Consider the following 115,343-nt stretch of genomic DNA (forward strand, 5'->3'; position numbering starts at 1 on the left):
CGGCACAGTCCTGCTCGGCTTGGCGGGTATGACATTCATGCTGCGCCGTCGCAGGTAACAGAAAACACGAACGCACAAACCCAAGCCCAAAACCCTACCCCCAAAAAAACCTAAGCCCCCAAGACCTAAAACCTAAGCCCCCAAGACCTAAAACCTAAAACCCAAAACCTAACCCAATGATGAAAACAACCAAACCCATGCTGGCCTCTTTTGCTGTGTCAGCTCTTACCATTGCAGGGGCCCACGGGGCCGCCACCACCCTCGCCTACTGGGACTTCGATACCGGAGTCGGCAACATCGAGGATTCTGTCGGAGGCATAGCCACCACCGCCGTCAACTCACCCGATATCAGCACCCACGCCACCTATGGCGCATCCGGGGGCAGCGGTGGCAACTCACTCAACCTCGTGATCAGCGGAACGGGTTATCTTTCCGGTGATGTTTTTGGAGCCGGCTCATCCTCCGCTCTCGATTTCGGCACAGGCAACTTCTCCGTCAGCTACTGGGTCTATGATGACTCCAGCGACCTGGATGACCGCGCCGTGCGTATCTTCGACATGATGGACGGCACACTCGCCGGTTTCCAAATCCTGGGATCCACCGCCCCTGGCCTCAATATGCGTGTTGAGGGCAGCAGCGGCTCTGAGATCATCATCAACGAAGGAACCTATACCCGCGATAAGTGGGAGCACGTGGTTGTCACCATGGACCGCTCCGGCAACGCCTCGGTTTACATCGATGGCGCATTGTCCGGATTTACCACCGACATTACCTCTCTCTCGGGAAATGTGAATCCAACACGCGATATCACCATCGGGGTGAACACAATCGGTGGAACCGCAGGAGGCACCCAAAGCGGAGGCATCGACGACCTGGCGTTCTATAGCGGTATTCTTGACAGCACACAGATCGCGGCTCTCGCTGCCGGAACAGCGCTGCCGTCTGCCTATGTGGTGCCTGAGCCATCCAGCGCAGCTCTTCTCGGGCTCGGCGGACTCGCTCTGGTTTTACGCCGCAGAAAATAATTTGAGTGTCATCCACACTTCCCACATGCCAAGGGCACGGTGCCCTTGGCATATCCTGGCCCTCGTTTCCAGTGGCTGTGCTGCGACCCGGCACCTTTGTGGTTAAATTTGTATTTACAAAATGCACACCGAGAGGATAATAACTTTATGAAAAGCATAGGTAATGCGCCCAAAAGATTACCCGGCACCCCAGCTGGTGTGAATGATGGCTTTGCGCTGATTGCCACCATCTCGGTCATGATTCTGTTGGTGATGGTAGCGCTCGCCCTACTGAGCCTGTCGGCTACCACAACACGTTCGTTAAACAACGACAAGGCACAAGCGGAAGCCAGGGCCAATGCACGCCTGGCGCTGATGGTCGCCCTCGGACAGATCCAAAAAAACCTGGGGCCTGACCAGCGTATCACCGCAACCGCGGCAGTCCTTGACCCCTCGCCCCCTTCGTCATCGGCCAGCTCCAGCTCCTATCCCAATGCGTATTGGACCGGTGTCTGGCGATCCGACAACACCATGGAGCCGTCTAACTACCAGGCCCGCAAGACCGATCTGTTTGAAAGCTGGCTGGTATCACTCCGCGACCTCGATTCGGCAACCGCACTTGGCACCGCAGCGACGGCGATCAGCGGAGCACAGGACACAGCCCTTGTTCTCGGCCAGGGCACCACGGATGCAGCCACGGACGCCCAGAATGTCCACGCTGAGATCCTTGCCGCACCCAGCGGTGGCGGCTTCGCCTGGTGGGTGGCCGATGAGTCCGTCAAGGCCCGCTTGAACCTCCCCGGCCTGCCCAAGGTCGGCGCAAGCACACCGGAACTCCAGGCACTGCTGCAAAGCGCGCCGCTTGCCGGCAGCAAGATGTCCGCATCCCTCGATTGGCTGGATACTTCCAGTGACGCCGATCAAGACCGGAATAACTTACGCCGGCTCATCACCTTGCACATGCTGGCTACTCACCCGCAAAACCCCGATGGAAGACCTGGAAACTACCACGATTTTTCCACCACCACCATGAGCCTGCCGGTGGATGTCAGGGAGGGCGGCATGAAATGGGACCTCTCCCGCTTGTTTGGCAACGATACCCTGGCGGCCTCACACCGGCGCAGTGCCAGAATGGCAACGGCCGGCACTCTCATTCCAACGGAAATGCCGATTTATGAGACGGGGAATCCACAGGGAATCTTCCCCAGCTGGCAACGTCTGGCCGACTACCACCGCCTGGCGCAATTCATCAAATGGGATGGCTATAACCCTTACTTGTCCTATGAGGGCTCCGGTATGACATCGGTGTGGGGCAGGATCAGGCGACTTCATTGCCAGCCTCCCCTACCGGTATTGGTGAGGATGCAGCTCTTCTTCTCCCTTGCCGCCCAAAACGGCAGAATCGGGCTCGTTATCGAGCCGGTCTGCACCTTCTGGAACCCTTATAATATCGAGATCCGCGTACCCTACGATTCAGGGGTGATGCGTTTATACTCCTGGTGGCCCTCCTGCAGAATCAGGGTACAACGCGGAGGCAGCGGGCTGTATCAACCGGCACTCACCGGCTACAGCACCTCGGTATTCCAGTATTCCGCCGACGCCGGACCCAACGCACACATGGGCTTTGATATCGCCGGCATGACCCTCAAGCCGGGCGAGACGCTGGTCTACTCGGATGTCAGTAACCGACCCACCCACTGGGACAACAGGTTTGCACAATACGGTCGCTCGGTTACCGCTGTGCCGGGCTGGTCGGAAAAGGGAGGACTGTTAGGATACAGCTCGAGCGGACAATGTTACGGCGGGCCTATCAGTGGTGCCGAGTCCATCAGTGTCACCACCACCTTTGATGCCATCCCCACCCGCTATGATGGACATTTTTCCCAGGGAAAACACCTGCTGTTCCATCGCCTGATCATGCACAAAGCCGGCCCGGGGGTTGATAAGCTGGCCAGTGGCGACACCTACCGCGGCCTCCAGAGCTTTGGTATCCACGACATCAGCACCAAGGAATACCACGAAACCCTGCATACCAACGGCACGATTGTTAGAAACAACATTCAGGGAGCCGCTTTGTTAGCGGGTAAAAAAGAACCTCTCTTTGTCATTGATATGGCAGCTCGCACGGAAGAAAAAGGCGATGCCGGCACGGTGCCCATTGACGATCCACAGGTGCTGCCCTTTTTACACACCTCATGGAGCCACGGCTCGATCATCGGCGGGGATACGCTCAACGAGTCAGAAAAAGTGGGAGGCTACTGGGATGCCTTTGTTTACAAGGTATCCGACTGGGATAACCAGGGCGTGGAGATTGAGCCCAAAACCCACCGGGGATACTTCGGCTCCGGCAATACCGCTGAGACTGGTGTGAACTTCGTGACCATGAAGGAAATCCCCACCCGGGCACCACTGTCGCTGGCCGCATACCGTAATTTTGACCTCCTCTACAACCCCCTCATCAATCAGTTGGGTTACGGACAAAGGTCCGATGCCTCGGAGTATTCAGCTGACCCGGCCACCAGCTTCATCATTGGCGGCGGCTACGCACACCCACTTGTCGGCAAGGACAAAGTGGTTCTCAAGAATGCCATCAAAAACCGTACCGATAAAAGCAACTACGATTATTTCGACCACTCCTACCTGGCCAACTGGGCGCTGTTCGACCGGTATTTCCATTCCGGGCTGCCACCGCTCTGGTCAGACGATTATCAAAACCAGTCACAGGCCGAGCGCACTGAGACCCTGCGCGAGATTGTATCCGGCGCGTCCAGGGAGCACGTGGAAAACCCACGCTTTGTCTGGCGCAAAAGCAGCGATGAATCCGTTGCCACCAACATCCTCGATGAAGAAACGGGTCACGAACGCGTCGCCGAGCGCCTGAGCTTCGCCGGCTTCAATGTCAACTCGACCTCGGTCGAAGCCTGGCGGGCCTTTCTCGGAACCATGCAGTCGGCCACCATCCCCCGCCACAACGGCGAGGCGCTCACCCCCGGCATGGCCGACAATTACCCTGACTATTCGGCGGCCTACCCGCGCCAGCAAATCGTCAACGACCTGCTGGCTGACGATGTGTTGATGACCAACGCCGGCCTGAAAAACAAATCCCTCCTCTGGAACGGTTTCAAATCACTGGAGAGTGACGAGATTGAGAAACTGGCCGTAGCCATTGTCGAACAAGTCAAGGCACGGGGACCGTTTTTCTCCATGGCTGATTTTGTCAACCGCAGGCTGTCCAACAGCGGCGGGGCCGGTGGCAACCCCTCCGATTTCACAAAAAGCAGCGCGCTGCAGGCAGCCATCGACGCCACCGATATCAACACCCAAAACTTCAAGGTTTTCCAGAACGACAACAGCACTTCGTTTGCAAATCCCGACGCCGCCACCGGACTCCGGGCAGCCGGTGCCCCCGCTTACTTGATGCAGGGGGACCTGCTCCAAGCGCTTGGCTCCACCATGACCGTGCGCGCCGACACCTTTACCGTCCGCGCCTACGGCGAGTCAAAAGACGCCCAGGGCAATGTCATTGCCAGGGCCTGGTGCGAGGCGGTTGTCCAGCGGAACCACGACTACATTGACTCCACCAATCAAGCCCACCAAACAGGAGACGAGCTGACACAGACTAACAAACTGTTCGGCAGGAAACTCAACATCGTGTCTTTCCGGTGGCTCGGGAAGGAGGAAGTGTGATTTCGACACCGATTTCACCAGCGTCACACCTAACAACGAATCAAGTCCACATGATGTTCCACAGAACCCAGCTTCTCTTCGCCAGCCTCTGTGCCGCCGGCATTGGCCACACCTCCCTATCCGCCGCACCCGAGGCGGATTCTGTTAGGGTCAACATCCGGGTGGTCTGCGTGGCTTACCACGATACGGTGAGAAAAATAGAAATCAGCAAAGCCAAGTCCGATGCAAGGCTTGAGTTCAGCCTGTTTGACGATGCTTTTTCCAACCCCCAGATGTACAAGGGGCCGAGTGCGGTGCCGGTATTTTCACCGGGCCAGGAAAAGCCGTTTACCCACGTCAACGTACCAGAGGGAGCCAAGGATGTCATTTTCCTCTGTCTGCCTACCGCAGCTGATTCCGTCAACGAGCCATACCGCATCCTGGCGGTCAACGGGGGCTCCAAAAGCTTTCCTTTCGGGACCCGGCGCGTTTTCAACCTGACCAGGACAAACATCGGTCTACGTTATGGGGCAACGGAGAAGCGCGAGGTGATCGCCCCCGGAGTCAAACCAACCGATCTTGTGATCACGGAACAGAAAGCCGGCTCAGAGCGTTTCCCGATTGAGTTTTTTTATCAGCAAGACACACAATGGGTCCGCTTCTCAGCCACCCGATGGACCGTGGACCCGACCAAGCGCACCTTTCTCTTTATCGTGCAAAACCCGGCTTCCAACCGCATCAGGTATCGTGCTGTTTCCGAGTACTATGTTGATCCTGCCCTGGTCAAACAAAAGGAAGAAGAGGCTGCCAGAATCATGGAGCAAGAAGCCAAGGATGCGGAAAACGAACAGCGCGAGCGCTAGTTTCCCCGGCCAACAGCCCCATGCACCCCAGGCCCAGGCTTGACCCGGTCCGGGAAACTCCCTCTAGGCGATCCCCAGAACCTGCTCGATGATGCGGTGCTCGTTCGGAAGCTGCTCGTCCTCGATATGCGGCGAATAAATAGCAGGAGTATCGAGGGCACAGACACGCTTCACCGGCGCATCCAGATGATCGAAGGCGTGTTCCTGGATGAGGGTGGCAATCTGCGCGGAGACACCGCAGAAGGGTTTGCTTTCATCCACAAGCACCGCACGGTTGGTTTTCATGACCGTATCGATGATGGCTTGCTGGTCGAGAGGACGGATCGAGCGGAGGTCGAGAACTTCGCAGCTGATGCCGTGCTCGGACTGCAAGGTCTCGGCTGCGGCGAGGGCGCGGATGACACTGCGGCCATGGGCAATGAGGGAAACGTCGGAGCCCACACGCTTGATGTCCGCTTTTCCAAGAGGCACCAGATGATCACCTTCCGAGGGGTCAGGCACATGCCCTTTGGTTCCATAAAGCAGGGTGTTCTCCATGACGTAAACGGGATCGTTGTCACGGATGGCGGTTTTCATCAGCCCCTTGGCGTCGGAAGGAGTGGCCGGAGCACAGACCTTGAGGCCCGGGAAAGCGGCGAAGAGCCCTTCCGGACAATGGGAATGTGTTGCACCCACCGAAGTTCCGCCGTTGGCCGGGCCACGCATCACGATGGGCACGTTGCAGAGGCCACCGGACATGTAACGAACACAGGCGGCATTGTTGACGAGCTGGTCGAAGGCCACGGAGTGGAAGCTCCAGAACATCAGCTCCATCACGGGACGGATACCTAACATGGACGCGCCGATCCCCATGCCGATGAAGCCGGCTTCTGAAATGGGCGTATCCACAACACGTTTGCAGCCCCATTTGTCCCAGAGGCCTTCGGTCACCTTGTAGGCACCGTTGTACTGGGCGACTTCCTCACCCATGATCACGACTTTGTCGTCGCGGGCAAGTTCTTCATCGAGGGCTTCACGGATGGCGTGGCGGTAGAGGATTTCTCTCATGATTAAAAAGTGTAAAGTTAGCAGTGATCAATGATCCGTGCAAAAAGATGTTAGTCGTTGAAGAAGTGGCGGCCTGTATTTCCGGCTTCGGTGTTGTTGTCGGTCTCCCAGTAGACGTCGTCGAATATGGAATCGACGCTTGGCGCTGGCGACTGCTCGGCAAAGGCAGCGGAGCGATCGGCTTCGGTCTTGGCTTCCTTGTCGATGGCGTCGGCCTCGACGTCCGTGAAAACAGCCTCTTCAATCAGCCGGCGACGCCAGAGCCGAACCGGATCGTGGTAGGTCTTGTATTTTTCAATCTCCTCCGGTGTCCGGTATTTCTTGGCATTGGCATCTGCCACCGAGTGGCCGTAATAGCGGTAGGTCGCAATCTCGAGCACGGTCGGTTTACTCTCCTTGCGGGCACGTTCCATGGCGATGTGCGTCTTGGCCCGGACCTCGTAGAGATCCTCGCCATTGACCAGGTCCCAGTCCATGTCGTAGGCCTCCGCACGTTGGGCGAGGCAGTGTTTGTAGGAGCTGGAGCGATCCTGGCTGGTCCCCATCGAATACCCGTTGTTTTCGATGATGTATATCACCGGCAGCTGGAACAGGGCGGCGATGTTCAGACACTCGTGGAAAACACCCTGGTTGGTGGCGCCATCACCGAGGTAACAAAGACAGCAGCCCTCAAGCTCCTGGTACTTCACGCCGTAGGCAAGACCAAGACCAAGTGGGGTCTGCCCGGCAACAATACCGTGCCCACCCCAGAAATTCCTCGAGGGATCAAACAGGTGCATCGAACCCCCTTTGCCCTTTGCCGCCCCAGTCGCCTTGCCATAAAGCTCGGCCATACAGGAATTCATGTCCATCCCGACGGAAAGCGCGTGCCCGTGGCAGCGGTAGGCGGTGATCACGTGGTCGTTTTCCCCGCAAAGTGAAATAGTCCCGGCAGCCACCGACTCCTGACCGATATAGAGGTGCAGGAAACCGCCCATCATGCCTTTGTTGTAAAATTTCAATGCCGTCTGCTCAAAGCGGCGGATCCGTACCATATCGCGGAAAAACTGGACTTTCTGGGCGGCGGTCAGGTCTTTGTTGACCTTGGACTGGGCAAAATCGAGCATGGAAGGTGTGGAATCGATCATATAGGTAGCGGGAGTGGTGTGGAAGGGCAGTAGTGGGTCGCCTGACGAGGTTCAAGCTCAAATCCATTCTACGACATAAAGCTGGCATCTCTGGGTGAGCCGGACAAGGCTAGCCAGCCACCATTGGATTGGCGAGTAAAATTCAAGTCACCATCGGTTTCCACCTATGAATTCAGCATCCTCAGGGAATCGCGCAGCAGGTCTTCGGTCGAGGCGGATGGTTTGAGTTTGGACACCGCCGCCACCGCCTTACGGGCTTCGGCCTGTTTGTAACCAAGACCAATCAGCGCCGATTCCGCGTCGACAGCGGCACTCGGCACCGCATCACCGGCGGCGGCCTGCCACGCCTCGGCCACCCCCACCTTGTCCTTGAGTTCAAGGATGATACGTTCGGCTGTTTTTTTACCGAGACCCTTGATCTGGGAAAGGGCTGCCGCATCCCCCGCGACCACACAGCCTTTAAAATGTCCCACCGGCATCCCGCTGAGCACCGACATCCCAATCGCCGGACCAATGCCGCTGACCCTCTCGATCAACAGCAAAAACAAATCCCGCTCCGCATCCGTGGCAAATCCATACAGCGTGTGGGCCGTCTCGCGGATATGAAGGTGCGTGCGTAACTCCACCTCCTTGCCCACCACCGGATTGATGGCATCATAGGTGCTGAGCGAGACCGTCAGCAGATACCCCACCCCGTTGACATCCACCACCAGTCTGCCTGGCAGAGCCTCTAACACCTTTCCTCGTATACGCGCGATCATCACCCGTATTAGACCCGCCTCACGCCCCCCGCGTCAACAGCAATTCCTCAACCGCTTTGCAAACGGCGAGTTTGTGACATGCGACCCGCCTTTCCAGCTCCAGTGAGCTCGGTGTCTCCAGGGTGTATGAGACCTGCGTTCCCCGCTGTGCCATGTAGATCGCCTCGGGCCAGTCCTCGGGGAAGTCCGCTCGTGGCTTGTGGAAAATCCACCCCGGCTCGCGCACCTGGTGATCATCGATGACCGGGCTGGGTTCAGGTTCAATTTCGGCGGCCGCCGCCTCAAGAATCGAATGGGCAACACTGGCACAGGCATACTTCTGGATCTCGTAGAGATAAAAACCGCTGCTCTCCCAGTCCTCGTGTAATGATAGAAACACATCAGGCACCGGCTGCCGGGCCAGCCAGCCGACATGCCCGCGCACCTCATCCGTCGCCATCCGTAAATAATCCCTGTTGAGATCCACTCCCTGCGCATTCCCGCGGGTGCCGGCCGCTATCCCGGTCGGGTTGATCAGCGGACAAATCCGCCACTCGACCTCATTCCCAAAACATCCCTCAGCCATCATCTCCATCACCGCCCGGGGGCCGGCGGGTTCGTCGCCATGCATTCCCGACGACAGATAAACCCTGGCACCACCTGCCACCGACCGGGTAAATGCGGGGATCTCATACCCGCCCACCGCCGCGACCACTTCACGCACAAAACCACGCCCTGCCGCCAGACGACTGAATGTTTGTAAATAATCGGCTACATCAAAACTCACGCGATGACTCTAATACCCAAACTTGAAACTTGAAACTTCAAACTTGAAACTTAGTCTGAACTCATGAACGTCCTCGTCGTCGGAGGCGCTGGCTACATCGGTAGCCACTGCGTGAGACAACTCCAAGCTGCTGGCCACTCTCCTTTTGTTCTCGATAACCTCGTTTACGGCCACCGCGCCGCCGTTGCCGACGATATCCCCTTCTTCGAGCAAGACCTTGGAAACCGCGCCGCCGTTAGAAAAATCCTCGCGGACAACAAGATCGAGGTCGTGATGCACTTCGCCGCCTACATCAACGTCGGTGAATCGGTGAACATCCCGCTGAAATACTACGAGAACAACGTGGGCAACACCATCCAGCTGCTGCTCGCCATGACCGATGCCGGGGTGAAGAAATTCGTCTTTTCCTCCACCTGCGCCACCTACGGCGAGCCGGATACCCTGCCACTCGTCGAAGACCTTCCACAAGAACCCATCAACCCCTACGGCCAGACCAAACTCCAGGTCGAAGCCATTCTCAAGGACCTCGCCCATGCCGGGGAAATCTCCTCCGCCGTCTTCCGCTACTTCAATGCCTCCGGCGCCGCCGCCGACGGCACCATCGGCGAAGACCACTTCCCCGAAAGCCACCTGATCCCACTCGCCATTTTTGCCGCGACCGGACAACGCGGCGCGCTCAAAATCTTTGGCACCGACTACCCGACGCCCGACGGCACTTGTCTGCGCGACTACATCCACGTCGACGACCTTTCACGCGCCCACATCGCCGTTTTTGACCAGCTCGACGAGCCTAACACATTTGTCCACTACAATCTGGGGACTGGCAAACCCACCTCTGTCCGTGAAATCCTTGATGCGGTGGAAAAAGTCACCGGTCTGCCCGTACCCGCCGAAGAAGCGCCGCGCCGCCCCGGTGATCCGCCATCGCTCTATGCCGACAACACCAAGGCCCGCAAAGGCCTCGGCTGGGAGCCCGAGCACATGGACATCGAGTCCACCATCGCCTCCGCCTGGAGATGGCACCAAAGCCACCCCGACGGCTACGGCGACCCGAAGTAGGGCGGCTTTGCAAGCTGCCGACAACCTGGATACGGCTACCCATCCTGCCGACAAGCGACAAACCTGTCCTCCTGTCCGGCACCTCTCATGGGGCCTTATCGACGGCCGGTATGGCATTGCCCGACCGCACTGGAAACCGCACTGGAAACCGCACTGGAAAGCAAGGGCATCGACGCGCATTTCGAGCGTTGGCTGTTGCCGATCATCGAACGCGCCGGCGACAAGGCGGGGCGCACGCTGAAATACATCCACATCGACAGTTGGGAAGGTGGCCGCCAGAACTGGTCGTCAGATTTCCCACAGGAGTTTCTCAAACGCCGCGGCTACGCAATCGAGCCGTGGCTGCCTGCGCTGGCTGGCCGAGTGGTGAAAAGTGTCGACTTGACCGAGCGTTTCTTCCGCGACATGCGCCTGACGGTGCAGGAGGTGATGCTGAACGAATACATCGACCGCCTGAAGGAGCGCTGCGCCGAATACGGTATCCAGTTTTCCTGCGAACCCTACGGACGTGTCTGTGTCAATGCGCTCGACTACGCCAGCCGCGCCGACCTGGTGATCGGCGAGTTCTGGACCGGGCGCAAACAGCGTCCGCCCTATGTCGGTCGTTGGGAGCCACTGTTTGATGCGGAGAAATTCCCGCCCGATCGGCCGCAGTTCGCCGGTTACTGGTATAACTCGATGAAAGGCCTGGCATCCATCGCCAACACCTACGGCAAGAGCGTCGTCGGCGCGGAAGCCTTCACCGGCTGCCGCGGCTGGGGCGATCACCCTTACCTGTTGAAATCGATGGGCGACGAGGCCTTTGCCGAGGGCATCAACCGCTACATTTACCACCTCTACGCGCACCAGCCCTACGATGACATGCAGCCGGGGCTGACCCACCGCCGCTGGGGGCAGCACATCAACCGCCACCAGACCTGGTGGAACATGAGCGGTGATTACTTCGACTACGTCGCCCGCTGCCAGTTCCTGCTGCAGCAAGGCCGCCGCGTGGTGGACGTCGCCTGTTTCTACGACGAGTCCGCGCCGCTGAGTTTTAACGATATCCATTTCGACCCGCCGGCTGGATACGACTACGATCTCTGCACCTCGGAAATCATCGCCAGAATGGAAGTCCGCGACGGTAAATTGGTGCTGCCCACCGGCGTCAGCTACCGCTACCTGGTGGTTTGGCCGGACCGGATGAGCCTGCCACTGGCACGCAATATCGAAAAACTGCGCAGCGCGGGTGCAACGGTTTATGTTCAGCAGGAAGTCGTTGGCACCCTTGGGCTGGAAGGTTTTCCCAGCGCCGATGCCGAGGTCAAAAAAATCGCCGCGAACTGGCCGCGCCTACCGAAGGGCAGGCTCCCTGAAGTGTTTGAAAATGACAAACTCGCGCCGGACTTCAGCGGTGAGGGGCTGAACTGGATGCACCGCTTCGTCGATGGCGTGGACTTCTATTTCGTCGCCAACCCGGACGACAAAGAGGTCGAGCGCGAGTGCCGCTTCCGCGTGACCGGCAAGCAGGCCGAGCTGTGGAATCCCGAGACCGGCGAAATCACCCGCCTGCCCGGAGTGCAAAGCCAGGACGGCATCAGCAGCGTGAAACTGCGCTTCGGCCCGACCCAAAGCTGGTTCGTCGTCTTCCGCGACAAGGCGAGTGGCGGACAGCTTGCAGCCAAGCCATTTCCCACTTGGAAAACCCAACAGGAGTTGGCGGCAACGAACTGGAAACTATCCTTCGATCCCAAACGCGGCAGCGATCAAACCCTGACCCTCGACAAGCTGCGCTCGTGGACCGAGTTCGACCAGCCGCTGGTGAAATACTACTCCGGCACCGCCGTTTACCGCGCCCAGGTGGAGGTTGCCGCCGACATCGTATCGGCCGGCCCCTTGTTCCTCGACCTCGGCGAGGTCAGCGCCATCGCGCGGGTCAAGGTCAACGGCAAGGACTGCGGCATCGCCTGGAAACCACCCTACCGCGTGGATGTCAGCAAGGCGCTGGTCGCCGGAGCTAACAGCCTGGAAATCGAAGTCGCCAACACCTGGCGCAACCGGATGATCGGCGACGAGCATTTACCGCTCGACGCCAACTGGAAGTCATGGGAAAAACTCAACGCCTGGCCGGAGTGGTTCAAGCAGGGCAAACCGCGCCCGAGCGGTCGTCTCAGCTTCACCACCGCGCGCCACTACACCCCGGACGCTGCCCTGCAACCTTCCGGACTGCTCGGCCCGGTGCGCATCATCTCCCGCAAGTGACGCGACGGGCACGTAACAGTGTGCCAAATATACCGTCGATACTGGGGCAACAAAAAGCTCCGGGGCATGGGACATTGCTGTCAACCATACCACCGGAGCTTTGAGATGTTTTTTATAGCCTCCAGCCGGTGAATGGACCGGCCGAGGCGTTTCCTGTCAGCGTCTGCGGCGCAGGACAAAGGCGCACAGCCCCAGTGCCGAGAGCAGGGCGGACGATGGCTCGGGCACCTGGGTCAGACTGACATCGTCAACAAGCAGGCGGATTGTCTCGCCGCTATCATAGCCGTCGTTCAGGAGGTTGAAGGAGAGGGTCGCATTGTTGCCATTGGTACCCAGCGTGTCGCTGATGGTCACGGTGTGGCTGACCTGTGCCCAGTCGCCGCCGGAGGCAGCACTATCCAGATCCAGGTAGTAATCCGCCGTGATCCCCTCCGCCGCAGCTTCTGCGGCTGAACCTGTGTAAACGGTGAAATCCCCGATCCACGGCCAGTCTCCCTGGGACTGGAAACCGATGCGGGCGAAGCCATCCTCTTTCTGCCAGCCTGCAAAGTTTTCGATACCGAGCCACATCGTGATGTTAATCTGCGCGCCACGGATTTCCCCGACCGTCAACGCATGGCTGCTGCCGTTGCTGTCGGAGGTGCCCTGCAGCCCTTGATAGAGCCAGGCGCTGCCGCCGCTGCCGCTGACATACATCATGGCGACCTGCTCGTTGGAGCCGCCGTCGTGCGTGCTCCAGTTGGTTTCCCCAACCACGTTTTTGTGTCGGGTTTCTCCGAAGCCGCCACCGTTGTCGCGGGTCCAGCCGGTGATGTCGGCGTCCGCCTCCTGGCCGTCGGTCCGGGCAGGTGCCTCAAAGCCCGCATTGGCAAGCGGGTCCAGGCTGGTAAGGGCTGCGGATGCCGGCAGCGCGATAGCCAGTAGGCAGCTTGCAATTCCCCCCTTGTGCCAAAGGGCTGTCTGGTATGTGGAAGTCATGGTTTTCATCGTTCGTGGTACTTGTCTTGGATATATTTATTGCGAATGGACGCATTGACAGAGCATGGTCATACAGACTCCGCTCCATGAGAATGCCTTTTTACCGGGATTTGATCAAGATTTTTGAACCCAAGGATTGAGCCATTATTTATTGTGTTTTTCCTTTATCTGTATTGTTTTTATGCCTATTTACCCATCAATCAAGCCATGATGAAACCGTTCAGACAATCCCTGCCCGTCGGCAACGCGCGTTTCCACGACCCTCTTTATCTGACCAGCATCGGCTGTGAGGACATCGGGGTGGCCGAACGCTACCCGCACGCCGACGCACCGTTGTTTTTCTTCGACTGGGACGAGGGGCGCATCCTGCCGGAAAGCTGTCTGGTGCTCGTCACTGGTGGCCAGGGGGAGCTGCATAGCGACAAAGGGCGGGTGCGGCTCGGGGCGGGTGACGTGTTCCTGGTCCAGCCCGGCGAGTGGCACCGGCACCGCCCCCTGCCGGAGACCGGGTGGTCGATCTGGTGGATTCATTACCACGGCGATGATTCGGCGCGCTGGAGCCGGGAGGGGCTCTACAAATTGTCCGGTAATCTGGTGGAGGTGGCCGACCGTGGACTGTTTCAGGCCCAGTTCGAGCGCCTGTTGAAATCACTGCATGACGACGTCAAGTCGGTGTCGCACAACATCATCATGCAGACATACGGGCTGCTGTCCCATATTTTGTTAGACAGCCATGCGGATGAGGTGAATACGACCGGTCTAACGAAGGACGGGGTGGTCAACGAGGCGATCGACTACATCTGGGGCTATGGCCACTGGGCGCTGACGGTGCCCGATGTGGCGCGGCATCTCGGAATTGCGCGGCGGACCCTCGACCGACGGTTCAGCAAGGCGCGCGGGCGCAGTGTGCTGGAGGAAATCCTGAACTGCAAGCTGACCCGCTCGGCAAGGCTGCTGCGCGAGACGGACATGCAGATCAAGGAGATTGTCCACCGGGCGGGTTTCAGCTCGGACGAGCAGTTCCGGGTGGCGTTTCACAGGGCCTACGGCAGCTCCCCCGGCGCCTACCGGAAAAGCTGCGGCGAACAGCAGGAGTCGGGGTAAGCGCATCCGTTCGGCGCCGGGTCGCCTCCCTCAAGCGCCGCCGGCGACGATCCGGACGTCCTTGCGCCGTGACTCCGGGGTGACGGTGAGTTTTTCGAGTTTGCCGTTCTTGTAAACGCCCTCACCTCCGCCGATCAAGGCATCGCCCCATGGCTACTCGTCCCCGGTCTCATCCACTATGACCCGCGTCATCATTATACCTGAAAAGCGAAAGGTGCGCATTTTTCCCAGCTAGCGTTACAAACGAAAAGCCCGCCCCCAGTGAAGGGAACGGGCTTGGAAAATGATTCTCGCTGTTAAAGGCAGCCCATTACTTGCGGCGGCGTAGGATCAGTGCAAGTCCGCCGAGACCAAGGAGAGCCGCTGATGATGGCTCTGGAACCTCAGTAACGTCGTAACTCACGTTATCGATAAATGTGGTGCGGTCGCCGGATTGGGCGATGCTAGTGAACTGCACATTGTAGGTGCCAGCAGTGACAATGGTCCCCTCGTTGGAACTGACCGCATTCCAAGAACCAACCGTCGGAGTGAAGTTGCCGAGGTTGATCGTGGCCGCCCCGATGAGCGACACATTGATCGTCAGTGCCCCGGATCCTACATTGCGTCCAGCAGCGAAGAGGTCGATCGTTACTTTATCTCCGGCATTAAACGCATGCCCGGCCGTATCAGTGAGTGTCCCTGTCCAAGTTCCGTTATTACCATTGGAAAACTGCCCATAGCCCGTGCCCGACGGCGGTGTCGGCACCCCCGTGTAGCCGAGCTGATTATCGTCGATTGCTGTCCGTCCCTGGGGCCCGGCCGGTAGAGCGGCGACGGTCCATTGACCCGTTGAAGCAGGGCCAGTGCTTCCCCAGCCTGTTTCTGTCGTGTAGGTAAGGCCATCGAAGTTATCGGTAACGATAGTCGTTGCGGAGCCAAGCTGAATGAGCGCGGCCGACATTGCGAAGCCGAGCAAGGCTTTTTGATTTGTTTTCATGGGTTGTGTTGGTGGTTGTTGCGAAATTTTTTATTAAAAATGGACGCATTGACAGAGCATGCGTCATACAGACTCCGCTCTGTGAGAATGCCTTTTTACCGGGGTTTACTCAAGATTTTTTAACCCAAAGATTGAGACATTATTTATTTTATAATCCCTTTAATTTAGTAGCCAATCTATCTAATTACCCATAAATCTGGCCATGAACAGGTCGAGATGAAACCTTTTAGGCAATCCCAGCCCGTCGGCAACGCATGTTTCTACGGCCCTCTTTATCTGACCAGCATTGGCGGCAAGCACATCGGGGTAGCCGAGTGCTAGCCGCATCTGTTAGTCTCAGGATCGCCTCCCTCAAGCGCCGCCGGCGACGATCCGGACATCCTTGCGCCGTGACTCCGGGGTGACGGTGAGTTTTTCGAGTTTGCCGTTTTTGTAAACGCCCTCGACGGTGGTGTTGTGCGGGGCGTGGAGCTTGAAGTTGACGTCCCAGTCCTTTGGCCAGGCGGGCAGGAGGTAGATCTGGTCGCCCTCGCTTTGCATCAGCATGGTCTGGAAAGTTCTGGTCAGCACGCCGCCGTGGTCCTGGTCGGGCACCCAGTCGTAGTTCGGCCCCCAGAAGGCGGGGAAACGTGAGTTTTTATCGTTTTGGCGGGCGCGGGCGACGAGGTTCTTGCGTGCCAGCTCGGTTTGTCCGAGGTAAGTCATGAACAGATCGTCCTGGCGCCAGCCGGAGTTACCACGGTCCCAGCGGTGTTTGAGCGCGTTGATACCGAGCTGGCGGTTGTCCTTTTCAAACGAGCACAGTCTGAATGGGAAAACGGCGTAGAGTTCCGGGTTTTCGACGTTGCGTTTATCCTTGCAGATGGTGGCGGGGGCGAGCGCCTTGCCGTCCGGGGTGTCGCGCACGGGAAGTGGGGCGAGCTTGGCGAGGAAGCTTTTCAGCTCGGCGCGGGTGGCGGCGGGCACGGAGTCGGACGGCAGTGCCAGCAGGCGCGGGATGATGGCGCGTAGTCCGGCGAGTTCCGGCATCGGGTTGGTGCAGTCCCACCAGGTTTCCAGTGCCTGCGACGGGTGCATGACCAGCTGGCCGTCGGTGTTGGTTTTGTAGTAGCCGTCGAAAAAACGGACCACGGCGACGGCGGTGGGCAGGATGCGTTGTTGCAGCAGTTTTTCATCGCCCGAGTGATCGTAGGCGTCGAGCATCATCCAGACGAGCTCGGGGCCGGCGACCCATTCCCATTTGTGGTATCTGCTCTCCTGCAGCGGGTCCTTGCGTTCGGACTGCGGTTTCCAGCCGTAGGATTCGTTGAAGACATCACCCCAGAAGTGGATGCACTCGGCGTAGTAGGCCGCGTTTTCCAGACCGAAGTATTCCTTGGTGCGGTGTTTGTTGTAGGGAAGGATGTCATCGACATACATGCGGAACAGCGGTTCCAACATCTCCATATCGCCGCTGGCGCAGAGGCCGAGGTAGGGCAGGCGCGTGTTCTGCCACCAGTAGCCGGGGCCCCAGCGGCGGTAGTCGGCATCACCCGGCTTGTTGCCGTATGGCACGGTGAACAGCGAGCCGTTGAACTTGATCGGGTAGGCGCCGCGACCGGCGCAGGCGGTGATGAAGCGCTGCAGGGCATACATCCGGCTGACGTAGGCGGCGTCGTCGGAGTTCGCGTGGGAGGTATCGATGACCTGCTTGCCGTCCACCGACACCGTCCAGCCTGAGGCCGTGGCGCGGGTGGTGACCTTTGCCCATTTCCCGGCGGGCAACACGCCCTTGGCGTTGAATTGTTTGTCGCCGACGATCAGGCGCAGGCTGTTGCCGGGGTGGGTGTCGAGCAGGAAGCCGTCGTTGCCGCCCGGTGTGATCTTGTCGAAAATACGACCCTTTTCGCCTTTGGCGGGATTCACCTCGGCCTCCAGGGTGAAGGGGAGTGCAAACGATTTCGGGATGCGGGTATTGCGGATCGCACCGGAAAACTTGTTGCCGCCCGCCTGGTCGACGCCCACGCGCAGCGGGTGTTTGTTGTCGGCGGGTGAGGATGCTTGGTCCTGTTTCATGCCGGGGTTGTTAGACGCGTGAATCCAACTGCGCTGCCAGAAGGAACTCCACCATTGTTCGTGGGCGGTGCGGCGTTCGGCGAGGGGTGATTTCTCGGTGCTGGCGATCTGTGCCTGGATGTCGCGCAGCCATGCCTCGGGGGTGGACGGGTGACGGGTGAGCACGTGCACGCTGAAGTGGTGCGACTGGGCGGCGGCGGATTGCAGGTGGGTGTCGTCGAGGCGTTTGCCTTGGTCGGCGGTGATGACGGCGCCGAATGTCCGGTGCAGCAGCGGGTCCTGGCGCTTGTATCCGGTCATGCCCTGGGTTTCGGCATGCTGGGCGGGTCCGACGGATTTGATGTTGTGATGATACCAACCGATTCTGTTAGTCAGCGCGGGGATGATGGTGTCGGGCTCGACGACGGTGGGGGCGTGCATGTTGCGGGGTTTGGCTCGGTCCATCATCACGTCGCTGCATTCGACCTCCGACAAGGTGAGCTTTTTGGTGCGCCAGAGTTCGACCGATGCGGTGGCGGTGACTGCTTTTTGACTTTGCACATCGACATGCACCGTCGGGTGGTTGGCATCCGCCCAGAGGCGCAGCGTGGTGCCGTCGCCGAGGCGCACATGCATGGTGCCGGACTCGAGCGAGAGCTCCTGAAGGAACGGAGTGACCGCAGGTGCGGGGTCGAGTTTCACCCGGACTTTGCCGAGCTTGAGCAGACGTGCGTTGTCGCCCCACGAGTCGCTTTTGCCGATGAAGAAAACGAGGTCGCCGGACGGCTCCACCCAGGCGTTCAACGAGATGTCGCCATTGCCCAAGGGCATCGAGCCGGTGTGGTTCTTGCTGGGGGAATCCCAGATGACGTTGTGCGTTTTCGGCGAGGTATCCTGGGCCTGGGCACACGGAACGAATGCCAGGGTGACAAGAGTTGTTAGGAGGCTGAGGCGGGCTGGTCGTTGGCTGGGTTTCATGTTTTAAAATTAAATGTGAGAAAAAATCATCGAGAGGCGAACACGCGGACATCTTTACGGCGGGACTCCGGGGAGACTTTCATTTCGACCAACTTTCCGTCGCGCACCACGCCGGACACGATGGTGTTGCGCGGGGCGTGGAGTTTGAAACTCGCGTTCCAGTCTTTTGGCCAGGCGGGAAGAAGGTGGATCTCGTCACCGACGGTTTGCATGATCATTTCCTGCAGTCCGATCATGCCGGAGCCGCCCCAGTTGTGGTCGGGCACCCAGTCGTGACCCGGCCCCCAGAAAGTCGGGTAGCGTCGCGGGGAGTTTTTCAGTTTCTGGACATTGTAGTTGGAGGCCTCCCTGGTCATACCCATGCGGGCGTAGAAAATGCCGTCCTGGTGCCAGCTCTTGACGATGTTTTTGGGAAACCTGCCGTGTTTCCAGGTGTTGCGGAAGGTGTCGATCTCCGGCTCCCCCAGCTGATAGCGGTTGAATGGGAAAAGCGGGTAGAACTGCGGGCACTCGACGTTCTGGTACTTGAGCCACGACTCGGCGGGCTTGACGACTTTGTCGCCCTTGATTTTTTCAAAAAAGAGACCGGGCATGCGCTGGAGATAGGCGCGGTAGTATTCCTTTTTTTCCTTCGGTAAAATCGAGTCGTCCAAGGCGATCAGAGCCTCGAGGCAGGCGCGGATACCGGAAACCAGATCGGCCGGGTTTTTAGCACCGCGGTAGGACTCACAGGAGGTCGAGGGGTAGAAAACGAGTTTCCCGTCCGGGCCGAGCGGCTTGCCGTTCCGGATCATCTGGCGTTTCTGGTAATGTTCGTCGAAGAAGACGAGCGACGCCTCGATGAGCGGCAGCCACGGTTTCAGGTCGGCTCCGGTGAAGCGGTGGTATTCCAACATCATGTAGGCGTTCTCCACCTGGGATTCCCAGTGGTAGGAGACCGAAGGGTTGGCCATGACCCCGTGCTCCGCCGGTTTTCCGTAACCCGCCAAGCCGTTGATGGAGGGGTCGCCAAAGGGGACTTCCTTGCCACGGGCACGACCGGATGGAGCGGGCCACCCCCAGCCGGCGCCGAAGGCGATGCCGGAGTCGTTCATATACTCGCAGAACACGGCACCGGCGTGGCCGAAATGGGCTTTCGCCTTGATCGTTGCGCCGGGAAGGCCGCGACGGTAGAAGTTGAACTGTGGCAGGATGGCGTCGAAGTCACCCGACTTCAACATCGGCCAGTAGAGCAGCCGCTGGTTCTGCGCGGTAAACACATCCCCGCCCCAGGCGCGCCAGTCCGGATCGTAGGGTCGGTTTTTATCCACCAGCACCGGGTCGAAGGTGAGGTTGCCGCCGTTGAATTTGGTCGGGTGGGAGCCGGTGGCGTTGCAGCCGAGTTGGTAGCGGAAGAGGTTGTAGTTTCGACCGGCCTGCCAGACCGATGACGACGGGTCGGGTTTGGTCGGGTTGATCGCGATCCAACTGCGCTGCCAGAACTGGTGCCACCAGGCGATGGTTTGCTTGCGATGGGTGTCGATGTTTTTATCGGCGGCGGTTTTCAGCAGTGCGTTTTTCCAGTCGGCCAGGTTCTCGGCCTGGGACAGATGGGTGGTGATCTGCAGATGCTGACGGCGGGCAGGGCGGCTGCTTTTCAGGCTCCAGGCGCGAAAGGGGGTGATGGCATACTTGCCCTCGGAGGTTCCGGCGGGAACAAAACCCTCGCCTTGCAGCAGGCCGCCAAAGGTGCGGTTGGCAATGGCGTCGGGGATGTGAGCCGCGTGCTCCTGCAAGCCCTGCTGCTCGATCAGCAAGGTGGGAATCTGGCATTGGGCGGGGTTGCGGTGGTAGAAAAGCACCCCACCGTGTCCGAACTCGACCTGGTCCTTGAGCTTGACGACTTTTCCAGGGTAGGCCTCGAGCGAAAAGCAGCCAAAGCGCGCGCCTTTACCCTTCAGCTCCCGATCCTGCAGTCGCCAATTCTCGTAGCTGGCGGTCACCTCCACCGGCTTGTCGGCATCGATGTCCAGATGGATGACCGGTCGTCCGGTTTCCACCCAGAAGCGCATTTTCACCGGCGGTGCGCCCTCGCCGCCACCGGCTTCCAGATGGATGCAGCCGTTGTGCAGATCCAACTCTTGGCGAAAGGACTCGCCATTGGCAAACGGGTTAGGGCTGAGCTTCACGCGCAGTCGCCCGAGTTTGAGATACTCGCCATTCTCGCTGAACGAGCCGCTGCGCTGGAAGTACGCGAACAACTCGCCGTTTTCCACCCAGACATTGCAACCGATGTCCCCGCCGCCCACCGGCATGGAGTCCGCCGCGTTTTTCCCCTGGGAATCCCAGACCACATTGTAGCTGGAGAGGGTTTTCAGCCAGTCGTCTTCAAGAGGCCCGGCAAGCGACGGGATACCCAAGCGGGTTGCGGCGATGGCAAGGAGGAGTGGCAGGCGGTGTGGTGATTTCATGCTTCGAATAGGGCTAGCTTAGTGACGATGGATAGGCTGGGAATCTTTCTGATATCTTCCTAACAGACGATACTTGCCTGCTGGTGTCGGGTCAGAAAAAACCCGGTGAAGGCACGCCCCCACCGGGTTGAAATGGTATGCGAAGACACAACCTGCTGTTAGTCTTTGCGACGGCGGAGGATCAGGGCAAGTCCGCCGAGGCCGAGCAGCGCGGTGGTGGATGGCTCGGGCACCAGGACAAAGGTGTCTTCATAGAAACGCAGGGACGAGGAATCCGCCTGACTTGAACCTACAGTGCCAGGAGCGCCGGCACTGCCAAAATCCTCGCGCAGGGGAGAGACGCCCGAACCTCCTTGCCTGAAGCCTCCGTTGACCTCGCCACTCCAGTCGGTGATGGCTCCTCCGGTCACGCTACCGATCAAATTACCGTCGATAAACCAGTTCAGGGTCGATGACGTGGCGTCCGTATCGAGGGACACCACCCAGGAGCGGCTTTTGTTCAAGTCGTCGCCTGAGGTGGGCTTGTAGCTCAATGCCGCTGTGTCACCGTTGACCCTGCCGCCAAGTCTTGTGCTGCCGGACTCAGCCTGCAGGTAAAAGGTGTCGTCCGTGTCCAGCCACATCAGGCTGAGGCCATTGCTGGTTCCGTTGCCCACGGTGAAGATGAAGTCGCGAGTGTCGTTGGGACCCAGAGCCTTCAAGGTCATTTCCCAGGCGATCGTGATGTCCGAGGTCGTGCTGAGCACAGTGTCTCCGTCGATGGTTCCCTCCTCGCTGTCGGCAAATTGCGCGGAGCCGATGCTGCCATAAGCGGCGCGTTCATACTGCGGGGTCAGTAATCCCAGCTGGCCTACGGTGACGGTGGCCGCCTGGCTGTTCACGACAAGTGCGCCGGCAGAGAGGCTGGCCAGCTTCAGGAAAATCGGGGTAATGTGGTTTGGTTTATCTACTTTCATGTCAATTCTGTGGTTTCCGGTATTTTACATTCAAAGTTGCATCCATTCAAAGTTACCTTCGAAGCGACAACAACCCTGAGCGAGTGGGACGGTGCCATCACATGACGCTATGCCTTGCCCAAGGCTTGTATTGAACGTTTCCTATAAAAACATAGGCCATTTCCCCAGTCCATCAAAAAAAGCCTGAAAAAGCATCAACCAAGCCATTTGCCACAGCCCACCGGGTTGCAAGGACATGCGGAGACGCTGACTGCTGTTAGCCTTTGCGGCGGCGGAGGATCAGGGCAAGTCCGCCGAGGCCGAGCAGCGCGGTGGTGGATGGCTCGGGCACGGCGGTGACGGTGATTCCCTCGACATAGAGATTGCGGTTGGTAGCGCCATCGAAACCTGCCGCAAAGCGGACGTTGTCGGGTGCCTTGCCGGCACCCCAGTTGCCCGACTTGGTGAAAATGGTGGTGGTGCTCACCGTCATGGAGAGATCCCAGTCCCCGGCTGCGTCCCAGGACAAGGTCCAGACTCCGGGTGTTGTTGTATTGGTGCTTGGGGTGAACTGGTCGCCAGACCCGGCATCATTCCACGTCGCATTTCCAGTTCCATCGGTGTCTCCATTGATTCTAGTCCCGTCCACTAAAGCTGTGCTTGCGCGGTCGTAGCTTAAGGAGATGAGGTTTGTTGTGCCGTCCCTCAAATACAAAGAGCCATAGATGTTGGTCGATCCGTTGGCAAATGCAGTCCAGGTCATGGTGCCTGCGCCGACGTCACCAAAGCTGAATGCGGCGGAGGGCGTCCATGAAGTGCTGCTGTCCGTCACGTAAAGACCGTTTGTGGTGTCTATCGTGGAAACGTTATTGAACGTCCAGCCATCGGAGGCAAGACTGCCAATCGTGTGTGTGCCATCGGTGAAGTCATAGTCCACAACCGTCGTGGCGGCGGTGGCGGCAGCGGGTGTTAGGAGGAAACAGGCTGCGGCCGTGAGTAGTGTGTTTCTTGTTTTCATGCTGTGTGTGTTTTTCATGGAGTGTGTTTGTGTGTAAGATTTGGGATTTGTTTCCTGAGGTAGAGCCCCATATGCTGTTAGCCTTTGCCGCGGCGGATCAGGCCAGCCGGGGCAGCGAGTGCTCCAGCATGAAAAGCAAGGAGGATGATATGGGAGTGTTTCAAAACGACGAGGCATCCAATAAGCAGAATATGCACAGTAAGATTCGCCAAGCAGGGGCCCCAAATCAAGCCGTAAAAACCGGAACATGGTCAAATTGTCCATATTTGAAACACGGCGATAAAAAACCGAGCTCCGGACTCCAGTCCGGGTCATACCCACCCCATCATATTTGCCCAGCGGGCGGTCTGGCCGCCGGCTCCGGGGCGCCGTCGAGGTCCCCATTTCCCCCATTTTCCTTGACTTGTCACAGTCGCTTCTTGAGGTTCTCCAAGGGCGTATCCATCCAGTGCCAATCCAGGGCCCAGGGCGTTACCAATCCGCTGAGAATGAAAGCATTGTTATCCCACATGCAGGCAAGCGAGCTTCCGCTGACGGAAAGGGACGACCATGCCTGCGAGCTGCGTGCGAGGAGTTACTCAAGTTCGATCCATCTGGTCCAGCCCTCGCTGCTGGCGTATCTGGTGAGTCGGGCCGGTGGCGATTTCGCGGCGGCGGAGGATTGCCTCCAGGAGGTGGCCGTGGCGGTGTGGAAAAAGTTTGATCCCCAGTGGGATGCCGAGCATTTCCGCAGGTTTGCGTTTCGCTGCGCCGACATCGAGTGCCGCCGACTGCACCGACGCAAGGCGACGGAGGGCAAAAGAACCGTGAGCCTGTCCCCCGATGTCCTGGAGCTTGTGGGCAGGGACATCCGCGACAGCCCTTGTGAGGACTCCGGACTGCAGCGTGCGAGGGTGAAGGCACTGAACCTGTGCCTTGATGCGTTGGACGCCGGACAGCGCGAACTGATCGATGCCCGGTACGCGGACGGGGGCGGGGAGCACCCTGCAAATTCGCTCGCGGACATCGCCTCAAGGAGGGGCGTCAAGATGGATTCTATTTACAAACGCCTTGAGCGCCTGCGTGACGCGCTCGGCAAATGCATCGATAAACGTATGAGCGCCGAATGAAGATGAGTGAAAACCCACCAGCCCTGCCTAACGAGGACAAGGAACTCACCCGACTGGTGGAGTTGTTTCTGGAGCAGCGGCTGGATGAGGCGTCCGCGCGGGACCTTGAGGCCCGCCTGCGCCAGTCGGCGGACGCGCGGGCGTATTATTTGTCGCGCCTACGTCTGCACACCGATCTCCGCCATGCGGTGAACCCGATGAAGATCGAGATCGAGGAGGGCAGGAAAATTGTGATCGAACCCTCGCCGGACGGCCCTCTGGTTTCATCCAGCCAAACCGGAATGCTCCGGGTTCAGCCCGCGCTGGGCACGTCTTCCGTGGCTGGTCGCCGCCGTGCCTGGGCGGGGTGGACGGGCGCCGTGCTTGTCCTTCTTGTCCTCGCACTTGCCGCTTACATCTGGTTCGATCGACAGACCCCGCCTGCGGCCGCGATCGAGCTCTTTCCACTTGAAAATGCGTCATTCGAGGCCGACACCCTGGCCGACGGCGGGCTAAGCCACACCCCGGCGGGTTGGAATGTCACCACCGGCTCCTCGCGCCTGGCCTTCGTCATCAACCCCACGAACGATCCGGCCAAAAACCGCTATGGCGGCGCCCACTGCCCGACCTCTGAATCCCACTACGACGGCTCTAACGTACTGGTTCTGAGCCGCGACAACAATGGCAGGCGGGGATGGGCCAACCAGACCCTCTACGGCAGGACGGGAGCGGGCAGCAAGGTGTTGCAACTCGGTGATCTCGACGGTCGCAGCCTGCGGGTCACCGCCACCGTCGGCAGAGCGTCCGCCGATGCCGGTGCGTGGGCAAGACAAGCGGCGCGCCTGTTGATCGGGGTTCAGGAAATGGGGCGGAACTGGCGACCGGTGGCTGTCAGGAAAATCAACGTCGGCCCGGCACCCTGGGATCAGGCCGATGACAACCTGGCGCTGGCCAACGACGAGGTCGGACATGTTTCCTTCGAACTCAGGCTAGACGTCGGGGAAATGCGCGGGGACGCGGTTTTTTTCCTCTACCTGGACCCCACATCTCCCTCCGGCTCCGAGGTGTTTGTGGATGATCTTGATATCGAACTCATCGAGTGACAAAGGGCTGGAATGAACGGGGGAAGGGTGTCCGGCAAAAAAAGTAAAAAAAGATCAAAAAAAATGTCAGATCTCCTCGGCGGGCGCGGAGTAGCTAGGGTGCCGATTCCCGGCACTGAAACTAAAACCCATCAAACCCAAAGCAACCTATGATGAAATACCCTACCCTAATACTCTCGGCGCTTGCCGGCGGCGCCCAGTTTGCCGCCGCTGCGGCCATTTCCCTGAGCCCCCTGCAAAACGGCTCGTTCGAGACCGACACCGCCCCGCCCGGCGGAAACAATTTCTACCTGAAAACAGCAACCGGATGGGGGACGCCGAACAGTAGCAACACCCGCATCTACCTCGCCGGGTCCAACCATTTCAATGAGGTGGGCACTGGCACAGGCGCTTATGCAGCGGACGGCGTGAACGCCCTGCTTCTGCTCAACGGCTCATGGATCAACCAGCCGTTGATGGGGCTTACCGACGCCAGCCCGTCCACCGAGGTCAACCTGACCGCTGCGGACCTTACCGGGCAGACAGTCCGGATTTCCTTCTCGCTGGGACACCAGACAGGTTATGTCGGCCGTGGAACCATCGGCATTCAGTATAAGGAGGGTGGCACCACCTGGAAAAACTACGGGGTCCAGTTTGACACCGGGAGCGGCACCAGCACCAGCAGCCTGGTTTACCTTGGTATCCCCGAGAGTGAATGGGCCCAGACTTACGTGGACATTACCCTTCCCGGGGGCATCACCGATACCAACAACGTCCAGCTCTACGCGGTTAACAACAGCGGGTCAGCCTGGTTCGACAACGTTCAGGTGACGTCCGTCCCCGAGCCGTCGGTCGCGCTGATGGCAAGCCTCGGCCTGCTCGGCCTGATGCGCCGCCGCCGCTGATGCCTCCTCCCGCCACGGTTTTCAAAGCCGTTTATTTCCCAGCAGGCGGCATGGCATGGGTCATGCCGCCTTTTTAACGCCCCCGCCCCACCGCAATTTTCCCTATTTTTCACTTCTTTACCCTTCTGCATTTCCACTGCCATGTTTAAAAAATTTCTCACCGCCTTGATGATCGCCGCCCCGCTGGCGGATGCCGCCGAGTTCCATGTCTCCCCCTCGGGAGCCGACAGCAACGACGGCTCGGCCGGCTCTCCGTTCCGGACCATCCAACACTCCGCCAATGTCGCCCAGCCCGGTGACACGATCACGGTGCACGAAGGCGTTTACCGCGAGCGGATCGACCCGCCCCGGGGTGGCACCAGTGACACCAAGCGCATTACCTACCAGGCCGCCGCCGGCGAGACCGTGGTCATCAAGGGCTCGGAACCCGCCAGAGGATGGGTACGCGAGGTCAATGACACCTGGAAGCTGGTTGTTCCTAACAGCCGCTTCGGGCTTTTCAACCCGTTCAATGTGAAAATTCATGGCGACTGGTTCATCGACAACGGTCGCGCGCACCACCAGGGGTCTGTCTATCTGGACGGTGCGTGGCTGACGGAGGCGACCAGTAAGGCCGCCGTCCAGGCCGCGGCGTCGGGCGACGCGCTCTGGCACGCGGAAGTCGATGGCGGCGGATACCTCATGAACGTCGCCTGGCTCAGGCCGGTGGTTGGATCGGGTGGCTCCTCCAAGGTGGATGCGGTTGACTACAGCAGCCGCCACGGTGTCATCGCCGCGGCGTCGAGTGAGGGCGGCGACTGTCTTGGTTATATCGAGGACGGCGACTGGGCCGCTTACCAGTCGGTCGATTTCGGCGCCGGAGCATCGCAGGTCGAAATCCGCGTCGCGACCCCGGTGGGCGGTGGCGTGATTGAACTTCGTGAGGGGAAGCCCGACGGGGCATTGCTCGGCACCTGCACGATTGCTGCAAGCGGCGGCTGGCAGAGCTGGCAGACATTCACCGCGACCATTCCGGAAAAAAGTGGCGAGCAGGACCTCTGCCTCGTTTTCCGGTCCGACCAGCACGCCACCGGATTCACCACCATCCGGGCCCAGTTCCCGGGGGTCGATCCGAATGAGGCCGATGTGGAGATCAGTCAACGCGAGACGGTTTTCTATCCCTCCAAAACGGGGATCAACTACCTGACGGTCAAGGGTTTCACCATGGAGCACGCGGCCACGCCCTGGGCACCGCCGACGTCCGAGCAGATCGCCGTCATCGGCACCCACTGGAGCAAGGGCTGGATCATCGAGGACAACACCGTGCGCTACTCCGCCTGCTCCGGCATCAGTCTGGGGAAATACGGCGACCGCTACGACAACACCTCCCAAAACTCCGCCACGGGATATGTCGAAACCATCAACCGGGCGCTCGCCAACGGCTGGAACAAGGCGACCATCGGCAGCCATGTGGTGCGCAACAACCACGTCTCCCACTGCGAGCAGGCGGGCATCGTCGGCAGCCTCGGCTGTTCGTTCAGCACCGTCACCGGCAACGCCGTGCACGACATCCACGCCCGCCGACTTTTCAGCGGCCACGAGCAGGCGGGTATCAAGTTCCACGGTGCGATCGATGTGCTGCTGGGCAATAACCATATTTTCAACAACTACCGGGGGATCTGGCTCGACTGGATGACCCAGGGCACGCGGGTCACCCGCAACCTGATGCACGGCAACGCGGCTGCGCGCGACCTCTATGTCGAGGTCAACCACGGCCCGTTCATGGTGGACCACAATATCTTCCTCTCCGCCAACACGCTCCAGGACTGGTCGCAGGGCGGCACCTACGCCCACAATCTGTTTGCCGGCACGCTCCTGCAGCGACCCGAGACCCGCCGCGAAACGCCTTACCATCAGCCGCACTCGACCACCCTGGCCGGCAGCTCGGCGATCCAGGCGAGTGACAACCGGTTCTACAACAACATCTTCACCGGCACGGCGTCCCTGGGTGATTACGCGTCCGAAACCCGGCCGTGTTTCATGGGGGGCAACGTCTTTGTCAACGGCGCGTCGTCGTCACCCTACGAGACCTCACCGCTGAACGTACCCGGGTTCAATCCGAATGTCCAGTTGCTGGAAAAGGCGGACGGTTACTACCTCCGCATCACCCTGGACGGGTCCTGGGACGGGCTGCAGACCCGGCCGCTGATTACCACGGCCATGCTGGGAAATGCGGCGGTGCCAAACCTTCCGTATGAACAGGCGGATGGCACCGCTTACCGACTGGACACCGATTTCCGTAGCGATCCCAGGAGCGCCACCAATCCATACCCGGGTCCCTTCGAGGCACCCCAGGGTGGCACCTTTGAGTTTAAAGTCTACTCCGCCGTGTTGCCCGAGGTCAGCCCTACCGAGACAAGTTCGCTGGACCCCATGGAAAACGGATCCTTTGAGCAGGATAACCTGGCCGCCGGGTCTTATACCACAACTGTCGCAGGATGGACGACTCCGGGTTCCACCCATACCCGGGTCTACAGGACAACCTCGGCGATGTTTGATGAAGTGAACTCCGGAAGCGCCGCCTATTCCGCCGACGGCGCAAATGCATTGCTGCTCCTCAACGGGTCCTGGATCAATCAATCCCTGACTGGAACCACTGATGCCAGCCCGAACACATCAGTCAACCTGACCGCGGCGGATTTGTCCGGTCGCACGATCCGTGTTTTTTTTTCGATGGGCAGTCAGAAATCCTATGCCGCGGGCCGTGGAATCATTGGCCTTCAGTATAATAACGGCTCGTGGCAGAACTTCGGGGTCACACTGGATACCGGCACAGGCACTAACAACGACGATGAGCTTTACCTGGACCTTGCCGAAGGAGAGTGGGGAAGAGCCTCGGTGGACATCACCTTGCCGGAGGGCTTGGTCTCATCGAGCCAGGTATTGTTTTATGGACTGAATGTCTCCGGCTCATTCTGGCTCGATGATATCGAATTAAGGTTGTTGCCGGCGGACGATATTGATGAAGACGGTCTGTCCGACACCTGGGAAAGCTCGTTTTTTCCCGGTGATTTGACACGCCTCGACGGCACCGCTCCTGCAGGTGCTGGACCGGGGCCTGGATCCGGCGATTACGATGGTGACGGTGTCCAGGATTACGATGAGTTCCGTCTGGATATCAACCCGACATTGGCGGACTCGGACGGTGATTCCTGGACGGATTACCAGGAAATGGGAGCAGGCAGTGATGCCGGTGATGGCAGCTCGGTGCCAGCTGCGGGTAGCGTGCCTCGTGTGAACTCTACTGTGATAGACACCGGGACGATTACCCTCACGGTCGGATATTTGAACCCTGCCAAAACCTATCAGCTTGTGCGAGGCCTCGACTTGTCTTCATTTCCAGTTGTCGTCCAAACCATCGTCCAGCCCATGCGCACAGATGTATTTTCCGATGCGCTTCCTCCTGAGCCGCACGCCTTTTATCGTGTCGAGGAGGTGCGCTGATAGATTACGGGTATCATGCTCCACGGTGCGCCGGTGGATTTGTTAGTTTTTGTTAGTCTGCGGCGAGCTCGGAATTGAGTTTGAGAACCTGGCCGGGCTGCATCGTGATGCTGCGTTTCACGGCACCGTAGCGAAGCTTGATGCTGCGTCCCTGTGACGAGTGGATGCGCACTGCGGTGAGCTTGTGGTTTTTCCACTCGATATCGATGGTGAACCCGCCGCGTGCGCGCAGGCCTTTGACGGAACCCTCCGGCCAGGCTTTGGGCAGGGCCGGGAGGAGTTCGGTGGAGAAACCGTCGCGCCAGTTGCCCTGGTCGCTCTGCAGCAGCATCTCCGCCACGGCTGCGGTCAGGCCGAAGTTGGCGTCGATCTGGAATGGTGAGTGGGTGGCCAGCAGGTTCGCGTAGAGTCCGCCGCCGCCGCGATAGACGATACCCGTCGTCTTGCAGGGACGCAGGATTTCCCGCAGCCGGGCGTGCGCCTCCTCGCCGTTGTGGAGGCGTGCCCAGAGTGACGCCCGCCACGCGGCTCCCCAGCCGGTGTTGTTGGTGCCCCGGGCGCGCAGGCTTTTGGCGGCGGCCGCCGCCCATTCGGGGGTGCTTTCAGGATCGATCATGCGCCCGGGATGGAGTGCCACGAGGTGGGAGACGTGCCGGTGGTGTGGATCGACGGCGGGCCAGTCCTGCGGCCACTCGCGGATCAGACCATTGGAGCCGACGGTGACGGGGGGCGCCAGGCGGGCCAGTTTGCCCTTCAGCTCCCGCACCAGTTCGGGGTCCCTGCCCAGCAGGGTGGCGGCCTCGATGGTGTTGGTGAAGACGTCGTGGGCGCATTGCTGGTCGATGGCGGCACCGGCGCAGTGGCGGTAGGACTTGCCGTCGGTGTAGCGGAAATTGATTTCCGGCGAGAGGCTCGGTGCGACGGCCAGTCGTCCGTCCGGCCGCTCCACCAGCAGGTCGGAGAGGAACATGGCGGCGTCCTTCATGACCGGGTAGGCCCGGTCGCGCAGATAGTCCTGGTTTCCGCTGAAGAGGAACTCGTCATAGACGTTGTTGGCCAGCCAGCCGGTGGCGCCGGGCCAGAGCCAGCGCGGCGCGGCGTACCCCCAGGGGTTGGTGTAGATGTTCATGAAGAACCCGCGCGCGCCGAAGTATTTTTTAGCGGCTTCGCCCCCGGGTTTCCGCTGGAAATGGAGGAAGTCGAGCAGCGGGGGGACGCACTCGGAGAGGTTGGCGGCGCTACTCGCCCAGTAGTTCATCTCCAGATTGATGTCGGTGTGGTAGTCGCTGTCCCATGCGGGTTTGGTGGAGCCGTTCCATATCCCCTGAAGGTTGGCCGGCAGGCCGCCGCGGCGGGAACTCGAGATGAGCAGGTAGCGGCCGTAATGGAACAGCAGCGCCTCGAGGCCGGGGTCCTTGCCGCCGGACTTGGCGTAGGTGGTCACGCGCTTGTCGGCGGGAAGTTTTTCTTTTTCCTCCGCAGTGGGCAATACCAGCCGGGTCCGCTCAAACAGCGGTTGGTAGTCGGCGAGGTGGCTGGCGTTCACTTTCGCCCACCCCTTGGCAACGGCGGCGGCAATCTGCTTGCCGGTGATGCCGTCAAGATCCCTGTCCTTCCGACAGGCGGGCCATTCCATCGCGTAGTCGGTGGCGGCGGCAACGAAGATCACCAGCGAATCCGCCCCCTCGACGGTGAGGCTGCTGCCGTCGCTGCGGGATGTTCCGCCGTCGGCGACAATGGCAAGCCGCGCCCGCCAGGTCAGGCCGCTCTCCGGCATGGTGCCGCTCAGCACCAGGGTCCGATTGTCAGGTGTGCTGGTGCGGATGTTCTTGTGCACGCAATTAAAGCTGATCCGGGTGCTGACCGACGCCGCTTTGTCCGCGCTGATGCGCATCGCGATGACTTGGTCCGGGTAGCTGGCAATGATCTCGCGGGTGTAGCTGGTGTCCCCGAGGCGGTAGCTGACGCTGGCGGAGGCACGGGCCAGGTCGAGTTTCCGCAGGTAATTGGTCGGGGCGGCATCGTGCCCGGCCATTTTCAAGCGCAACTCGGCGAGCGGCTGATAGGCACCGAAGTGTTGGCGTTTAACATCCCCTTTGGTCAACTTTTCAGCCTCCTGGATGCGTCCTTCGGCGAGCAGGCGGCGGAGTTCGGGCATGGCCGCGGCCAGCTTGGCATCGTGCCCCGGGTCCACCTTGCCCGACCAAAGACTGCTTTCGTTGAGGAGCACGCGCTCCGTTTCCAGGGTTCCGAAGAGCATGGCGCCCAGACGACCATTGCCGACCGGCAGCGCATCGGTCATCCAGTTGCCGGCGGGTTTGTCGAGCCGTATGCAGTCGGAGGCGGCATGCAGGCATGCGAGTGATGTGATCAGGACGGAGGACAGGACGGGTAGGATGCGGGACTTTATCATAACAGCTGGTGGTGATGGATGCTTGGATCGATCAGGAATGGTTTCCTGTATTTATCAGTAATCAGCCTGATGCGTAAATAGGAAAGTAAACGGCTAGGAACCGCCCCCTGCCGCTGCGGCGGAAATGGCGCGGCTTATTCGGCGGGTTTGACGGTCTTGTCGGTGCAGTTTTTCGTCACCACCTCGGCCTGGTCGTAAACCAACCACGGACGGGCGTCCGGTTTGGTGCAGCTGGTGGTGATGTTCTCAAACACCACCTTGTCGGCGTGGCGCACGTAGAACGAGTGGGCGGGGACCCAGCCGAGCCGGTTGGACTGCGGGTATCCGTCGACCCTGTCCTGCGGGTGCGGCAGTTTTTTGTTGATGCCGCCGGGCATCTCCACCGTGATGTTGCGCAGGGTGATCTCGCCCAACCTGGCACCCGGAATGCCGGTGATGGTCATCGAGTGGCGGGTCTGGTCGTGGGTGGATTTGATCAGCACATCCTCGATCAGAACATCGGTGAGGCTGCCCGCGCCCACGGGATGGTTCTTGAGTGTTTTCCGCCAGTCCTTGCGATTGGCCAGGGTGATGAAGATCGGCTGGCAGGTGTTTTCGAGCACCAGGTTGCGCACCACGACATCGCGCACTTGCGAGCCGTCCACGGATTCGATGCAGAGGCCGCCGAACTTGGCGTTGCTCACGGTGTTGTCGAGGATGCGGATGTTTTCGATCGGTCCGACGGTGGCGGTGCCGAACTTGATGCCGTTGGCTCCCCGGTTCTTGATGTGGTTGTTCTGGATCAGCACGTTTTTGATACCGAACCCGGAGTGGCTTTTCAACACAACGCAGTCGTCGTCGGATTCGACCCGACAGTTGCGCACCACCACGTCGTGGCAATCACAGATGTCAATGCCGTCGCAGTTCCTGTAAACGTGCGGGGCAAACACGTTCACGTGCTCGATGGTGAGCTTTTTGCACTGCTCGAACACGAGGGTCCACATCCGCGGGTTGCGGAAGGTCACGTTGCGCACGTCGATGTTGTTGCTCCTGTAGATCCGCATCAGAGACGGGCGTTTGTCCTCCCCTCCGAGCATGGTTTTGAGCAGCTTGCCGCGACCATTGATGGTGCCGCCGCCGTCGATCCTGAGTCCGTCGGCGCGGTCCGCGTAGAGCAGGCAGCGGCGGTTCCAGCGCACGCCGATGCTTTCCGCCTCGCTGTAGGGAAGGATCTCCGGGTAGCCCTTGGGGTCCGTGCTTCCCTGCAGGGTGGCGTCGGGTGCGACGTACAAGGTCATGTCGCCCTTGAGCTTCAGCATCCGGGAGGTGAATTTTCCACCGCGGAGCAACACACTACCACCTTTCGGGCATGCCTGGATCGCCTTTTGGATCGCCTCCGTGTCGTCCGTTTCGCCGTCGCCCTTGGCTCCGAACTTCCGCACATCCATGACCGGCTCGGGCGGCGGGGCAATCTTGACGGTCGGGATTGGACCGGCACCGGTGACGGGCTTGGTTTTCGCCTGGGCACTGGCGGTGGACAAAACGGCGGCCAGAGCAAGCAGGGCGGAGGTGATAATCTGTTGGTGTGGTTTCATCATGTGGAAAAGTGATTGTTGTGTGGGATGAGTAACCGAAACGGTGCAGCCCGATGTCAATGAAGACGCAACCCGGGCGCGGGATCTTTCATCCGGTTCCAGCCAGCGAAGAGCGCAAAGCATGATGAGCCCATGGTTCAGCGCCGCACAAGCCAGCCAGAATGCCGCCTCCAGAAAACCTCCCATTTACAACGAAAAACAACAAAAATCGGGAGGTTGTCCATATTTGAAACAAACCCGGGGTTTTCGCATTTTACCATTCGCCAAATCCCGTCCGATTTCATAAGTAAGGATTCGTTTGGACTCCTTCCTTGAAGAGCTGCCTGACGGGTCCTCATTTCCCATTCCAACCATCCCAATAGGGCACTATGAAAAAACTCCCTCTACTCGCCACCGCCGCAACGCTCGCCTGTCTAACTGCTTCACTGCACGCAGCGACTGTTTACCGCATAAACTCGGGCGCTGGTTCTGGGCAATACTGGAACCAGGCCGCCAACTGGAATGACAGTGGCAATCCGGCGGCTAGTGGAAAAGACTACGTCGTTGCCAATGGGCAGAACCTGCGTGCAAGTGGCGAATTTGCTGGAGATTCCCTGACCTTTACCAACGGAGGCTCTTTGGGGATTTTTAACGCCGTGACAGTTGACAATCTCAGCATGACAGGATCCGGCAATAACTACATTGTCCACAACGCATTAACCATCTCTCTCAGCAATAAAAGCGGCGGCACATCTTCTTTCGACATCTCCTCCGACTCACTCACCTTCAACACGGGTGCGGTATCCAACCGGACCCTCACCATCAACCAAGCCATCAGCGGCACTGCCAAGTTGATCTCCAGAGTCGGATACAAATTTAACAGTACGAAAACAGACAACACCAACAAGACCGTCTTTGCCTCTGCCTCAAATACCTGGAGTGGTGACATTGAACTCCAAAACGGCACCTTCGACTTTACCCACGGCATCTCTGCCCAGACCCTCACGCTGAACGGCGATGCTTCCGAGATCGGTGGTCTGAGTGAGGGATACAGCACCGCCCGCTTTTTCATCAACGATGGAGAGAGCTACACCTTCACCTCGATCACCACGGGAACCCACAGCCTCGACTTGGGCACCTACTCTGTAGATGACCTCAACTCCTGGCTCAGCGGCAATGGCGAATCCGACAAGGCGCTCTTTGAAGCCGTTGGCGGAGCCAGCGGCCTCATCATCGTCGCCGTGCCCGAGCCATCCTCCGCCGCCCTGCTCGGCCTCGGTGGTCTTGCCCTGATCCTCCGCCGCCGTAGAAAATAAGCGGGGAAATCCCGACATCTTTCCATCATCAGCGGGAGGCTTCACGGCCCCCCGCTTTTTCATCCATAGTCGAAGCAAAAAACATCACCCCGCCCCCATCGACTGATGGTTATGTTGCCTTCTCACTAGCTGTTTGATCAATCCCACCACGCTCAACCATTGCGCACCTGGGCCTGGAGGCCGGGCGCATCCGAACATGACCCAACTGCACCATGCATACCCGCCCAACCGTCCCTCGTCCGCTTGCCACCCTGGTCGGTGTCCTGCTCACAGCCACCATCGTCACCGCCGCCCTGCCGCCCAGCGCCGATGAGGTGATGAACATCACCAGAAAAGTCGCCGACTGGCAGATCCGGACGTTCGACGACCAGGGGAAATTCCGTGCCTTGCCGACGAAGCCTCAAAAATGGCAGAACCGCGAAAAACGCCATGACCTGACCTGGCACAACGGCGCGCTGTATGCCGGCATGTTCCGGTGGAGCCTGATCGCCGGGGACGCGAAATACAAGGATTGGCTGATCGAAATCGGCGACCGCCATGGCTGGAAACTCCACGAACGCCCCTATCACGCCGACGACCACACCGTCGGGCAGTTCTACCTCGACCTCTACCAGCAGACGCGCGAGCCGAAAATGTTAGAACCGACAAAAAAACACTTCGACTGGATTCTCGCGAACCCTCAGAGCGGCACGCTTGACATGAAGGAGAACGGCAGGGAGGCGCACAAGCGCTGGGGCTGGAGTGACGCCTTGTTCATGGCTCCTCCGGTGTGGGCGAGACTGGCCAGGGTCACCGGCGAGAAAAAGTATCTCGACTTCATGGACCGCGAATACCGCGCCACCCATGAGCTGCTGTGGGACAAGGAGAAACACTTCTTCCTGAGGGACTCCACCTACTTCGAACAGCGGGAAACAAACGGCGAGAAAATCTTCTGGTCGCGTGGAAACGGCTGGGTGTTCGGCGGACTCGCTCTGATGATCCCGGACCTGCCCACCGACTGGGAAAAGCGCCGCTTTTACACCGATCTCTTTACCCAGATGGCGGCGGCCCTCAAGAAACACCAGCGTGCAGACGGTACTTGGTCGATGGGACTGTTAGGAGGCGGGGAGGCCTACCCTGTCAAAGAGACCAGCGGCACCGCCTTTTTTGTGTTCGGCCTGGCCTGGGGTGTGAACCACGGCCTGCTGGATCGTGATACCTACACACCGGTTATCCTCAAGGGCTGGCGTGCATTGACCGATTGCGTGACGGAGGACGGCATGCTGGGATACGTGCAGCCGGTGGGTGCCGCGCCGGGGGACTCCTTCCCCGACTTCACCGAGGTTTACGGCAGCGGCGCCTTCCTCGCGGCAGGAGCCGAAATGGTGGACTTTCTCCGCAAAACACCGCGCCGCCCCTGAGCTGCCCGTGTGACGGCGGCAAGGGCGGCAAGGGCGGCAAGGGCGGCAAGGGCGGCAAGGGCGGCAAGGGCGGCAAGGGCGGCAAGGGCGGCAAGGGCGGCAAGGGCGGCAAGGGCGGCAAGGGCGGCATGTGGCGGGCTATGGAGCGCCCCGACATGTTCGGGGCATCTCCCTGTCGAGCGTCATGTTGGCCCACCTGCACTGTGGCGGGAGTCTCCGCTCGACAAGCAAGCTGCGGGCTGCAAGCCCGCACTCCATAGCGGAGGAGCGTGTGCTCCTTAGCCTTTACGGCGGCGGAGTATCAGCGCGAGTCCCCCAAGGCCGAGCAGGGCTGCGGAGGATGGCTCCGGGACGGCGCGAATCGCAATGGCATCTGCAAGCACATATTCTGAACCCGAAGTGTTGTCCACGTCATTAAGTACGACGGTCAGTGTGCCATCGGTCACTACTGCTGTGGCCGTCAGCATGCTAAATACGACATTCTCAGTGCCATCGCTAAGTGTTGGGCCAGCTGGAAGCGAAGGGTGACCCGGACTCAGTTCCTGGTTTACCACAATCGTACTCCCCCCCTGAACTTTGAAAGGCGCTGTTTTAGTCCGGTTCGTTGTACCATACCATGCTCCGGCCACTTCATAAGTGCCATTCGTCAAACCGAGGAACGTCCATGTCGCCGTCCAGTCCACAGCTGCAGTTGCGCTAAACTTCTGTGTATCAGCAAAAGCTTGAGTAGGCGTTGTCTGCGTCGTGGCTCCTGCGGACGTTATGGCGAATGTGCCACTGGCGTCATCAGTGTAGGAGTCGTCAATGACGGTCCATCCGGAGATGACTGTGGTTGCCGAGGCGAGCGAGACAGATAACGAGAAAGTGGCCATCGTGGCCCACTTTTGATACAGTGGAGTTTTTAATTTCATAACGTTTCTTGATTCCTTTTTAAGGGCACCTCTAAAAACCCCTGCGCGCTCATTTAACCTTTCCTAACAAAGGCAATGCAGCGAAACTCCCTGCATGAGCAACTACCGGAAGCAAGACAAGGGAGGCAACCTGTTCTCGGCCATCGAACACCAGCAGGCGGTGGCGAAACGTGAAATCGGCATCCTGAAGCTGCGCGATATCATTGACTGGGAAGGGTTCCGCCCGCTACTTGAGGAACTCTGCGGCTACGCCAACCGTGACTGGAACAAGGGAGGCCGCCCCCCTTTCGACCCCGTGTTCATGCTCAAAGTGCTCATCCTCCAGAAATACCACGGCCTCAGCGATGACGCCACCGAGGAACAGATCGGCGACCGCCTGAGCTTCCTGCACTTCCTTGGCCTTCAGTTGGGCGACGACTACCCCGATGCCAAGACCATCTGGGTCTTCAAGGAACGTATCGAGGAAAACAGCCGCGAAGGAAGCCGTCGGCTGTTCGATGCCTTCACTGCGGCACTGGAAAAGAAAAACCTCATCGCCCGTGAAGGCAGCATTGTGGACGCCAGCTTCACCGAGGCCCCGCGCCAGCGCAACACCCGCAGCCAGAACAAAAGAATCAAGCAAGGCGGACGCCCCGAAGAATTTGACACCAACAAATCCGTCGGACGCCAGAAAGACACCGACGCCCGCTGGACAAAGAAGAACAACCAAAGCTACTACGGCTACAAGAACCACGCCAAGGTGGATTTGAAGAGCAAACTCATTATCTGCAGCGAAACCACCTCAGCGGAAGTCCACGACAGCCGGGTGTTCAAACAACTCCTTGATGAGAAGGACAATGCCGTGCTAGCCGACAGTGCCTACCACAGCGAAGAGAACGAGGAATACGTGTTAGAGGAAATCAACGCGGAAGAACACCTCATGCGCAAATCCCACAGGAACAAGCCGCTGACAGAACAGGAACTCAGAACCAACCACACCATCAGCCGGATGCGTGTGCGGGTGGAGCACGTCTTCGGTCGGATGGCGCAAATGGGAGCCGACCTCTGCCGGAGCATTGGCCTGAGGCGGGTGACAAGCCACAACCACCTCTGCAACCTCACCTACAACATGGATCGCTACGCCCTGTTAGCTCGTTAACAGCCAAAACAAGGGGCAACCCGATTCCCAAACGTAAGAAGCCAGCAACCAACAACACCGAACCACCTCATAAAAGCCCCGAGACTACATCGTCACCTGCCCGTACAACTTTAAAAACCGGCGGTAGATGATGATATGGTGGAAACGTCAGTTTTTAGAGGTGCCCTTAATAGATAACTTCTCCAAGTCCAGAAAAAAACCGCGGGGGCTGTTTTCATTTTTCCCTAGTCAGCGGCACGGGGGTGGCTTGGTTGGCGGTCAGGCGGACGGTTTTCGGCTGCTGGCCGGGGAGGCGCACTTTGACCTGCTGGCTGTGGGGGGATTTCAGCGTGGCCGAGGTGAGCTTGCCGTCTTTCCAGGCGAGATCGACGATGACTTCGCCGCGGGCGCGCAGGCCGCGGACGGAGCCCTCGGGGTAAACCTTGGGCAGTGCGGGCAGCAGCACGATGGCGCCGGACTGGCTCTGGACAAACATCTCGCAGATGGCGGCGGTGATGCCGAAGTTGCCGTCGATCTGGAACGGCGGGCAGGTGGTCCAGAGGTTGGGCAGGGTGTTGTAGGCGAGCAGTCCGGCGACGCAGCCGTGGGCGCGGTCCGGGCTGCCGAGGCGTGCCCATAATAGGCCCCGCCACGCCCAGGACCAGGAACGGCGGCTCTCGCTGCCTTCGCCGCGCTGGTTGAGCGAGACGCGGGCGGCTTCGGCGAGTTTCGGGGTGTTTTCCAGGGTGATCTGGTTGCCGGGGTGCACGGCGAAGAGGTGGCTGGTGTGACGGTGGCCGCCTTTTTCAAACTCGGGTTTTTCACCCATCCACTCCATCAGCTGCCCCCAGCTGCCGATTTTCGGGCCGTAGAGTTTGGCGAGGGTGGTTTTCAGGCGTGTTTGCAGTTCTTTGTCGGTGTCGAGGATTTCCGCGGCCTTGAGGGTGCTGGTGAACAGATCCCACATCAGCTGCTGGGCGTGAGCGGTGCCGTCTTCGCGCGGGCCGTGCTCGTGCGACCAGGCATCGGGCACGACCAACGAGCCGTCGGGCAGCGCCTTGAGGCGGGGCAGCCAGAACAGGCTGGTATCACGCATCCACGGCCACGCCTGCTCTGCGAGGAATTTTTGATCGAGCGAGAACTGGTAGTGTTCCCAGTAGTGCTGGGAAAGCCAGGCGGTGCCCTCGATGTTCCAGTTCCACCCCGAGCCGCCGAAGGGGTTGAGGCTCATGCGGGTGACAAATCCCTGGGTGTCCTTGCCGTAGTGGGCCGCGGTGTGCTCGCGGTAAACCTCCTTGCCGGAGTCCAGCAGGTCAAACAAGGGGCCGGTGAGTTCGGGCATGTTGGTGGTTTCCGCCAGCCAGTAGTTCATCTGCAGGTTGATGTTGGTGTGGTAGTCGCAGTGCCACATCGGCAGGTTCTGGTTGCACCAGATCCCCTGCAGGTTGGCGGGCAGGGTGCCGGGGCGGGACGATGCGATCAACAGGTAGCGGCCGTAGTTGAAGAACATGGCTTCGAGCTCGGGGTCGAGGCAGGGACGGGGTAGCTCTTTGGCTTTTGCGCGGTAGTTGTTGAGCCGCTGGTCGGTTGTCTGGGCGGCGATTACAGGGTCGGTTTTGCCGATGTCGAGGCTGACGCGGTCGTAGAGGGCGCTGTGGTCGGCGACGTGCGCCTTGAGCAGGTCTTGCCACGATTTCTTGCGCGCGGCGTCGAGGCGGGCGGTGGTTTTATCTGCCGGGTCGCCTTGCATCCATCCGGCGTCGCGGCGCATGACGTAGTTGGTGTCGGCGGCGAGCAGGATGAGGATTTCATCGCAGCCAGTGACGGTCAATTTCTTGTCACGACTGCTCAGTTTACCGCCCTTGTGCTGCACTTCGGCGGTGGCGTGATAGCGCAGTCCGTTCGGCAGGCTGCCGGAGAGGTGCAGGGAGGTGCCATCGGCAGAGGTTTTGTCGCTGCGCAGGTGGGCGCCCTGGAAAAAGAGATCGCCGCTGATGCTGCCCGGCTTGTCGGCGGTCATGCGCCAGGCGATGACGCGGTCGGGGTGCGAGGCGATGGCTTCGCGGGTGTAGGTCACGCCGTCGCGCTTCCAGGTGGTGCTGTGCACGGCCTGGGAGATGTCGAGCTGGCGACGGTAGGCGTCGACCTGGACGGGTTGGGGTTTCAGGTCGTGCCCCCCGAGGCTGATCTCGCCGACCTGGAAAACCGGCACGCCTTGGCGCGGGGTGAAGGTGATGCGGTAGTAGCGGTGGTTGGCGGGTTGCTTGAGGGTGTAGGTTTTGGTCTCGCCGCGTTTTTCCATCGGGGCGATGCCTGTGCGGGCGTCGAGCAGTTTCCAGTCGCTGCCGTTGTCAGAGCCTTCCAGCACCCACGCGCTGGGGTCGCGCTCGGGCACGTCGGAGGCGCTGGTGAAGGCGTAATCGGTGAGTCGGCCGGCCTTGCCGAGATCCGCCTGCCAGACGATTTTCCTGAGGGTGATTTCCTGGTTTTCGATGCGGACACACCATTTGCTGCGTTTGTTGCCATCGACCGACTCCAAGACGGTCTGGCTGGAGCCCGACGACTGGTAGTGTTCGGTGTCGGGGTTGTCCATCGGCACCCAGACCCGCGCTCCGGTCGGGGCAGCGCCGGCGGCGGTAAAGATCAGGCTGCCGAAGTTCTGGTAGTTGCCCATACCCTTGTCGTCGTAAGCGCCGCCCGGGTTTTCGTTTCCTGTCCAGAGGGAATCGACATTGAACTGCATCTCCGCCTTGTCGATGCCGCCCATGAGCACCGCACCCAGCGCGCCGTTACCGATCGGCAGGCCGTTGAGTTCCCATTTTTTGGCGGGTTCGTCGTAGGTCATGACGTGCGAGGCGTCCGAGGCATGGGCGGAGCTGAGGCCGACGACGGCGGCGGCGATGACGGGGAGCTTGCGGAGGTGGTTTTTCATCGGGGATGGTTATTAAGCGAAAGGTCGACGTGCTAGAAATCCTTGCGCGGGCTGTTGACTTCGCGTTGGTAGATGGTCATCAGCTGCTGGAACTTCTCGGGGTGCTTGGCGGCGAGGTCGTGGCGCTCGCCGGGGTCCTTGTTGAGGTTGAACAGCAGGTAAACTTCTTTGTCCTTCTGCTCGGCGTCCCGCACCAGCTTCCAGCCGTCGGATATCACCGCCTGATGCACGACCACGGGGCCGCGCTTCGGCTGCTCCTTTCCTAACAAGGTCGGATAAAATGAGCTACCGTCCTTGCCCTTCGGAGCCTCGGTGCCCATGACCTCGGCAAAGGTGGTCATGTAGTCGTAGGCGGCGGTGAGTCGGTCGGTCTTGCTACCGGCTTTGACCTTACCCGGCCAGCGCACGATCAGCGGAACGCGGATGCCGCCCTGCCAGTTGGTCCATTTCACCCCGGCCAGATCCATTGAACCTTTGAAAACGTCGATCTCGCCGTGGTGGGAGCGGTGGCGGGCGCGATATTTGTCGTGTTCGTAGTAGAGTTCGTGACCGTTGTCGGAGGTGAACAGGACCATGGTTTTATCGTCCAGACCGAGCTTCTTAAGTCTGGCCATGATCAGGCCGACGTGGTCATCTAACAGTTTCACCATCGACGCGTATTCCTTTTGCACGTCCGTCAGGCGGTCGTCGTTGACAAAATCCGGGTGCACCTCGGGCACATCCACCGGGCCGTGCGGGATCTGGGTGGGGTGATAGAGAAAAAAGCGCTGGTCCTTGTGGTCGTCGAGGTATTGCAGGATGTCCTTGATCAGGACGTTCTGTGAGTAGTGCACCTTACCGGTTTTATCGCGGCGCATCTCGGTGGCTTTCTTGGAGGCGTAGCTACCTTCGCGGGTTTTGCCGGCGTTGTGGTGGGTGTTGCCGGGCAGCATGACTTTCTCGCCATTTTTCCACAGGTAGGTGGGGTAGAAGCCGTGGGCGCGCGCGTGGTCGAGGAAACCGAAGTAGTAATCCCAGCCGTGGCGCACGAGGCGGTCGTGGGTGGTGGTGAACCCCCAGTCGAGCTTGCCAAACTGGGCGGTGGTGTAGCCGGCTTTTTGCGCGACCTGGCCGAGGAAGACTTCGTTGGGTTTGGCCTGGATGGCCTTGGCGAGTTGCTTCTGCACCTCTGCCCCGGTCATTTTCCCTTCGTCCTTGGCCACAATCAACCCGGCCTTGGTGATGCTCCAGGCATTGCGATGGGAGTCGTGTAAACCGGTGACCAGGCTGGCGCGCGCGGGGGCGCAATAGACACAGCCGTGGGCATTGTTGAAAATCATGCCCTCGGCGGCGAGTCGGTCGATGTTGGGCGTCTTGATGATTTTCTGACCATAGGCACCGAGCAAGCCGGCGCCGAGGTCGTCGCCGTAGATGAGCACGATGTTAGGCCGATCAGCGGTGGCGGGTGCGACGGGTGTTTTGCTTTCCGCGACTGCCGTGCTGATGAGGGGAAGTGCGGCGACGCAGCCGAGCGCGGCGATTTTGAGGGCGTGAAGACTTGGGTGTTTCATGGATGTTTCTGAACGTTGGTTGAAGGGGGCATCGAATCGTTAGCCGACGAAGGCTGCAAAGCCTTCGCTACGGATTTGTTAGAGATCCTTGCGCGGGCTGCCGACTTCGCGTTGGAAAATGGTCATCAGCTGCTGGAACTTCTCGGGGTGCTTGGCGGCGAGGTCGTGGCGCTCGCCGGGGTCGTCCTTGAGGTTGAACAGCAGATAAACTTCTTTATCTTTCTGCTCCTCGTCCCGTACCAGCTTCCAGCCGTCGGCGACAACGGCTTGATGCACGATGATCGGGCCACGTTTCGGTTGCTCCTTTCCTAACAATGTCGGGTAAAATGAGCTACCGTCCTTACCCTTCGGAGCCTCGGTGCCCATGACGTCAGCGAAGGTCGGCATGTAGTCATAAGCGGCGGTGAGTCGGTCGGTCTGGCTACCGGCTTTGACCTTACCTGGCCAGCGCACGATCAGCGGCACGCGGATGCCGCCCTGCCAGTTGGTCCATTTCATCCCGGCCAAGTCCAGCGAGCCTTTGAAGACATCGAGCTCGCCGTGGTAGGAGCGCTGCTGGCTGCGGAGTTTGTTGTGGATGTAATACAGCGCGTGACCGTTATCGGAGGTGAATGCGATCATGGTTTTATCGTCCAGGCCGAGCTTCTTGAGCCTGGCCATGATCAGACCGACGTGATCATCTAACAACTTCACCATCGACGCGTATTCCTTCTGCACGTCGGTCAGGCGGTTGTCGTTGACAAAATCCGGATGCACCCCGGGCACATCCACCGGGCCGTGCGGGATCTGGGTGGGGTGATAGAGGAAAAAGCGCTGGTCCTTGTGGTCGTCGAGGTATTGCAGCAGGTCTTTGATCAAGACGTTCTGTGAGTAATGCACCTTGCCGGTCTTGTCACGGCGCACCTCGGTGGCCTCTTTTTTATCGTAACCACCCTCGTAGGTCTTGCCGGCATTGTGGTGGGTGTTGCCGGGAAGCATGACCTTCTCACCATTTTTCCACAGGTAGGTGGGGTAGAAACCGTGGGCGCGCACGTGGTCGTAGTAACCGAAGTAGTAGTCCCAGCCGTGGCGCACCAGGCGGTCGTGGGTGGTGGTGAAGCCCCAGTCGAGCTTGCCAAATTGCGCCGTGGTGTAGCCGGCATTTTTGGCAACCTGGGCGAGGAACACTTCGTTCGGCTTCGCCGGGATGGCTCTGGCGAGCTGTCGCTGCATTTCCTGCTCGGACATTTTCCCCATGTCCTTCTCCACTAACAGTCCACCCTTGACGATACTCCACGCATTACGATGGGAGTCGTGCAAGCCGGTGATCATGCTCGCACGCGCGGGTGCGCAATAGACACAGCCATGGGCGTTGTTAAAAATCATGCCCTCGGCGGCCAGGCGGTCGATGTTAGGAGTCTTGATGATTTTCTGACCGTAGGCACCGAGCAATCCGGCACCGAGGTCGTCGCCGTAGATCAGCACGATGTTCGGCCGGTCGGTGGTAGCGGGTTCAACGGATGGGCTCGTTTCTGCGACAGCTGTGGTGATGAGGGGTAGTGCGGCCATACAGCCAAGCGCGGCGTTCCTAACTGATCTGAATTTGAAGTTTTTCATTGGGGTCGGGAGTTGGATTTTGCTAGGGTCGGGAGTTGCGGATTTCGTTGAGTCGGGTTTTGAGTTGCGCGACCTTTTCCGGATGTTGGTCGGCGATATTTTCGCGCTGACTGAGGTCGGTGGCGAGGTTGAAGAGTTGCAAATCAGCATCGGGCGACCTGATGTCGAGCAGCTTACGCCGCCACTCGGGTTCAGCGCTGCTGAGACCGGCGGCGCGGCCTACCAGCAGCACCCAGTCGCCTGACCTCATACCGAGTCCACCGCGACCGTTGTGATAGACCATTTCGCGGCGCACGGGTCCTTCGCCGCGCAGTGACTTGAGTAGATTGACGCTGTCACGCGGGCTGTCCAGCTTCACCTCGGCGACCGCCGCGAGCGTGGCGTAGAGGTCGGTGAGGATGATCGGGTCGGTGATTTTCCCTCCGCCCCGGATGCCGCCGTTGGGCCACGAGGCGATGAAGGGGACGCGGTGGCCACCCTCCCAGGAATCGAACTTCATGCCGCGCAAGCGTCCGGCCGGAAAGTGGTGGTGTTTGCGGATCAGGTGCTGGGTCCGCGGTGACGGGCCGTTGTCGCTGCTGACGATGAGCAGGGTGTTATCGAAGCAGTCGTTCTTTTTCAGCGCCGCGATGATCTGACCAATGGCGTCATCAGTCTGCGCCACATAGTCGCCGTAATGGGACGCCTTGCTTTGCCCTTGGAAACCCGGGGCGGGAACGACCGGTGTGTGCGGCGAGGTGGTGGTGAAATAGAGAAAAAACGGCTGCCCGTCCTGGCTGTGGGCATCGATATAATCCACCGCCTTCCGGGTGAGGGTGGGCATGACTTTTTCAAACTGATAATCGGCGGCACCGGGGCCGTCGCCGTGGATGTGGCCGAGCTCGCCGAGCGACTTCAGCGATTTGCAGGAGACCTGGGTGATGTCGCCGACCAGGCTGCGGTCGTTGATGAAGGTGTAGGGTGGAAAGTTGGGGCAGTCGACGCCAAAGAAATGCTGGAACCCGGCACCGAGCGGGCCGCCGTTGATGGGTCGGGTGAAATCGAAATTTTCCGGTGTGGCGGTGCTATTGCCTCCCTTGCGGGTGTTCTCCGCATTGCTGCCATCGCGGAATGGCCAGTCGAACCCGAGGTGCCATTTGCCGATGCAGGCGGTGTGGTAGCCGGCCTTGGCGAGGAAGGCGGGCATGGTGGTGTCGCCCGCGTCGATGACCGGCTTCCCCCACGGCAGCACGATGCCTTTCATCAACTGCGGGTGCCTCCATGGGTAGTGGCCGGTGAGGATCGAGTAGCGGGACGGCGAGCAGAGGGCGCTGGGTGAGTGGGCATCGGTGAAATACACACCCTGGTTTGCCAGCGCGTCCATGTGTGGTGTCTGCACCTTGGATTCCGGATTGAGGTGGGTCACATCGCCGTAGCCGAGGTCATCTGTTAGAATAAGGACGATGTTGGGTTTTTCCGCCATGGCGGTGGCAGCGATCATCGCGGAAAAAACGGCGACCAGCGCCCGGTGCCACACGACTGTAATCGGGCGGGTGTGACAGGGAGGAGAAAACAACATAGCGCGGAATACGGTGGAGCCTGCACCAGCTTTTCACGCTACGGCGACGAAATCGATCATTTACGCGAGCTGTTCCATATTTGAACAGGGGGCATTGGGTTTTCCAGCGGACATTGACAATGCGTCAGGGATCTTTATTGCATGATGGTAAGCGGTATTCATGGAAATACCTCACACCACCCATCCGACAATGCTTAACCTACGATCATGGATCAGCCCTCTGCTACTGGCAGGGATATCAATCGGACTCTGCCAGGCGGAGCCAACCGCAACCCGGGAACGACCTAACATCATTGTCATCCTCTGTGACGATCTGGGCTATGGCGACCTGTCCTGCTACGGTCACCAAGTCATCGAGACACCGATTCTGGACAAGCTGGCGCAGGGAGGAATCCGATTCACCGACGGCTACACAGCGGCGCCGGTGTGTTCGCCTTCGCGCGCCGGCATGCTCACCGGACGCAACCCGTATCGCAGTGGGATCTACGAGTGGATTGCCGGAGGTCCGGTGCATCTGCGCCGTTCCGAGGTGACCTTTCCAGAGCTGCTGAAGCGCGGTGGCTACCAAACCATGCTCGCCGGAAAATGGCACCTCAACGGACATTTCAACCAGCCGGACAAACAACCGACGCCCGGAGATCACGGCTTCGACTACTGGTTCGCCACCCACAACAACGCCAGCCCGAGTCACCACAACCCGTCGAACTTTGTCCGCAATGGCAAGGCGGTGGGGAAACTGGAAGGCTACTCCAGCTCGATCGTGGTGCGCGAGACACTCGGCTGGCTGGATGGTCGCGAGCAGAAGGAGTCGCCATTCCTGAGTGTGCTGACATTTCACGAACCCCACACCCCGGTGGCCTCTCCGCCGGAACTGGTGGAACGCTACCAAGCACACGAAAAAATCCCCGGTCAGGCGATTTACTGGGCGAACGTCGCGCAAGTGGACAGGGCGGTGGGCGAGTTGCTGGAGGGTTTGAAAAAGCGCGGTCTCTATCAGAACACGCTGATTGTTTTCACCTCCGACAACGGGCCGGAAGAGTGGCTTCGCTATCCGGGTTGCCGACTTCAGCACGGATCGGTGGGTCCATTGCGCGGGCACAAACTGGATGTTTTTGAAGGCGGGATCCGCGTGCCGATGATCGTCAGTTGGCCGGCGGCGATCGCGCAGGGCCGGGTATCAGGGGTGCCAGTTTCCTCCCTCGACCTGTTGCCGACCTTTTGTGCGCTGGCCGGGGTGCCCGTGCCTGACGACCTGCAACTCGACGGCTGTGATATTTCAATATACATTGCGGAGGATGCGAAACCCGATCGCCGCCAACCGCTGTTCTGGTTTTATCAATCGGCCAGAGGATACGCCAACTTTGCGATGCGTGACGGCGACTACACCTTGATCGCGCGACGCACCGGCGAGCTGTTTTATCCTGGGATGCAGGTCAGCAACGAACGTTGCCTGCAGGAAATCATGAGCTGCGAACCCCGTGCTCACGAACTTTACAAAATCAGCCAGGATCTACTCGAAGTGCACGATCTTAAAAACGACGAGCCGGACGCGTTCAAACGGATGCAGTCCGACATGAACCGCGTTTGGGCGGATATCAAGAAAGACTGCGTCGATTGGGACAAGGAGTAAGGGGAAATGTCACCCGACCTGTTTGTTCCATATCTGGACAGGCGGGCGCTTATTGCTTGCTGCGTTGACAAGTGTACACCGACTAGCTCGTATGGAATGTCTATTGATTCATCATTATCAACCATGAAATTACCCAGCCTCACCCAATCCCTTGCCGTCGTCACCGCCGGTTTCCTGAGCCTTATGCCACATGCCGTAGCCGAGTCGGACGCTGGCCAGGACGCTCCGTGGACCTTTGTCAGCATTCCCGATTTCCTCAACGTGGACACCCTCTATCCGCAACCCGGCTGGGAGGATGCGCTCAGTTACAGCTTGAAAGCGGTGAAGGCGGAGAACCCCGACTTCGTGCTCGTGCCCGGCGATCTGGTCATGGGGCGCTGGGAAACCGCCGAAGGCATCAAGAAATACGCCGCCACCTACTACCCGGCATGGATCAAGCGCATGCAGGCGCACGGGCTGAAATACTACACCGCCATTGGCGACCACGAGATCGGTGACAACCCGTGGAGGGGTGCCAAGGTGGCCTTGGTGCCGAACTACAAACAAGCCTTCGTCGAGTATCTCAAGATGCCTCAAAACGGACCGGAGCACATGCTCGGCACCGCCTTTTATTTCACCCACAAAAATGCCCTCGTCATCTCGGTCGATGTTTTTGAACAGGATGAAAATGGAGAGGTCCACGCCGGCGTCACCGGCAAGCAACTGGCCTGGCTGGAAGAGGTGTTGGAAAAATACAAGGACATCCCCCACAAGATCATCATGGGCCACACACCGGTGCTCGGTCCGGTTAGAAAAAAAGCATCCAGCGGCCTGATGACGGAAAAGGGGCGCGAGTCCGCCTTCTGGCAGACGATGGCGCGGCACAAGGTCGACCTCTACCTCTGCGGCGAAGTGCATGCCATCACCAGCAAACACGCCGACGGCGTCGAGCAGATCTCCCACGGCGGACTCTACGGCTACAACCCGACCGTCAACTACCTCGTTGCCAAAATCGACGGCGACCGCATCGAGCTGGAACTCAAGGAACTGGTCATCAGCTGCACCGGAGAAAAACTCTGGCAGCCCGGCCACAACCGCCCGCACGAGTCCGTCATCGTACCGGAACACGTGCAGAAACAAGGGTATCGCAGCGTCGGTCGACTGGTGCTCAAACACGGCCAAGCCACCCCCGCGAGCGCACGTTTCGGCTACTTCAACGACGACGCCGTCACCGCCGCACTCGCCACCGAACCCATCTACAGCGACGACTTCGACGGCGACCTCAGCCAGTGGCAGATCGAGCAGATGCCCGGCGGTAAAACCCGAATCAACAAAGGCAAACTGGAGATCAACGACGCCGCCGGCTGCACCATCTGGTTCAAAAAGGAACTCTCCGGCCCGGTGCTGATCGAGTATGACGCCACCGTGCTCGCCAAACCGCAGGCCGACGGCAAAGCCGAGCGCTTCAGCGACCTCAACTGCTTCTGGATGGCGCAGGACCTGAAAACCCCCGACCTGCTCGCCGGCAGCGATCGCGGCGGCAATTTCGCCAACTACCACCCGCTGGCACTCTACTACGTCGGCTACGGCGGAAACCGCAACAGCTCCACCCGCTTCCGTCGTTACCCGGGCGACGGCACCCGCCCGCTGCTGCCGGAAAACGATCTGAAAACCGCACCGCACCTGTTGAAAAAACGCAATCCGGTAGGCAGCGGCAGACTCAAGATCCAGCTCATCGCCAGCGGCAGCGACATCCAGTTCCGCCGCAACGACGAAGTCATCTTCAGCATTGTCGATCCCGACCCGCTGCGCAAGGGCTGGTTCGGCATCCGCACCGTCAACAGCCACATCTTCATCGACAACTTCCGCGTTTACCAACTCGCTGACGGAAAAGAATAATTGAGCGGAGTTCGTGGGATTTTTTACCGCGAAATACTCGAAATACGCGAAAAATTTCCAGAACGACGTGTTCATTGAGTAATCAGCCCATGTAAATTTCGCGTATTTGCCCGTATTTCGCGGTCTCTCGCTATTCATATGGGCCCATTTTCTCCTTAGCTTGGTCGCCCTGCCGCTGAGTCATTGACTTTAACCTTGCAATCAGCTGCCGGAACGCCAGAATAGGCATCGTTTCCTACTCCCCCTCGCAGGGAAGGACATACATTGCTCAACCCCAGACCAAGCTATGAGATATAACACACTACTAAGCACCCTGCTCGCAACAGGTGCTGCTGCAAGCATGAGTTGCCAGGCGGCACTGATTGCCCACTACACCTTTGATGTCGATGGCACGGATGCCTTCGGAAACCATGCCACACTCGGCGATGCCGCGTCCATCACGGCGTCGTCCAAAGTCGGTGCCGGCGCTCTTTCGCTTTCAGGCGCGCCCTCTCCCGACGGAGGAGGCAATGACGGCGCGTATTCCGGAAGTGACTTCACCCTGGGGGATCACACGCGCACGATCGCCTTCTGGATGAAAGCCACGGCTGGTGATCACGGCGACGTCAACTCCACCCTGATCTCGCTCGGTGACACCTCCGCGAACGGAACGCGCTTCGATATCCGGGTAACGGGAAACAAGCTGCGTTTTGAAGTTGGAGGAGGAGGAACCACCACTGGAGCGACCATTGCCGACGGCTCCTGGCATCACATCGCCATCGTCGTCCCTACCGTCGGCGCCACAGTGTCCGCCTCACAATACTCCATCGACGGAGGCACCCTCACCGCATTTGGAGGAACCACTGGTGCCACGACCGTTGGAATCAATACTGTCGACAACCCCCTCCGCCTCGGAGAAAGTGTCGTCGGAACTGACGACCGCGACTACAAAGGCTTGATTGACGAGGTTCGAATTTACGACGAGGCGCTGAGCCAAAGTGCGATCACCGCTCTTGCCAGCGTGCCAGAGCCATCTTCCGCCGCCCTGCTCGGCCTCGGTGGACTGGCGCTGATACTCCGTCGCCGCAAGGGCTAAGGAGCACACGGTCCTGCGCCGTAGAAAGGAGGCTGGGGCACAACGACAATCCATCACCATCATCAGCGGGAGGTTCCACGCCCCCCGCTTTTTTCTTTCTGTATGCACGAGCTAGGCCGCCGTATGGTTATGGACCTGCCCTGCGCGGCACTGGCTTTAGCGTTGCTTTGCTTCCTGGCTCGCCCGTTCTCCAACACCCCGACAGGTCATTCTGCCAAATCGAAGGGGAAACATCGTCTCTACTCAACGCATTGTTCATATTTGAAACAGAACTGGATTCTTTGCATTTCCCCGCTCGCCCCCGCCCCTTTTTTTTATTATGCATCGTGATAGCCCAATGAAACTACCCACAAAAACCCCACTGTTCCTGCTTGCCACGATGGCGACCTGCCATGCTGCAGCAGTCCTCACCACCTCGGAGTCCAACTTTTCGACCAACCAATCTGTCGGACTGGCCAGCCAGACTTGGGCTGGCTCCATTTCCTCCACAGACCTCGTACAAACAGGCGCGCCCACTTTTGCGAACCGCAGCTACAGCGCCACACCCCATAGCGCCTTTGGCGGCGCGACCTCCGATGGGGTCCATGACGGAGGCACGGGCGACGCCAATACAAGCAACTGCACCTTCTGGGTAGTAGGTAATCTCCCTATGACAATCACCTTCGATCTGAACGTCGCCACCAATACACTGGGATACGACATCACCAGCGTCGATGTTTTCCAAGGCTGGACCTCGTCGTCGGGGATGCAAGCCAACCAGAACTACACGATTGCGGTCAGCACCGTGGGCTCGGCTGGCTATACAGATCTGATCACCGTCAATTACAACCCGTTCGGAACCGCAAACGACAGCCACCACTACACTCACACCCAGGTGACGGAAAACAGCTCGGGCATCCTCGCATCCGGCGTCGACAGCGTGCGCCTCACCTTCCTCACCCCCGCAAGCTCAGGTGGCTCAGATCCAGGAATCGTGATCAATGAAATCGATGTTCAAGGTGTGGCCACGGTTCCCGAGCCAAGCTCCGCCGCCCTGCTCGGTCTCGCGGGTTTCGGTATTCTGTTACGCCGCAAGCGCTAACAGACGGAACTGCCCGACATCCCCATTTTTGAGGGCGGTGGATGGTTTCCACCGCCTTGTTTTTGCAAACCTCCGTATTGAAACCCATGATGAAACGCCTCCTGATATCCTCCTTCCTCTTCCTGCCGCTGCTGCATGTCTCGGCGGGTATCGTCACCAGCGTTGAGGAATCCAACGTGACCACGCAGCCCGGTGACGACCTGGCCAGCCAGCCCTGGGCCTCGCAGATCTCGTCCACCGACCTGGTGCACGCGGGCCGGGCCACACTCGCCAACATGACGCTCAGCGTAGCCCCCTTCTTCGGCCCGTCCGGCGTCAATAATGGCGGCACAAACGCCACCTCAAGCAACAGCACCTACTGGGATCTCGCCAAACTTCCGGTCAATGCCACCTTCGATCTGGATGTCACCACCCATACCCAGGGCTACGACATCTCCGCTGTCGATGTCTTCCAAGGCTGGACCGCGAACTCAGCGATGCACGCCAACCAGAACTACACCGTCTCTGTCAGAACGGTAGGTTCGACGGACTATACGGATCTGATTACCGTCGCTTACAACCCATTTGGAACCGCGAACGACAGCCATCACTACAGCCACACCAAGGTGAGCGACGACAGCGCGAGCGTCATCGCCTCCGGCATCGACAGCGTGCGCATCACCTTCCACAGCCCGGCAAGTTCCGGCGGAAGTGCCACCGGCATCGTGGTCAATGAAATCGACGTGCACGGCTACGCGACCGGCACCGTACCGCCCGAGGTCAGCGTGTCCACTCCGGTAACGCGCCAGGTCATCCAGCGTGGAGCCGACAACAAAGCGAACATCGATGTCATCGGTGACTACCTCGGCACGGCGGACAGCATCGAGGCCCGGGTGGTCGCGGGTGACTCGGGGACCAGCACCGCCTGGCAAACCATCGATGCCGCACCGGGCGGTGGCAGCTTTTCGGGCAGCCTGGCCAAGGTGCAGGCCGGCGGCTGGTACACGCTGGAGGTGCGCAAGGTGATGGGCGGTGTGCCCGGCACAGTTACCGCTCTGGAACGCGTTGGCATCGGCGACATCTACGTCATCGCCGGCCAGTCCAACTCCGCCAACCACGGCTCCCCGGCCATCGCCTCCACGGAAGACCGGGTCTCCGCACGCAACAGCATCACGGCCAATTCCTGGATACACGCCGAAGACCCGCTTCCAACGGCCACCGGCACCGGCGGCTCCGCCTGGACCCGGCTCGGCGACCTGCTGGTGGCCAGCGAGGACATCCCCATCGGCTTCATCTCCGTCGGCCAAGGCGGCACCCGTGTTGACCAGTGGGTCAGCTCCCTCTACGCCGGTCATTTAAAACCCGCCGTCCAGTCACTTCCCGTGAACGGCTTCAAAGCCATCCTCTGGCACCAGGGCGAGTCCGATTCCATTGTCAGCACCACCAACGCGGACTACCAGTCGCGGCTCGAAAGCGTCATTGCCAGCTCCCGCACCGACGCCGGCTGGGACGTGCCTTGGTTTCTTGCCCAGGTATCCTTCCATCCAAACAGCAGCCTGGCTCTCGAGATGCCGATCACATCCGCCCAGCGCGACATCGTCCATGCCCAGCCCAACACACGGCTCGGAGCACGAACCGAGGATTTTCATCTAACAGGATACCTTCACGACGCCGTGCACTTCAATGCCACCGGACTGGCCGCCCACGCCGCCCAGTGGCATGCCCTCCTGACCGGAAACCCGGCACCAACCCCGGTCAATCCCGGTCTGGAAAGCAACACCGCCCTGGCAGACGGCGGCATCCACACAATCAACACGGCAAGCAACAGCAGCCCCGCGGTCATCGGCTGGGAGGTGCTGGCCGCCTCCGGCACGGATGCCGCCGACGGCTCGAACGGCTACTACAACCCGGACGCCACCTTCTACACGAACAGCCTCGACACGGTCAACGCCGGGGTGCTGCCTAACATGGCCGGCAAACACGTCGCCTTCCTGTTCGGAGGCAGCGCAGGCAACCGTTTCCAACAAACCTTCCCCACCAGCGTGGAGCCTAACACCACCTACACCCTGACCGTCGCGCTCGGCCTCCGCTCCGCCATCCAATCCGCAAGCTACGGCAACGCCCGACTCGAAATCGTCGCCGACGGCCAGACCGTGGCCTCGATCGATGTGCCGGAAAGCAGTCTCACCGCCGACACCTTCACCGACATCTCACTCAGCTTCACCGCGCCCGATAACCAGTCACTCAACCAGCACCTCGCCATCCGCGTGATCAAGACCCTGGCCACTGGCTACGTTGATTTTGACAACGTCCGCTTCACCCGGGAGCTGACCCCGTTCGGGCAGTGGCAGACGGATCATTTCGGCTCCACCATCCATGCCGCTGCCCGGGTCAGCTCGGACACCGATGCCGACCAGATACCGAACGGCGTCGAGTACTTCCTCGGTTTCCTGCCTAATTTCCGCGACGCCCTGCCGATGCCCACCGCTGGTGCATCCACGGCTAGCTACACCATCCCCCTGGACCCGGCGGTGACCGACTCCGGTCTCGACCTGCTCTATTCCTACAACCTGGTGCAGTGGTTTTCCGTCGCCACACCCGATGACCCCTCCATCGCGTCCGTCCGCACCTCTGACAGCTGGACAGCGACCATTCCCTACTCACCCACGGACCGGGCGTTCTTCCGTATCGAAGCGAAAAACATCACCCCCCTCCGATGAAGCCCGGCGAGCCGAAGTAGGGCGGCTATGCAGGCCGCCAACAACCTTGGTGCATATCCTGTCGACAAGTTACAAACTTGTCCTACTATCCGGGCATGCACTCGGACCTTCACTACTGTCAGGATTACTTCGCATACTCACGCCACAAAACCCGTGAAATCATGGTTGGCAACGTCGGCATCGGCGGCGACAACCCGATCCGGGTGCAATCGATGATCACCGCCGACACCCGCGACACCGAAGCCTGTGTCAAAGAGATCCTCGAACTTGCCGAGGCTGGATGCGAGATCGCCCGCGTCACCGCACAAACCAAGGTCTACGCAGAAAACCTCGAACACATCCGCGATGGAGTGCGCGCCGCAGGTTGCGACATCCCACTGGTTGCCGACATCCATTTCAAACCCGACGCCGCCTTCGAAGCCGCCAAGTGGGTGGAAAAAATCCGCGTCAACCCGGGCAATTACACCGATACCAAAAAATTCGCCATCCGTGAATACTCCGACGCCCAGTATGCCGAGGAGTTGGATCGCATTCGCGAGGACTTTGCCCCCCTGGTCTTGCTCTGCAAAGAACTTGGCCGCGCCATGCGTATCGGGACGAACCACGGCTCGCTCTCCGACCGGATCATGAACCGCTACGGCGACACCCCGCTCGGCATGTGTGAGAGCGCCCTCGAGTTTGCCCGTATCGCCCGCGACCACGATTACCACAATTTCTGTTTCTCCATGAAGGCCAGCAACCCGAAGGTGATGGTCGAAGCCTACCGCCTGTTAGTTGCCCGGCTTGAAAAGGAGGGCCCCGACTGGAATTACCCCATTCACCTCGGTGTGACTGAGGCCGGCGACGGCGAGGACGGTCGTATCAAATCAGCCATCGGCATCGGATCCCTGTTAGCTGACGGCGTAGGCGACACCATCCGGGTGTCGCTCACCGAGGACTCCGTGTATGAAATACCTGTTGCCCGGGCGCTGGTGGACAGCATTGCCCACAGCCACCTCCTCACCGACCCCACGGGTGCGCAGCGGGGTACGCTCAGCTACAACCCCTTTTCCTACAGCCGCCGTCACAGCCATGAGATGGAGATCAATGTCCACAAGCTTGGCAAGGAAAACACCATCCGCGTGTTCACCTCCCGTGAAAAGTGGGACGCCCTCGCGCACAAGATGGACAAGTTGGGCGACTTCACACCGGAAATTGTCTACGAGGACTCCGGGGTCATCGCCATCGACCCCTACGACTCCCATGCCGTCATGGAAATCAATGCCATGGTTGAGCCGCAGCTGGTCACCGTTGCTAACAGCGACGTTCACGATGCCGCCGTTATCCATGCGTTCCGCCTGCTCGCCTCCAAGCTCGCCGCCCACCACCCGATCCTACTGAAAGATCATCTAACACCATCAACCGATCCAGATGCAGATCCCCTGGTCAACCTGCTGATTGCTTCACGCAACATTGGCTCGTTACTTTGTGATGGTATTGGCGATGCTGTTCTCATCCAGGGGGAATACAACGCCGAGGCATCACTTCGCCTCGCCTACAACATCCTGCAAGCGGCTGGATCCCGTATTTTCAAAACCGACTACGTCGCCTGTCCCTCCTGTGGCCGGACCCTTTTCAACCTACAGGAAACCACCCAGAAAGTGCGTGCGGCGACAGGTCACCTCAAGGGGGTTCGAATCGCCATCATGGGCTGTATCGTCAACGGCCCCGGGGAGATGGCCGACGCTGACTTCGGATACGTCGGCGGCGCCCCCGGCAAGATCAACCTCTACGTTGGCAAACAAGCGGTGAAGTTCAACATCCCCGAAGCCGAAGCCGTCGAGCGACTGATCGACCTGATCACCGAGCACGGCAAGTGGATCGATGCTCCGGTTGCTTCCGTGTAGCGAAGCGGCTGCGCCCTTCGTCGGTAAAAATCCTCTTACGCGATCTATCTAACAAAGACTGCAAACCCTTCGCTACGGCAAGGCAATTTTTTTCCCAAACGCCTGCGTCGAGAACTCAAGGCGGGTTTTCCAGTCCTCACCAGGGTGCGTCATCGCGTGCGCCTTGACTTTTTCAAAGCGGTGGCGAAGGCCGGTGGCATTGGCCAGCTGGATGGCCAGTCCGGGCCTTGCATTGAGCTCGATGACTACCGGCCCGCGGGTTGCATCCACAATGAGATCGGCCCCCAGATACCCCAGGCCCGTCATTTCATACCCCTTGGTCGCCATTTCCAGCACTTGACTCCATCCCGGAATCGTTAGACCGATCAAATCAGTGTCCAGGTCAGGATGCACCGTGATCGGACTACTGTGGTGGATGGCGTGGATCGTGCGACCGCTGGCAAGGTCGATACCTATACCGATCGCCCCCTGGTGGAGGTTGGCGCGGCCATCGGATTGCCGGGTAGCGACGCGTAACATCGCCATGACCGGATAGCCATGCAGCATGATGACCCGGACATCGGGCGCACCGTGATAGCTGATTTTCGACAGCTCAGCGTGTGAGCTGATACAGGCTTCCACCATGGCGACATCGCGGCTGCCACCGAGACTGAACAGGCCTCCGAGGATTTCCGTGGCGTGGCGCTCGACGTCTTTCGCACTGATGACCACTCCGCTGGCTTTGACAAATTTCTTACCTCGCCGGCCCACGATGACCAGCACACCACGGCCACCACTGCCGCGCGACGGCTTCATCACAAAGCTCTCAAAGCCCGCCAGGGTTTCTTCAATATCGGTCACTCCCCGCTGGGTTTTGAACACATGATAGAGTTCCGGAACGGCAAGCCCCATTTCCTGGGCCAGCGTTTTGGTGACCAGTTTATCATCCACCCTCCGGTAGAATTTACGATTATTGTTAGGCAACAGATACGTCCCGTTGCGTTGATTCAAACCGATCAAACCCAAACGCTTCAGCTCGCTTGGAAGGATCAGCCACCTGTGCCACCACCTTTTCATGCTTCCATCTCAGCGGCGTTACGGAACCTGAATAATTCTGTCAGCCTGTATCCGGTGTAGCGACCCAGCATCAGGATGACCGCGAGCAGCATCAACAGCACCTCGGGAAAATACTCCACCCAGTAGCGCGCGACTTCGATTTTCATCATACCATAGGCCGCAAATGCCGCCACCAGACTGCCGCCAACCTGATAGATGGCGCTGATGGCACCCTCCTCATCCCAGATCAGCGACATACGCTCAATGGTCCAGGCAAGAACGATCATCGGGAACACCGTCACCCTCAAACCATCCACGGCACCCAGTTTGTAACTCAACAAACTCACCGCCATCATAAACAGGGTGACAATCACCACACAGGCGGCCACTCGTGGCACCACCAGTAAGTTGAACTTGGAAAGCAGGGCCCGGAACATCAGACCCCCGGACAACATCGACAGCAGCATGATCATCGCGGCACTCATCGGAAGCTCCAGGAACGCCAGACCTAACAACACAGGCATAAATGTGCCCAAGGTCACCAGTCCCACAAGATTCCGCAGCAAGACAACGGCCAGCACCCCCAGGGGAATCAGGGCGGCATACCTGAATGGTGCGCGTTCACTCACAGGCAGGGCGGAAATGGTAGCCACCCACCACGGGGAATTCGCCATGCGCTCAGCCGCGCCGGACGGTGCCCGCTCCTTGATCGCAGTGAAGGTCACCTCGGAGTTGACCCCACCGGAAACCTCCCACAAATTCTGCGCCCGTGTCCAAAGCACAATGTTATGCAGACTCCCGCCATCCGGAAGCACGACGCGCCAGACTTTCTCAGCCCGGTCATAGTACTCGATCAGCCGGATCGCCCGGTGCGAGCCGCGCTCTTCGATGAGCCTAACACCAAAACTGGCCCGGCATGCAATACCTCCCAGCCTCAGCAAATCCATGGCCAGGTTACGCTCCCACTCATCAGGGGATTTGTTTTCGTAGTACCTTTGCAGCAGGGTGAACGACTCATCGGTCGGCTTATCAGCAATCAACTGCTGCACTTGCGCCACATACGTGCCGTCATCCGCAGAGCGTTGCTCGACGGACTTCATCATCGCCTCCAGCGCCACCTGCCTGGCGCCCTTGGCGTTGACCGGCGCCACTTTCGGAATCCCCGCCGATCTCGGCTGTGGAAATTCATACAAACCGGTCCCCTCCTCCAGGCGGACACGATAGTAAATCAACTGCCTTCCCTTGGGTTCACGTGCCGACCACATCCCGATCGGGAGGTTGTTTTCCTTGTCCTTGGAAAACCCGTAACCCAGCGAAATCTGCTGACCCTCTGTGGCCGACTCCCAACCTGCCCCAGGCAGGGCCAGGACCACCTTCACCGGCTTGCCCTTGGCTTCGTACGAGATCCTCGCCTCCACCAACCACACCCCACGTTCCTGGTCTGGTAGCAGCGGCACTTTGAGCACCTGGTTTTTATAAATAATACCAGCTGCTCCCATCACGATAAGCGTTGAGACGAGACCTGTTAAGGTGAATAATTTTTTGAGCATAATGATTGTTAGGTGTGGGTCACGCTTACTCCTGCACAGATCCTTTTTTACGTTTCGGTGCGCCCGGTGGTTTTTTCAGGACATACTCCCGACCGGAATCCACGACCCCCAACTCCCGCAGCATATTGCGGCCAATCAGCACCCCATAGTTCATTTCGCTACGATCGTTCAAACTGAATTCCCCGGTTTTCTCGTGGTCGCCGATTTTAAAAGTGAGCGCCACGACATAACGTTCGTCGAGTCCACCCGAATCGTTCTTGACCTTGGCGATCCTCACCACGGGTGCCTTGTGCTTGAGACGGGCGCCGGCATCACTGGCGGGGTCGGATATGGTAAACTTCACCCATTTTTTGCCGTCAACCTCCACGGCCTGGATGTTCGAGGCATGGATCGAACACGTCTTCGCGCCCGTGTCCAGCTTCGCGCGTAATACAAATTCCGGTTTGACCATCCACACCCACTCCCGCCACCCCATGACCTGGGGAGCCTCGGGAGCCTCGGGGGCCTTGACTGGCTTCACCTCCGCCGGCTTGTCTCCTGGCGTTGCCGCATCCTCTTTCTTCTCAGGCGCTTCTTTCTTTTCAGGGGTTTCTTTTACGGGCGCTTCTTGCTTTTCGGGAGTTTCCTTAACGGGTGCTTCTTTAGCCGGAGCCTCTACCGCCTGCCCAAAACATGACATGAGCGAAATGATAAGCAAAACGATCACTAATGAGTTCACTTTACGGGGGGTCATATCGCGCATTATAATGATTTTTTCAAGGGTGTGTAGAGCAATAAATGTGTCCTGGGCTAAAAAAGAGAGCCGGGTCACGACTGCACCAGGTCTTCAATCCTGCGCCAAACCTCGGGAGCGAGACCTTCATCCGTGCGTATAAACAGCTCCTGCAGGCCCTTCGATGTCTGCGTCACGGCCTTGAGACCACCGGGGACCTCGCGCTGTACGCGCACTGATCCCGTTTTGCCGTTTTGACCCAGCGATTTACCGCCATACGACCGGCCAATGATCACACCCGCAACACCCTGTATGGATTCGATCTTCCGGATCATTTGCAGGCATTCTTTCGACGAACTCTGATGTCGACCACGTGAGGGCATAAGCTGTTAGTTTATCACTGTTAGTTTTTTCCCTTTAAAAAGTCGATGATCCGCTGCTTGGGCCGACCAATGATCGCTTTCTTGCCGCGCAATAACACCGGCCGCTGGAGTAGTTGCTTGTGCTTGAGCAAAATGTCAACCACGGCCTGCGGATTGCCTACGTAGTCGTCCGGGTTGAGTTCCAGTTTCTTGAATTTCGAGTCTTTCCTGACCAGGTCCTCGACCGGGTCTTCCAGGGCGGCGACGATTTTTTCCAGTTCTTCACGCCCAGGAGGCGTCTTGATGTAGAGGATCACTTCGTAATCGGCTCCCGTTTCCTCGGCGACCGCCAAGGCGTTTTTTGAGGAGCCTCAGTGTGGGTTGTGGTAGATGATGGTTCTGGACATGCCCTGTTTCTAAACTCGATGCCCCAAGTTTCAAACTCCAAAAACCAGGTCTTTGAGCCCGTTCAAAAATAACGCTTTTTCTGAGCGCATGACCGACTAGCTTCGCGACTGTGAACACCAAAGCCGTTATCGGACTCATTCTCTGCTGTGCCTTCTGGGGGATTTCCTTTCCTGTCATCAAAGCGATCATGATCGAGCTGCGCGACCACAGCCCGGCTGGCTCCACCCTCTTCTTCTCAAGCTGGATCCAGATGGCGCGCTTTCTACTCGCCGGCACCCTCATGTTTTTCCTGACCCTGCGGCTCGGTCATCCTACACGCCTCGAAATCCAACAAGGCCTGACACTCGCATTCTGGGGTGGCACGGGCATGTGGCTGCAAGCCGACGGGCTGGCCTACACGGAAGCCTCCACCTCTGCCTTCCTCACCCAGAGCTACTGTGTTTTCCTCCCTCTTTGGGTCGCCTTCAGAGACCGCAGATTCCCAGGAAAAACAACCATCGTCGCCGTGCTTCTCGTCCTGGGTGGCGGTGCCGTTCTTGCCGGAGTCAGCAAAGACAATCTCAAGATCGGTCGCGGCGAACTGGAAACCATGGCCAGCGCGGTGTTCTTCACCTTCCAGATCCTCGCCTTGGAAAAATCCCGCTTTGCCGCCAACAGGGGCCGAAGCGTCACCCTGGTGATGTGCCTCGGTATCACCGTCATTTTCCTCCCTATCACATTCATCACCGCCCCAAGTCCAGCGGTCGTGCTGAGTATGGGCTCATCCGCGAGCATCATCCTGCTGACGACCCTTCTCGCCCTCGTTTGCACGGTGGCATCGTTCTGCCTGATGAACACCTACCAGCGCCACGTCACCGCCACCGAGGCCGGCCTCATCTACACCACCGAACCCGTCTTCACCGCCTGCTACGCCCTCTTCCTGCCCGGCCTCATCGCCAGCCTGATGGGCCACCCCTACGCCAACGAGTCCCTCACCAACCAACTCATCCTCGGCGGCTCCCTCATCATCGCCGCCAACCTGATTGTCATCCACTCGATGAAAAAACGCGAACCCGCCCACACCATCCCGATCACTTAGGGAGGGTGGGCAACCCAGGTGAAATGCGGACTGGAAGTCCACGCTCCCCTATTAAAACAGGCCCACCACCTGGCCGTCCTCGCCGAGGTCGATTTTGTTGGCGGAGGGGACTTTGGGCAGACCGGGCATGGTCATGATGTCGCCGCAGATCATGATGACGAACTCGGCACCGGCGGCGAGGCGGACTTCGCGGACCTTGACGACGTGGTTCTCCGGCGCGCCTAACAACCTGGGGTCGGTGGAGAAGGAATACTGGGTCTTGGCGACGCAGACCGGGTAGTGGCCGAAGCCGGCGTCCTGCAGGCGCTTCACCTCGGCGCGTACCTTGGTGTCCGCCACCACTTCGCTGGCGGAGTAGATTTTTTTAGCCACCGCCTCCATTTTTTTCCACAGCGGCAAGTCGTCCGCGTAGGTGAACTGGAAGTTCGCCGGGCATTTCCCGGTGACAGCCACCACGGCGCGGGCGAGGTCCTCGGCCCCCTCGCCGCCCTTCGCCCAGTGCTCGGCGAGCACTACGTCCACCTGGAGGTGGGAGAGTCTCTTGCGCAGCAGCGCGACCTCGGCATCGGTGTCGGCGCTGAAGCGGTTGATGGCGACGATGCAGGGCAGCCCCCAGTGCTCGCGCACATTGCGCACGTGGCGCTCGAGGTTTTTGACCCCCTTCTCCAGCGCCGCGAGGTTTTCCTCCGCCAGCTCCTTGACGGCGGCGCCGCCGTGGAACTTGAGCGCCCGGATGGTGGCGACCACCACCGAGGCATCCGGCCTCAACCCGGACTTGCGGCACTTGATGTCGATGAATTTCTCCGCCCCCAGGTCGGCCCCGAATCCGGCCTCGGTGACCACGTAGTCGGCGAGCTTGAGCGCGGACTGGGTGGCGATCACGGAGTTGCAGCCGTGGGCGATGTTGGCAAAGGGGCCGCCGTGAATGAACGCCATGTTCCCCTCGAGCGTCTGCACCAGGTTGGGTTTGAAGGCATCCTTGAGCAGCACGGTCATCGCGCCGTGGGCGTTGAGGTCGCGGGCGCGGACAGGCTCGCGTGTGCGGGTGTAGCCGACGATGATGTTGCCCAGCCGGTCCTTGAGCTCGGACAGGGAGGTGGCGAGGCAGAAAATCGCCATGACCTCGGAGGCGACGACGATATCGAATCCATCGGCGCGGGGATATCCGTTGCCGAGTCCGCCGAGGGCGATGGTGATCTCGCGCAGCGAGCGGTCGTTCATATCGACGACCCGGCGCCAGACGATGCGGCGGACGTCGATACCCAGCGCATTTCCATGGTGGATGTGGTTGTCCACAAGGGCGGCGAGCAAATTGTTAGCCAGGCCGATGGCGTGGAAGTCACCGGTGAAGTGCAGGTTGATATCCTCCATCGGCACCACCTGGGCGTAACCACCGCCGGCGGCGCCCCCCTTCATGCCGAAGCAGGGGCCCAGCGACGGCTCGCGCAGGCAGGCGACCGCCTTTTTCCCGATCCGGTTCAAGCCGTCGGTGAGCCCCACGCTGGTGGTGGTCTTTCCCTCCCCCGCGGGCGTCGGCGAGATGGCGGTAACCAGGATGAGCTTGCCGTCGGGCCGGTCCTTCAAACTCTCCAGGTAGTCGAGCGAAACCTTCGCCTTGTAGTGGCCGTAGGGCTCGAGATGCTCGTCGGCAATTCCGAGTTTCCCGGCGGCGAGCTCGGCGATGCGCGACATCTTCGCCTGCTGCGCGATTTCTATATCTGTCATGCCTCACATGGTAGGCAAGTCACCCACTTTGAAAAGTCCCATCTCAGGGCTTTTCTAAAAGAAATCATTTTGTAGCATCTGCCCATGCCCGCCGCCAAAAGGAAAAAAAACCTCACCCCACTCGAAAAACAAATCGCCGAACTCAAGGCAAGCCTCCCCGCCCAGCAAGACTGGCGCACCACCGATGAGCAGGAGACCACCCGCCGCCAAGTCCGCGCCCTCGAAAACCCGCCCGCCATCCGACAGATCACGGCGGGAGATAAAATCCACGCCACCTTCGAGATCACCTCCAACGACTCAGACCGCACCTATCACGTCGAAATCATCGACCTCTCCAAACACCTTTTCCACTCAACCACCCCGGACTTCGCCACCAACGGACTCGGCACCTGCAAACACACCGAAGCCGTCCTCTTCCACCTCCGGAAACGTTACCCCCGCCTTTACAAAGCAGCGGAAAAAAACGGCCCGCCACACGCCACCCTCGTCATCCACAACGACGACCTCCAGCTCCACGGCACCGGCACCTGCACCATCCCGCGCAAACTCCGCCTCTGTGTCCAGTCCAACGGACTCAGAAAAGAATCCTGCCCGCCGGAAAAACTCATCGCCACCGCACTCGAACACGCACCCGAAAGCGTCCGCGTCTCCGCCCGTGTCGCACCCTGGCTCCGGAAAAAACAACACGCCGCCGAGTGCCTCCAGCTCCAGCGCAGCTACCAGCAAAAAGTCCACAGCGGCGAGTTCCCCGCCCACGAAACCCTGCTGCCCCTCTACCCCTACCAGCACGAGGGCATGCTGCACCTCGCCTTCAAGGAACGCGCCATGGTCGCCGATGAAATGGGCCTCGGAAAAACCATCCAGGGCATCGCCGCGGCCGCCCTGCTCCACCGCCTTGGAAAAGCCGACCGCTGCCTCATCGTCGCCCCCGCCTCACTCAAGGCCGAGTGGGAGGAACAAATCGAAAAATTCACCACCCTCCCCTGTGAAATCGTTTACGGCAACCGCTCCCAACGCTGCCATACCTACCAAAACCCCGCCGCCTTCTTCATCATCACCAACTACGAGCAAATCCGCTCCGACTCCCTCGACATCAACGCCGCCCTCAAGCCCGACATCGTCATCCTCGACGAAGCCCAGCGCATCAAAAACTGGTCATCCCTCACCGCGCGCGCCATCAAGCGCCTCCACTCCCGCTACGCCTTCGTGCTCACCGGCACCCCCATCGAAAACCGCATCGACGAACTCTACTCCATCATCGAATTCCTCGATCCCTCCATCTTCGGCGCCCTGTTCCGCTTCAACCGCCAGTTTTACCTGTTAGATGATGAAAGGGGCAAACCCCAGGGCTACCGCAACCTCGACCAGCTCCGCCAGAAAGTCGCCCCCGTCATCCTCCGCCGCCGCAAAGCCCAGGTGGAAACCGAACTCCCCGACCGCACCGATGAAAATCGCTTCATCACTCTAACAGAAGGTCAAAAATCCGACTACGCCGCCCACGAGGACACCGTCCGCCGCCTCGCCAACCTCGGAAAAAAGCGCCCCCTCCGCCCCGAGGAACACCAGCGCCTCATGGGTGCCCTGGGCTGCATGCGCATGCTCTGCGACACCCAGTTCATCCTCGACAAGGAAACCCGCACCTCCCCCAAGCTCGACGAACTCAAGGAGATCATCGAAACCGCCCTCCAGGAGCCGGAAAACAAAATCATCATCTTCTCCGAGTGGATCGGCATGCTCACCCTCATCCGCGAGCACCTCATCGAAAATAAAATCGGCCACGCCTGGCACACCGGCAAGGTTCCCCAGAAAAAACGCCGCCTGGAAATCAAAGCCTTCAAAACCGACCCCGACTGCAAAATCATCCTCTGCACTGAATCCGGAGGCGCCGGCCTCAACCTCCAGAACGCCTCCATCGTCATCAACTGCGACCTCCCCTGGAACCCCGCCAAACTCGAGCAGCGCATCGCCCGCGCCTGGCGCAAAGGCCAGCAAAAACCCGTGCAAGTCATCAACCTCATCGCCGAGGGCACCATCGAGCACGGCATGTTAGACACCCTCGCCATGAAACAAGGTCTCGCCGACGGCGTGCTCGACGGCATCGGCAAAATCTCGGAAATCCAGCTCAAAAAAGGCGGCCAGTCCTTCCTCGCCCGCCTCCAGCAAACCCTCGAGGCCGGTAAACAACACGCCTCCACCGCCGCCAAAAAAACCAAAACTCCACCCGCCGACCCCGCCAAAGAACTCGCCACCCGACTCCAGAAAAAACTCGGCAAAAACCTCCTCCACGCCGAGCAACACTTCCTTACCCGGGAACTCCACAACGCCTCCTCCGACAGCACCGACACAGAAACCGATCCCGCCCTGCAAAAAATCTACCTCGTCACCAACACCGTCACCAAAGCCCTCAAAAACGAAATCCAACAACTCTGCGGCCAACTCTACCCCCGCCACAACACCACACCCGACTGGTTGGAAAACAACATCATCCTCGTCGATCAAACCACTCACGACAGCCTGCAACAACTCCAGCGCGCGGGACTGCTCCAGACCAACACCCGCGCCCGCCGCAACCTGTTGGAGCCCGACCCCGAAAAACCCGCACCCACTCACACCCCCGAGCAACTCGCCGAAATCAAACGCCACCAACACCAAAAACAAGAGCAACTCACCGCCGCCAACGCCCTCACCGCAGCCCAACTCCCCCACCTCGCCACCCCGCACCTCAAAAACGCCATCCTCCACCACAGCCAGCTCACCGCCCTGCAAACCCACCAAACGCCACCAGAGACCCTGGCCGACCTCCGGGAAGTGCCCCACAAATCCCTCCTTCCGGAAAACATCCTAACCATGCTCGAGAAAGAAATCCTCACCTCGGAGGAGAAAGAACACCTCACCAGAGCACTCAACTAAACCCCCGGCGACCCCATGAACAACAAGTGCCCGATCTGCACCCAAACCAAAGGCAAACGCGACTGCCTTCGACAAGGCACTTGAACTCAATCCCGACTACGAAGTCGCACGAGATAACAGAATACCCATCGCCAAAATGAAAGAAGGCGAGAAACTCGAAATCCCGATGGCTTCAGTCATCTATTACTCCGATAAATTAGAACAAAAAACAAACAGAACCACTAACGAACAATCACCATGTATTTCAAACCCGCCGGAGAAGTTCTCGGAGGAAACCACCCTGTAAGAACAGTTACTATTTCTGATGAACCCAGGCTCCCCGATGGAGAATACAAATTTATCGATTATTACTGCACGGACAAAGGCTGCGATTGCAGAAAAACCATCATTCAAGTTTTTCATGAAAACCGTCACGTATCGACGGTGAACTACGGATGGGAAGACCCCCAATATTATTTCAAATGGTTGAAAGCCAGCAAGGATGACGAAATGGCTCAGGACATGAGCGGCTTATCGATCGATTTCATGAGTCCCGATCTCGTTTCTGCAGAGGGCATGCTCGCTTTGGTAAAGCACATCATGGATAAAAAATGGCTCACCACAATCAAGGAGAACTACAGATTGGTAAGAGAAGCCCAAATCGAAAACGTCATCCGCTTCGAGCCAAAGATATCCCGCAACGCCCCCTGCCCCTGCGGTAGCGGCAAGAAATACAAAAAATGCTGCCTGGCGCACTAGACCTGTTGCCAAAAATAATTGCCGAAAACGGCCGAGCCAGAAATGCCCGAGACCAAGGCGTGAGGAGGGAGTGGTGCGGGCACCTCGACCGACGAGCAACGCAGGTATCGGGTATTTCTGGCCGGAACAACTGGCTCACTGATTTCATTCATTCTGTCACTCACACTTTTTAGTCGCCCCCGTTTCGGAAATGAGTTTTGGCAATGGGTCTAACACACCCAGCCATCCCCATGACCATCGATCTACTTCTGAGCAACCAGCTCATTGACTACTACCGCCTTGATAAAGACAGCATCCCACACATCAAGGACGTGCAAAGCCCGGATCACTGGTGCGGGCTTTGGCGGGCAACCATCCTGTCCCCAGCCGACGACTAGAAATTCAGAGCTTGCTCAACCGCAGACCCTGCAAGAGCCTCGACTCCCAACAACCACTCTCTGTGCTCAATTGAAAAGGGGTCTGAAAAGGGGTTCGGAAAAGTGAAAAGGGGTCGCGGAAAAGGGGTCGGTCAAGGAAATGATGCATACAAATAATCAGCTAAGACCATACCAAGTTGAACGTCCACCACCATGCCGGACGAGCATTCCTTTTTTCACCAAAGAACCGAAGGTTACCTTGAGTGTGTTGGCACTGGCCCCTGTTTCCCTCACCATATCGCGATTCGTGACACGCCCTTGTTGTTTCGCGCAATCCAGAATCGAGACAGCAAGCTCAGACAAGTCTGCTATCGCTCGATGCTCACGCTCAACCTTGACAGCCAGTCGGCGTTTTTGCTGCTGCATCGCTTTCATGAAAAACAACAACCACGGTTGCCAATCGGGAGCTTCCTTACGAATCGTTCCCTGAGTCTGCCGTAGTGCAAGATAGTAACTTTCCTTGCTGTTCTCTACGATACTTTCGAGAGAGGAATAGGGCACATAGGCATAGCCTGCCAGACCTCAGACAGCAGCGAGAGCAATTCAGGCGTGATTACGATCGTATTGGTTTGAATCACACCTGATTATACACCCGATTACACCGGATTGCCCACCGGAATAACAACCTAGCAGTCCCCTGATCATTCCTTGGCGATCATAGAAAGGGATTGAGGGAGTGAAAGTGCCTGCGGGCTGTGGCAAACAGGTCAGAGCGCTGCGGAAAACCGCATTATTTTCAGGTATGAAAAGATCTGACGCTTCGGAACGGGGACCTGGAACCGATACTTGATCTCGGCCATCCAGCCCGCAGACGTTGTCAGGGTGAGCTCACGCTCAAAACATGTCTATAAACTTTCTACTAAAAAAAATTGGAGTGTGCCCGAGTTCCCCGCTTAATTAAGTGCCATTGCACTCGAACGCCGGCGAATCATGCGGTGAATACACCCAATTTTCACCGCAAGCTGTTTGCTCACCTCCCCACCAGCACCCGCTGGATGGTGTCCATAACGTGGTCGAGGTTTTCTCCTAAGTCTGTAGTCAGGAAACGGAGGACGAGGTAGCCGTTTTGCTGGAGCAGGGCATCCTTTCTCCGGTCGCGGCGGTAGGTTTCCTTGTCGCTGAGGTGTTGGTCGCCGTCGAGTTCGATGACGAGGTTTTTCTCCCGGCAGAGGAAGTCGACCTCCATCTCGCTGCGCTCGTTGAATGGGATGGGCAGCCGGGCGTTGAGTTTGAACTGGCCTTTTGTGTCGGGAAGGGTTTGCAGTCGGCGGTGGAGGAATTTCTCGCTGGCGCTTCTTGCCCGGGCGGTGCCTTTGGCTCCCTTTTCGGGCGGGCGGGTGACGTGGACAAAAAGACGGGCGAGCGGGGCATCCACTCCGTCGCGGATGAGGCGGCGGACGCTGGCGGCGTAGTCGTTTTTCCACTGCGGGTCGATGGGTAGCGGCACTTCCGGTGGCCAGCCGGGCAGGGCGTGGGCGGGCAGCAGGATGGTGTAGCCGACTTCCTCGTAACCGGCGCAGCGGCGGTCGAACATGCGCGAGAGCATCGGCACATCGAGGTCGGCATAGTCGAAGACGCGCACGACCTTTTTCCCGCCGTGCAGTCGATGCAGGCGACCCGCGTATTGGGCGATGGTTCCCTTCCAGGAAACCGGCATGGTGAGGAAAAGGGTGTCGAGCCGGGAGTCATCAAAACCCTCGCCGACAAAGCGCCCGGTGGCTAAAATGACACGCGGCTCGGACTCCGGGATGCTGCCCAGGGAGGTGATGGCGGCTTTCAACTCCTTGGCAGGCATGCCTCCTTTCAAAACAACGATGTGCGGCAGCTCGTCTTCTAACAATCGATTAAGAAAGTCAATATGTTCCGTGCGTTCGGTGAGCACGAGGGGAGTTCTTCCGGCGCGGACGGCATCGAGGATTTCATCGGCGATGAGGCGATTTCTGCGATGATCTTGATAGAGGGCATCACAGATTTGTTGGAAAGCGAGGCGTGGGTCATCATCGGTTTCCAGTGGCAAACGGAAACCGGTGGGGCGTACGATCACTTCGTGGCGAAAAGGGCGTTTGTTCGCCTGAGTCCTGGCGTCCACCCGGTAGCGCACCGGTCCGCACTGCATGAAAAGGATCGGATGATGACCGTCCTTGCGGGTGACGGTGGCGGAAAGCCCCAACACATAGCGCGCCTTGGCGCGTCGGGCGACAAGCTCGAAGCTATGCGCGGAGAGGTGGTGGCATTCATCAACGACGAGATGTCCGTAGTCGGCAACGAGGTCCTTCACCTCACCCTTGCGCACCAGGCTCTGAATGATCGCGATGTCGAGATTTCCGGTGAGCTTTCTGCGTCCACCGCCGAGACGGCCGATTTGTTTTTCCTCCACATCCAGAAACTGAACGAGCCGCTCGACCCATTGGTCCATCAGTTGCTTGCGATGTACGAGGATGAGAGTATTGACACCTCGCCGCGCAATCATGGCCGCGGCGAGTACGGTTTTGCCAAAGGCGGTGGTGGCGGCGAGGATTCCGGTGTCGTGTTGCTCCAGCGCTGTGGCTGCGGTTAGTTGGTCGGGGCGGAGATCACCCTGGAAGGTGACTTGCAATACCTCTCCCTGGTTGCGTTGATCGTCGATTTTGGTCGGTATTTTCAGCCCATCCAACATTTCCATCATCTCTTCGAGGCACCCACGCGGCAGTGCCACGTGCTCAGGATAATCCTCGGCGCATGCGATGACACGCGGCTTATCATAGGTGGGCAGCCTCATTGCCTGCGCTTTGTAAAACTCCGGGTTTTGAAACGCAGCCAGACGCACCAGGGCATTGTGCAGTGCGGGCGGGAGATTTTCCTTGGGAACGTAGATCTGATCGCCCAAAACCATCTCCAGCGACCTGGGTTTTTCTGCTTTGCCCAACCTAAGATCTGCCTGGCTTCTCCGTGATGGTTGTGCTTTCCACGGCGTATCGTCTGCTTCGTCTGGAACCATGCGCACTCCCAACACCTGGTCACTTTTCCTGGCTTTCTCCACCCATTTTTCAACCTGCCTGAGGGTGATTCTTCGCACGGACGCCAGGTATGCCCACTGGTCTGGATAGGGTGTTAGGCTGACATCAACAAACTCGCTGTTGCCGTGCTTACGTGGCTCTTTTTGCAATGGAAGTGCGATGAGATTCCCGAAGCCACCACGCGGCAGGGTGTCCTGGTTCGGGAAAAAGCGATCATACGATTGTAGCTTGGTCTGCGGACACCTTTGCGTGGCCAGAGTGAGCAGGTGGGAGCCCAGCGACCTTGCCATCGCCGCTGGAACCGGCTCCTCAAAAAACAACCAGACATGCCCGCCATCGCCCGAGCGCGACCGCTCCAACGAGGCGGGCACCTCCATTCCGCGGCAAACCTCCATGAACGCGCGCACCTCACCCTGCCAACCCTCGCCATCGAAATCCACCGCCAGAAACCAGCACCGTTCATCCAGCAGCATCGGATACACCCCCATCACAAAGTCCCTCCCCCCGGGCTCCTTGCCCATGAGGTGCCAGCGTACCACTTCATCACTAACCGACAACCAATTCTGACTGGCGCATTCAGAACACTTGATGAGCGGCTTTTCACACACTCCCCGCACCCATTCATTTCCGCACGCCGGCGAGTATCCGCCTTTTCCCATTTTCTTACTTACAAAGCGCTGCGCATAAACCTCCTCCCGCCCCCGGAACAGCGAGCGAAACAGGGTGATTTTTTCCTGCGAAGATGAATGCTTGTCGGTGGACATGAGGGTAAAACAGGCTGTGAGCCTACACAGTTCTTTGACAAAAGTCGATTCGGCTTTTTTGACTTCCGGTTTGGCATCGGGCTGTTTACCCGTATAGTGGGCGGTATGCCAAGGGAGAGCCAACCATTGCCCGACGAAAATCCGCCGAGGGTCAGCAAGCCTAAAAAATACGCAGGCGGGCCGGGTGCCGTGGCCTCCGCGATGAAGCACGTGATGAAAACGGCGGGGCCGGCGCGCGGCACCAAGGCGCTGTTAGAACTGAACCAGAAGGACGGATTCGACTGCCCGAGCTGCGCCTGGCCGGACCCGGACGACCATCGTGCCCATAGTGAGTTCTGCGAAAACGGAGCCAAGGCGATCGCGTCGGAAGCGACTACCCGCCGGATTGGCCGTCAGTTTTTCAGAAAACACAGTGTGGCAGACCTCCTGGAGCAAAGCGATTACTGGCATGACCAGCAGGGCCGCCTCACCGAGCCGATGGTTCTGCGTGAGGGTGCCAGCCACTATCAACCGATCTCCTGGGACGATGCCTTCGCCTTGCTTGCCGACACCCTCAACGGGCTCGACCATCCGGACGAGGCGGTTTTCTACACCTCCGGGCGGACCAGCAACGAAGCGGCCTTCCTCTATCAGCTCTTTACCCGGGTCTACGGAACGAACAACCTCCCCGACTGCTCCAACATGTGTCACGAGTCCAGTGGCACAGCCATGAAACAATCGGTCGGCGTCGGCAAGGGCACGGTGACACTGGATGACATCCATGGGGCGGATACCATCATCTGCATTGGCCAGAACCCCGGCACCAATCACCCGCGTATGCTGTCGGCTCTTGAAACGGCGGTCGAAAACGGAGCGCGCATCGTGGCCATCAACCCGCTCAAGGAAGCCGGGTTGATGGGATTTGCCCATCCGCAGAAGGTCTCCGGCATGTTGGGAAAATCCACCCCGCTGGCATCGCAGTATTTGCAGGTCAACCTCAATGGCGACCTCGCACTGATGCGCGCGCTTGGCAAGGAACTCTTCGGCCGTGATGCCCTTGACCATGCGTTCATCGCCGATCATACAGAGGGAATCGAGGCCTACCGCCAGCGCTGTGAAGCCGCATCGTGGGAGGAACTCACCAGCATGTCGGGAATCGGCAGGGAGGATGTGCAAAAGCTGGCCGACACCCTGCTCAAGGGTGAGCGCAAGCTGATCACCTGCTGGGCAATGGGTATCACGCAACACCGGAACGCGGTGGCAACGATCCGTGAAATCACCAACATCCACTTGATGTTAGGCGCGATTGGCCGACCTGGTGCCGGCCTCTGTCCCGTGCGAGGACACAGCAATGTGCAGGGCGACCGCACCATGGGGATTTACGAAAAAATGCCCGAGACCTTCCTTGCCGCGCTTGACCGCGAGTTCGGTCTGAACTGCCCCCGCAAAGACGGATACGACACCGTCGACGCCATTCTCGCGATGCACCGCAACGACGCCAAGGTCTTTTTTGCCCTCGGTGGAAACTTCCTCCAGGCGTCACCCGACACCGACTACACAGCGCAGGCGCTTTCTAACTGCACACTCACCTGCCAGGTTTCCACCAAACTCAACAAAAGCCATCTGGTGACTGGCAAAACCGGACTGATCCTCCCCTGCCTGGGGCGCAGCGAACGCGACACACAGAGGGAAGGCGACCAGTTTGTCAGCTGTGAAAACTCGATGGGGATCGTGCACATGTCGCGCGGCAAGCTCAAACCTGCTTCTGAAGACCTGCTGAGCGAGCCGGCGATCGTGGCGCGACTCGCCGAAGCCACCGTAGGGAACTCGGATACCATCAACTGGCGTTGGTTGGTTGAGGACTACGACCGTATCCGCGATCTGATCGAAAAAATCGTCCCCGGCTTCGCCCCCTACAATCAACAAGTCCGCCACCCAGGAGGGTTCTATTTACCTAACAATGCCAAGCAACGCATCTGGGACACCGCCACGGGCAAGGCCGGGTTCAGCGATTCGGTGCTGGAGCAGTTCCAGGTGCCGGAAGGGAGGCTCATCCTCCAGACATTGCGCAGCCACGACCAGTACAACACCACCATCTACGGCCTCAACGACCGCTACCGCGGTATCGGTATGGGACGCCGGATTATTTTCCTGAATCCAGGCGACATGACAGCGCGGAACATCCCGCCGGTTTCCCTGGTCGATATCACCAGCCACTGGGAGGATGGAAAAAGGAAGGTGGAAAAATTCCACGCCATCCCCTACGATATCCCCGCGGGCACGGCCGCCGCCTATTTCCCCGAGGCCAACCCGCTCGTGCCCGTCAACTCGACCGCCCTGGAAAGCAACACCCCAACCAGCAAATCGATCGAAATCAGTATTGAATCATCCCGGTAGGGCGACTTTTCAAGTTGCCGACAAACTTGGTGAGTGCATCCTGCCGAGGTTGTCGGCAAGTTACAAACTTACCCTACTTTTCTAAAACCATGTCCGACCAAAAATCCTATCAAGTCTACATCCTCAAAAACCGGATGAACCGTCGTTTCATCGGCATGTCGGAAGACGCCGTGGCGGAGCACAAAGCCCACAACAAAGGCCAGTTCAAAGGCACCAAGGCCTTCAAACCCTGGCAGATGGAATGGTATAGCAACCCGCTGTCACGCAATGACGCCCTGCGTCTGCAAGAAAGCCTTCGGCACCACAAAACCAACGCCGCCATGCTGGAGTCGATCACACACAAACACGAGATGGGACTCTGATTACTTTTTCCGTTAGGATGGACCAATTCCCGGTCGGCTACTTCCTTTTGACCTTGTAGCCGGTGGTATCGGCTTTGAACCGGTCGTCAGGGATGGCGACGTTCAGGCTGTATTTGGTAAACTGCGTGCTGATCACCGTTTTGTCCTCAAGGTGGATTTCAAATCCGGCCGTGCGGTTCGTTTTAAGATGCACGGAGAGAATGAGCCACGGCACACGTTTCCTGAACTGCCGGTTCACGGGCGAAAATGTGGCGTGGTAGATACCATCGACCACCTTCGTCTCCTTGATGGCAAATCGCTTTTCAAACTCGGCGATCGTTTCCCCCATATCACCGGTCATCATTTCAAACTGCCGGGCATAACGGCTGTCGGCACCCATCCTGATAGCCTCGTTTTTTTCCTTGTCGAGATAGAGGTATTCCTCGCCCTTCCTCAGCACCGTGACCACGGCGGGACTGCCCATCACCCAGAGAAACTTGTCGGGTCGTTTCGCCCACATCCGGCCTTTGTTGACCAGGGGCTTCCTCAAGGTCGCAAGCTTGCGTGTCTGGACGAATTCGGCGTAGACCGAGTTTTGTTCCTTCTGGGCTGCCAGCCATGTTTCCAAAGGACCCTTATCCACCCCGGCTGTGCCCGTCTGGATTAAAACAATCGCCATCAATACGCAGATCAAGCAGTAGTGCATGGCGCGACTATAACCGATCCCCACTCAGTTCATAATCAAAAAACAACCCGGAAAACACATTTTTGACCTAGCAAGCAGCACTTGCAACCGCTAACTTCGAGCCATGAAACTGTGTTTGAAAAATTGTTTCGTCCCCCTCCTGGTCTACGTAAGCTCCAACGCCGCTGTCATGGCGGCAAATGACGGCCCGCTTGACCCGCTGGTCATTACCGGCAGGGGGACGACAGGCCTCTGGGGGGCAAACGATGTCGAGCTGCAGGGCCAGCGCCACCGCGCACTCGACGGCGCGTCGCTGCTCGGCCGCACTCCCGGTGCCGCGGTGCTGCGCAATGGTAGCCAGACGGGTATCGCCCAGGTCCGTGGGCTGTCCGGCGACCGCGTCCGCGTTTTACTCGGTGGTATGACCGTCAGCCCGGCGTGCCCTAACCACATGGACCCGCCGCTGCACTATGCGGACGCCTCCGCAACAACACGCTTGGAGCTGATCGCCGGTGTCTCACCTGTTAGCCTTGGAGGCGACAGCTTGGGCGGCACCATACGCCTGTCGCAGCCCGATCCTGTTTTTGCCTCTAACGGCACCGTCTTGACCGGTGGTGAAATAGCCACCTTTTACCGGGGCAGCCACGATTCCTACGGTGCCAAAGGCCAGTTTTCCTACGCCAATGAAGATGCGGCGTTCGACTACCGGGGAAGCTGGTCGACCGCCGACGATTTACGGATTCCCGGTGGCACACTGCGCGCCAGCGGATTTGATACCCAGCGCCACGACATCACCGCCTCGCTTCGCACCGGGCAAGGCTTCCTCACCCTGGACGCGGGTCTGAGCAGCACCCGTGACGCCGGCACACCGACCCTGGCGATGGATATGATCGAGGACGACTCCTGGCATATCGGGATGCGCTACAAAACCGCCCTGGGGGCGGGCACGCTCGATACCTATCTCTACGTGCACGACATCGATCACCTGATGACCAACCACACCCTGCGCCCGGCGATGATGAAAATGGACGCCCCTGCCAGCAGCCGTGACTATGGTTTGCGCAGCGAGTTCTCACTTCCCTTGAAGCCGCAGGACGAGTCGACCGTGCGTATTGGCATCGACCTGCACCGCAACGAGTTTGACGCCGACCAGGTGATGCTCGCCTCGGGTGCCGTGCGTGACACCTTTGCCGATAACCGGCGCGAACGCCTGGGCATTTTTGCCGAATGGGAAAACCAGTGGAGCAAGGAGTGGCGTTACCTGTTAGGACTACGCGGTGATCTGGTGAAAACCAGTGCCGACAAAGTCAGACCGGGCTTCGGCATGCCCCCGGTCGCCGCTGATGCCGCAGCGTTCAATGCAGGTGAGCGGTCACATGACGATGTATTGATCGACCTCGTCACAGCCCTCGAATACACACCCGACGATGTGTCCTCGTATGAACTTGCCTTCGCCATGAAGAACCGCGCCCCCTCGCTCTCGGAACGCTATCTCTGGACCCCCCTCAACGCCAGCGCCGGTCTGGCCGACGGCAGAACCTACATGGGCAACACCGGGCTTGATCCCGAAACCTCTTTTCAAATCTCCACCAGCGCCAGTCGTAAGGGTGACCACTGGAAGCTTAAACTCACTCCGTTTTACAACTACATCCAGGACTACATCCAGGGGATGCCGATACTCCATCATGGCCAACCCGTGCTCCGTTTCCAGAATATCGACCATGTCGAACTCTACGGTGCGGAGCTTGCCGCCCGCTATGAGTTTACCAACGAGTTATCGCTCTCCGGTCATGCCAGCTATGTGCGGGGCAGGGATACGACCAACCACGACAACCTCTACCGCATCGCTCCGCTCAATGGCTTGGTGGACCTGGCATGGAATAACGCCAAGTGGGAGTTTCATTGTGAGTTGGAATGGGCCGCCGACCAGAACAGGACATCGGCATTCAACGGGGAGACAAGCACCGCCGGCTACGCCCTGGTGCACCTGCGCGCCGCCCATCAGTTTGAAAACGGACCCCGCCTCGAGGTGGGGATCGAAAACCTGCTGGACGAAAAATACTCCGACCACCTCGGCGGCATCAACCGTGTCGGTGCCAGCGACGTGGCAGTCGGCGACCGCATCCCGGGCGCGGGACGCTTTGCCTACGTCAATATGAGCTGGAAATTCTAAGTTCTGTTAGCCATAACAACAGAGGGAAATCCGTCCATCCCCCCAAGTCAAAAACGGGAGACACGCTGAGCCTTATTAAAATCACCTGGGGGAGGCTTCGGAGTGCGCGTGGGTTGCGCTCGTCCACTCACGCCATGCTCAATAGCAGCCCTCATACTCCGGAGGATGATCGTGCTTTGCCACACGCACCAAACGGGGCCTGTCGATTTGCGGATTAAAAAAACTACTGGCAGTCCCGCGGAATCATACTAGATTGCGGCCATGGACAATCCCTACGCAAGCCCCTACGCCAATCCTTCTACTGTGGCCGCCCAGCCGGTCGACGTCCGAGCCGCGTTTATCCGCAAGACCTACACCCACCTCGCTGGCGCCATTGCCGCCTTTGCCTTGATTGAGGCGTTTTTGATGTCGATCCCAGGCATCGAAGGCACCGTTTTTGGTCTCCTCGGAGCCCATCGCTTCAGCTGGCTCGTGGTCTTGGGGGTATTTATGCTCACTTCCTCAATCGCCGATAAATGGGCCAGGGGCGCCACGAGTTTAACCATGCAGTACGCAGGCCTTGGATTAGGTGTCTTCTCATGGTCGTTGATTTTTGTGCCTATGCTTCTGATGGCCAAACTCTACAGCGGCGACCCCACGATCATCGCGAAGGCCGGGGGTGTCACCCTGTTACTTTTTGCAGCCCTTACCACCGTAGCCTTTACCACCAAAAAGGACTTCTCGTTCCTTGGCGGCATACTGAAAGTCGGGGGCTTTCTGGCTCTCGGAGTCATCGTTATCGCCGTGATCTTCCCGAGCTTTATCACCCTCGGATTCTGGTTTTCTCTCGCTATGGTCGCATTCGCCGCATGCTCGATTCTCTACAGCACCAGTAATATCATTCACCACTACAACACCCACCAATATGTGGCGGCGTCGCTCGGTTTGTTTGCGAGCGTGGCTATGATGTTCTGGTATGTCCTTCGACTCTTCATGTCACGCGACTAGGATGGTCCGGATTTCCAACACATTGACCTGATGCCCCGCCCTCTGAATCCGCGCCGCATTCGTTGCTCACCGGCAGCCCGTTATTTCAAACCCCGGGGCATCCCCCTTTCCGACCTGCAGGAGGTGGAGTTGGCATCCGATGAACTTGAGGCATTGCAGCTGGCCGACGCCGAAGGCTTGTACCGGGCGCAGGCTGCTGAGCAAATGGGTGTATCGAGACAAACCTTCGACCGCATCGTGCGGCGTGCCCGGAGCAAGGTTGCACAGGCACTTGTCGGTGGCCATGCCCTGCGTATTCTTAAACCGTTGAAAAATGAGGTGAAAAACCTCCCTGAAGGTAAATCTTGACAGATGGCGTATTGGGCATATGCTCATATCCATGATTTACCATGATAGTTATATCTGTCTCGGGGTAGACAGAGACGCCGGTTTGGATTCGGTCCTCGGCAAGCATTTCGGGCGTTCCGCTTATGACTTCCTGTATGACACGGTCACTGATGATTGGGAGGTGGTGGGACGTCCGCTGATGGAAAGAGGTTGCTACAAGGCATCGCGGGCCATGGTATGGCCACGGATAGCCTCGGTATTCACCCGGGGTATTGGACATCATGCTTACCACACCCTGCTGAAACGGGGAATCAGTGTTTGGCTGACACCTACCAGGACCGTGGGGGAAACATTGGATGCATGGCGCAGTGGTTTGTTAGTTCCCTTGCTTGAAACCCAACTGGGGGGGCATTTACAGCATTGTCAGCAATGGCACCAGGACCGTGAGCTGGAAAAGGCTTACGAGCTGATGAGAAAACCTTTATTGAGTGAGTCACAATGTATCGTTTAAACCCGGCGGAGGTATTGGACCGTCACTACCTGGAGGCACGATGCCAGCTGCTGGAGTTGGCTGCCTTTTTTGATCGGTACCAGCTTGCGGGAGGCGGCGACCCTGCTGTTAGCCCGGAACCACGGCTCAGTCGGTGTGTGCAGGCGCTTCGTTTGATAGCGAGTGACAACCAGCCCCCGGATCGTGCCAAACAACTGGCTCTGTTATTTTCAGATACAACCACCGAGTAAGTTATGTATGTGATCCAACCTCATTACCACGCCATCGCGCGGACCGCACAAGACTACGAAAGAATGGCGATGTCCGGTGTGGTCGCCGTATGTGAACCATCATTCTGGGCGGGATTTGAGCGGGAGCATCCCGAGACGTTTTTAGACTACTTTAAGCAAATTTCAGAATATGAGCCGACACGGGCAGCGCAGTATGGAATCCGTCATTTTTCCTGGATCGCGGTCAATCCGAAGGAGTCCGAGGATATGGAACTCACACGGGAGGTGTGTAAACACATGCCTGGATTTCTCAACAACCCTCATGTGTTAGGCATCGGCGAAATCGGGTTGCATCTATCCACAAAAAACGAATGTGACTCCTTTGAATGGCAGATCCAGATGGCACTTGACCATGACCAGTTGATGTTGGTGCATACGCCGCACCTCGATGACAAACTGAAGGGGACACGCCGCATCCTTGAGATCCTGGCCAATTTTTCAGCGATGGATCCTGAACGTGTGTGGATCGATCACGTCGAAGAGCATACCGTGCAGATGGTGATGGACCGCGGGTATTGGGCCGGGATGACACTTTACCCCATGACGAAGATGACCGCCAAACGGGCGGCGGATGTGCTGGAGAGGATGGGCTGGGAGCGGATGCTGGTAAACAGCTCAGCGGATTGGGGGCCGTCGGATCCATTTACCTTGCAGGAGTGTATTTTGGAGTGCAGTCGGCGGCGGTTCCACCGTCAGGAGCTGCTGGACATCTTCCATAACAACGCCTGCCGGTTTTTGGGGCAAAATCCGAAATGGGATATCGAGCCTGTCTATCTTCGGGAGGAAATCGCAACCAAGTGATTTGCATACCTGCGAATGGGACGGCTCATGTCAATGACGTTTGGTCGGGTTTCTGCATGAATTTGGCCTTGGCACTAACCATGATATTGCCGTTTTGGGACAGGTGGCTTTCCAGCTGATAGAGAGGTCGGCGCGCATGGATGACCCGTGTTTTGATTTCCAGCAATTGGCAGGTTTCCACCGACTGGTGAAAGCGTAGGGAAAGCTCGCCGGTAAGCCCAAGAACACCGTGGCCCATGAGGCAGCAAGTCATTGCCTCATCGATGAACAAGCTGATGATGCCACCGTGGAGCACGTTGGGATAGCTACAGAGTTCTTGAGGCGGCGTGATTCGACCAATCAATGTGTCTACGCCATCGGTTTCAAACTCAAGACGAAGACTTTGATGACTGCACGCGTGGCACTGACGGTGATGTTTTTCCCTCAGTCTTGTGAGTAAATCCAGGTCAAGCGGCCGTAACGTGTGTCGCTTGTCCGGGGGCGTGGTGTGAGTCGGGCTGTTCATGATTCATTGAATAGTAACGAGCATATGCCCGTTTTAAAAATGATCAACCCCTGAGTTGTGGTGCAAGGTCATCGCGCCTCGGCTGGATGCGGAAAATCGGTGACGTGTCCGGATATAGCCAGGTCATCAAATAATACGGTCCTCACCCGCGTAGATATTCATCTTGGGGGGGCGGAGAAAGCCGATCAGCGTCTGGCCGCTTGTGCGGGCGAACTCGACTGCCAGGGACGAAGGTGCGGAGATGGCAGCAACAACCGGGATACGGGCGACAAGTGCCTTCTGCATCACCTCGAAGGATACCCTGCCTGACACTTGCAGTAAAGTTTCTGAGAGATCCAGCTTGTGGCTCGCCGCCCAGCCGATGACCTTGTCAATGGCATTGTGCCTGCCAACGTCCTCGCGCAGCACCAGGATTTCGCCTTCGGCAGAAGCCAGTGCAGCGGCATGCAGCCCTCCTGTGTTAGAAAACACCTCCTGTGCAGCCCGGAGGGAGCCGGGTAAGCCCAACACAACGTGCGAGGCTACCACCAGACCACTGTCGACCGGCGGCGCATGTTGCTGGATCGCTTCGATACTCGCCTTGCCACAAATTCCGCAGGACGAAGCGCTGAAGAGGTTTCTACTCAAGCGTGCGTGATCCAAAACCACATCATCGGAGAGAAATACATACGCATGATTCTGCTGCTGCTCGAGATCGATCCGCATCACATCATCGAGTGATTCTACTAATCCCTCAGTAAGTAAAAAACCCCTCACCAGATCCGCATCGTGTCCGGGTGTGCGCATGACCACTGCGACGGGCGTGCCATCGACCGTTATCTGCAAGGGCTCCTCACGCGCCAGCTGGTCAACAACCGGTTTCCGGTCGTCGTCCCCCAGTTTCCAGATATCAAACCCCACCGATGCGTCAGATCGTTGGTCAGGCATCTTTTTTGTCCTCCTTCGGTTCGGGTGGGATGTCACCAATCACCTCCAGCGCGCACTCACCAAGAGTCAGCTCACCACCTTTGACGATCCTGGCGCGCAAGCCGCCCTGGCCTTTGAGAAACTCGTGGGTTCCCGGGGCACAGGCCTGGTCCATCCAATAACAAGGGGAACATTCACACGACCCCGTGAGTTCAAGCCCAGCCAGCGTGAAACGTTTGTCGATGAGTTCATTCAGGTCAACCCCCTTGAGCACCACATTCCGCCTGAATGCCATCGGGTGCAGCTCACCTTGGACGATTTCATCCCGGACACGTTCGTAAACCGCCCAGTCGAAGAAGGTGATCTGGCCTTTGTAGTCGGGTTTGTAATCAAAAAAACGGTCATCCGTGATCCCCCGCCCTGCAACGCAATCGATGCGCTCCACTTCCTTGATCGGATAATCCATCGCCCCCTTGCCATGCCTGCCGTAGAAATTGTGGCCCGGGGAAATAAAGAGATGTTTCAGCGTCACGTTCATGGTTGCACAATGCACTGGATGGCTCCGGTTTGCACGATCAAATTAGGTGTATACGAGAGGACTGCTGGGCCACCCGTCCCCGTTGGGCGTGCGGTTTACTGGTCACGCAGCACTGCCTGGTAGCCTTTGTGGGTGTGGGACAGGATTGCGTGGATGCGCCCTTGCTCACGACTACTTAACCGCGGGTAGCCCACGGGAGTTTCCCGGCCGGTCACAATGCGGTGTAGTTTTTTTAACACGGGGGTTTTGATTTCCTCCGGCAGCAAATCGAAGGCCTTGCTGTGGATCATAAAACTGCAGCGGTATTTGAAGATCCGTTTCTCCAGGCGTAGGTCCCGCAATGAATGGCCGTCGTAATGAACCCCCTGGGCGACAAAATCCTTCTGATAGGCCTTCGAGCCACTGATCCCGTCCTCAGGAAGCCGGACCTCATCCGCAAACAGCAGTGCCTTCAAAATCGAATCCACGTAACCTTGCAACATCTTCCTGGCTGCCGGCGAATCGCTGTCGTACTGCCCCTCATTAATCGCCTTTCCCAGATAGACACGGCGGAGATAACCCATCTTGGCGGCGGCGAGTTTATTGTGCACGTCGATCTGATGCTCCATGATCATCAAGGCCAGGATATCGCTGGTTCCGGTGAGATACTTGCCGGTGTCGAAGTAAGCGGACAAGTCGGTGACATTCAGTCCGTGGTTTTTATTGTAGTGATGATCGCCCGACTCGGACATCGTCACCCACTTGTTACCCATGTGGCCACTCTGCCCATGGGTACCGGTGACATACCAGCCCCCCCAGCGGTCGGCCATCGGACTTGCGGGTGTTGTCAGTGACGAGCCCCAGCTGAGGAGAGCCTGGCCGTCTTTTTCAGTAAAGACAGAGCGCACCAACAGGCCGGGCACGTCCATGGTGTTTTTTGACGCATGACAGGTCATACATTCCTGGTTGCGCACAAAGGTGCGTTTTCCGACGGGCTTGTTGATATCAAAACTGTAGAACATCATGCCCTTGGGGTCATCACACGCCACCACTTCGATGATTCCGCCGGGGACCCATCCCACATAGAAGTCGCTGTTGAAATAAACCGCCCTCGGGTGCGCCGGGGTAATCAGATCGCGCTGTAGGCTGGTTTTTGAAAACACCAGCATCTGTGACGAGACGGGAATCTGCAACTCATCCAACAAGGCCTTCAGGATCTCCTTCGGCTCACTGTCCGGCAGGTTGAACTTCTCGCTGTCGATTGCCTCCTGGAGCCGTGTAATGGTGTTATGATCCTTGGAACTGCTGTAGAGAACCGGCGCCAGGTCATAGTCGGGCGTGGTCTGGGCCAACAATGGCAGGCCGAGAGCCAGGGACACCCCCATCGTGCAACCGGCAAGGGCGGCCAGACTGGATTTTTGGACGATCAAACTCATGGTGATTCCCTAGATACGCCAATAACGCACTTTTTTTTCGTTAATTATCCCCAACCCGGAAATCACTCCGGTTCAACCGCGTGGTCAGGCGCCCTTGGTGAGGTTGCGCAGGGTGGTCAGTGTACGGCCTTCAACCAGTTGTGGGCCATCAGCGAGGCTCCGTCCGCCGTGGGATGCACCCCGTCCCGCGCCCAGTGCTCAGGCGGGGCAATGTTCGCGGCTTTATCAAACATGGACTGGAACGGCACAAAGGTGGCGCCAAAAGTCTTCGCCACTTTTTTCGCGGATGCACGGTAGGCATCAAAGGTGGGAAACCAGTTGTCCTTGACGGCACCACACCGCAGCACAAAGGGCTCGCAAATCACGAGTTTGACCTCAGGAAGCGCCTTCAGTGTGCGTTCGACCAAAGCGAGGTAGGCTTTTTCATAGGATGCCGGTGTGCCGTCGTATTTCCCGTTCAAGCCATGCCAGATATCGTTGACACCGATCAATATACTCAGCACATCGGGTTTTAAATCGAGACAATCCTTTTGCCATCGACCCGCCAGCTGGGGCACTTTGTGGCCGCTGATACCACGGTTGAATATCTTCAACTGCTCGGTCGGACGGTCGACCAACAATTGCGAGGCAGCCAGCCACGCATAACCTTTGCCGAGGGCTTCGTGCTGGTTGGCTTGGGCCGCATGTTTTCTACTCCTGCCCGCATCCGTGATCGAGTCCCCCTGGAATAGAATCACATCACCTTTTTTCACCAACGGGCCTGGGGTTTTCTCGTGATGCTCCGCTAATGATGTTGCGACCCCGGCAGCGGTGGTCGCACCGATGGCCAAGGCGGATGATTTGATAAACTGGCGTCGTTCCATGGTGGTTTTTTATATGGGCTTCGTTTGGGATGTCAATGATTGAGGCTGCCTTGGATCATCCTTGCCTGTGCATCGAGCCCCTTGGTCCCTTGTGCATAACACATGGATGCCATGCCGGCGGCCTGTCCTGTGGCAAAACAGGTGCCCATGACACGCACGGACGCGAGTGCCTCATGGGTGGCCGAGATACATCGTCCCGCAAAATAGACCCCCGGGATTTCCGCACTCACAAGGGCACGGAGGGGAATCCCGGACGCCCGGGCATTTTTAAAATAGGTGAACTTCGCCCCCTTGGCATCCTCACGCATTTCCAACGGCCAGGTGGCATTCGCCACGGTATCGGGAAAGGAAACCCCGTCCACCAATTCCTGCCCGGTTAACACATGCCGGCCTAACCACCGGAATGACTCACGCACACCTATCGAGGGTGGAAACTCAGGCTCGGTGGCTTCTTCAAAAAACGGATACTGGACCTGGAGAAAGGTGTAGAGTTTCATGGCCAGGTCCCTTCCCGTTCTTTCTATCTCGGCCACCGCAGCAGGGTTTGACGGGTTCCATTGCGTCTTGTCCGTATCGAGGTCCATGCTGATAAAACACTCCCCCTTGTGCACCGACTCCCGTACGGTGGCACCCAGGATGCTGCCTGGCAATTGCCCGGTTCCAACACCGTGCACCAGGTCCAGGGCCAGGCGCATCTTAAAACGCTCCTCACGCACCTCCTTACCCACGTTCTTGAGCGAAAATATGAACGCGGGCTTTTGCAGTCGGTCCGATTCCTCACTCAACCTCGTCGCCCCTAACAAATCCGCCCCGAGTGCATCCGCTGAGCAATCGACAACACTCCGGCAACGCATTGGGCGGATCCCCCCGGTGGTCAACACCTCCACAGCAAACCCTCCATCGCTCTCGCGGGTGATGTCGATACACTCGGATTCCATCATGCAGTCGAGCGACTCACCTTCCGCCGCGACCAGTTCCTTGGCCAGCTGGTCGTAGATTTCAGGATGTTGGTGCAGCACATAGACGCGCCCCATGGCGGTGGGGGCCTCCTGACCCGTCCGCTGGCGGATGGCGGCTTCGATTTCCGCAGGCAGGCCGGCGTTGGCAACACGTGGCGGCATGGAAGTATCGGGGTGGTAGAGTCCGCAAAAGGTGTGCACAAATGCCAGTGGCCCCATCCCACCGAGCCGGTCAGATTTTTCAATCAAGGCGACACGGCTACCCTGCCCCCCCTGACGCGCAGCGGCAATCGCGGCACAGAAACCCGCGCTGCCACCGCCGATGACCACAACATCGTAGTTATTGTTAGACTCCTGGGGTTCACTCATAGGCTGATAGACGGGTTAAGAAGACCGTTTCTTCTCGACCAGTCTAGCAAGTGCCCCGAGTGTTTGGAAGTTTTCCTTGCCCAAATCCTCCGCTTCGATACGGACGGCCAATTCCTGCTCCAGCAGCAGGATGAGCTGCATCATCGCCATGGAATCCAGCCCCTCGGCATAGAGATCACACTGGTCGGTAAAACATTCCTTCAGCGGGAAGAGTCGCTCCGAGATCAGGCTGCGCAGGGAGCCGGTGATGGAATTGGATTCAGGCATAAAATTACTCAGGCGAGGATGACGGGTTTTCTTGATCAGGGGAACTAAAATTGGACCGGTTGAAGATCAACACCGCGCCACCGACGAGCCCCCAGAAGACGTGAAACAGGAAACCTATCAAGGAGGCCGACACCGCGGCCTCGGCTTTGACCCCTGCAATTTCACTGACCAGATACTCGAAGGTTTTCTCCCTGACACCGAGTCCGGAAATCGATATGGGCATGGAGCTGGCAATATCAACGAGCGGCATTACCGTGAGGACCGTTGTCACTTCCACTTGTTCCTGCACCGTCCTCAGGGCGGCATAAAACGCCATGAAAAAGGTCACCGAGAGCATGATCGACACGGCGAGTGACTGGATCGTCTGCTGCCACCGCGACCGGTACAGGTTCAAGCACTCGGTGAACGACGCCAGGTGCTCGCGCCTGGCAAGCACTGGATATTTCCTGCGAAAGCGGCCGAGGATGCTTTCCGAACAAATGACAAAAAACAACACGATAAAAACCACGCCTCCGAGTTCAAAAACGGTGGCGGCGACCAGTAGGTTTTTCAGCGCCGGGTTACCCGCCTGATGCATCCCCCCCGCCCCCCAGGCGAAGGTGAGGAAAATCATGCCGGTGGCGACAAATCCCACCAGGTGGTCCATCAGCACCGTCAGGGTGATGATGAGTTTTTTACCGGGGTTGCGGCGCATCACCCCGATCATCCTCGCCGCATTTCCCGCCGCCCCACCTACCGAGACGATGTTAAACAACGCGGCGATCAGGGTCATCCTGACCACAAACGGGAAGGTCACATCAAGCGACTGGGCTTTCAGCAGGTAATACCACCTCAGCGCCCAGGCGATGACGCTGACACCCCCGAACCCAATTCCGGCACTCACCCAGAAGGGGGATTTGAGCGCGTTCCTAAAATGATCCACCAGCACCCGCTGGTCATCAATCCGGGAGAGTGCCCAGTAGAGAAAAACTCCGGTCCCCAGTAATTTCAGCAGAAAAAGAGCTGCGACTTTGAGGTGGGTTTTTGCGATCATTTTGCAATGGAATCACCACACCTTGGCTCGGAGGCCACATGAAGACAATGTGGGAGAGGTAAAAGGGAGCCCGATCAGGCTTTGGCGGAACCACCCGATGCGTCGACAGCTTGGGCGATGGTTTGGGGCGACTTGAGGATGCCTTTGGCGGCTTCCGCATCGGAGATCTTCAGACCGAAGTGTTTTTCGATGGCAACCACCAGTTGGAGGGCATCCACGGAGTCGAGGCCCAGGCTGTCAGGCCCCATCAGAGGGGTGGCATCACCAATTTCATCCACCGTAACATCGAGCATCAGTTCATCGACGAGGACTTCTTTCACCTTGGACAGGAGTTCGGTAAGATCGGGCATTTGAATAGTGAATAAGCGTTAAAAAATACCGCCGTCAATTTTCAGCGACGCGCCTGTGATATAGCCCGACTCTTCATTGGCAAGGAAAAAAACAGCACTGGCAACCTCCTCAGGCCTACCGAATCGGCGCATGGGAATGGTCTTTTTAATCGCCTTGGCCTGCTCTGCATCCATGTGGTCAAGTGCGCTGGTTTGCACATATCCCGGGCAGATGGCGTTGACAGTGATCCCCATACGGGCGACCTCCTTGGCCAGGCTCTGTGTCATCGCCACCACACCGGCCTTGGCCGCCGCGTAGTTCGTCTGCCCCATCGGTGCCATGATCGCACTCAGGGAGGCGATGTTGATAATCCGGCCAAACCGCTGCTGCATCATCCCGCGTATGACCGCCTGGGAGCCGAGAAAAACGGCATTCAGGTTCGAGTCGATCACACCATCCCACGCCTCGCGCGGCATCATGGCCATCAGGTGGTCGTTGTGGTGGCCGGCGTTGTTGACCAGCACGTTGACCACGCGGCCATCGGCCTCGATCGATGCCAGGGCATCCCGCCATCCTTGTTGGTCCGTTACGTCCAGAGTGATTACGGAACAACGGCCCTCGAACTCTGCGCTGAGCGCCACCGCCTGGTCCCTGTTGGCGCGGACACCGAGGTAGACGTAACAATGCGTGTCCCTGGTCAGGAAATAGCGGGCGATCGCGAGCCCCAGGCCACCATTGGCTCCAGTGACAAGCAGGCAGGAAATACGTTTGTTCATAAAGTGGAGGGGGCTAACGGGAAGGCTGACTTTTCACGAAGTGGGCTGAAAACGCATGCTGGTTGGTCCCGCCCGCCATTACCAGCGAGGAGTCATATCCGTTTTTCAGTGCTTCCAGGGCAACGACCGTCTTGAAACCGCAGGCCGCGCCACCACCAAAACCCAAGATCGCCGCCGGACTCACCCGTTTTCCCGACCACGCTGCCAATACCTCCTGCTCGTCACGGTCGATCCGACCGACACCCGTCAGTCCATCCACCAACAAGGCGCCGGGGGCTTCGCGATGAATCGCCCATACGGAGCGAAGCGCCTCGCGCCGTTCAGCCGTGTTGGTGTAGTCGCAGGAGCCTATCATGCTCTTGAGCTGGATCCCAGGACCATCTCCAGGGGTTCCTTTTTCCAGATAGACAGCAGCCGCACCCTCGGTCCCATGAAGGCTGCCGGAATAGAGCGCAAACGCCTCGGTGACCAACCAGTCGAGCTCTTCCGCACAGATCACCAGACAACCATCGACCTGACCGGCGTCCAACCAGTCGCGGGCAATTTTGACCGATGAAAACCAGCCCGCCGAGTCGCTGATCAGGGTGTAGGCGGGGCCCTCGGACTTGAGGAAACCGGCGACGTGGCTTGCCGGGGCATTGTAAACCGTTTCGGGGAATATGATCGGGCTTGCCAGCGAGGGGTCGGCGAGCACTTCGGCGTAGAAGCGGTTCGAGTAATTGACGCAGCCGTTGATAAACATCAGCACGATGCCAAGTCGGAGTTCCTGGTTCTGGATACGTTCGACGCGTTCGGCCCCCAGCGCCTCGTAAGCGGCGGTGATGGCAAATTTACTGACCTGGCTCGCACGCCGGAGCCGGGGATGCTTCGGCATGGCCGCACGCAGTGCGAGGGCGTCGACCGGGCGGACTTCCGACACGATGCTCTCCCCTCCCACGACACGTTCGCGTTTTTCCAAGGGTATGGCAAACCCCTCCATACACGCCTGGTAGGTGGCGGCGGCACCGATACCCGCCGCGGACACACAGCCGTATCCATGAACATAAAGCGGGTCGGTTGCAGTTGATGTCGGGGGTGTCATATTCACGGTTTTCGGAAAATAAGGGTCGCGTTACAGCCGCCAAAGCCAAAGGAATTGGTTAGAACGGTATCGACCGCTGTGTCACGGGGCTCCCGGACCAGGTCAAACCGGCACGCGGGGTCGACTTCGCGGATATTCAGACTGGCAGGGACAAACTGCTCGCGCAAGGCCAGCAGGCAGACCACTGATTCAATCGCCCCCGCACCACCTAACAAGTGGCCCATCGCCGACTTGGTGGAGCTCACCATGATGTGGCTGGCATGGTCGCCGGCCCACTCGACAATGGCATTCGCCTCGGCGACGTCGTTGAGCGGCGTGCCGGTGCCGTGGGAATTGATGTATTGGATTTCCGATGGCACGATCCCGGCGTCCCGACAAGCGGCGGACATCGATTTCACCGCCGCCTTCCCCCCGGGATGCGGCTGGGTCAGATGATGCAGGTCGGTGGCCATGCCATACCCGCAAACCTCTGCGACCGGGGAGGCACCACGGGCACGCATCGATGCCTCGGATTCCAGGACCAGTACAGCCGCGCCTTCACCGATCGCCAAGCCATCGCGCTGGGCGTCAAACGGCCTCGGAATACCGGATTCACTCAGTGCCTGCAGGGCGTCAAAACCGGCAAAGACCATCTGCGCGAGCGCGTCATAGCCGCCGGCAAGGGCGACCTGGTGCTGGCCGGACTTCACCAGATGAAACGCATGACCAATGGCATTCGCCCCGGACGCACAGGCGTTGGAAACAATCTGTGTCTGCCCGCGGAACCCGAGCGCCTGCTGGATCGAACCCATCGACTTCTGCGGCTGATAGTGCTCAATCCGGGTGAGCTGTCCCCTTCTGCTGAACGGCTCGGTGGTTTCCGCTTTAAAGTAATCCTCACCCAGCGGCATCGCCGCAGCGGATGTGCCAATGACATAGGGCACGCCATGGGGGAGATCGCTTGCAGCCGCCATCCCGGCGTCCTCTATCGCTTTTTCCGTGGCGTAGAGCAGTAGCTGGCTACCCCGGTCGAGCCGGTTGTAAATCCGCTCGCTGATGGCGTAGCCGGCGCTGTATCCGGGGAGTTCGGCCACCCCCGCCGTCTGCACCCGCTGACGTGAAACGTCAAAAAAATCTATCGGCCTGAAGTGCGTCTGCCCCGCCCTCATCGAGTCGACATGTGCCTGTGCCTTATTTCCCATCGGGGAAACCATCCCCATGCCGGTCACAAATACACGTTGCTTCACGGGGGCCTGATCGGGTGGGGGGGACATGGGTGCTCAGGTGAAAATTGCGACGGCTGCTGGCAAAAGAATCACTACCAACTCTTGGCAAGGGTTATAGAAGATGCTAGCTAGAAGTCAAATGCTGTATGAATGCTGGTCGGAGATTGTGAGCGGATGCTCCGGGGAGATCGCTCTCCGGCACCCTGATTTACCCGGAGGGTGGACATTTTCCGAGCTCGACCAGCGTGCCCGCGAGCTGACCATCCCATCGACCGGGTATGCCACCGCCCATGGTGACAGCCTCGATTTTTTCCCAACCATCCTGGCTGCCTGGAAAAAGAATCTCCCCGTGCTGATCCTCGAGTCCTATCACACGCACCCCATGCCGATACACACGGAAATCCCCACCGGCACGGCACTCATCAAACAAACCTGCGGTGCATCCGGCGTGGAACGCAGTCTGTTTTTTGGCGAACATGAACTGCTCGCCGAGGGCCGCAGAAACCGCCACGGACTGGAGCTGGACCCCTCCGTCCGCGGTATTGCCGCCATTTCGTTGGCACACTCGTATGGTTTCGGCTGCCTGGCACTACCTCTGCTGCTGGAGGGCATCCCCGTCGATGTCCTGACCTCGCCTTTACCCGTTTTTATCCAGCAAGCCCTGGAAAAGAAGGGTCGCTTCTTCCTGCCCGGCGTTCCAGCCTTGTGGAAGACCTGGTGGCTCACCAAGGCGCTCGACGGCGGGTCGATCCACCTTGCCCTATCGGCAGGGGCACCCCTGTCATCCGCTCTCGAACTAGGGCTCTGGAATGATACAGGCATCAAACTCCATAATTTTTACGGCACGACCGAAACCGGTGCCGTCGCCTATGACACATCCGGCACTCCGAGAACCGACGGAATGCTGGTCGGAAAAATACTGGATGGCGTGGAGGTCACCACCTCCGACGATGGCCGGATTCTGGTAAAAACCAATGCCCGGGCAATGGGTTCTGACTCGCTCCTCTCAGCCGACGAATTCAGCCGATCACACTACCAGACCATGGATCTCGGCCAGGTGGATGGAGACCAGCTGTTTTGGCATGACCATGTTGGTCAAGCGATCAACGTGGCGGGCCGGAAGGTCAGTCCTGACAAAATCAAACGTGTCTGCCTGGCCACGCCGGGCGTGATCGATGCCGAGGTGACCAGCACCCGCAGCCGGGATTACGAACGCTTCGAGGAAGTGTCCGTCAAACTCAGGCTGATGTCGGACCACGACCTCAAACCGATCAAGCACATGGTCTATGAAAGGCTGGAGAGCTGGGAAGTGCCGCGGCACTGGGAGCTTATGCATTAACCCCCGCCCGCGACCCGCTGAGCATCACAACGGCTTTGGCAAGGCAGTTGTCTCCGTCGGATACGCTGCCCGACACCTGGATCAACGGGCCCATGCGGCCTTCCACCCTGGCGGAGATCGTCAGGGTCGCCCCAGGCTCCGCTGTGCCGAGGATCTTGGCGTTTTTTATGGCCGTTAGGCGCATGTCATCGAGTTTTTCCTGCGCCGGGTCCGACTGTGCAACGACCCCCCCGAGCTGGGCGATCGCTTCCACCATCACCACACCCGGCCAGATCGGATGACCGGGGAAGTGACCTTTGAGAAACGCCTCGTCGCCGGAGATCTCATAGGTGCCCGACGCCGAAACCCCGGGCTCCAGCGAACTCAGTTGCTGGACAAAACGAAACTCCGGCCCGTGAGGCAACAATTCAAGTTCTGGGTGGCTGGACATGATCTAATAGGAAAAGGAGGAAAAGGGAAAGGCTCACTACGAGACCCACGATTAAAGCAGCGCAAACACCACATCACAAACTCAAAATACCCGGCCAACCACAGCTGCTAGACATTTTCCAAACAACTTATGTGTCAAAAAAACATCGTCCTCACAAGGAATTGGTGTTAATTTGCCACTGGTGATCGCAACGCGCAACGAAGGCCATAGAACCTCAGACGCCGGCCAATTGGATGAAGACCTCTATCCCAAGTGGCTCTCCTATTGTGTATTTATCCCCGCGGCGGTATTCACCCTGGTCTACTGGGTGACGGGGGCGGTCATCCTGTTTGTCACCAGCCTACTTACCCACCCGTTTCTTAACCCGGTGAAACATGCCCGGCTTGGGAATATGTTTCTCGGCAACCTGTTTGTCGGGTTTTTCAAAGGCCTGCTCTGGCTGCGCGTGGTGAAGATCGACGACACAGAGTTAGACCCCTACGTCGATATGGAGGGCCCCCTGATCATTGCCAGCAACCACCCCTCACTCTGGGACGCCCCCTTACTCATCCAGCGGTTTATCTACGTGAGTTGCATCATGAAGGTGGAGCTCCTCAACAACCTGATCCTGCGCTCGGGCGCCCGGTTCTCGGGATTTGTCCCCAACCTGCCCACCTTGACCATGGTGCGTAAGGCGACCGAGCATCTCGACCGGAAAGGCCGGCTGCTCATGTTTCCCGAAGGCACCAGGACCAGACCCGAAAACGCGCCCTGCAATCCCTTCCGCCACGGCCTGGCTCTGCTGGCTAAAAACGCCCAATGCCCGATCCTGCCCGTCTTTATCTTCATGAACAGCCGCTACATGCAGAAGGGTTGGCCGATCTGGAAAATGCCGCCGTGCCCGATCATGGTCAAGGTCAAGGTGGGGGAGATCCAGAGGTTTGAAAACAACGAGGGCACCCACGAGTTTTCCAATCGCCTCCAGGGGTATTTCGGCAGCTATGTCGATACCATGGACCCGTGGAAGGGCTCTGCCCATAAGTCGGACGAGTCGGTAAAGTAGGCTTTTTTCTGTTTATTGGTTGCTTTAAACACCCATAGAAGGTCATGAATGGGGTTGCGTATGAAAGCCTGCGTCATGATTCCCTCTTACAACACCGGCCCTCTTCTCAGGAAGACGGTGACCGAAGCCCTGGGCGCGTGGCAGGACGTGTTTGTCATTATCGATGGCAGCACGGATGGGAGCGATGATGATTTGGAATCCGTCGCCACACCTGATGGCCACCGACTCAGGGTGCACCGCCTCCCCCGGAACCAAGGCAAGGGTGCCGCTGTCCTTTCAGGTGTCAACCTGGCGCTGGCCGAGGGGTTCACCCACGCACTCTCGATGGATGCCGATGGTCAGCATCCGGCCGACTCGATCAAGCAGTTCATGGCACTGGGCGAAAAATACCCCGGGGCATTGGTGCTTGGCGATCCTGTCTTCGATGACTCAGCCCCATCCATCCGGCTCAAAGGACGGAAAATCTCCAACTGGTGGGCCAATTTCACGACCATGTGGTGGGGTATTCACGACTCGCTATTCGGCATGCGCCTCTACCCGCTCGCTCCACTCAGAAAAGTCTTTGCCTCCACCTTCGGGGCCCGTCGCTTTGACTTCGATCCCGAATGCGCCGTGCGCCTCTGCTGGAAAGGTGTCCCGGTCATCAACCTGCCCACCCCCTGCCGCTACCTAACAACCGAGGAGGGTGGCATCAGCCAGTTCAAATACGTCAGGGACAATATTCTACTCACCTGGATGTATTTCCGTCTCTTTTTTGGCTTCGTCCTGCGCTCCCCGCTGCTGCTCGTTCGGGCGCTCAGGGGAGGTAACCCGCTGAAGGAAGCCCACCAATAAACCATGAGTGACCCGCTAAACCCAGCGACCATTGCAAAACGCATCTCATCGCTTTGCCAAGGGAGGTGGAACCGACAGTACATACGGTCAAAAATCCTCTCGGACCCACTCTACGGCGGTGTCTATCAGGAGCTGAAGGACAGCAACAACCCACTGCTCGACATCGGCTGCGGCCTCGGCATCCACGCCCTCTACCTGCGCGAGTGCGGCTGGCAGAACCCCGTGGTCGGATTCGATTACGACCAACGCAAAATCGAGCAAGGCCTGCTACTCGTCAAGACCGGTGGTTATGAAAACATCACCATGTCCCAAGGGGACGCACGGGTGGATCTCCCGGAGCACCACGGCGATGTCACCATCCTGGACATCCTCCAGTTTTTTCATGAAAACCAACAGGAAAGCCTGCTCCGCATCGCCGCCAAGAAGGTCTGCACCGGAGGTAAACTGATCATCAGAAGCGGACTGAAGGAGAGGAATATACGGTTTTTCATCACCTGGTTAGGCGACATGCTCGCCAAGTGCACTTTCTGGATGAAAGCCGCCCCCACGCATTACCCGACCGCACAATTCTTCCAGTCGGTTCTTGAAAATGAAGGCTTCGAGGTCGAGGTCCGTCCGTTCTGGGGTAATACCCCCTTCAACAACTACCTCATCGTCGCTACCTGCCGGAGGGCTGGCCAGGATCGATAAACGACCACCCGTTTGCTTCCGCATGATCGATCACGGCCGTGGCCACATCGAGCGCGATATCCGAGTCATCGTGCACTAACACAATGCCACCCGGACCCATCGATTTCTTGATACGACCGATCACCTCATCAGCATCGTGGGAAACGCCGTCGAATCCACGCGAACTCCAGCCGATCAACTTGAGTCCGAAACGGCGTAGCACGGCGTGCACGAACACGTTGTGATGCCCGACAGGTGCCCTGAAAACCTCCGGGGCCACACCGAGAATGTCTTCGACCTCTTCCTGGCATCGCACAATTTCCCGGTAGGTGCGCCACGGCCCGGCACACCAGAATGTCCCCTGTGGGTGACTCCAGGTATGATTACCAATCTGATGTCCGCCCGCCTGCATCCGGCGGACCAGCTCCGGATGCTTCCTGGCTTTTTCACCAACCACAAAAAACGTCGCCCTGACACCACGCTCTTGCAACAACGCGAGAACCTGCGGCGTCGCCCCCACATCAGGCCCGTCATCAAAGGTAAGCCATATTTTTTTGTTCCCGGTCCGTGTTTGGATGGCACCAAACCATTTCGACCGCGGATTAAGCGTCCCCAACAACAGCCAAACCACACACGCCACATGCAGGGCAATACCCGGGAAAACACACCCACCGATCACCAAGCCTAACGCCAGGGCATTGATCAGTATCAACACCCCTAACCTGATCCAGTTACCCACAATCATTTTTCCGGCGAGGTGAAAGCGTCTTCAAATACAAACCACTCCCGCCCGTGTTTCCCCAAAAAGGCACGCAACCGCTCGACCCACGCCCTGGCATAATCCATCTCGTCCGGCTTTCGCTTCCTGGCACCGGACAATGGCACCAGGGCTGGTTCGAAAATCACCCGATAGTGCCGGTAACGGTCCCGGACAACAAACAAGGGGTAACACGGACATCGGGCGATACGCGCCAGACTCATCGGGCCTTTGGGGATACGGAACGTCACATCCCGGTCGACCATCGGCACATCAAGCTGCACCACATCACCAATCACCCGGTCACATTGTATCGCCAGTAACTCGCCCTCTGCCAGCAAGCGCGCCAGCTCAATGCCTAGCAGGTTGTCCTCGGTATTATAATGCACCTTGAAACAGGAACAGTTATCCATGTCCCCGCTCAATTCCTGCTCGCGGATCTTCCTCAGGTGGACGGACCGCTCCGGAACACGCACGGTGTGCAATACCCGCTCAAACTGCTTGGCAAACAAAGCGCCCGCCAAATCATAGTTCCCCGTGTGCGTGGTAAACAATATGGCCGCTCCTTGTTGACCCCTCACTTTCTCAAAAATCTCCTGGCCATCAATTTCCCACGTCACCACATCCTGCCCAAGACGGACACGGATGCTGTCGATATACGCCCAGCCAAAATTCCTGAAGACAAGAAATACCCCGACATAGCCTTCTGCCAACGAAAGGTCGTCATACACCACCTTCAGGTTGGCTCTGATCGACTCCCTCTGCTGCCTGGCTAACACAAATACCACAAAGGTGAAAAAGTAGAGCAACGAGGCTTCGATGAAATACGGCATCCGCGGCGTAGCTCCAATCACCCACATCATCGCCCTGGTGGGAAAATCCCCGAACACCCCGAAACGCGAGTGATTAGTGTCTTGATCTTGTGCCATAATTTCCTAAGGATGCCCCGGAGAGATGAGCGGTGGTCTGCACCTATCACTAAAGGAAAAAATAAATAAGATCAACCATGCAAACACTCGAAAAGGGGTCCGGTAAAATGGACGGCAACATGTGCTGCAAACAAAAGCCCGGCCCTGTCGCAAAAGGTATCGACCGCAGCACCGACTATGATGTCGTCGTCATCGGCGGTGCCTTCTCGGGTTCATCCTCGGCCATTTTACTCAAACGCCGCTTCCCTGATCTTAGAATTCTCATCGTCGAGAAATCGGAGGAGTTCGATCGCAAGGTCGGCGAAAGCACCTCCGAAGTCTCGGCATGTTTTCTCACCCAGGTGCTCAAGGTGGGCGCTCACTTGTCCTTGAAACACGTTGGCAAACACGGTCTACGCATGTGGTTTTATCAGGAAAACGATGATATGCCCGGAGACTCCACGGAAGTGGGCCCCGCCTATCAAGGCCGACTCCCAACATTCCAACTCAACCGCATTACCCTGGATTCCTACCTGCTGAAAGAAGCGGAAATGTTAGGGTGCGATGTCGCCAGGCCCGCCAACATCAAAAACATCGAGCTCGGCGGTGTGGGGAAAAATACCGTGAGTTATAAATCCGCCGACTCCGGAACCCACCAGGTTTCCGCCGGTTGGGTGGTCGATGCCTCGGGCAAGGCTGCCATCTTGGCACGGAAACTCGATACCCTGAAGATGAACACGGACGCCCACCCGGTGTCGTCAATGTGGACCCGGTTCAAAAACATCTGCGACCTCGACTCCACCGAAGCCCATGAAAAAATGCCCGGACGCTGCCCCTGCGTCAAAGCCCAGCGGGGTTTTTCCACCAACCACCTGATGGGCTTCGGCTGGTGGTGCTGGATCATCCCACTCGACAATGGCGAAGTCAGCGCTGGCCTCACCTGGGATGAACGCCTATTCACGCCACCAGCAAACGGCAGTATGTCCGAGCGCCTAAAAGAGCATCTCCTCAAACACCCGGTGGGACGTGTCATATTCAAGGATGCGGTGGCGGTTGAAAATGACAACCGCTACTACAAAGGCCTTCCCTACTACAGCGAGCAAATTGCAGGCGACGGCTGGACCATCGTCGGGGACGCCGGCGGTTTCATGGACCCACTCTACAGCCAGGGTCTCGATTTCTGCTCACACACCGTTTACGGCTCATACACCCTCATCCGCCAATACTACATGGGTGAGTGCATCAAGGAGGATATCCCGATGCGCAACAAGGAATACGTCAAAAGCTATTTCTACTGGTTCGATGCCATCTACAAAAACAAATACTGGTACCTAGGCGACGCCGAACTGATGTTTGTCGCATTTTTGTTAGATATCTCCACGTATTTCATCGGCCCCGTCAGGCTGGTCTACCACGACCAGGATCTGGAGTTCGGCAAAATGCCCTACTCAGGTTTCGCCGGCCATGTGTTTGCACGCTTCATGCGCTTCTACAATCGCCGCCTCGTCACCCTCGCCAAGAAGAAGATCAAGGCGGGGAAATACGGGGCCAAAAACCTGCACCATGCGTTTATCACCAAAAATGCCTTCACCCCGGGCAATGGCACCCTTAAACTCATGCGCCAGGGAATCTGGCTCTGGGTCCGACTCGAATTCAGGTATCTATTCACCAGCCCTGTCACCAGCGAGCGTGAGCCGTCGACGATGACCCCCATGCCAGAAACTCCATAATCCGGGTATCACGAACAGGCTAAGTGCCATCGTCAACAAGATCCCCACACTACACAACAGGCCCATACTTCTAAGCACTTCGTTCGAGGCAAACAGTAGTGATCCAAAACCAATCGCGGTGGACAGACCACAGAAACAAATCGCCTTGCCGACGCTGTTCCAGACAGCAGCAAAGTCACCATTCTGTCGGCGCAACGCAAAGATCAGGTGAATGCTGTAATCAATCCCCGCACCCACCACCAGCGGGATGGCCACGCCACTGAGGAAGTTCCACGCCTGCCCTGTGAGCACCACCAGCGCATTCACCATCACCAACGCCGTGAGTAACACGATGATGGCAATCAGCGTTTCCCTCCATGAACGGAACACGATAAACAAGGCCAGCAACAAAATCCCGGCCGAGGGAATGAATATCACATAAAAATCCCTCTTCACATGCGGCAAGAGAATCGACTGTAAAATACTCCAGCCCGTGACACTAACGCCCTTTTCCTCCAGCCCGGTAAAGGATTCCAACATCTCCGGTGTCAACGCACCCACCAGCTTCATCCGGCCTGAAAAATACGCCACTCCCTGGTCGTCGATATCAAAAAACGCGCCGATCAGTGGATCGTCCGCACACGCTTTGGCCAGTGCCTCCGGCTTAGACGGCACTTGCCCCAATGCTTCTAGAATTTGCTGATTCAGTGACAGTCCCTTGTCTGTAAAACCAGCCCCTGCAGCCGTTGTAAGTAACCTGTGACGTGAATCAGACAGCTTCTTGAGACGACTTGCATTCACCTGATAGTTTTCTTGGTTAGGAACCAGATCATGGGGCCATTGGTAGGCATCGATGGAGTTGTCTTTTTTCATCCCCTGCAGCGAGACCTGCATCTCCGCCGCTTGCTGACTCACCAAATCGAGTGACTTAGCCGAGGTCAGGATGACCGCATTCTGCTCGGACCAGGCAGAGAATTCCTTCTGTAAAAGCTCAAATGCCGCCGCCGCCTCACTCGACTCCGGCTCGATCATTTTGAGGTCCATGTTCACTCTGGGAGCCCCCTTGGTTAGAAACAGCACCCCGGACCCGATCAATACCACCGCTAACAATACGCTCACTTTTCCTATCGATGGAAACCATGGTTTAATCAACCTGCTCGCCGGCTCGGCAGGAAATTTTTCCAGGAAATAGGGAGCAAAAACGAGCATCACTCCCGCCCCGGCAATCAGCCCGATGACGATCAGCCCCCCCAACTGTTTGACGCCCGTAAAGGTGCTCATCATCAACACGCCAAAGACAATGGCCGTGGTCAATGCTGCCCACAGGACACTTGGCCCCACCATTTTCCTCAGCCCGGCAGCCCCTCCCTCCGAGTGGGACGATTCACGGATGATCACCACCGCATAGTCGATCACCAGACCTAACAGGATGGCGGCAAAACCCACACTCACCAGATTCAGAACACCAAAAATCCACCCCCCCATCCCGAGTGTAATTAGAAAGGCCAGGCTCAACAGCACCCCGATCGCCAACAGCTGGGAAAAACTTCGCTGTGTCAGTAAAAACAACAAGCCTACCAGCAGCGTTGTCATCGTGATCGTGCCACTCATATCGCGCTCCATCCCCGACCCGATCTCCGCGTTATAAACCGGCCCACCGGTTAGTTGAAAATCCAGGTCAAACTCCTCGCGCTCCAACCAACCAGCCACCTCGGACCTGATGGTTTCAATCCACAGCGCATCATCCTTGTAACCGATGGACGATTCGTTTTTCCGACTGACCAGTAAGATCCGGGCCTTGCCATCGTCGCTCTGGAAATCCATGTCGCTGTCCAGCAACGATTGTAACCCGGGGTGCTGAAGAAACCCCATCGGGTCGTATGCCGACATCGTCGCCTGCTGTTGGTCAAACGAGTTCTGCAAATCCTCCTTTACCTCGACGAGGTGTTTTTTCAGATGCTCCTCATTTTCCAACCGAGCCATCAGCGCCGCCACATCCTCCGGCGGTGCGTAACTCCACATCCTTGCCACCGACTCGGCAAAGAGCCCGGGATCTTCCTCGAAAGCCGACTTGTAAGCGACCTCCGCATCCGGCCACCGCTCGCGTAAATACGCCGCCAGGTCACCTGCGTCCTCCTCTTCGATTTCCTCATCAGTCGATTGCAAAAGCACAATCACCTGCCTGTCCTGCGCAAAGTGTTTCTGGAAATCCTGCAGTGCCTTCACCGATGGCAAACTCTTCGGTAACACCTCGAGAATATCCGTCTCAAAACGTAGACGCGTCAACCCAGCCCCCGAAAGAAGGATCACCCCAAGAAGTAAAATTGTCAGCCATCGCTTTCCGGACACGCGGTCACCCTAGAGAAAGCAATGCAGGACGGCAACACCGGAGATTAAATGTGTGTTGCGGGAATACCGCCATCTGGTTGACCCCAAGCAGGTGAAAATCCATTACACCCTGAAACGCGCGTTTGGGCGAACTCAATGATGTTCCGGGCAATATCTTCGCATGGAAGGCAGAGATGCTGCGGGTTGCGGGATGACAACCTAACAGACAATACCGTTCTTTACGTGCTCATGGCTCCTCACCCCTCACTCAGCCCAGGGCATCCTTGCGCAGGCTTCTCATCGAATAGAGCCGCGTTTCCTTTTTCCGCCATCCGACGCCCCGTATCGGCCGGGCTCCGTCCTTGCGGGTTCCGCTGAACCACTCCCTCGCCTGGGCAAAGGCTTCGTTGACAAAGCTTTTACTCCCGAAGGTCACGCCGTCGCTCAGATGCCGGACCTTGCAGCGCAGCGTCTCGCCCAGCGTCAGCTTGCCGCCCCCGGCCAACACGCGTTCCACCTGTTTGCGTTTAAACCCCTTGCGCACCCGCTTGTGCCCGGTGCCTGTTTCCCTCTGATCGGTAAACACCTCCTCACCATCGGAGAACAGCATCACGCGATACATCCCAGCCACTTCGCCATGCCAATCAGGAAGCCCCACCCCGGTGTCGTCGCGCTGCTGCTGGGACGCCGTGTGTTTTTGCATCACCCGGCACAATCCGGCGCGCGCCTTGCCGTTGTTTTCCGACCCGACGGCCTCGCCGTAGGAACACCACTTGTAGTCCCCGGGTTCCTCCACCATGCCGGCCCTGACCGGGTTCAGATCGATGTAGGCCGCCATCACCCGGGCGGCATACCCGCTCTCCACCAGCACACTCTTGAACCGCCCCTCCCACAAGGTTCCCCTGCGTCCGTGATGGCCGTTGAACCACTGGGTGAAGCGTTGTTTCAGCCCCTTCATAAAGAAGGATAGATCGTGCATCCGGCGTGTGTATTTCTCCTTGAGCTCCTCGGCGGCCTTGTCCGAGCCCCCTTCGCGGAGGAGCTCCAGCATCTGCCTCACATCCAGGTAATACGCCCTTGAGTAGAGCTTTTTTATTTTCACAAGGAACAGCTCGTCGGACATCGAAACAGCGGCATCCCTCACCTTCGGAGGGACCTCGACAAGGACATGGAAATGGTTGCCCATCACGCAATAGGCAAGCACCTGAACCCCGCAGAACTCCTCGTATGCACGCATCAATTTTACAAACACCCCCTTTTCCCTGGGGCCGAACTTGAAGTCCCGGTCGACGACGCGGGAAACGCAGTGGTAAAGGCAGGGGGAGGTCTCGGCCGACGGCGGAATGAAGCGTTTCTGTCTCATGGCGAAGAGATATTGGCAAACAACAGGGTTAAGTCAACTTTTCTTTATATAGGGACAGGTCTTTTGTGGAAGCAGGATCGGTGTTAGAATATTAGGTGTAAAAAATTAGCGTGGCGGGGTCTTGTTCGAGCTGTGTTGCGAGCACCGAGGTTGATTCATGCTGGGTCGTTCAAGCTCACTTTGCGTCTGTTAGCTCGCGAGAGGATAAATAAATGCATTTACCGCTTGATTACAGGGTCCTGACCCGCAAAAAAATTATTCATGGCCCATTTACTAACAATAACATCCGAGACTTACCGCCGCTTCCGCCAACCCCTAACATGCATCCTCGACAAAGCAGAACACCAGCGTTGCTGTCCGGTGGTCGGGGATCACGACTGGATCGATACAGGCATCTTCCGCGTTCTCGACAACGAGCCCTCCGGGCGCGCCTTTCTCCAGAGTCTTTTTGATTCCAGTGGCGGGGAAGCAGGGCTCACCCCCGCCCAGTTCTTTGACGCCCTCAAGAGCAGGCGTCGGCGCAGCCACCTCCGTAGCCTTCTCGACGAGTATCTCGCCACCGCTCCGCGCAACCATCCATCCCATCCCGGCAAGCCATGCGGCCCTTGATGATTTTGAGATTTTCGCGGGGGACGGCCACTTTCATGCCGCCGCCTCCCATGACCAGCGTGATTACAAGGGAAGGAAAACAGCCGTAGGCCACCTCTACACACTGAACCTGCGAAACTTCACCTGTAATCACCTCGCCCTGAGCAACAAGAAAGAAAAACGGCGGACAAGGAAGACCGAGAAAAACCACGACATCACCCTGCTCAAGTCCCTCGACAGAGAGCTCCTGCGCCAAGGCGCGCCAAAGGGAAGGAAGGTCATCTACGTGTGGGATAAGGCCGGAATCGATTTCGCCCAGTGGTTCAAGTGGAAGCAAGCGGGCGGCATTTACTTCCTGAGCCTTGAAAAAGACAACATGCGCCCGGTGAGTCCGATGCCCCTTGGGTTTGACACCGCGGATCCGGTTAACGCCGGAGTAATCAGCGACGAACTCGCAGGATACGGCGGCGGAGTCATGCTGCGGCGCATCACCTACCGCTGCCCGCAGAGCGGACGCGACCTGGTATTGCTGACCAACCTGACAAGCTCAAGCTTCCCGCCGGGACTCATTGCCCAGCTCTACCGCATGCGCTGGGACATCGAGAAAATCTTCGATGTGTTCAAGAACAAGCTTGGCGAGATAAAGGCATGGGGGAGCACGGAGGCCGCGCGGGAGATGCAGGCCCTCTTCATCACCCTGAGCCACAACCTGCTGACACGCTTTGAGGAAACCATCAGGGAAGAAGAGGGAATCGAGAACACAACAAACCGCGAGCGGATGGACAAGCGTCTTGAGCAGGCGCAAAGTGAAGCCAGCCAGTTAGGAGGGGAGTTGCCAAGGCTATACAAAGACTGGCAGAGGCTTAAGCAGACGGGCGTGACCTTCATCCGCTGGTTAAGAAATCAAATTTTCAAACCGACTTCGTGGGTGCAGTCCTTGCACCTGTTAAGGCAAACCTACGCCATTTTTAAAGCATGATCTTCTAACACCGATCGGAAGCAGACCTTTTGTAGAAGCACCTCTCCAATCCAGATTAGCGGTTGATCGGCCCAACCTGCTGGAGTAGATACCCCTCATGATCAAACGTCGCTGGATACTCGTCGCCCTGCTCTGGCTCGCCCTCTACCCTGCGTTCGGTGCCCAACATGACCTCGAACCTTTGAAAAAGGCACTCGACCGGCAGGCGAAGCACCGGTCGGTCCAGGTCCGTTTGCGCCAGACTAAAAAACTGCCCGCACTCAAGGAGCCGGTCATCAACACCGGCCAGCTCTGGCTGATTCCCGGCAAGTCGTTCAGGTGGCAAATCGGCGACCCGAAGGCGAGCACCGCGGTCTACGACGGGACACGGGTTTACCTGCTCGACGAAAAGAAAAAAACCGCCGTCGACCTCAGCCCAAGCGACCGCAAGGTCAAACCGCTGCTGATCATGCTCGGCATCGGGGAAGGTGCCTCGTTCGACTCGATGATGGAGGCCTTCAATGTCTCGGGTGTCAAAAACGACGGCACACGTTACGTCATTGTCCTCGTCCCCAAGTCGTCCAAACTCAAACGCGCCATCAACCACCTGACACTCCAGGTGAACATGAAAAACTCCTTCCTGGAACGCATCGAGTGGTCGCAGCGCGACGGCACCCACGCGCTGACCGAATTTTTCACCCCCACGGTGAACAAACCCCTACCGGAATCCATCTTCTCCATCAAAAAGGAAGACTACACCTGGAAATAAACTTGTTAGTGTCGTTTCACCTTGCCGCTTGGGGTCAGGTCGATGTGATCCACCGCTTTCATTTGCAGCGGAATTTTATAAGCAGCAAGACGCGGCTCACAAAACTTGATAAGCTCAAGCATCGAGGGAACGGAGCAGCCTTCCTTGCAGATAAACTCCCCTACGGGAAACCCTCCAAGCGTAGGATGACGCGCCGCAAAAACACGACTCCGCAGTATCGAGGGGTGCTCATTGAACGCCGCTTCGATCTCCTCGGGAAACACCTTCATTCCGCCCACATTGATCACACTTTTGCAACGGCCACGCATCATCAGCGTGCCGGGTAGCACTTCCTCCACAAGGTCCCCTGTGGCAAACCAGTCGTCGTCACTGATTTCCGCCCTCGTCTGCCAGGGTGATAGATAGGCATCAAACATCCCCGGCCCGCGCAGCAACAGCTCCCCGACCCCTTTGTCCTGCTCATAGTCGCGGATCTTCCACTCATAGGCCGGTAGTACCTGCCCCAAGGCTGTCGGCATATCCTTGGCATGCTCGAGATTCAAGATCGGCAAACCGACCTCGATGATACCCAGCGCCTGTGTCAGTGGCAGTTGAAAACGCTTTTCAAACGCCTCGGCCACGCCGTCACTCAGCGCGGACGCGGTCGATACAGCAAGCCTCAAAGACGGGAGATACCCGGCTTCTCCACACTGTGCCAGCTGGGCAAAATGGAACGGGCTGCCGTACAGGATGTTGGCCCCCGCATTCTTCGCCGACTGATAGATCTGGTCTGGCTGATGGCACGCCTCTATCACCGTGGTCGCGCCGAAATAGAGATACAAGACTATCGATACCGCAAAATGGTGCGCCATCGGCAAGGTCCACAACACACAATCCCCGGGCTGGATGCCGAGTGCATCGTTGGCCGACCTGATTCTCGCCAGCAACGATTCATGGGAAAGGATCACCCCCTTGGACGCTGCCGTCGTCCCCGAACTGAACCGGATAAACGCCGGATTGAGTGCATCGAATGCCTGCTCGGAGAACCCACATGTTGGATTTTGACACCCCCTCACCTCGGCCCGACCAAGCCCCAGGGGCAGGTCGATTACGCTGTCCGGATTTCCAGATTCGACCCAGGAAACCACCCCGTGAAGTGCCGTCTCCCCGATGAGCTGCTCCCTCTCGCATCCGGTCAGCTCGTCAGGAATGGGTACAAAACACGCCTTGGTTTCCAGCACGGCCAGTGCCACGACGATGTATCCAAGTCCGTTCGGAAACCGCACCCCGATACGTGGAACGACGGACTGGTGAAAGGCCGGATGGGCCAATAGCTGGTTCCTTACTTGTGCGACGGCGTGAAACAATGCGTCGAAGGAAATATCATTCCCGCCTTCGCGGATAGCCACGCGAGAGCCGTGAGCCCGTCCTTTGATTTCATCGACGATGATCATCCCTCTACAGCGGGTTATTTGACTAGAAAGAAAAACTCACGCCCATGGTGAAACCCAGGGCATCGACGCCGGGGTTGGGGTCCGTGGCACCCCGGTTAGAAAGATGCTGGAAAAACACCCCTCCATACACACCAAAATCCTGGTCAAACTGATAACGCAAGCCACTTTTGGCAAACCAGTTGTAGGTGAAGTCCTGCCCCTGGCCACCGGGCACATTGGTGCTGTTGGTCAGACCGAAACCACCTCCGACGGCGGCGTAGACCGACCACTTGTCATCCGCCGACCACCATTCGATCGAAGGAGCGCCTGAGAGACCGATGTAATAGTCCTCGGGGCCATGCTGGACCCAGTCGGCGATCACCGACACCTGGTTGCGGAACAGCAGTTTCGAGCCACCGGAGAAATCCTTTTTCCAGACGTACGGACTGCGCCAGGAAAACTGGGTGGGTACAATGCGGTAGGGAATCGGAGTGTTAGAACCTACGTTCCAGATCAGTCCGGTTTCGACATCGAGGGTGTGACGTTTCCATGAGACCACCCGGGGTGCATCGGTCACGACGGTTTTTTCCTCGGCACAGAAGGCACCGGAGCCAGTCAAGGCCAAGACCAGCAGGGAGATGGTAATAGGTGTTTTCATTGTCTGGGTTTAAAAGCTCGTCGCCACTTTGATGGCACACGCCTTCCGTGACCAGAAAATTCCTCTGTCACAGAAGGTGCCAATCGCGACACCCCCGGCTTCTACCCAAGCACACCCCCCTGCGGCGTGCATCACCTCTTCATGCCTTTGCGGATATTGATGACTTTGATATCGTTCTTCTGGTCGGGTCCGTCGGTACTACGGCCCCGCTTGACGTCGGACTCCAGCTGGGCAATCAGGCGCTCGACGACTTCGGGGTGGCTTTTGTAGAGGTTTTTCTGTTCACCGGGATCGGCTTCCATGTCGTAGAGCTGAGCCGGGGAGTTGTCGGACATTTTTTCCCTGGTCCAGCCACCGGAGGCTTTGGTGAGCAGCAGTTTCCATTTCCCCTGACGATAAGCAAACTGGCCGCTCACAGAGTGGTGCACAACGCCTTTGCGGGTGGAAACAATCGGTTTTCCTTTCAACGCTGGCGCAAAACTCACACTGTCCTCGCCCGCATTGTCGGGTAGTTTGCCCCCCGACAGCTCGGCACAGGTCGCCATCAGGTCGGTCAGGCAGATCACCTCGCCGCTGGACGACCCTGCTTCGACACCGGCTGGCCAGCGCACAATGAAGGGCACACGGTGGCCACCGTCCCAGATGTCTGATTTCGACCCGCGGTAGTGTGCATTGGGGAAATGCCCCTGTTTTTTCAGGCCGGGAATGTCCGCGACCTTCGAGCAGCCGTTGTCGCTGGTGACAATGATGATTGTATTGTCTGCCAGTTTGGCAGCATCCACGGCATCGGTGATCCGGGCGACGACGGCATCGGTCTGCATGACAAAGTCACCGTAGAGTCCGAGCTTGCTTTTCCCCTTCCACTGATCCGTCGGGATGATCGGCGCATGGGGTGAGGTCAGTGGCACATAGAGAAAAAACGGCTCGTCCGCTTTTTGCCGTCGGATGAAATCGGCCGCTTTTTCCCCGATGGTGTCGAGCACATCGACCGCCTCAAAGTCGGCGTGGGCCGGCCCCTTGCGGTGAAACGCCTTGGTGGTTGTGCACTTGCCGACGAAGTGGTCATTGTTGATAAAAATGTACGGCGGCATATCCAGCGAGGCGGCGATGCCATACCAGGAATCAAAGCCGAGATCGACGGGACCACCGGTGATACGCGCGCTCCAGTCGACCCCGTCAACGGCGGCCTTTTGCCCTTTGGTCGGCTTTCCATCCGGGGAGCGGAGACCGAGTCCAAGGTGCCACTTGCCCACCATCGCCGTTTTGTAACCCTGCTTCTTCAAAAGCCCGGCAACGGTGAGACGATCCTTGGCGATGAGCGGCTGGTCGAAACCGAACAGAACCCCGCTTTGTTTATACGTGCGCCAATTATAACGCCCGGTCAAAACGCCATATCGGGTCGGCGTGCAGACCGATGAATTGGAATGCGCATCGGTAAAAACCATCCCTTGCTCGGCGAGGCGGTCCATGCCCGGTGTGGGGATTTTTCCCTGCTTCGGATTGAGTGCCTGGACATCACCGTAGCCGAGGTCGTCGGCCAGGATGTAGATAATGTTAGGTTTACCGGCACCGTGTGCCGTGGTGGATACGAGACAGGCAATGGCCAGCCCCATGGATTTTAATCGGTTTTTCATGATTTTCTACTTTCTAGCTTCCTTCACGGCGCCTGGAAGTTTGTGTTCACCGGCACCTTTTCTACCGCGAATATCCGTATGGCGTTTCGAGCGAGTGGTGTACCAGTGGTACTTGCCTTTTGCATCGGGATCGGTGGCGATGGCGGCACCATACTCCACGGCGATCACGGTATTGCGTGCATCCGGCGCTGTTGCAGGAACTTCGACCCTGGTGATGTGACCGCTGGCGTCATAAGTAACGGGAAGAGGTTTTTTCTCAGCATCTGCTAGAAAATAGGCCTTGGTCGGCTTGCCGACGATGCCGTTAAATTCGATCCCCTCCTTCTTCCACTCCAGCACATGGAGATAGACGGTGTTATCCTTCTGCGTCATCGCTCCCCACCAGAAATCAAAATCAACCGGAGATGGCTTGGTGCCGTAAATTGATGCGCCATTGACTTCCATCCACTTCCCGGCTGCAAGCAGTCGCCCGGATTCCTCGGGAAGAATATTCCCTTTCGGATCGGGGCCAACGTTGAGCAGAAGGTTGACACCACGGGCGGCGCAGAGTGCCAGGAACTCAACGATGTCCTTCTCACTTTTCCAGGCGTCATCGGTCCGGTCGTAACCCCAGTTGTGGCGCATGGTCATGCAGGTCTCGGAATCGACCTTCATACGTTCCGCAGGCAGCATCCGGTCGGGAAGCGAATTAAAGTCGGCGTATTTCTGTTTTTCCACCGGCACCTTGCGGCTATAGAGGCGGCTGCAGATCACCGAATTCGGCTGCAGTTCACGCACCCTTGCCCCCTGGGCATCAGCCTCCACCACATTGTTACCACCGACGTCAAACCACAAAACGGCCATGTCGCCATAATTCGACAGCAGTTCGTCGAGGTTTTTCTCAACGAGCTTGAGGTATTCTCCATTTGTCATGGTGCCGGGATTTCCTCTTCCCCGGCCGCGGTGGTACCAGTCCTTGAACTGGGAGTAATACACACCGAATTTAATCCCCTGCTTGGCGCACTCGTCGGAAAGCTCCTTGATGATGTCGCGCTTGAACGGAGTGGCATCCATTACGTTGTAATCGGTGGCATCGGTATCAAACAGGCAGAAGCCATCGTGGTGTTTCGAGGTGATAACGATGTATTTCATACCTGATTTCTTGGCGAGAGAGACCCATGACTTGGCATCAAAATCCGTTGGGTTAAACTGGGGGGCCAGTGTATTACGGTATTCCGCGCCCTTGATTTTCGCGCTGTTCATCAGCCATTCCGCGCTGGCGCCACCCTGCTCCTTGCCGTAGTCCCTGCCTTTCCATTCACCTCCGGCAACGGTATAGAGGCCCCAGTGGATGAACATGCCGTAGCGGGCGTCACGCCACCACTCCATGTGGGAATCTTCCTTGGGTTCTGCACTGGCAGACGGGGACATCAACATGAGTGACGCCATGGCAATGGTTAGATATTTCGTTTTCATAGGTATTATCTTATCCGGGGTGTATTCTGTTAGTTCTTCAGTGATGAGCTGGGGGGAAGCGGCACCTTATGCTGCCGCCTCCATGCGATCAGTTCGTTCTCGAGTTGCTTCGCTATCTCAGGGTGACTTTTCGCCAGGTCCTGACTCTCCTTGAGATCCTGCTCTGTATTGTATAACTCGATCTTACCGTGTTTCAGAAACTGGATCAGCTTCCACTTGCCTTTGCGGATGATCGAACATGGCGGGTCTTTGTAGGTGCTGGCGACATGCCAGAAAATCGCCCGATCCTTGAGCCCCTCCCCCTTCATCAGAGGGAGCCAACTGGTGCCGTCCAGGGTGCCGGTGTAGTCGCGGATTCCGGCCAGTTCCAGGAAGGTGGGAAACAGGTCGAGTCCCTGGACCGGGGTGTTGTTTCTACCGGCGGCCACCTGTTGCGGCCAGTTGACCAATGCCGGCACACGCAGGCCGCCGTCGTAGACATTACCTTTCGCACCACGCAGACGGGTGTTGCGGCTTTGCAACCCGTTAAAGCCGTTGTCAGACGTAAAGATGACCACGGTGTTTTCCCGAAGGCCCGCTTCGTCCAGGTAATCGAGGATACGTTTCACGTTGTCATCGATCGACTTGATCATCGTCGCGTAAGCAGCGATCTCCTTTTTCTTTTTAGCTGGCCCCATCCCCTGACCGGTTGATGAGTCACCTTTTTTTTTCATGAAATGGGCGAGTAGTTCCTGATTGCGCGCAACCGATGGCCGGTGCGGGGCGTAGTAGTGTAGGTTGACAAAGAAGGGGCCGTCTTTGTGCCGCTTGATAAAATCAATCGCGTCGTCTGTGAGACGGTCGGTCAGCCAGCTGTCACCGGGTTTGTCTTTGATAAACGGGTTCTTGAACGGAGCCACATAGCCGCCGCCCGGTGCGTTGTAGCCTTTCGCGTAGCCGCGCGACGGGTCCCCCCACCAAGTGCCACCGACGTTTTCATGGAAACCACGACCCGTGGGATAATACTTCTGGATCGCCGGTGTCCGATGGCTTTCCAGCCAGCTAAAGTCGCCGTTATTCGGCTGGTTCAGCTTTTTCTTAAACGGGAATCCGGTTTCCTGACCGGGGTATGGGCCCACGATATGCCATTTTCCGAGATGGATCAGTTGGTAACCCGCCTCCCTGAGTGGCTGGGCGAAGACGGGATGCTCCTCGCCAACTGTCCACTTGGAAAAGATGTTGTCGTTGCCATTCCCTTTTTCCAGCGCCGGCACGGTATAGCAGCCGGTGCGGAACGATTGTCTTCCCGTCAGGATCGCCGCGCGGGATGGTGAGCATGTGGGATACATGAAGGTGTTTTCGAGCACCAGACTCTCCTTGGCCAGGGCATCCAGATGGGGCGTTTCAAAGTACCTGCTGCCCATGAAACCCACGTCCTGCCATCCCAGGTCATCCGCTAGAATAAAGACTACGTTGGGCTTTCTTCCGTTGCTCTCCGCCGGTGCTGCGCAAACGATGCCCGGTCCACCTAGAATGGTTGCAAGCCAACATCCTGCCAGGAATGAGAAATACCGCTTTGATCGTAGCATTGGTTTCATATCCATCTTACTGATATCCTGTCATTTACACGGTGTGAGTGTCCTCTTCCGTCAAGGACTCCATGTGGTCATGTCTTTTTCCCAGATAAACACCCACCGCGCCCCATAACCCGGCAACAGCCGCGGCGATACAAAGTATGGATGGCACTCCCAGGTTCAGCCAACCGTCACCGAGAAGTGCCAGCACCCAAATCCAGAACACATCCCCACCTCGATAAACGGCGACATCGATAATGGGTTTTGTCTTGAAGCGTGCTTCACGGTCGACCGCCGTAAACAGGATCTCACGCCCCGGGCGGGTGATTGCATAATTACCTGCGCGTCGGACAACCTGCAGGACCAACACCAGCAAGACCGCAGGATTCATACTCAAAAGCAACAGCAAGCCCCCGACAACAAAGGGCACCACGGATAGCGTTGTCGCCATCCCAAAATGCCGCGCAATCCGGTTGGTTGCGAATACCCCGATCAGAATGGTTAGAATATTGGTCGCCAACTCCACACCACCGAGTAACTCACTGCGATCCCCCCGACTGAACTCAACCAACAGATTTTTCTGGGTAAAATACAGAAAGGCACTGATACCAGTAAACAGGAAGATAAACAAAGCAATACCAATGAGGCCTCGATGGGTGATGAATTCCTGGAAGCCTGAAAAGGGATTGTTGCTAAGTGTCGGCGTTGCCGTATCCGAACCCTCTTTTTTCTGAAAGTAGCGGTTGAGCCATGCGATGAGAGGCAGGGTCAACATCAGTACAAACGCAGTAACCAGCAGGATGTTTTCCTCATTCATGCTGTGAGCCAACCAGATCACCAACAACGGGCCGACAATGGCTCCAGCACTCGCCCCGGTATTAATAAAACCGAAGATTCGCTTACTCTCCGATTTGCTATGATGATGGGAAATGAAACTCCAGAAAACCGAGATATGAAACAAACTAAAGACACTGGTCCAGACGTAAAACACTTTTCCTAACATCGACACCGACACCCCGCTCTTATAGGCTGCAAATATTGACAGGAAGCTCAGTGAAAAGAAGACAAACACACCTGGCACCAAGACACGCAACCGAACCCTGGAGGCTAACAGGTTATAGATCGCAACCGCAATCGTTGATACAATAAAGGTGTAGGTCCATTGCCGGGCCAGACTTACATCCCCCCAGTCACTGGGAAGCGCGTCCCTGACTGGCTTCATGATCATGTATGATGCCATCAGCAGGAAAATAAACAGAAAGGAAACGAGCGCCGCCTTCAGTTCATGCTGCCTGATTTGCGTGAGTCGGGTAAGTAGGTGTGCGGTACTCATTGATGAAAAATCCGGTAATTATGGCAAAATCTGGTGTATGTTTCCTTACCAAGGCAACTGTTTGCCGTCGTAATACCAGAATCCACCGTCGTGTTTTTTGGTGAGACTTTCAATCAATTCCTTCACCAGTTTCATGCTTTGGTCAGGGGTAAGCTTGGCACGGTCACCGCCCATGTCGGTTTGGTTGTGCCCGGGGGCGATGGCTACGACGATAGTGTTGCCGAGGGCCTTGTCCACCGACATGATTTTCACCGCGCGGTTGACGGCGGTCTTGCTGATCCGGTAACCGTAGGCTCCGGCACTGCGACTCTGGTTGATGATGCCGGACCGACTGGAAATAATCACCACCTTCGGCTGCTTCGAGGTAAGCAGATTGGGCAGCAGTCCTTGGGTGACAAAGATGGGTCCGGCCGTGTTGACTGCAAAGCAATCGAGCACCTCGCTACGGGTAAGGGTCTTGAGCGTGGCTGACTTTTCCCGGTTGGTTCCGAGGCCGAGGGTAGGGCCAAAGTATCCGGCATTATTCACCAGGATATCGATGGTCTTGCCGTTCAATGCCTTGGCAAGCGCCTTGATGCTTGCATCTGAAGTGACATCCAGTGGCAGCACCTCATCGGCCACTTTTTTGAGGTCGGTGGCTTTTTCCGGAGTCCGGGCGGTGCCGATCACATAGTAGTCATCTGCGGCGAACTGCTTGCTCAGAGCCAGCCCCAGGCCTCGATTGGCACCGGTAATGAGGACGGTCCCCTTTTTTGCCGCTGGCTCCGCCCGGCTGTCAGTAAGACTGCAAAGGAGGACAACCGCGAGCAGGGATTGGGTAAGGCGACGTGCGTGGATTAACATGGGTTTTCTCATAGTGATGTGGTGATAGGCTGCCTGGACCAAGGATCAAAATTTCTCAGGTTTATAATACCACTGGTGTTGACCATTTTCATACGTCTAACAAATTATTTATTCTGCCCACCTGATCCGCCAGAACGAGCGATCACCGCTGGCATCAACAAAGACGTCATACGAGGACGATGGAAGAAAGGGTATATTTTCGATGACCGTCCAATCCATCAGATTGTAACTTCTTTCGACGATATAGCTCAGGCCCGGGGTTCCATTGAGCCTGAGTGTGGCGTTGCCACCGGACAGGGATGATGCCGAATCCATCCCGAGAGACAAATTCCGGGGTGTGGACTCGCGCTCAAACTGGATCGAGCTCTTCAGGGCGACCTCATCTCCGGTCGCATCACCATTGCTGCCGATCACAAAACTGATTGTATCGTTTGCGGCCACTGCCAGGTCGGTGATATTGAACGTGCCATCAGCTTCCAGAAGGCGGCCGTTGGCACCCGTCGCGTTAAAAAGCTGGGTGTTGTTGTGGAAAACATAGACCACAACCGAGTCATCGGTTGTTCCCCCGACGAGATCACGGAAGCTGCCCGAGATCTTGGCGCGGGTCTTGCCGAACGAGACATCATTTTCATCGATGGTGTAGCGCACGATCACAAAGTCGCGTGCGGTGTCACCATCTGTAGCGATCAGCATATCCGTGCCTGCGGTGCCGGCATTTCCGGAGTTTGCCGAATCGATGACATAGCTACCCGCAGAAACACTGCCTATCAACCCGGCTGTGCCAGTACCCGCAAAGCCCGTGTTTCCTTGCGTGCCGACCGTTGAACCAGCCGTCATCGCCACCTCCGCACCACCGGTGGCCTCCGAGGCGTTCAGGTATTGCCAGCCATGCGGCAAGGTGGACCCATTGATAAAATCACTGGCCGTATTGACCACACTGCCTGCTCCCATACGCGTCAAACCCCGGCCCTTTTCCGCATCCGACAGGCTGTTCCAGTCGGGCACGTAGCCATAGTCCGAATCCAGATTGACAATCGTCGGCACTTCGGAAAAAAGGGTGCCCGTGCCCCTCTGGCCGGTGCCCATCACCAGGGAGCCATTGACTGGGTCCGCATCACCGAGTTCAAGGCGTATCGCTTCGGCGAGGGCGGTCAGTTCATCAACGATGGCCTGGTTCGAGGCCGCCACATCGGTGGTCTCACCAGGGTCGGAGGACAGGTCATAGAGCGAGTAGCTGGAAGGCGGCGGCTTGATCTGGTCCCACCAGGGTAATTGATACTCGGTGCGCGGCAGGTGCAGTTTCCAATCCCCCTTGCGGACACATTGCAGATTATCACCCGAGTAGTAATAGAAAGGTGCATCCGCGGCACGCGCAATGGGTTGATCAGTCAACAATGGAACCAGGCTGGTGCCGTCATAGACCCGGCCCGCATCCAGTGGTTCTCCAACCAGTTCGGCGATGGTCGGAAACAGGTCCATCGCCCAGACCTGCGGCGAAGCCAGCTGTGCAGGTGTCAGCACCTGACCTTTCCAATACATGATAAACGGAACCCGGTGCCCACCCTCCCAAGTAACGTATTTGGAGCCTTTGAAGGGGGCGTTTGCATAACTGTCCGGCGGTACCGCTCCGTTATCCGAGGTAAACACGATCAGGGTGTTTTCCAGGATACCGTTGGCCTTCAGTTCCGCTACAATCTGACCGACACTCCAGTCGACCTCCTTGATCACATCGGACCGGGTGCCATTTCCAGTAGCACCGTCAAAGGCATTCCCCTCGGTGTAAGGAGTGTGCGGATAGTTATGCGGATAGTAGATGAAAAACGGCTTGTCCCGGTTGTTCCTGATGTGCTCCCGGATACGCTGGGTGTACATGGACGTCAGGGTGTTTTCAGGAAAGGAAGCGTGGGCGACCTCGGTCTCATCAAAAAGCTCCCCGCCATTTCCCCAGGTTCCAAAAAAGTGGTCAAAACCCTGGTTGTGGGGAAGGAAAATCTCCTCAACCCCGAGGTGCCATTTACCGACCATAAAGGTTTTATAGCCTTTTTTCCGGCACTGCTCGGCGATGGTGATCTCATCCGGGTCGAGTCCCAGGAACCAATGGTTCTGATTCGGGTGGTTCACCGCCATGGGGATTCCGCAGCGTGAGGGATAGGCACCCGTTAGAAATGCGGCCCTCGATGGCGAGCAGACGTTGGATGGTAATAGAAAAGTGGTAAACTTCAGACCGCCTGATGCCAGGGAATCGATATTGGGCGTGTCGACCTTGGTCGCGCCATAACAACTGACATCACTATAACCCATATCGTCCATCAGGATGAAAATCACATTAGGCCGGTCCGTCGCCGCCCGTGGGGAGCTCGGCAGGCCATCCCGGATCTGGAGATCGTCGAGCCAGAAGCCTTGGTTACCGGTGTTAGAGCCGCTTATCTCCCAGCGCAGCGACGTCAGGGTTTGTGCCGCATTGAGGACGGGTCCATCCTGCGGGGTCAGACTTGAACCACTGAAGCTTACCTGTCCGTTAGAAAGTACAATGCGGAAGTCCTGTAGACCTGAAGGGATGGAGGAATCGGCAATCCAGCGCAGCGGCGTGAAGCCCATGGACTCGTCGCCATCGCCGGTGGTGACGGTGATGGTATTGAGTGCGTTGTCCGGATTTGATTCATATTTCAGCCGGAAAACCTCATCGGTGCCGTCATACCCGATCAGGGTGAGGTGTTTGTCCCCAGCCGCAGAAGCCCGGGTAGCCAGCATCTGGAAATCAATCGAGACTTCGTTGCTTGTAAAATCGAGACCACCGTCGTCTATCGCCAGCTCAACGTAGTCGCCCTGCGCCAATGCGCCGTCCATGGCGAAACGGAAACCGTCTGCTGTGTCTGCGCCAAACTGACTGACTGTGGCAAGTGATGTATCCCACGTGCCGCCAACCGTCATGTTATCAAGGTCCGTCTTTGTAACAACACCATCCGCCTGGGTTGGTTTAAAATAAACGGTCACCCCGTCAGGAAGAGCCGGGCCTTGGGCAGACGGTGGAGGTGTGTCGGTGGCCACAAGTGCCAACTGCGCCACACCGGACTGGCGTACGTTATCGGTGAGGGTCACCGTCAGGGTCCCGCCGCTCGACGTGAGGCTTTTTAAATCGATATAACCACCAGCGGCGGTGCCGTCGGCGACCTGGGACTCGCCACTGGAG

89 protein-coding genes and 2 pseudogenes (2 of these 91 cut by a window edge) are annotated in these 115,343 nt (G+C 58.1%); 40 read left to right on the plus strand and 51 right to left on the minus strand.

Annotation, left to right across the window (positions count from 1 at the left end; all coding sequences use genetic code 11):
* From H7A51_16635 to H7A51_16650, 4 genes are all read left to right on the plus strand, one after another.
* Positions 1-58, plus strand: the 3' portion of a protein-coding gene (locus H7A51_16635; protein MCP5537846.1) for a PEP-CTERM sorting domain-containing protein. It extends 755 nt beyond the left edge of the window; only the last 58 of its 813 coding nucleotides appear in the window; its start codon lies beyond the left edge, outside the window; its stop codon occupies positions 56-58.
* A 118-nt stretch (positions 59-176) separates the two neighbouring features.
* Positions 177-1,025, plus strand: a complete 849-nt coding sequence (locus tag H7A51_16640; protein MCP5537847.1) for a LamG domain-containing protein — start codon at positions 177-179, stop codon at positions 1,023-1,025.
* 147 nt (positions 1,026-1,172) lie between these two features.
* Positions 1,173-4,691 (plus strand): hypothetical protein, encoded by a 3,519-nt coding sequence (locus H7A51_16645; protein MCP5537848.1) that lies wholly within the window; start codon positions 1,173-1,175, stop codon positions 4,689-4,691.
* Between the two features lie 50 nt (positions 4,692-4,741).
* The gene (locus H7A51_16650; protein ID MCP5537849.1) at positions 4,742-5,533 is read left to right on the plus strand and encodes a hypothetical protein; all 792 of its coding nucleotides are present in this window, start codon (positions 4,742-4,744) and stop codon (positions 5,531-5,533) included.
* A 63-nt stretch (positions 5,534-5,596) separates the two neighbouring features.
* Here H7A51_16650 and H7A51_16655 read toward each other — a convergent pair whose 3' ends face one another.
* The 4 genes from H7A51_16655 to H7A51_16670 all read right to left on the minus strand — a co-directional run bounded on the left by H7A51_16655 (position 5,597) and on the right by H7A51_16670 (position 9,234).
* The gene (locus H7A51_16655) at positions 5,597-6,580 is read right to left on the minus strand and encodes an alpha-ketoacid dehydrogenase subunit beta (GenBank protein MCP5537850.1); all 984 of its coding nucleotides are present in this window, start codon (positions 6,578-6,580) and stop codon (positions 5,597-5,599) included.
* Positions 6,581-6,630: 50 nt separating this feature from the next.
* On the minus strand, positions 6,631-7,707 hold the full coding sequence (gene pdhA, locus H7A51_16660; GenBank protein MCP5537851.1) for a pyruvate dehydrogenase (acetyl-transferring) E1 component subunit alpha: 1,077 nt from the start codon (positions 7,705-7,707) through the stop codon (positions 6,631-6,633).
* A 164-nt stretch (positions 7,708-7,871) separates the two neighbouring features.
* The gene (gene ruvA / locus H7A51_16665; protein MCP5537852.1) at positions 7,872-8,468 is read right to left on the minus strand and encodes a Holliday junction branch migration protein RuvA; all 597 of its coding nucleotides are present in this window, start codon (positions 8,466-8,468) and stop codon (positions 7,872-7,874) included.
* A gap of 19 nt (positions 8,469-8,487) precedes the next feature.
* A complete protein-coding gene (locus H7A51_16670; GenBank protein ID MCP5537853.1) occupies positions 8,488-9,234 on the minus strand; it encodes a M14 family metallocarboxypeptidase in 747 nt (248 codons plus the stop codon).
* Between the two features lie 63 nt (positions 9,235-9,297).
* Here H7A51_16670 and galE point away from each other — a divergent pair, with 63 nt between their 5' ends.
* Together galE and H7A51_16680 are read left to right on the plus strand one after the other, a co-directional pair.
* A complete protein-coding gene (gene galE, locus H7A51_16675) occupies positions 9,298-10,293 on the plus strand; it encodes a UDP-glucose 4-epimerase GalE (GenBank protein MCP5537854.1) in 996 nt (331 codons plus the stop codon).
* Positions 10,294-10,380: 87 nt separating this feature from the next.
* Positions 10,381-12,534, plus strand: a complete 2,154-nt coding sequence (locus H7A51_16680) for a hypothetical protein (protein MCP5537855.1) — start codon at positions 10,381-10,383, stop codon at positions 12,532-12,534.
* 156 nt (positions 12,535-12,690) lie between these two features.
* Here the strand turns inward: H7A51_16680 and H7A51_16685 are convergent, their stop codons facing one another.
* The gene (locus tag H7A51_16685; protein MCP5537856.1) at positions 12,691-13,512 is read right to left on the minus strand and encodes a PEP-CTERM sorting domain-containing protein; all 822 of its coding nucleotides are present in this window, start codon (positions 13,510-13,512) and stop codon (positions 12,691-12,693) included.
* A 123-nt stretch (positions 13,513-13,635) separates the two neighbouring features.
* On the opposite strand from H7A51_16685, the gene H7A51_16690 reads away from it, so the two are divergent.
* Positions 13,636-14,616: an AraC family transcriptional regulator gene (locus tag H7A51_16690; GenBank protein MCP5537857.1), complete on the plus strand. Its 981-nt coding sequence runs from the start codon at positions 13,636-13,638 to the stop codon at positions 14,614-14,616.
* Positions 14,617-14,926: 310 nt separating this feature from the next.
* Here the strand turns inward: H7A51_16690 and H7A51_16695 are convergent, their stop codons facing one another.
* From H7A51_16695 to H7A51_16715, 5 genes and pseudogenes are all read right to left on the minus strand, one after another.
* A complete protein-coding gene (locus tag H7A51_16695) occupies positions 14,927-15,556 on the minus strand; it encodes a PEP-CTERM sorting domain-containing protein (GenBank protein ID MCP5537858.1) in 630 nt (209 codons plus the stop codon).
* Positions 15,557-15,943: 387 nt separating this feature from the next.
* Positions 15,944-18,604 (minus strand): hypothetical protein, encoded by a 2,661-nt coding sequence (locus H7A51_16700; GenBank protein ID MCP5537859.1) that lies wholly within the window; start codon positions 18,602-18,604, stop codon positions 15,944-15,946.
* Between the two features lie 26 nt (positions 18,605-18,630).
* Positions 18,631-21,054, minus strand: a complete 2,424-nt coding sequence (locus H7A51_16705) for a hypothetical protein (GenBank protein MCP5537860.1) — start codon at positions 21,052-21,054, stop codon at positions 18,631-18,633.
* 158 nt (positions 21,055-21,212) lie between these two features.
* Positions 21,213-21,293, minus strand: a pseudogene (locus tag H7A51_16710) (PEP-CTERM sorting domain-containing protein).
* 973 nt (positions 21,294-22,266) lie between these two features.
* Entirely contained in the window at positions 22,267-23,025 is a 759-nt protein-coding gene (locus tag H7A51_16715) for a PEP-CTERM sorting domain-containing protein (GenBank protein ID MCP5537861.1), read from the minus strand.
* A gap of 470 nt (positions 23,026-23,495) precedes the next feature.
* Between H7A51_16715 and H7A51_16720 the strand changes: the two genes are divergently transcribed.
* The 4 genes from H7A51_16720 (at position 23,496) to H7A51_16735 (ending at position 29,565) form a co-directional block, all read left to right on the plus strand.
* Positions 23,496-24,116 (plus strand): sigma-70 family RNA polymerase sigma factor, encoded by a 621-nt coding sequence (locus tag H7A51_16720; GenBank protein MCP5537862.1) that lies wholly within the window; start codon positions 23,496-23,498, stop codon positions 24,114-24,116.
* 2 nt (positions 24,117-24,118) lie between these two features.
* On the plus strand, positions 24,119-25,198 hold the full coding sequence (locus H7A51_16725; GenBank protein MCP5537863.1) for a hypothetical protein: 1,080 nt from the start codon (positions 24,119-24,121) through the stop codon (positions 25,196-25,198).
* A 149-nt stretch (positions 25,199-25,347) separates the two neighbouring features.
* Positions 25,348-26,082, plus strand: coding sequence for a PEP-CTERM sorting domain-containing protein (locus H7A51_16730; protein MCP5537864.1), 735 nt, complete (start codon positions 25,348-25,350; stop codon positions 26,080-26,082).
* Between the two features lie 141 nt (positions 26,083-26,223).
* Positions 26,224-29,565, plus strand: coding sequence for a carbohydrate-binding protein (locus H7A51_16735; GenBank protein MCP5537865.1), 3,342 nt, complete (start codon positions 26,224-26,226; stop codon positions 29,563-29,565).
* 52 nt (positions 29,566-29,617) lie between these two features.
* Here H7A51_16735 and H7A51_16740 read toward each other — a convergent pair whose 3' ends face one another.
* Both H7A51_16740 and H7A51_16745 read right to left on the minus strand, forming a co-directional pair.
* Complete coding sequence (locus tag H7A51_16740; protein MCP5537866.1) at positions 29,618-31,978, minus strand: glycoside hydrolase family 95 protein; 2,361 nt, start codon at positions 31,976-31,978, stop codon at positions 29,618-29,620.
* Between the two features lie 134 nt (positions 31,979-32,112).
* Positions 32,113-33,552 carry a right-handed parallel beta-helix repeat-containing protein gene (locus H7A51_16745; GenBank protein MCP5537867.1) on the minus strand — a complete coding sequence of 480 codons (1,440 nt, stop codon included), beginning with the start codon at positions 33,550-33,552 and terminating at the stop codon, positions 32,113-32,115.
* 368 nt (positions 33,553-33,920) lie between these two features.
* Here H7A51_16745 and H7A51_16750 point away from each other — a divergent pair, with 368 nt between their 5' ends.
* Positions 33,921-34,847, plus strand: a complete 927-nt coding sequence (locus H7A51_16750) for a PEP-CTERM sorting domain-containing protein (GenBank protein ID MCP5537868.1) — start codon at positions 33,921-33,923, stop codon at positions 34,845-34,847.
* Between the two features lie 212 nt (positions 34,848-35,059).
* Positions 35,060-36,247 (plus strand): glycoside hydrolase family 88 protein, encoded by a 1,188-nt coding sequence (locus tag H7A51_16755; protein MCP5537869.1) that lies wholly within the window; start codon positions 35,060-35,062, stop codon positions 36,245-36,247.
* A gap of 278 nt (positions 36,248-36,525) precedes the next feature.
* On the opposite strand, the gene H7A51_16760 is transcribed toward H7A51_16755, so the two are convergent.
* Positions 36,526-37,158, minus strand: coding sequence for a PEP-CTERM sorting domain-containing protein (locus H7A51_16760; protein ID MCP5537870.1), 633 nt, complete (start codon positions 37,156-37,158; stop codon positions 36,526-36,528).
* A 94-nt stretch (positions 37,159-37,252) separates the two neighbouring features.
* Here H7A51_16760 and H7A51_16765 point away from each other — a divergent pair, with 94 nt between their 5' ends.
* Positions 37,253-38,296 (plus strand): IS5 family transposase, encoded by a 1,044-nt coding sequence (locus H7A51_16765; protein ID MCP5537871.1) that lies wholly within the window; start codon positions 37,253-37,255, stop codon positions 38,294-38,296.
* A 214-nt stretch (positions 38,297-38,510) separates the two neighbouring features.
* Here the strand turns inward: H7A51_16765 and H7A51_16770 are convergent, their stop codons facing one another.
* From H7A51_16770 to H7A51_16785, 4 genes are all read right to left on the minus strand, one after another.
* Positions 38,511-41,207 carry a glycoside hydrolase family 95 protein gene (locus H7A51_16770; GenBank protein ID MCP5537872.1) on the minus strand — a complete coding sequence of 899 codons (2,697 nt, stop codon included), beginning with the start codon at positions 41,205-41,207 and terminating at the stop codon, positions 38,511-38,513.
* 32 nt (positions 41,208-41,239) lie between these two features.
* Positions 41,240-42,757 carry an arylsulfatase gene (locus tag H7A51_16775; protein ID MCP5537873.1) on the minus strand — a complete coding sequence of 506 codons (1,518 nt, stop codon included), beginning with the start codon at positions 42,755-42,757 and terminating at the stop codon, positions 41,240-41,242.
* A gap of 78 nt (positions 42,758-42,835) precedes the next feature.
* Positions 42,836-44,305, minus strand: coding sequence for an arylsulfatase (locus H7A51_16780; GenBank protein MCP5537874.1), 1,470 nt, complete (start codon positions 44,303-44,305; stop codon positions 42,836-42,838).
* Positions 44,306-44,375: 70 nt separating this feature from the next.
* A complete protein-coding gene (locus H7A51_16785) occupies positions 44,376-45,911 on the minus strand; it encodes an arylsulfatase (GenBank protein ID MCP5537875.1) in 1,536 nt (511 codons plus the stop codon).
* A gap of 190 nt (positions 45,912-46,101) precedes the next feature.
* Here H7A51_16785 and H7A51_16790 point away from each other — a divergent pair, with 190 nt between their 5' ends.
* From H7A51_16790 to ispG, 6 genes are all read left to right on the plus strand, one after another.
* Positions 46,102-47,541 carry a sulfatase-like hydrolase/transferase gene (locus H7A51_16790; protein ID MCP5537876.1) on the plus strand — a complete coding sequence of 480 codons (1,440 nt, stop codon included), beginning with the start codon at positions 46,102-46,104 and terminating at the stop codon, positions 47,539-47,541.
* A 123-nt stretch (positions 47,542-47,664) separates the two neighbouring features.
* The gene (locus H7A51_16795) at positions 47,665-49,419 is read left to right on the plus strand and encodes a metallophosphoesterase (GenBank protein ID MCP5537877.1); all 1,755 of its coding nucleotides are present in this window, start codon (positions 47,665-47,667) and stop codon (positions 49,417-49,419) included.
* A 286-nt stretch (positions 49,420-49,705) separates the two neighbouring features.
* A complete protein-coding gene (locus H7A51_16800) occupies positions 49,706-50,494 on the plus strand; it encodes a LamG domain-containing protein (GenBank protein MCP5537878.1) in 789 nt (262 codons plus the stop codon).
* A gap of 337 nt (positions 50,495-50,831) precedes the next feature.
* Complete coding sequence (locus tag H7A51_16805) at positions 50,832-51,575, plus strand: PEP-CTERM sorting domain-containing protein (protein MCP5537879.1); 744 nt, start codon at positions 50,832-50,834, stop codon at positions 51,573-51,575.
* Between the two features lie 86 nt (positions 51,576-51,661).
* On the plus strand, positions 51,662-54,274 hold the full coding sequence (locus H7A51_16810; protein ID MCP5537880.1) for a hypothetical protein: 2,613 nt from the start codon (positions 51,662-51,664) through the stop codon (positions 54,272-54,274).
* Between the two features lie 95 nt (positions 54,275-54,369).
* Complete coding sequence (ispG, locus tag H7A51_16815; GenBank protein MCP5537881.1) at positions 54,370-56,160, plus strand: (E)-4-hydroxy-3-methylbut-2-enyl-diphosphate synthase; 1,791 nt, start codon at positions 54,370-54,372, stop codon at positions 56,158-56,160.
* A 72-nt stretch (positions 56,161-56,232) separates the two neighbouring features.
* On the opposite strand, the gene H7A51_16820 is transcribed toward ispG, so the two are convergent.
* The 5 genes from H7A51_16820 to H7A51_16840 all read right to left on the minus strand — a co-directional run bounded on the left by H7A51_16820 (position 56,233) and on the right by H7A51_16840 (position 60,172).
* Positions 56,233-57,216, minus strand: a complete 984-nt coding sequence (locus H7A51_16820) for an alpha-L-glutamate ligase-like protein (protein MCP5537882.1) — start codon at positions 57,214-57,216, stop codon at positions 56,233-56,235.
* Entirely contained in the window at positions 57,213-58,745 is a 1,533-nt protein-coding gene (locus H7A51_16825; GenBank protein MCP5537883.1) for a UUP1 family membrane protein, read from the minus strand. The genes H7A51_16820 and H7A51_16825 overlap by 4 nt, the downstream gene beginning before the upstream one ends.
* A gap of 25 nt (positions 58,746-58,770) precedes the next feature.
* Entirely contained in the window at positions 58,771-59,424 is a 654-nt protein-coding gene (locus tag H7A51_16830; GenBank protein MCP5537884.1) for an ATP-dependent zinc protease, read from the minus strand.
* A 128-nt stretch (positions 59,425-59,552) separates the two neighbouring features.
* On the minus strand, positions 59,553-59,792 hold the full coding sequence (locus tag H7A51_16835) for a hypothetical protein (GenBank protein MCP5537885.1): 240 nt from the start codon (positions 59,790-59,792) through the stop codon (positions 59,553-59,555).
* 68 nt (positions 59,793-59,860) lie between these two features.
* Positions 59,861-60,172 (minus strand): arsenate reductase, encoded by a 312-nt coding sequence (locus H7A51_16840; protein ID MCP5537886.1) that lies wholly within the window; start codon positions 60,170-60,172, stop codon positions 59,861-59,863.
* Positions 60,173-60,336: 164 nt separating this feature from the next.
* Between H7A51_16840 and H7A51_16845 the strand changes: the two genes are divergently transcribed.
* A complete protein-coding gene (locus H7A51_16845; GenBank protein MCP5537887.1) occupies positions 60,337-61,305 on the plus strand; it encodes a DMT family transporter in 969 nt (322 codons plus the stop codon).
* 51 nt (positions 61,306-61,356) lie between these two features.
* Here H7A51_16845 and H7A51_16850 read toward each other — a convergent pair whose 3' ends face one another.
* Positions 61,357-63,030, minus strand: coding sequence for a formate--tetrahydrofolate ligase (locus tag H7A51_16850; protein ID MCP5537888.1), 1,674 nt, complete (start codon positions 63,028-63,030; stop codon positions 61,357-61,359).
* An 84-nt stretch (positions 63,031-63,114) separates the two neighbouring features.
* Between H7A51_16850 and H7A51_16855 the strand changes: the two genes are divergently transcribed.
* The 3 genes and pseudogenes from H7A51_16855 (at position 63,115) to H7A51_16865 (ending at position 67,055) form a co-directional block, all read left to right on the plus strand.
* Positions 63,115-65,940 carry a DEAD/DEAH box helicase gene (locus H7A51_16855; GenBank protein ID MCP5537889.1) on the plus strand — a complete coding sequence of 942 codons (2,826 nt, stop codon included), beginning with the start codon at positions 63,115-63,117 and terminating at the stop codon, positions 65,938-65,940.
* Between the two features lie 651 nt (positions 65,941-66,591).
* Positions 66,592-66,678, plus strand: a pseudogene (locus H7A51_16860) (SEC-C domain-containing protein).
* A 230-nt stretch (positions 66,679-66,908) separates the two neighbouring features.
* Positions 66,909-67,055 (plus strand): hypothetical protein, encoded by a 147-nt coding sequence (locus H7A51_16865; GenBank protein MCP5537890.1) that lies wholly within the window; start codon positions 66,909-66,911, stop codon positions 67,053-67,055.
* A 156-nt stretch (positions 67,056-67,211) separates the two neighbouring features.
* On the opposite strand, the gene H7A51_16870 is transcribed toward H7A51_16865, so the two are convergent.
* On the minus strand, positions 67,212-67,595 hold the full coding sequence (locus H7A51_16870; protein ID MCP5537891.1) for a hypothetical protein: 384 nt from the start codon (positions 67,593-67,595) through the stop codon (positions 67,212-67,214).
* Positions 67,596-68,064: 469 nt separating this feature from the next.
* On the minus strand, positions 68,065-70,563 hold the full coding sequence (locus tag H7A51_16875) for a DEAD/DEAH box helicase family protein (protein ID MCP5537892.1): 2,499 nt from the start codon (positions 70,561-70,563) through the stop codon (positions 68,065-68,067).
* Positions 70,564-70,959: 396 nt separating this feature from the next.
* On the opposite strand from H7A51_16875, the gene H7A51_16880 reads away from it, so the two are divergent.
* Positions 70,960-73,230, plus strand: a complete 2,271-nt coding sequence (locus tag H7A51_16880) for an FdhF/YdeP family oxidoreductase (protein ID MCP5537893.1) — start codon at positions 70,960-70,962, stop codon at positions 73,228-73,230.
* 89 nt (positions 73,231-73,319) lie between these two features.
* A complete protein-coding gene (locus tag H7A51_16885) occupies positions 73,320-73,592 on the plus strand; it encodes a hypothetical protein (GenBank protein MCP5537894.1) in 273 nt (90 codons plus the stop codon).
* A gap of 37 nt (positions 73,593-73,629) precedes the next feature.
* Here H7A51_16885 and H7A51_16890 read toward each other — a convergent pair whose 3' ends face one another.
* Positions 73,630-74,277, minus strand: a complete 648-nt coding sequence (locus tag H7A51_16890; protein ID MCP5537895.1) for an outer membrane lipoprotein carrier protein LolA — start codon at positions 74,275-74,277, stop codon at positions 73,630-73,632.
* A gap of 103 nt (positions 74,278-74,380) precedes the next feature.
* On the opposite strand from H7A51_16890, the gene H7A51_16895 reads away from it, so the two are divergent.
* The 6 genes from H7A51_16895 to H7A51_16920 all read left to right on the plus strand — a co-directional run bounded on the left by H7A51_16895 (position 74,381) and on the right by H7A51_16920 (position 79,324).
* Positions 74,381-76,429 carry a TonB-dependent receptor gene (locus H7A51_16895; protein MCP5537896.1) on the plus strand — a complete coding sequence of 683 codons (2,049 nt, stop codon included), beginning with the start codon at positions 74,381-74,383 and terminating at the stop codon, positions 76,427-76,429.
* 261 nt (positions 76,430-76,690) lie between these two features.
* A complete protein-coding gene (locus tag H7A51_16900) occupies positions 76,691-77,416 on the plus strand; it encodes a US12 family protein (GenBank protein ID MCP5537897.1) in 726 nt (241 codons plus the stop codon).
* Between the two features lie 30 nt (positions 77,417-77,446).
* Positions 77,447-77,764 carry a DUF134 domain-containing protein gene (locus H7A51_16905; protein MCP5537898.1) on the plus strand — a complete coding sequence of 106 codons (318 nt, stop codon included), beginning with the start codon at positions 77,447-77,449 and terminating at the stop codon, positions 77,762-77,764.
* A gap of 31 nt (positions 77,765-77,795) precedes the next feature.
* Positions 77,796-78,254: a NifB/NifX family molybdenum-iron cluster-binding protein gene (locus tag H7A51_16910; GenBank protein MCP5537899.1), complete on the plus strand. Its 459-nt coding sequence runs from the start codon at positions 77,796-77,798 to the stop codon at positions 78,252-78,254.
* Positions 78,242-78,484, plus strand: coding sequence for a hypothetical protein (locus H7A51_16915; protein MCP5537900.1), 243 nt, complete (start codon positions 78,242-78,244; stop codon positions 78,482-78,484). The genes H7A51_16910 and H7A51_16915 overlap by 13 nt, the downstream gene beginning before the upstream one ends.
* Positions 78,485-78,487: 3 nt before the next feature.
* On the plus strand, positions 78,488-79,324 hold the full coding sequence (locus H7A51_16920) for a TatD family hydrolase (GenBank protein MCP5537901.1): 837 nt from the start codon (positions 78,488-78,490) through the stop codon (positions 79,322-79,324).
* 25 nt (positions 79,325-79,349) lie between these two features.
* On the opposite strand, the gene H7A51_16925 is transcribed toward H7A51_16920, so the two are convergent.
* From H7A51_16925 to H7A51_16980, 12 genes are all read right to left on the minus strand, one after another.
* Positions 79,350-79,829, minus strand: a complete 480-nt coding sequence (locus tag H7A51_16925) for a PaaI family thioesterase (GenBank protein MCP5537902.1) — start codon at positions 79,827-79,829, stop codon at positions 79,350-79,352.
* 126 nt (positions 79,830-79,955) lie between these two features.
* Positions 79,956-80,756: a formate dehydrogenase accessory sulfurtransferase FdhD gene (gene fdhD, locus H7A51_16930; protein ID MCP5537903.1), complete on the minus strand. Its 801-nt coding sequence runs from the start codon at positions 80,754-80,756 to the stop codon at positions 79,956-79,958.
* Positions 80,749-81,273: an MOSC domain-containing protein gene (locus H7A51_16935; protein ID MCP5537904.1), complete on the minus strand. Its 525-nt coding sequence runs from the start codon at positions 81,271-81,273 to the stop codon at positions 80,749-80,751. The genes fdhD and H7A51_16935 overlap by 8 nt, the downstream gene beginning before the upstream one ends.
* A gap of 95 nt (positions 81,274-81,368) precedes the next feature.
* Positions 81,369-82,688, minus strand: a complete 1,320-nt coding sequence (locus H7A51_16940; protein ID MCP5537905.1) for a hypothetical protein — start codon at positions 82,686-82,688, stop codon at positions 81,369-81,371.
* A 116-nt stretch (positions 82,689-82,804) separates the two neighbouring features.
* Positions 82,805-83,551 carry an SGNH/GDSL hydrolase family protein gene (locus H7A51_16945; GenBank protein ID MCP5537906.1) on the minus strand — a complete coding sequence of 249 codons (747 nt, stop codon included), beginning with the start codon at positions 83,549-83,551 and terminating at the stop codon, positions 82,805-82,807.
* Between the two features lie 32 nt (positions 83,552-83,583).
* Positions 83,584-84,879: an FAD-dependent oxidoreductase gene (locus tag H7A51_16950; protein ID MCP5537907.1), complete on the minus strand. Its 1,296-nt coding sequence runs from the start codon at positions 84,877-84,879 to the stop codon at positions 83,584-83,586.
* Positions 84,880-84,894: 15 nt separating this feature from the next.
* The gene (locus H7A51_16955) at positions 84,895-85,146 is read right to left on the minus strand and encodes a hypothetical protein (GenBank protein ID MCP5537908.1); all 252 of its coding nucleotides are present in this window, start codon (positions 85,144-85,146) and stop codon (positions 84,895-84,897) included.
* 4 nt (positions 85,147-85,150) lie between these two features.
* The gene (locus tag H7A51_16960; protein MCP5537909.1) at positions 85,151-86,179 is read right to left on the minus strand and encodes a flippase-like domain-containing protein; all 1,029 of its coding nucleotides are present in this window, start codon (positions 86,177-86,179) and stop codon (positions 85,151-85,153) included.
* Between the two features lie 74 nt (positions 86,180-86,253).
* Complete coding sequence (locus tag H7A51_16965) at positions 86,254-86,529, minus strand: acyl carrier protein (GenBank protein MCP5537910.1); 276 nt, start codon at positions 86,527-86,529, stop codon at positions 86,254-86,256.
* Positions 86,530-86,547: 18 nt separating this feature from the next.
* Positions 86,548-87,285: an SDR family oxidoreductase gene (locus tag H7A51_16970; protein ID MCP5537911.1), complete on the minus strand. Its 738-nt coding sequence runs from the start codon at positions 87,283-87,285 to the stop codon at positions 86,548-86,550.
* A 13-nt stretch (positions 87,286-87,298) separates the two neighbouring features.
* Positions 87,299-88,372, minus strand: coding sequence for a hypothetical protein (locus tag H7A51_16975; GenBank protein MCP5537912.1), 1,074 nt, complete (start codon positions 88,370-88,372; stop codon positions 87,299-87,301).
* Positions 88,369-89,619 carry a beta-ketoacyl-[acyl-carrier-protein] synthase family protein gene (locus H7A51_16980; protein MCP5537913.1) on the minus strand — a complete coding sequence of 417 codons (1,251 nt, stop codon included), beginning with the start codon at positions 89,617-89,619 and terminating at the stop codon, positions 88,369-88,371. The genes H7A51_16975 and H7A51_16980 overlap by 4 nt, the downstream gene beginning before the upstream one ends.
* 118 nt (positions 89,620-89,737) lie before the next feature.
* On the opposite strand from H7A51_16980, the gene H7A51_16985 reads away from it, so the two are divergent.
* A complete protein-coding gene (locus H7A51_16985; GenBank protein MCP5537914.1) occupies positions 89,738-90,910 on the plus strand; it encodes an AMP-binding protein in 1,173 nt (390 codons plus the stop codon).
* On the opposite strand, the gene H7A51_16990 is transcribed toward H7A51_16985, so the two are convergent.
* The gene (locus tag H7A51_16990; GenBank protein MCP5537915.1) at positions 90,900-91,340 is read right to left on the minus strand and encodes a beta-hydroxyacyl-ACP dehydratase; all 441 of its coding nucleotides are present in this window, start codon (positions 91,338-91,340) and stop codon (positions 90,900-90,902) included. The two genes, H7A51_16985 and H7A51_16990, sit on opposite strands and share 11 nt — an antisense overlap.
* 181 nt (positions 91,341-91,521) lie before the next feature.
* Between H7A51_16990 and H7A51_16995 the strand changes: the two genes are divergently transcribed.
* From H7A51_16995 to H7A51_17005, 3 genes are read left to right on the plus strand one after another with little or no spacing between them, the layout of a single operon-like run.
* Positions 91,522-92,382 (plus strand): 1-acyl-sn-glycerol-3-phosphate acyltransferase, encoded by an 861-nt coding sequence (locus H7A51_16995; GenBank protein ID MCP5537916.1) that lies wholly within the window; start codon positions 91,522-91,524, stop codon positions 92,380-92,382.
* A 48-nt stretch (positions 92,383-92,430) separates the two neighbouring features.
* Positions 92,431-93,216 carry a glycosyltransferase family 2 protein gene (locus tag H7A51_17000; GenBank protein MCP5537917.1) on the plus strand — a complete coding sequence of 262 codons (786 nt, stop codon included), beginning with the start codon at positions 92,431-92,433 and terminating at the stop codon, positions 93,214-93,216.
* Positions 93,217-93,219: 3 nt separating this feature from the next.
* Positions 93,220-93,906: a methyltransferase domain-containing protein gene (locus H7A51_17005; GenBank protein MCP5537918.1), complete on the plus strand. Its 687-nt coding sequence runs from the start codon at positions 93,220-93,222 to the stop codon at positions 93,904-93,906.
* Here H7A51_17005 and H7A51_17010 read toward each other — a convergent pair.
* The gene (locus H7A51_17010; protein MCP5537919.1) at positions 93,875-94,630 is read right to left on the minus strand and encodes a polysaccharide deacetylase family protein; all 756 of its coding nucleotides are present in this window, start codon (positions 94,628-94,630) and stop codon (positions 93,875-93,877) included. The genes H7A51_17005 and H7A51_17010 overlap by 32 nt on opposite strands.
* The gene (locus tag H7A51_17015) at positions 94,627-95,571 is read right to left on the minus strand and encodes a hypothetical protein (protein MCP5537920.1); all 945 of its coding nucleotides are present in this window, start codon (positions 95,569-95,571) and stop codon (positions 94,627-94,629) included. Before H7A51_17015 ends, H7A51_17010 begins: the two co-directional genes overlap by 4 nt.
* A 77-nt stretch (positions 95,572-95,648) precedes the next feature.
* Here H7A51_17015 and H7A51_17020 point away from each other — a divergent pair, with 77 nt between their 5' ends.
* A complete protein-coding gene (locus H7A51_17020) occupies positions 95,649-97,280 on the plus strand; it encodes an NAD(P)/FAD-dependent oxidoreductase (protein ID MCP5537921.1) in 1,632 nt (543 codons plus the stop codon).
* Here H7A51_17020 and H7A51_17025 read toward each other — a convergent pair.
* Entirely contained in the window at positions 97,212-99,545 is a 2,334-nt protein-coding gene (locus H7A51_17025) for an MMPL family transporter (GenBank protein ID MCP5537922.1), read from the minus strand. The genes H7A51_17020 and H7A51_17025 overlap by 69 nt on opposite strands.
* A 310-nt stretch (positions 99,546-99,855) precedes the next feature.
* Positions 99,856-100,950: a transposase gene (locus H7A51_17030; protein MCP5537923.1), complete on the minus strand. Its 1,095-nt coding sequence runs from the start codon at positions 100,948-100,950 to the stop codon at positions 99,856-99,858.
* 261 nt (positions 100,951-101,211) lie between these two features.
* Between H7A51_17030 and H7A51_17035 the strand changes: the two genes are divergently transcribed.
* The 3 genes from H7A51_17035 to H7A51_17045 all read left to right on the plus strand — a co-directional run bounded on the left by H7A51_17035 (position 101,212) and on the right by H7A51_17045 (position 103,265).
* Positions 101,212-101,559: a hypothetical protein gene (locus tag H7A51_17035; protein MCP5537924.1), complete on the plus strand. Its 348-nt coding sequence runs from the start codon at positions 101,212-101,214 to the stop codon at positions 101,557-101,559.
* Complete coding sequence (locus tag H7A51_17040; GenBank protein MCP5537925.1) at positions 101,444-102,517, plus strand: transposase; 1,074 nt, start codon at positions 101,444-101,446, stop codon at positions 102,515-102,517. The genes H7A51_17035 and H7A51_17040 overlap by 116 nt, the downstream gene beginning before the upstream one ends.
* Before the next feature lie 97 nt (positions 102,518-102,614).
* A complete protein-coding gene (locus H7A51_17045; protein ID MCP5537926.1) occupies positions 102,615-103,265 on the plus strand; it encodes an outer membrane lipoprotein carrier protein LolA in 651 nt (216 codons plus the stop codon).
* Positions 103,266-103,270: 5 nt separating this feature from the next.
* On the opposite strand, the gene H7A51_17050 is transcribed toward H7A51_17045, so the two are convergent.
* The 8 genes from H7A51_17050 to H7A51_17085 all read right to left on the minus strand — a co-directional run.
* Complete coding sequence (locus H7A51_17050; protein MCP5537927.1) at positions 103,271-104,698, minus strand: acyl--CoA ligase; 1,428 nt, start codon at positions 104,696-104,698, stop codon at positions 103,271-103,273.
* 22 nt (positions 104,699-104,720) lie between these two features.
* On the minus strand, positions 104,721-105,335 hold the full coding sequence (locus H7A51_17055; protein MCP5537928.1) for an acyloxyacyl hydrolase: 615 nt from the start codon (positions 105,333-105,335) through the stop codon (positions 104,721-104,723).
* A 131-nt stretch (positions 105,336-105,466) separates the two neighbouring features.
* Positions 105,467-106,969 (minus strand): arylsulfatase, encoded by a 1,503-nt coding sequence (locus tag H7A51_17060; protein MCP5537929.1) that lies wholly within the window; start codon positions 106,967-106,969, stop codon positions 105,467-105,469.
* Between the two features lie 6 nt (positions 106,970-106,975).
* Positions 106,976-108,397, minus strand: a complete 1,422-nt coding sequence (locus tag H7A51_17065) for an alpha-L-fucosidase (protein ID MCP5537930.1) — start codon at positions 108,395-108,397, stop codon at positions 106,976-106,978.
* A gap of 56 nt (positions 108,398-108,453) precedes the next feature.
* Positions 108,454-109,992: a sulfatase gene (locus H7A51_17070; protein MCP5537931.1), complete on the minus strand. Its 1,539-nt coding sequence runs from the start codon at positions 109,990-109,992 to the stop codon at positions 108,454-108,456.
* Between the two features lie 34 nt (positions 109,993-110,026).
* Positions 110,027-111,310 carry an MFS transporter gene (locus tag H7A51_17075; GenBank protein MCP5537932.1) on the minus strand — a complete coding sequence of 428 codons (1,284 nt, stop codon included), beginning with the start codon at positions 111,308-111,310 and terminating at the stop codon, positions 110,027-110,029.
* Between the two features lie 45 nt (positions 111,311-111,355).
* The gene (locus H7A51_17080) at positions 111,356-112,153 is read right to left on the minus strand and encodes an SDR family oxidoreductase (GenBank protein ID MCP5537933.1); all 798 of its coding nucleotides are present in this window, start codon (positions 112,151-112,153) and stop codon (positions 111,356-111,358) included.
* A gap of 108 nt (positions 112,154-112,261) precedes the next feature.
* A protein-coding gene (locus H7A51_17085; protein MCP5537934.1) for a sulfatase-like hydrolase/transferase crosses the window boundary here: on the minus strand, positions 112,262-115,343 show its 3' portion. Its footprint extends 1,070 nt past the window's final position; 3,082 of the gene's 4,152 nt are visible here — the last part of the coding sequence; the start codon falls outside the window, past its right edge; it ends in the stop codon at positions 112,262-112,264.

The organism is Akkermansiaceae bacterium (genome assembly GCA_024233115.1).
In the GTDB taxonomy this organism is placed as follows: Bacteria; Verrucomicrobiota; Verrucomicrobiia; order Verrucomicrobiales; family Akkermansiaceae; genus Oceaniferula.

Bases quoted from the DNA above. Each gene is read 5' to 3' on its own strand.
- H7A51_16890 (MCP5537895.1), bottom strand. From the start codon at position 74,277: ATGCACTACTGCTTGATCTGCGTATTGATGGCGATTGTTTTAATCCAG.
- H7A51_16730 (MCP5537864.1), top strand. From the start codon at position 25,348: ATGATGAAATACCCTACCCTAATACTCTCGGCGCTTGCCGGCGGCGCC.
- H7A51_16800 (MCP5537878.1), top strand. From the start codon at position 49,706: ATGAGATATAACACACTACTAAGCACCCTGCTCGCAACAGGTGCTGCT.
- H7A51_16645 (MCP5537848.1), top strand. From the start codon at position 1,173: ATGAAAAGCATAGGTAATGCGCCCAAAAGATTACCCGGCACCCCAGCT.
- H7A51_17005 (MCP5537918.1), top strand. From the start codon at position 93,220: ATGAGTGACCCGCTAAACCCAGCGACCATTGCAAAACGCATCTCATCG.
- H7A51_16715 (MCP5537861.1), bottom strand. From the start codon at position 23,025: ATGAAAAACACACACAGCATGAAAACAAGAAACACACTACTCACGGCC.
- H7A51_16950 (MCP5537907.1), bottom strand. From the start codon at position 84,879: ATGAGTGAACCCCAGGAGTCTAACAATAACTACGATGTTGTGGTCATC.
- H7A51_16685 (MCP5537856.1), bottom strand. From the start codon at position 13,512: ATGACTTCCACATACCAGACAGCCCTTTGGCACAAGGGGGGAATTGCA.
- H7A51_17080 (MCP5537933.1), bottom strand. From the start codon at position 112,153: ATGTTAATCCACGCACGTCGCCTTACCCAATCCCTGCTCGCGGTTGTC.
- H7A51_16965 (MCP5537910.1), bottom strand. From the start codon at position 86,529: ATGCCCGATCTTACCGAACTCCTGTCCAAGGTGAAAGAAGTCCTCGTC.
- pdhA (MCP5537851.1), bottom strand. From the start codon at position 7,707: ATGATCGATTCCACACCTTCCATGCTCGATTTTGCCCAGTCCAAGGTC.
- H7A51_16905 (MCP5537898.1), top strand. From the start codon at position 77,447: ATGCCCCGCCCTCTGAATCCGCGCCGCATTCGTTGCTCACCGGCAGCC.
- H7A51_16785 (MCP5537875.1), bottom strand. From the start codon at position 45,911: ATGTTGTTTTCTCCTCCCTGTCACACCCGCCCGATTACAGTCGTGTGG.
- H7A51_16830 (MCP5537884.1), bottom strand. From the start codon at position 59,424: ATGTCATGTTTTGGGCAGGCGGTAGAGGCTCCGGCTAAAGAAGCACCC.
- H7A51_16695 (MCP5537858.1), bottom strand. From the start codon at position 15,556: ATGTCGGCCGCGCTCATTCAGCTTGGCTCCGCAACGACTATCGTTACC.
- H7A51_16750 (MCP5537868.1), top strand. From the start codon at position 33,921: ATGAAAAAACTCCCTCTACTCGCCACCGCCGCAACGCTCGCCTGTCTA.
- H7A51_17010 (MCP5537919.1), bottom strand. From the start codon at position 94,630: ATGATTGTGGGTAACTGGATCAGGTTAGGGGTGTTGATACTGATCAAT.
- H7A51_16885 (MCP5537894.1), top strand. From the start codon at position 73,320: ATGTCCGACCAAAAATCCTATCAAGTCTACATCCTCAAAAACCGGATG.
- H7A51_16720 (MCP5537862.1), top strand. From the start codon at position 23,496: ATGAAAGCATTGTTATCCCACATGCAGGCAAGCGAGCTTCCGCTGACG.
- H7A51_16640 (MCP5537847.1), top strand. From the start codon at position 177: ATGATGAAAACAACCAAACCCATGCTGGCCTCTTTTGCTGTGTCAGCT.
- H7A51_16780 (MCP5537874.1), bottom strand. From the start codon at position 44,305: ATGGCCGCACTACCCCTCATCACCACAGCTGTCGCAGAAACGAGCCCA.
- H7A51_16940 (MCP5537905.1), bottom strand. From the start codon at position 82,688: ATGAGTTTGATCGTCCAAAAATCCAGTCTGGCCGCCCTTGCCGGTTGC.
- H7A51_16650 (MCP5537849.1), top strand. From the start codon at position 4,742: ATGATGTTCCACAGAACCCAGCTTCTCTTCGCCAGCCTCTGTGCCGCC.
- H7A51_16805 (MCP5537879.1), top strand. From the start codon at position 50,832: ATGAAACTACCCACAAAAACCCCACTGTTCCTGCTTGCCACGATGGCG.
- H7A51_16740 (MCP5537866.1), bottom strand. From the start codon at position 31,978: ATGATAAAGTCCCGCATCCTACCCGTCCTGTCCTCCGTCCTGATCACA.
- H7A51_16850 (MCP5537888.1), bottom strand. From the start codon at position 63,030: ATGACAGATATAGAAATCGCGCAGCAGGCGAAGATGTCGCGCATCGCC.
- H7A51_16925 (MCP5537902.1), bottom strand. From the start codon at position 79,829: ATGAACAGCCCGACTCACACCACGCCCCCGGACAAGCGACACACGTTA.
- H7A51_16835 (MCP5537885.1), bottom strand. From the start codon at position 59,792: ATGATCCGGAAGATCGAATCCATACAGGGTGTTGCGGGTGTGATCATT.
- ispG (MCP5537881.1), top strand. From the start codon at position 54,370: ATGCACTCGGACCTTCACTACTGTCAGGATTACTTCGCATACTCACGC.
- H7A51_16760 (MCP5537870.1), bottom strand. From the start codon at position 37,158: ATGAAATTAAAAACTCCACTGTATCAAAAGTGGGCCACGATGGCCACT.
- galE (MCP5537854.1), top strand. From the start codon at position 9,298: ATGAACGTCCTCGTCGTCGGAGGCGCTGGCTACATCGGTAGCCACTGC.
- H7A51_17045 (MCP5537926.1), top strand. From the start codon at position 102,615: ATGATCAAACGTCGCTGGATACTCGTCGCCCTGCTCTGGCTCGCCCTC.
- H7A51_16900 (MCP5537897.1), top strand. From the start codon at position 76,691: ATGGACAATCCCTACGCAAGCCCCTACGCCAATCCTTCTACTGTGGCC.
- H7A51_16915 (MCP5537900.1), top strand. From the start codon at position 78,242: ATGTATCGTTTAAACCCGGCGGAGGTATTGGACCGTCACTACCTGGAG.
- H7A51_16810 (MCP5537880.1), top strand. From the start codon at position 51,662: ATGATGAAACGCCTCCTGATATCCTCCTTCCTCTTCCTGCCGCTGCTG.
- H7A51_16765 (MCP5537871.1), top strand. From the start codon at position 37,253: ATGAGCAACTACCGGAAGCAAGACAAGGGAGGCAACCTGTTCTCGGCC.
- H7A51_16955 (MCP5537908.1), bottom strand. From the start codon at position 85,146: ATGCCTGAATCCAATTCCATCACCGGCTCCCTGCGCAGCCTGATCTCG.
- H7A51_16655 (MCP5537850.1), bottom strand. From the start codon at position 6,580: ATGAGAGAAATCCTCTACCGCCACGCCATCCGTGAAGCCCTCGATGAA.
- H7A51_16705 (MCP5537860.1), bottom strand. From the start codon at position 21,054: ATGAAATCACCACACCGCCTGCCACTCCTCCTTGCCATCGCCGCAACC.
- fdhD (MCP5537903.1), bottom strand. From the start codon at position 80,756: ATGCCTGACCAACGATCTGACGCATCGGTGGGGTTTGATATCTGGAAA.
- H7A51_17050 (MCP5537927.1), bottom strand. From the start codon at position 104,698: ATGATCATCGTCGATGAAATCAAAGGACGGGCTCACGGCTCTCGCGTG.
- H7A51_16795 (MCP5537877.1), top strand. From the start codon at position 47,665: ATGAAATTACCCAGCCTCACCCAATCCCTTGCCGTCGTCACCGCCGGT.
- H7A51_16775 (MCP5537873.1), bottom strand. From the start codon at position 42,757: ATGAAACACCCAAGTCTTCACGCCCTCAAAATCGCCGCGCTCGGCTGC.
- H7A51_16990 (MCP5537915.1), bottom strand. From the start codon at position 91,340: ATGTCCAGCCACCCAGAACTTGAATTGTTGCCTCACGGGCCGGAGTTT.
- H7A51_17035 (MCP5537924.1), top strand. From the start codon at position 101,212: ATGGCCCATTTACTAACAATAACATCCGAGACTTACCGCCGCTTCCGC.
- H7A51_16960 (MCP5537909.1), bottom strand. From the start codon at position 86,179: ATGATCGCAAAAACCCACCTCAAAGTCGCAGCTCTTTTTCTGCTGAAA.
- H7A51_16700 (MCP5537859.1), bottom strand. From the start codon at position 18,604: ATGAAACCCAGCCAACGACCAGCCCGCCTCAGCCTCCTAACAACTCTT.
- H7A51_16895 (MCP5537896.1), top strand. From the start codon at position 74,381: ATGAAACTGTGTTTGAAAAATTGTTTCGTCCCCCTCCTGGTCTACGTA.
- H7A51_16875 (MCP5537892.1), bottom strand. From the start codon at position 70,563: ATGCTGCTGGATGAACGGTGCTGGTTTCTGGCGGTGGATTTCGATGGC.
- H7A51_17070 (MCP5537931.1), bottom strand. From the start codon at position 109,992: ATGCTACGATCAAAGCGGTATTTCTCATTCCTGGCAGGATGTTGGCTT.
- H7A51_17015 (MCP5537920.1), bottom strand. From the start codon at position 95,571: ATGGCACAAGATCAAGACACTAATCACTCGCGTTTCGGGGTGTTCGGG.
- H7A51_17030 (MCP5537923.1), bottom strand. From the start codon at position 100,950: ATGAGACAGAAACGCTTCATTCCGCCGTCGGCCGAGACCTCCCCCTGC.
- H7A51_16745 (MCP5537867.1), bottom strand. From the start codon at position 33,552: ATGAAACCACACCAACAGATTATCACCTCCGCCCTGCTTGCTCTGGCC.
- H7A51_17020 (MCP5537921.1), top strand. From the start codon at position 95,649: ATGCAAACACTCGAAAAGGGGTCCGGTAAAATGGACGGCAACATGTGC.
- H7A51_16980 (MCP5537913.1), bottom strand. From the start codon at position 89,619: ATGTCCCCCCCACCCGATCAGGCCCCCGTGAAGCAACGTGTATTTGTG.
- H7A51_16735 (MCP5537865.1), top strand. From the start codon at position 26,224: ATGTTTAAAAAATTTCTCACCGCCTTGATGATCGCCGCCCCGCTGGCG.
- H7A51_16855 (MCP5537889.1), top strand. From the start codon at position 63,115: ATGCCCGCCGCCAAAAGGAAAAAAAACCTCACCCCACTCGAAAAACAA.
- H7A51_17075 (MCP5537932.1), bottom strand. From the start codon at position 111,310: ATGAGTACCGCACACCTACTTACCCGACTCACGCAAATCAGGCAGCAT.
- H7A51_16910 (MCP5537899.1), top strand. From the start codon at position 77,796: ATGATTTACCATGATAGTTATATCTGTCTCGGGGTAGACAGAGACGCC.
- H7A51_16820 (MCP5537882.1), bottom strand. From the start codon at position 57,216: ATGAAAAGGTGGTGGCACAGGTGGCTGATCCTTCCAAGCGAGCTGAAG.
- H7A51_16880 (MCP5537893.1), top strand. From the start codon at position 70,960: ATGCCAAGGGAGAGCCAACCATTGCCCGACGAAAATCCGCCGAGGGTC.
- ruvA (MCP5537852.1), bottom strand. From the start codon at position 8,468: ATGATCGCGCGTATACGAGGAAAGGTGTTAGAGGCTCTGCCAGGCAGA.
- H7A51_16770 (MCP5537872.1), bottom strand. From the start codon at position 41,207: ATGAAAAACCACCTCCGCAAGCTCCCCGTCATCGCCGCCGCCGTCGTC.
- H7A51_16680 (MCP5537855.1), top strand. From the start codon at position 10,381: ATGGGGCCTTATCGACGGCCGGTATGGCATTGCCCGACCGCACTGGAA.
- H7A51_16865 (MCP5537890.1), top strand. From the start codon at position 66,909: ATGACCATCGATCTACTTCTGAGCAACCAGCTCATTGACTACTACCGC.
- H7A51_16755 (MCP5537869.1), top strand. From the start codon at position 35,060: ATGCATACCCGCCCAACCGTCCCTCGTCCGCTTGCCACCCTGGTCGGT.
- H7A51_16790 (MCP5537876.1), top strand. From the start codon at position 46,102: ATGCTTAACCTACGATCATGGATCAGCCCTCTGCTACTGGCAGGGATA.
- H7A51_16970 (MCP5537911.1), bottom strand. From the start codon at position 87,285: ATGAACAAACGTATTTCCTGCCTGCTTGTCACTGGAGCCAATGGTGGC.
- H7A51_17060 (MCP5537929.1), bottom strand. From the start codon at position 106,969: ATGAAAAACCGATTAAAATCCATGGGGCTGGCCATTGCCTGTCTCGTA.
- H7A51_16945 (MCP5537906.1), bottom strand. From the start codon at position 83,551: ATGGAACGACGCCAGTTTATCAAATCATCCGCCTTGGCCATCGGTGCG.
- H7A51_16920 (MCP5537901.1), top strand. From the start codon at position 78,488: ATGTATGTGATCCAACCTCATTACCACGCCATCGCGCGGACCGCACAA.
- H7A51_17055 (MCP5537928.1), bottom strand. From the start codon at position 105,335: ATGAAAACACCTATTACCATCTCCCTGCTGGTCTTGGCCTTGACTGGC.
- H7A51_16935 (MCP5537904.1), bottom strand. From the start codon at position 81,273: ATGAACGTGACGCTGAAACATCTCTTTATTTCCCCGGGCCACAATTTC.
- H7A51_16725 (MCP5537863.1), top strand. From the start codon at position 24,119: ATGAGTGAAAACCCACCAGCCCTGCCTAACGAGGACAAGGAACTCACC.
- H7A51_16825 (MCP5537883.1), bottom strand. From the start codon at position 58,745: ATGCTCAAAAAATTATTCACCTTAACAGGTCTCGTCTCAACGCTTATC.
- H7A51_17065 (MCP5537930.1), bottom strand. From the start codon at position 108,397: ATGGCGTCACTCATGTTGATGTCCCCGTCTGCCAGTGCAGAACCCAAG.
- H7A51_17000 (MCP5537917.1), top strand. From the start codon at position 92,431: ATGGGGTTGCGTATGAAAGCCTGCGTCATGATTCCCTCTTACAACACC.